The following is a 115,343-nucleotide window of genomic DNA, read 5'->3' as shown; positions in this document are numbered from 1 at the left end:
CCTTTATTTATTGTTGTCAATTACTCAGTTTTTGCAAAAAATTCTTAATTTCACAAATCAAATTGATTTGTCATGCATTTAAAAATTTAAGCAGACTATATGATACATTCTTAGATATTAATAATCAAATTATTGATGTGCTTTTTTGAATAATTTTATTTGCTTGGTTATTTGAGCGTCTAATACAGTTTTCTATAGCTAATCGATCAAAGAAGTTACCTGTGATATATAGAGAGCTATCTTTGTTGAGCTCATTATCCAAATCTTTTAAAAAAATACTGTGATTACGATGATAGCAAGGTAAAGAGTTATTTTTAATATAAGTGTGTAAAATATCATTTTTTGAAATTTTTAGAAGCTCAATTATTTTTTTAACTAATTCTTCTTGAGAGATATTATCATGACAATGAAATACTATTGCTCGGAGCTTATCATGTTCTATTACATCCCGAGTAACTGCCGAATAAAAAAATTGCTCTTTTCCTATTAGACCAGCTAAACTTTTGATCTGCTTTAGATCTGCTTTTTCAATAACTACTCCTATACTGGTAAGTTTTGACATGGTAGGGCTAAAATTATGCTTTGCAATATTTGGTTTTATGTCTTTTAGAAGTTCTTCAGTTATATACCAAGGAGTTGCAAGGCATAAGTTATCTGCTGAATAGCTTGTATTATTAGTTTGAATTATCCATTTATTTTCTTTTTGGGCTACTGAGATGACATTCTCATGTATTACTTGCTGTTTATGATTTACAAATAGCTCAGATAATCCATTTTTTAATGTGAAACTTCTTGGTAAAGTTTTATCTCTATCATACTTTTTAAATAGATACTCCATTGGGAAACTTTCACTATTTTGAGATAGTACAGCATTAAAACAGTATTTAAATGTTTTGTTATAATTAGACTTTCCAAAAACTTTTTTAGCATATTCACTTACCGTTTTATTTTCTTTAGAAGTATTTCTATTTTTAATAAAATTAAATACTAAAGTGAAAGGGTTTAAGTTTGTGAAGATGCTTTCAATTTTATTGCTTGGTTGTACAAATAAAAAAGGAAGCTTTTTTCTTGGTTGTATATCTTTTTCAAGAGAGTTGGTTTTAATATACTCTATAGTATCTGAGTAAGAGTTGTATATAGTGTGAGCTCCCATCTCAAACCAAAAATCTTCATAGCTTGTAGAATCAATACATCCCCCAACTTTATTTGGTTCAAAGATAACGTTTTCTATATTCGCTTTTGATAATTTCTGGGCAAAACTAATGCCAGAAATTCCACCACCTATTATTATAGTATTTATATGTTTCATATTAGTTATTTGGTAAAAGTATCCATAATTTGCCACGATTGTTCATGTGACCTGCGTTAAATTCAGCTTGTTTCCCATGCCCCCAGAAAACATCTCCTCGTATAGCTCCTCTAATAGCACCACCAGTATCTTGAGCTATCATTAAACGGTCTAAAGGTTGTGTGTCATTATGATTATCTTTGAAATAATCTGTTTCTAACCAGAGCGGGACTCCGTATGGGTAGAATTCATCATCAACAGCTAAAGAATAACCAGGTGTTAATTCAACATCTTGTGCACCTACTGCATTTTTACGATCTAAATACCTAAAGAAAACAAAAGACGGATCGTAATTAAGAACTTCATCAATTTTATCTTTATTGTTATTTAGCCATGCTTTGATTGATTGCATAGACATTTCTTTGACTGACATGTATCCATGATCAAGTAGGTATTTACCAATAGGTTTGTATGGGTGTCCATTTTGACTATCATAGCCAATAAGAATATCTCCACTATCGGTCTGTATTCTGCCTGAGCCTTGGATTTGTAAAAATGTTCTATCAACTTTTGATTTCACCCAAACAAGTACGTCTTTTTTGGCAAAGAGATTACCTTTGGCTATTTGTTCTCGAGAGTAATAAGGAACAAATTTTCCTCCTTTATACCGACCAAAAGAATATGTATCATCACCGTTAGGTTTTTTTGCCAAATTGTCTGGTGTACGATAAATCGGGACAGTGTATTGTAATGTTTTGACCAGGCTTCCTTTTACAGTAGGTTCATAATAGCCTGTAAATATTCCGGTGTTTTGATCTTTATATATTATTTGATATGGTGTAAATTCATACTCAAAAAAGAGTCTAGCTTCTCCATTAGTTTTTAAGTGTGTGCTAATTGCTTTTTGGCAAACATTTTGCCAATTTGCATATTCTGGTTCATTTTCTTCAATTATTTTCTTACAAGATTTTTTAAATGTATTAAATGATTTTAGCTGATTTGCATTATTCCAATTATTTAGAGAATTAAATTTTACTTTTTTATATTCAACATTATCTGAGTATTTCTTTGTAAGATAGTGTTTAGCAGTGATATTCGTGCAACTTGAAATAAGTATGGCAAGGAAAAAAATACTTATCTTTTTTGAAGTTTTCATATCAATCATAGGCACCAAATTTAAAAAATATAAATAATTATCTTGAAAATACTCAAACAAGCATTATCTAACAAATTGTAGTATCAACAAGATAAAAATAAAAGGTTATATTTATGACAGATTCTAAAAAAGACAATATTCAAGAAAATGATTTAAGTGCAGAAGAGCTTTTATCAGAAGCACAAGAGCAGACACATACTGAACTTAATGAGCTTTCTACCGAAGAGCAATTAGAAAAATCAAAAGATACTATTAAAGAGCTTGAAGAAACATGTGACGCATTCAAAGATGAAGCTTTAAGAGCAAAGGCTGAAATGGAAAATATTCGTAGAAGAGCGGAAAAAGAAGTTTCTAATGCACGTAAGTTTGGTATAGAAAAATTTGCCAAAGAGCTTTTACCTGTTGTTGATAGCATTAATGAAGCATTAAAGCATGAAGTTAAACTTGAAGAAGCTGTAGCAATGAAGGAAGGGATAGAGTTAACTTCTAAAATGCTACTAGACACCCTTAAGAAAAATGGTCTAGAAGAAATTGACCCAAAGGGTGATAAGTTTGATCCTAATGTTCATGAAGCTATGGCAATGGTTCCTAATCCAGGGCTTGAAGATAATATTGTTTTTGATGTGTTTCAGAAGGGATATGTCTTAAATGGTCGTGTGGTTAGAGCAGCTAAAGTGATAGTTGTAAAAAATTAAAAAAAATCTTGAAAAAGTAAAGAATATACCCATCTATTAAGTTAGATGATTTTAAACTAAATCGAATTAAATAATAGAATTTAATAATAGGAGAACAAAATGGGAAAAATAATAGGAATAGACTTAGGTACTACTAACTCATGTCTTGCTATCATGGATGGCAAAAGTGCTAAAGTTATTGAAAATGCAGAAGGTCATAGAACAACACCTTCAGTTGTAGCTTATGCTGACGGTGGTGAGATCTTAGTAGGTCAATCTGCTAAAAGACAAGCAGTAACAAACCCTGATAATACTTTCTTTGCTATCAAAAGACTTATCGGTCGTAAGTATGATGACAAAGCAGTACAAGATGATATTAAAAAGAAAGTACCTTATGCAGTTGTAAAAGCTGATAATGGAGATGCTTGGGTTTCTACTAAAGAAGGCAAGAAAATGGCTCCACCTCAAGTATCTGCTGAGATCTTAAGAAAAATGAAAAAGACAGCAGAGGAGTTTTTAGGTGAGACTGTTTCTGAAGCTGTAATTACAGTTCCTGCATACTTTAATGATAGCCAAAGACAAGCTACAAAAGATGCTGGTAAAATTGCAGGTCTTGATGTTAAAAGAATTATCAACGAGCCAACTGCTGCAGCTCTAGCTTATGGTGTTGACTCTAAAAAAGGCGAACAAACTGTAGCTGTATATGATTTAGGTGGCGGTACATTTGATATCTCTATCATCGAGATTGCTGATGTAGATGGTGATAACCAAATCGAAGTATTATCTACAAATGGTGATACTTTCCTAGGTGGTGAAGACTTTGACTTAGCTTTGATGGATTACTTAATTGATGAGTTCAAAAAAGAACAAGGTATAGATCTACATAACGATAAACTAGCTCTACAAAGAGTTAGAGAGGCAGCAGAAAAAGCTAAAGTTGAATTATCTTCTGCAAGCCAAACAGATGTGAACTTACCATATATTACAGCTGATGCTACAGGACCTAAGCATTTAAATATCAAAATCACTCGAGCTAAATTTGAATCTCTAGTAGGTGATCTAGTTGCTAGATCATTAGAGCCTTGTAGAAAAGCTCTTGAAGATGCAGGTCTAAGTAAGTCAGATATCTCTGAAGTACTATTGGTGGGTGGACAAACGCGTATGCCTCTAGTACAAGAGAAAGTGAAAGAGTTCTTTGGTAAAGAGCCGCGTAAAGATGTGAACCCTGATGAAGCTGTAGCAGTTGGTGCAGCAATTCAAGGTGGTGTTCTTTCTGGAGATGTTAAAGATGTACTTTTATTAGATGTAACACCATTATCAGTAGGTATTGAGACTATGGGTGGAGTTATGACTAAACTTATTGAGAGAAATACGACTATCCCTACTAAGAAGTCACAAGTATTCTCAACAGCTGAAGATAACCAGCCTGCTGTAACTATACATGTACTTCAAGGTGAGCGTGAAATGGCTTCTGCAAACAAATCTTTAGGTAGATTTGATTTAGCAGATATTCCACCAGCACCACGTGGTATGCCACAGATTGAGGTTACATTTGATGTTGATGCAAACGGTATCATGAATGTTTCAGCTAAAGATAAAGCTACAGGTAAAGAGCAAAATATCGTAATCAAATCTTGTGGCGGTATCTCAGAAGAAGAGATTGAAAAAATGGTACAAGATGCAGAGGCAAATGCTGAGTCTGATAAGAAGTTCCAAGAGCTTGTAGCTGCTAGAAATACGGCTGATAACTTAATTCATAGCTCAAGAAAGGCTATTAATGAGCTAGGTGATAAAGTTTCAGCAGAAGAAAAAGAAAAAATCGAAGCAGCTTGCAAGGAGATTGAAGAAGTTCTTAAAGGAGATGATAAAGAAGCAATTGAAGCTAAAACTAAAGCATTAGAAGAAGCTTTCTCTCCAATAGCTCAGAAAGCATATGCTGAGCAGGCTCAAGCAGCAGGTGGAGAGCAAGGCGCTCAAGCTGAAGAAGCTAAAAAAGATGATGATGTCGTTGATGCTGACTTTGAAGATGTAGAAGAAGACAAAAAATAAATATCTAAGTAATCAACAAAGTGTGGTTTATCCACACTTTTCTTTTTGTTATAATTATTCGTTCGAAATTTTTAGGTTAAGTAAAAATGCAACAGAAATGCTATTATGAAATTTTAAGTGTATCTAAGACTGCTTCCGGTACAGAGATTAAAAGAGCTTATAGAAAGCTTGCAATGAAATATCACCCAGATCGTAATCCGGATGATAAAGAAGCTGAGATCAAATTTAAAGAAGTATCTGAGGCTTATGAAGTATTAAGTGATGATCAGAAAAGAGCTCGTTATGACCAGTTTGGCCACGCAGGTGTTAATCAACAAGCAGGTGGCGGAGCAGGAGGAGCAGGAGGCTTCGGTGGTTTTGAAGATATCTTTGATACGTTCTTTGGAGGAGGTGCTTCTCGCAGTGGAGGATCTGGTAGATCTAGAGCCTCTCGCGGTAGCGATTTAGAATATACTCTTGAAATAACTCTTGAAGAAGCTTTCTTTGGTGTCGAAAAAGAAATTACTATTCCTAGAATGGAGTCTTGTGATAGTTGTGATGGTACAGGATCAAAGTCTAAAGCTAAAGCAACTTGTCACGCTTGCCACGGTCAAGGAACTATAAGAAGACAGCAGGGCTTTTTTGCTTTTGAGCAAACTTGCCCAGCTTGTAATGGTACAGGTTCAAATGTCGCTGATCCTTGCGATGCTTGTTATGGTAATGGAAAAGTTAAAAAACAAAAAACTCTTAAGGTCAAGATTCCTGAAGGTGTTGATAATGGTGATAGAATTAGGCTTCAAGGTGAAGGTGATTCTGGAGCTGAAGGAACAATGAGTGGTGACCTATATGTGCAGATTTTAGTAAAAGAGCATAAGATCTTTGAAAGAAGAGAAATGAATCTTTACTGCGAAATGCCTATTAGCTTTACTAAAGCGTGCTTAGGAGGCGAGATTAAGGTTCCCACATTAGATGGAGAAGTTTCATTAAAGGTAATACCTGAAACTCAAACAGGTAAAGTATTCCGCCTGAGAGAAAAAGGTATGAAGTCCTTACGTGGACATAGAAGAGGTGATTTACTTTGTAAAGTTGTGGTAGAAACACCAGTACACTTAAATGCAGAGCAAAAAGAATTATTAGAGAAATTTGCAGAAAGTTTAGGTGAGGACTATCAGAATAAGCATTCTCCAAAGAGTAAAACTTGGTTTGATAATGTTAAAGATTATGCAAAGAAATTTTTTGAATAGTTAATAATTTTTTATTCGTGCTCTACTTGGGTTTTTCCATGATAGATCTTATCATTTGAAAAAACTTTTATTTCTAAACCATGGGTTTCTTTACTTTTTCCTTTACCTGCATATTTACGACAGTCTATACGGACAACATCCCAGTCATTAGCTTGACCTATGAATATTTTGTTTTTTCCTTCATGTCTGATTTTAGCATCGCCATAATCTACAACATCGCAATTCTCAATAGCAGAACCAGATACTCTTACATCATAATATTTTTGATTTTGGATATCTTTAGGAAGGTCACCTGTCTCATTAAAATTTATATCTTGAATATGAGGTGTTCTAATATCAATATATAGTTCTTCTTCGGGTTTATTTGTATCAAAATAAGCACAAGATGATAATGTTGTAAGTGCTGGAATAAGTAAAAATAGTTTTTTCATTTATTAATGTTTTCCTATGTTTTTAAATATATTATCCTAGAAAAGTAATAACAATCAATAGCAAATAATTAAAAATCTGGAGCCTTAGCCATGATTCTTTTATGATGACTACGGTTATGCCAGAATTTTATTTGATTAAGAGCATAATCTGAGACATGTTTACCATCAAGGAAATCATCTATTTCTTGATATGAAACCCCCATCTCTGCTTCATCAGTTTGTCCAAGCCAAAGTCCTGCGGAAGGAGCTTTTGTGAGGATGTTATTGGGTACATTAAGATAGCTACCTAATTCAAAAACTTGTGATTTTTTTAATTTTATAAGAGGCAGTATATCAGCGGCTCCATCTCCAAATTTTGTAAAATAGCCCATATACCATTCACAAGCATTATCTGTACCAATTACCATTCTATTATTTTGCTGAGCGTAAGCATACAAGTATATCATTCTAAAACGAGCTTGTGCATTTCCTTTGATTACATGTTGACGGTCATTAGCACTGTTTTTGATATCTTCAGCTGAATCTAGAAATGTTTCATATACTGGTTGAATGGGTATGAGATGATATTCTATATTTAATTTTTTAGCTAATTCTATAGCATCTAAGGTATCTTTATCATCATTATTTTTTGATGGCATTATTAGCCCTGTAACAGGTAGTCCAGTATTTACTGCTAAAGAGACTGCTACTGCTGAATCTATACCTCCACTAATACCTACCACAAAACCTTCAGCGGGATAATTTAAACAAGAGTCTTTCAGCCATTCAGTAATTTTATTGGCATATTCATTAGGTTTAAAATTTTTTACTACACTCATTTAGTTCAAACCTCTTATTTTTAAGTTGAATATATTATTTATCAAAAGCTGGGTTATTATAATGAGGATCACTGTAATTATCTACATTATAACCACTACCTAATGCTTGATACAGATTTACAATGCTGATTAATGATTTTAGCTTAGCCTGATTAACTTGCATCTGCTGATATAGCACATTAAGAGTAATACCTGTATATTCAGCTTTACTTATAGCACCTGTTTGGTATTTTCTAGAGAAAATACTTTCTTGTCTTTCTGTAGACTGTAAAGAGATTGTTTGTTTTTTGTAATTTTCTTGGTTAGCGGATCTTTCTGATAAGCTATCATCAACATCTTGGAAAGCATGTTGTAGTGTATCTATATAATCATAGTAGCCTTGATAGAACTGAGCCTTGGCTTTATCACTATCTGCAAGAATACTCATGTTAAAAATTGGAACGGCAGCAACAGCTTCAGCAGCCCACGCCCAAGCGTTCATAGTAGCAAGTTCACCTAATGCTAAAGTGGCATTACCAAATGTCCCTGTTAGATCAATACTCGGGAAAAATTGAGATCTTGCTAAACCAATATTAGCATTAGCTGTTTCAAGCTTGTATTCGGCAATACCTACATCTGGACGATTTTCCAATACTTGTGAAGGCATATTTACAGGAACTTTAACATTTGCATTTATATCATTAAGAGTTCTGCTTGTAACAATTTTTCCAGGATTTCTGCCCATTAAGATTTTAAGTGTATTTTGGAAGTGGACTATATCATTTTTAATTAATGCAACTTTGCCTTTTTGTGCTTCAAGTTGTTGTCTTATAACTTCCTCTAACATTGGAGATGTTGCACCAAGCTTATGCTGATTCTTTGCATAGTTAAACATTAGTTCTAACTGATTAACCATTTGAGTTTGAAGCTTTAATTGCTCTTGTGCTGTAATTAGTGAAAAATATGCAGCACTGACTTGGCTAATCACTGATAGGCGAGTAGTATTTTTAAGGTTAGTTTGCATTTTTTTACTAAGCCTAGCAATTTCACCTAGTTTAAATTGTCTAGCAATATTAATAGTGTAACTTGGTATAATTCCTACTAAAGAGCCACCAGCAGTTTGTGTGCCAACATTATTTAGTTGAGGTATACTTAAGTTCGAATTTATATCAAAGGCTTGAGCTACAAAACCTCCACCACCAACACTTGCAGTAGGCAACCAACCATAGTTTGCTTTATTTATTTCAGCATTTGCTTGTAGGATATTACCAATAGAAACCTGTAGTTTATTATTATCTTTTAAAGCGGTTGTTATAAGGTTGTTCAATACAGGATCATCAAAATCGCGCCACCAAGCTACTTTTGTTAAGTTCCAGTCTTTAGTAACTTCAATGTTTTTATCTTGACTGTTCCATAGTGCCGGAGCTTTAACCTCTGGTTTTTCATATTTCGGGTTAAAAAAGCTACAGCTTGATGTTATTAATGCTGTAGTTATAAGTGTTGCAGAAAGTATTTTTTTCTTCATCATATTTGCTGTACCTATAGTGTATCTACTTTAACTTCTGCACTAGCACCAACTCTTAAAGGATATTTTGAACTGTTTTTAAGAGCTATTTTTACAGGGAATCTTTGAGTAACTTTTACCCAGTTTCCTGTTGCATTCTCTGCAGGGAGTAAGGAGAATACCGAGCCTGTTGCATAGCTGATGCTATCAACTTTTCCTGTATATGTATGGTTATACATATCTAGTTCAATCTTAACACTTTGTCCAGGTTTGATTCTATCTAGATCTGTTTCTTTGAAGTTCGCATCAACCCACCATTTTTTATTATCAATAAAGCCAAATAAGGGTTGTCCAGGTGAAACTAACTGACCTTTATAAACTTTTAAGTTTGAAACATACCCGTCATCTGGAGCTACCATCGTAGTATAACTAAGATTTAAGTTGGCATTATCAAGTCCAGCTTTGGCTTCACCAATCTGAGCTTTAGATATTTCAACTTTTACCATAGCTTGTTTCAGTGTAGAAAACGCTTCATCTTTTGCTTTTTCTGCTTGTATCTTTTGATCTATATACTTTTGCGCATCTTGTAAAGAACCAGCATCATCTTTGTATAGTTTGATATATCTATTTGCCATATTTGTAGCTGTTTCCAAAGAAGATTGAGCTTTAGTTAAGTTTGATTTTGCTACAGATACTTGTTCTTGTGCAACAGCAAGTTGTCCTTTAGCTTGTATTACCTTTGAGTTTGATTGAGATACCTGTAGTTGATAGTCTTTAGGATCTATTTGTATCAGCTTATCGCCTTTATGTACAAATTGATTATTTTTTACATAGACCTTTTCAATATAACCGCCGACTTTAGGAGACATATTTATTACATCAGCATTTACATAAGCATTATCTGTATTTGGAAACACCTTGTTATACATATAGTATCCATATATACCCAATGCCGTAGCTGCTATTACACTGCAACCAATAATAATTTTCTTAGGTGAAAACTTTGAAAGTTTTTTAGTTTCTTCAGTCTGTGTTTCTTGTATTTTTTCTTCTGACATTCTAATTTATCCTATAATAATTTTAATGCATTGCTGGAACAGGAGCATCTTTTGGAGGTTCTTTTAATAAAAACGGTACAATAGCTAAAATTAAGCTAAGTATACCAACAACATAAAAAGAGTTTATATAACTTAGTAAGCTACTTTGGTGAAGCACTTGTTGCTTTGCCATAGCTATAGTTTCTGTGTTTGGCATGGGTAGTGAATTAGTCCATGACTGAAAGTTATGATTAAAAGAAGAAACGTTTTGAGATAATTCTTGAAATGTGATTTGTTGATTTCTAGAAATAAATGTAGCTACAAATGCTGTTCCCACAGAGCTACCAAAGTTCCTGAAAAAGTTAAATGATCCAGACATATCTCCCATATCTTCATCTGCCACACCTACTACAAGGACACTCATAAAAGGTACAAAGAACATCATCATTCCCAAACCTTGTATAGCTGTTGTAAGTATAATATCAAACTCATTCGCTGTCGCAGAGAAATTAGCCTGCATTAAGCAAGATACACCAAATGTAATCATGCCTAAACTTATTGTTTTTCTGACCCCTAATTTTGGCACTAAAATCTTTTGTGTTATAACCGCACCAATTATAGCAGCAACTCCTCGCGGAGCTGTTATATATCCAGCAGTATCGACAGGGTAGCCATATACTTGTTGTAACATTGTTGGCAGGTATGCCATTGCAGCAGAAAATAAAAGAACAAACATGAAGCATAAAAAGCATGCTAGGATGAAATTAAAATTTTTGAAAATTCTAAATTTAACTACTGATGAATAAACTAGACCTCTCCAAATAAAAAAACCTAATGAAACTATAGAGATCGATAAAAGTATTATCATTTCAATGGATTCAAACCAGCCATTTGTATTGCCGTTATCTATGAATAATTCAAGGCAGCCGACACCAATAGCCATAAATCCAAAACTTATGTAATCAATTTTGATTTTCTTTATTTCTGTTACTTCCATCATAAAGAATATTATTATGAAAGCTACTATACATAGAGGAACATTAACGTAAAAAATCCATTCCCAAGACATGTTTTCACAAATAGCTCCACCAAGAACTGGTCCAATAATAGGACCTAAAACTATAACCATACTGTATACGGTCATCATCTTATTATACTCTTCGTTTTTAAAACTAGTTGATATATATGTTTGTGCGACAGAAGGAAGGAAAGCTCCACCTAATCCTTGGAATGCTCTGAAAACGATCATTTCAGGTAAAGATGTAGAGAGTCCACACATTATAGAAGAAACTCCGAAGATTACTGATGATATTAGAGCAACTCTTTTGATACCATATTTTTCAATGACTAAACCAGATAATAATATAAAAATAGCTGCGGTAACAATATATACTGTGGTTACATCAGCAATAGTTTCAACGTTTGCTCCAATTGCTCCCATAATTTGAGGTATGGCAACAGCAACAATTGTTAGGTCAACAATTTCGGCTAGAGCAAGTAGACTTATTGCTAAAGCAACTATCGTTCTTTTTTGACCCCAGAAGCCAATACTTGGTGTACTAGTTTGCATATTTTATATCTTTCTTAAAAAAACATATTTCTAGATAACTATAAATAAGATATTACTAGAAATAAAATAATATATAGTGTTTATTTTGTTTTTAAATTATTGCACAATTTAGTTTGTGTATTGTAGCATTATATGGACAATAAATAATGAAAATCGGACAAAAATTTTTAGATGATGATATATCTAATGCTGGTGAATGGCTTGAGGGCCCAACAATAGTGGCAATGAAAGGAGGTAATTCATCATCTGATGAAAATCAGATCAATACACGCGAGTCTGATTGGCATACTCATTCCCGAGGTAAAATATTTTGTGTTGAATCAGGACTAATTCATGTAAGTACACCAAATGGATCTTGGGTACTTCCATCTAACAGGGCTGGTTGGATTCCGCCAGATGTACCACATAAAATACGCATCTGTGGAACTGTAAGAGGATGGGTGATTTTTATATTACCCGAAAGATGTGAGCATTTATCAGAATCATCTCATGTGATACCAATGAGTGAGGTTTTAAGAGCTCTAGCACTTAGAGCAACTGAATGGAGTAAGACTGATTCTCTAACTGTTGAACAGGAGCATATTGCCAATATTATTTGCAATGAAGTTCGTTCTGCCCCAGAAGAATCTTTGCATCTACCTATGCCGAAATCACAAAAGTTATTAAAAGTTGCTAATGCAATAATTGATAATCCATCAATTGATAAGACTCTTGAAGAGTGGTCATCTTTTGGTGCAATGTCACCAAGAACATTAAGAAGAATATTTTTAGCAGAAACCGGATTAAGCTTTTCTCGATGGCGCCAGCAAGCCCAACTTGCAAGAGGGTTAGATATGCTTGCACAGGGTATTTCTGTAACACAGGTTTCAGATTCATTAGGATATGCATCACCAAGTAACTTTATTGCAATGTTTCGTAAAGCTTTTGGTAAAACACCTAAGCAGTATTTTTTGAATACAAGTGATAGGGATAAAACTTATAAGAATTGATTTTTCAGCTTTTTAATATCAATTTTTCCAGTATTATTTTTGGGTAAAGTGCTTACAAAAATACATGACTTTGGAACTTTATAGCTTGCTAGCTTATCTTTACAATGTTTAATTATATCTTCTTCAGTTATCTTAGAATCTTTTTCTACTGAAACAAAAGCAATTGCTCTTTCTCCAGAAGTTTTAGAAGCTATGCCAGTCACAGCAACCTCTCTAATCTCATTTAATTTAAGAATGCAAATCTCTATTTCTCTTGGGTATACATTGAACCCAGATACTATAATCATATTTTTGATTCTGTCAGAAATAGTCAATCGTCCTTTTTTATCAATATAACCAATATCACCTGTTTTTAACCAGCCATCTTCAGTAAAGTGTAGATCATTGTTTTCTTTATCATTCCAGAATCCTTGGCACTTTTGGGGACCATTTAGCCAAACTTCTCCTTCTTTAAAACACTCATGGATTTCCTCATGAGTTTCTAAATCTCGAATACTAAGCTCTGTGCCTGGAATAGGGTAGCCACAGGTGCCAAAATAATCATCTTCAGACTCATTAAACTTATTTAGAGCGATAGCTGGAGACATTTCTGTCATACCGTATCCTTCTTTGAGTTCGATACCTGTTCTATCTAACCATTGGAGGTATACTTTACGAGAAATGGGCATGCCACCACTTAGAGAGAATAGATACTTAGTTTTGTTGATTTTTTCAAAATCTGGATGTTCTAACATTGCCATATACAATGTATTGAGACCGTTAAAAATTGTGAACTCATTTTTTGACATGGTTTTTATTAAATCTTTAATATCTCGCGCATTTGGGATAAGTACATTCTTACCACCGCCAAAAAAGAAACATAGCAAGTTAGCACTTAGTGAGAATATATGATAAAGGGGTAGAGCCGTTATTATTACTTGGTTCTCTATCTTTAAGTCATGTTTTATCCATGCCCAAACTTGCTGAATATTAGAAGCAAGGTTATCATGTGTAAGTATTGCACCTTTAGGCTTACCTGTTGTGCCACTTGAATATTGTAGACACAATATATTTTCTCTTTTAATGTTTGGCTTTGTATAAAGCTTTTTATCCGCTTTCAGTACCTTAGAAAACTGAATAAAAGTATTTTTATTATACTGAGGTTTGTCTTTTATTAAATGTTTTGAAACGAATCCAATAACTTGTTTTTTTGGAAAAGTATATAAATCTGCAATATTTGTAACAATGACATTCTCTAATGACTGTATATTTATTCTAGCTTTTTGCATGTTATGGGCAAACATATCCATAACAATGGCTGCTTTAACATTACAGTTATTGAAAATGGCTTCTATTTCATCAGCTTTATAAAGAGGGTTGACATTAACAAATACAGCACCAATCTTTATACAAGCAAATAAGCTAACTGTAAACTGTAAACAGTTCGGTAGAACTATCGCAAACCTATCACCTTTTTGAATTCCTAACTCATGCTGTAAAAAGCTAGCCATTTTAGTAGCAAGATCATCAAGTTGAAGAAATGTTAAGTTTACGTCATGGCATGATACTGCATCTTTATATGGAAACTGTACGATTGTTTTTTCGTACATGTCTAGAATGGTATGTTGGTTTTCTTCAATATTCTTTGGAGCATATTCAGGATAGTTAGATAACCATGTTTTTTTAGAAAATGTGCTCATAATTAAAAAAGTTGCTAAATATTAGAGTTATTCTAGCAAAAAAAGAGCTTTTGAAATAGATAGAAATTATGTTTCTGGATGATAAGTCACATTATCAATATCGGCTTTATGGTCTTCCACAACTTTTATCTTATTTGTATATTTATTTAATATTGGTGTAAGAGCAATCATTATGATCGTTATTATTAAAATACCAACTGCTATATAGCCGAATACCGATGTATATGTTTCTAGACTTTGTTGTTTAGATATGATTTCACTATTGTGAGGTAGTGCTATAAAAGATCCTATATATGATGCAATATATGATGCAATCATTGTAGCTAAAAACCAGAAGCCCATTACAAAACCTGAAATAAAAGCAGGACATAATTCTGCAACCATGGCAAGACCTAATCCTGATATTAATAGTTCACCTAAAGATGAACTAGCATAGGATAAAACTAACCAGTTTCCAGATACAATAGACTCAGTAGCAAAATATTTTGTACAGTATAAAGTAGCATAAGAAACACACATTAATGCAGTACCGATACAGAATTTAGTGGCATGAGTAAGTTTACTTTTTTTATATACTACAGCTAATATTGGCGAAAATATCAATATCCAAAGAGGGTTTAAAAATTGATATTGTGCTGCAGGGACATGCCAGCCAAATATTGAAAGCTCAACGTTATGTTTTGCGAAAAAAGTAAGAGTTGTAGGCATCTGGAAGTATAAAGAATAGAAAAATATTGCTTCAATAATTAAGACAAAAGCAACTAGCATTCTATTTCTTTCGTATGATTCTAGATTAAGAGCAATGTATAAGAAATATACAGTAGCAATAGTAACTACAACAGCAGTTAGTTCTATACATAAAGTAGTGTTAGGTAATATATTGGCTATTATAAGAAAAGCAGCAATTCCACCAGCTAAAGTATAAATTGCATGAGTCTTATTAACAGGGTGTCTACCTGCTTCAGTGTCTAGACCATCCATCTTCTTATAGAATAAGATAAAGCCAATTATACCTACAATTAATCCAACACCGCAAAGAACAAATGCTTGCGTATATCCGTAGGCTTCTGATATTACTGGAGTTAGAGCCATACATACTAATCCACCAATATTAATGGCTAAGTAGTAAAGAGTCATAGCACTATTTAAGCGACCATCGCCTTTTTCAAACATTTTTGAAATTAGTGAAGAAGGATTAGCTTTGAATATTGCATTACCAATAATAATTCCTGCAAAAATATAGTAAATAGTCTCGCTGTTAGCAAAGATAAAGCCTAAATAGGATAAACAAAGTACTGTAGCACCAATTAAGATTGTTCGCTTAGCTCCAAAAACTTTGTCACCTATAAGTCCACCAACCCAAATAAAGCCAAATGTAAAAGCAAAAAAAGATCCCATAAGATAGATAGTTTCTTTTTCACTTAGACCAAGCTTCTGGGTGAAGTAAAGAGCAATAATTGCTTGGAATCCATAGAAACCAAATCTTTCCCAAAATTCTATTCCCCACACTATCCAGAATGGGGCAGAAAGCGTTTTATTATTATTTTGCATAAGCATCTCCTGATATTAAAAATATTAAAAGGACTAAAATATTTATTAAAGCACTAGGCTAAGCCTTTTGCAATAAAGATTTAATGCTTATTTGAGAAAATTTATTATAGAGAATATATTTATAGGAGCAGTTTCAGCTTTTAGTATTCTTTTTCCTAGATTTATCATTTTAAAATCCACTTGCTTAAATAGTGACATTTCATTATCACTAAAGCCACCTTCCGGGCCTATAAAAATATTTATGTTAGAGTGGTTTTGTACTTTAGTTTTAAAGTCATCAGTTGTTTTTGAATAAGGGCAAAGTGTTAGGTTAAGATCCTCCAATGAATATTTGATATTTGTTAGTTCTATAGGAGTGTGAATTGTTGGAATAAATACTCGCCCACATTGCTCTGTGGCTGATATAGCAATTTTATTCCATCTTTCTATTTTTTTACTAAATCCTTTTTTATCAAATTTATGATTTGTATATTCAGTAATAATTGGATAAATATTATTTACTCCAAGCTCCGTAGCCTTTTGGATAACCAGTTCAAAATTTTCATTTTTTATTAAAGATTGATAAAGGTTTGTTGTATATGGGTTTTCATTTTCTACTATTCTTGAGTCAATCACTTCAAGGTTGATAGCTTTATTATCTATAGATATGATTTTTGTTTTGTATTGGAGACCGTCTTTGTTATTAAAAAGCTCAATAGTGTCAGATTTTTTTAATCTAAGGACATTTTTGAAGTAATTATAGTATTCTCCAGAAATTGCTAAATTTCTATTTTCTTGTGAAATTTCAGCAAAAAATCCTCTAATAGTTCTCATAAAAATTTTATTTGATAAAATACTTAGCTCTTATTATAAGTTTTAAAGTTAACAAAAAGTAGGTAATTATGAATGTATTTAATAAAAGTTTTATGACTAACTTAATAGCTCTAGTTTTAGCTGGGGTTGGTTGGTATTTTGTTGAACCACATATCAAAAATATAGGGTTTTATGCTTTATCAGGAGCATTAACCAATTGGATAGCTATCTATATGCTTTTTGAAAAAATTCCATTTCTATATGGTTCAGGAATTATTCCTAATAAATTTGAAAGCTTTAAAAGAGCAATAAAAAAAATGATTATGGAACAGTTTTTCTCACAAGAGAATCTAAATAAATTTCTTGCTAGTGAAGATATTAAAAAGTATCTCAGTAATACACTAGCATCAAAGATCGATTACAATAAAATATTTGATAGTTTTGTTGAGATGTTAATGAGTAGTAAATATGGTTCAATGATAGATATGTTTTTAGGTGGTAGGGATGCTCTTGAAGGGCTGAGAGAGCCATTTATCAAAAAATTGGATTCTAAGGTTTTAGAACTAATTTCCGAGTTAGATATAAATAGTGATTCAATTTCCCAAAAAGCTTCAGAAAAAATAGAGAAAGTTATAGATAATAGATTAGAGGAGCTAACACCTATTATGGTAAAAGAGATGATTCAAAAAATTATTCGTGAACATCTTGGATGGTTAGTTGTATGGGGAGGTGTTTTTGGAGGCTTAATAGGTTTAGGAGCTAGCTTTATTGCTTAGTCGCTATTTTGAAAAGCGATTCCGCATTATTTGCAGGAGTCGCTTTATTTTTTGCTTTTTGTTTTTGTAGATTTTCTATTAGCCATGGCTCTAATCTAGATAGTATACTAGTAAGACCTGTACTAGTTAGTTCTGCATATTTACTTGGGTTAACATCTTCATCTTTTATCTGATGGTGATATTTGAAAGTTTTTATTATAGTTTCTCCAGTTGCTTCATTTTTTAGATAAAAAGTTATATAAAAGAAAAATTCATTATTATCTAAATCTAATATTGGTCCATATGGAGTAGTGCCAGATAGTGTGAAATCTTGACGAATGTTTATATCTTGAAATGCTAAACTACTAACTAAGTTATGGTCTAAAATATATTCGAAAGTAGCAACTGTTAGCATTTTTGATACAGGGATTGCCCATGAACTATTTTTGAAAGGAAGTAGTTCATGATTTTTAATATAAAACATCTGAGTTGCTTTGGATACTTGGGTTTGGATGTTATATATTAATAATGTTGTATCAATATCAGCATTTTCAACATTAGGCAATGATTCGGTCTCTATCTGCTTGCTATATATGATGTATTCTTTTTGAGATGGGACAGCAACAGGGTCACCAACCAGTGAAAAAGCAAATATTTCAAAAGGTAATAATATAGTAATAAAAAGTAGTAAATATTTTTTCATAGTTTTAATCCTTATGTTCTACACCTCTAACAACAATTGATGGGTCATATTGAACCATTTTCATTACATCATTTAGGCGGGTAATAGTTTCTTGTCCTTCAGACATGGTTTCATTAAAATTCATGAGTGTTTTATTTAAGTAAATTGAAGAGTTGCTTAGGTTGTAAAGTAATATATTTATACTGTCAGTAAATTCATTGAATCTATCTAAATTTTGAGGGGACATCATTTTATTAAATTTATTAGAAATTTTTTCTAGAGAATCTGCTATTCCACTGACTTTATTTAGAATGCTTTCAAATTGTGAAGGTTTGGATTTTATTTCAGGTGTTTTACCTTTTTGTTTTGTTATAAGATCAAGACCTATATCATTTTTCCCAATATCGAGAGCAAGTTCTATCTTAGATTGACCAGTTATGCCTATGGTTTGCAATGTTGCTACAGTTTGCTTATATATTGGTATTTGACTGTTTATTTTCATATATACGCTAACAAGTTTAGGGTTATGTTTATTTATCGAAATATCAGAGACTTTACCTACATTAAATCCTTTATAAGATACATCTGATCCGACGTTTAGCCCCGAAATACTTTTGAAATTTGAAACAAATTCAGTTGTATCTTGATTTTTAAAGCCACCTGATAAAAAGAAGCCGATAAATATCATCACAAATACCATAAAAATCACGAATAGTCCCGCAATAAGGTTTTTTATACTATTTTCATTCATTATATAAGCTCCTACTATTTACCTTCATTATGTGAGTCAAAAAACTTTCTTATACTATCGTATTGTATTTGTTTGGATACAATATCAACTGTATCATGTAGCATAATTTTTTTCTCATCCATGTATATAATATCATCAACAATGTTCCAGATAGTGCTCAAGTCATGTGTAATCATAACAACAGACATTTTAAGTTCCTCTTTTAAGTATAGGATAAGTTCATCCATAGCTCTTGCTGAATAAGGATCAAGACCTGCATTTGGCTCATCCAGAAATACAACTTTAGGGTCTAATACTATTGTTCTAGCTAAAGCAACCCTCTTTAACATACCTCCACTAATCTCAGAAGGGTATTTGTTAAATGCTTCTTCTTTTAGTCCTACCATTTTTAGTTTTACTATTGCTATATCAATAAGAATATCTACCGGTAGTTTTGTATGTTGCTTAAGCGGGAATATAACATTTTCAAGGTTTGTTAAAGATGAAAATAAAGCACAGTGTTGAAACATCATACTCATGCTGCTAGATATTTGTTTACGTTTGATTGGATTATCAGCTAGTTTAGATATTTCTTGTCCAAGCAGAAATATTTTTCCAGAATAAATAGGCTGTAGCATAAGAATCTCACGCATAAGAGTTGTTTTGCCGCAGCCGCTAGCGCCAATTATGCAACTGATTTTTTCTGGAGGAATATCTAAGTTTAGATCTCTATGAATCCATTCTTTACCAAATTTTGTGCTTAGATCTCTTACTTGAATAATGCTTTCACTCATTCATTTTCTCCTCTAAGCTACACCGTTAAGTGCTACTGCAAAAATAGCATCTACTACTATTATTAAAAATATCGAATATACAACACTTGTTGTAGTTGCCTTACCAACACTTTGTGAGTCTCGTTTAACAGACATGCCTTGATGACACCCAATCCCCGCTATTACTAGAGCAAAAAATGGTGTTTTTAAAAGGCCTATATAAAAGTGATTAACACTTACATGAGAAAATAGTCTTTCAATAAATTGCAAAGGAGTGATTCCTGCTATTACATCTGCTATTATCATACCACCAAGGATATTTGCTATCATGGCAACAGCTGCAAGCACAGGTAAGCTAATTATTAGCGCAGTAATTCTAGGCAAAACAAGCCTTTGCATAGGATCTTCACCTATAGTTTGAAGAGCATCAATCTCTTCATTAACTTTCATGATTCCTATTTCTGAAGTAAATGCAGAACCACTTCTACCAGCAATAATAATCGCGGTAAATAAGGGAGCAAACTCTCTAAAAGACGAAATGCCAAGCATATCTACAACAAAGATTTGCGTACCATATTGCATCATTAAATTAAGAGGCAGGTATGTTAGAACTAACCCAATAATTAATGATAAAAGCATTACGATGCCCAGAGCTTTAATCGTTGAATCATAGGCTATATTTAATACTATTGAGAAAAAAGATTTGTAAGGCTTACGAATTAGGACTAAATATCCTAAAAATACAGCGCCAAGGAAACCTATACTTGTCTTTATTTCTGAAAGAAGATTATTTGTATTTCTTCCTAAAGTATAAATACTATTAAAAACGACATTTGATTTATTTATAAATTTTTCATCATCTTTTGTTGGATAGTTCTTGGTGACAAGCTCTATCATCTTTCTATTTTTATCATTATTTATAATGATTTGTTCTTTGTTTATATTTAAGCTGGCAGCTGTTCTAATAATAAAATAAGCCCCTGCAGTATCTAAAGCATTTATTTGGCTAATATCGACTTTTGTTATTTGCTTTTTTGAATGGTTAATCTTTTTTTCTACTTGTTTGGGATTAATCTCTTTTAGGGTCATTAAACCTTGAAAATAAATAGTATCTTCTTTGACTTGTATTTCCATTTATTTCAACTAGTAAGGATAATGTTAATATCTAATATACTAAAAAAGTATATTAATTACCAATGTATAAGTTTGAAGTATTAGCAATACTTATCAGAATCGTATTGAGTGAGGTTATTGTGTTTAATTACAGAAATAAGCCTATTTTTATATTCACCATCTTGAAGCTCTGAATAATTTTCGAGAGTATCTAGCAATCTTTTTTTTGATTTTTTATTATTGTCTACTTCCGCTCTAGTTATTCTAAATTCTTTAAAACTTGAGCCAGTGTTAAGTCTGCGATAGTAACCTAATACACTTTCTGCAGCATCACTGAAAGTCTCTAAATATACATCTGCATTTTTAGCTTTTACACCACAGCCTTTATAAGCGCAGTGTAAACCAAAGTAATTATTATAGTTTTTAGCAAACCGTGAAGTTCCCCAACCACTTTCTAATATGGCCTGAGCAAGTACAAAGCTAGTTGGCACCATACCAGCTTTTAGCTTAAGTAGTTCTATTTCGTCATGTGTAGTATGAGACGATTCTACTTTATAGTATTGTAAGTAAACATTAAGTTTTTTAATTTGTCTTTTATTAAGTCGTTTACCTTTATCTAGAACTTTTTCTAGTTGGGCCATTTGTTTTTTTTGTAAACAGATTTCTTTATTAGCTTGCTTGATATTTTCAAGCATATATTTAATAAAAGCTTTTTTCTTAGCTTTGAAATCTTCTATTGATGAAAAATCAGGTTTATCAGCCTCTTTAGGAAATGTTGATTCCAAAGAGTAGTCTCCAGGCGTATATTGGATTTCTTCTTCATAACTTAGTATACCTGCAAGAATTATTAGGAAAATAGGTATACAGATATATTTGATTATATTTTTTTTCTTAAACATATTCATATTCACATAAATCTTCAAAATCATCATCTTCATAATCATCATAAAGATGCTCAACAGTTTGTTCGAGTTGATTTTTTAAAACTAACATATCATCAGGGAGTTTATTTTTAAATTTTGCTAATCTGCCTGTGATAGGGTGAGTGAATGATAGTTTATAAGCATGTAATGCTTGGCGTTCGGGATTATCTATATCTAACTTTTGTAATCTTACAGATGATTTGTTATATGTTTGATCACCTACAAGAGGGTGCTTTATACTTTTCATATGAACTCTAATTTGGTGAGTTCGTCCTGTTTCAAGTTGACATTCAATAAGTGTAAAACCATTATAAACATCGATAGGCTTGTAATGTGTTATAGCATCCTTACCTTTATAATTAATGGCCATTTTTGTACGGTTGTTAGGATCTCTTCCTATAGGTTCATTGATAGTACCTTCACTATAAATCTCTCCTTCAACTATAGCTAGATACTTTCTAGAAACATTTCTATCAGATAGTTGTTGTACTAAGCTGTGATAAGCAATACTACTTTTTGCAGCTACCATTAGTCCAGAGGTGTCTTTATCTAAACGATGTACAATTCCTGCACGAGGAAGTTTGTCTTGGTTGGCATAGCGATATAATAGAGCGTTTGATATTGTACCAGTCATATTGCCAGCTCCTGGATGGACAACCATATTTATGGGTTTGTTGATAACAACAATATCATCATCTTCGTAGACTATATCTAATGTAATATTTTCAGCAATCCATTCATTGGTTGGGAGTAACTCGATATTTATTTCAATTTCTTCATCACCTAATATTATATATTTTGCCTTTATCGTATTACCGTTTACTTTGATTAGACCTTCTTTAATCCATTTTTGAATTTGAGAGCGAGAAAATTGTTCAAATAGTTCATTAATAGCCACATCAATTCTTTTACCAGCATGTTCAGGTTGCATAAGAATATTTTGATGAAAACTATCTGATAGTGTATTATTTGCCATATTAATATACGCTTGATGCGTTTTTTTATAAAAAGTATTCTGTTTTATAGAGAATTATATAAGAAATTTCTGAGGATAGTTAATCAAATGACTAGGTTTTTATATTTAATTGGCGCTATATTGCTAGTTTTATCTTTAAGTTCTTGTGGACCTAAAAAAGATAGTGAATTGCCACAAGTTTATACTGGCTATACAGCGAGCTTTATTTATGCAAAAGCGCATCAGCAGATGCAGAATGAAAAATATTTTGATTCTATTAGATCTTATAAATCTTTGGTAGCTCAATATCCATTTACTCCTTTAGCCGAGAAAGGAATGGTAGATTTAGTATATGTTTACTATATGGATGATGAATCTACTATGGCATTAGCTCTTGGACAGCAGTTTATAAAAATGTATCCCTATAGTAAATATAAAGGATATGTGTACTATATGATTGGGGTTGTTGGTTTTGAGGATGGTCGAGGTCTTTTACAAACCTATGCTCCGTATGATATGAATTTCCATGATCCAACAGGATATAAGGATGCTTATACAAACTTTGAAAAAGCTTTGCAATTAGATCCAAAAGGGGGTTTTGTACCGGATGCTAAACGTAGAATGGTTTATATAAATAATGTAGTTGCAGAATATTATAATGATATAGCCCATTTTTATTTTAAAAGAGGTGCTTATAACGCAGCTATAGATAGGGCTTCTCAGGTTGTAAGGAATTACCCTCAAAGTACATCGACAGAGGATGCTTTGATCTTAACAATAAGAGCTTATAATAAGTTAAAATTATTTGATCAAGCTAAAGCAAATATTCGAGTTCTTAAGAAAAACTATCCAAAGAGTAAGTTCCTGAAAAATTTACGACCAGATGGTACGGAAGAACCAAGTTGGTATGAGACATGGTTTGGTTGGTTATAAGGTTAAGCACTTAATAAACTTAATGTTTTTTTCTAGATAATAATTTAATATATTTCTATACGATAATTTTTGAATTTGTAGAAATATGTATAAAAAAATTTCAATAGCGTGCATTTTAGCTTCAACTTTTTCTTTAGGTCATAGCATGGGTGTGCTGGGTGTAAACTTAGATTCAAAACCTACGTGCCGTTGTTTGCCTTCACAATCTTGTTGGCCTAGTCAGAAAGAGTGGGATAGCTTAGCAAAATCTTTGAATGGTAACCTAATAAAGCCATCAACACCACTTTCTTTGTGCAAAGATGTTAATAGTGATAGCTGTAAAGGTGTTTTGGATAATATAAAAAACCCTTTTTATATGCAATCTAAGCCTGGTAGAAATGAGTCTCAAGGTTGGTTTGATGCTTGGCATAATCAAGCAAGTAGCTATGCTGTAGAGGCTAAAAATACAGATGATATTGTAAAAGCAGTAGACTTTGCAAGAAAACATAATTTACGTTTAGTCATTAAAGGAGCTGGTCATGATTACTTGGGTCGCTCTTCTGCTCCAGATGCACTACTAATATGGACTCATAATATGCGAGATGTTTCATATGATAAGCATTTTCATCCCCAAAAGTGTCCAGCGAATAAAGAATATTCAGCAGTTACTGTAGGAGCAGGGACTCGTTGGTTAGAAGCATATGATGTTGTTACAAATAAACATCATGAGTATGTCCAAGGAGGAGGGTGTACTACAGTAGGTGCAGCTGGAGGCTTTCCTCAGGGGGGAGGTTTTGGTAGCTGGACAAAAGAGTATGGGACTGGTGCTGGTGGAATCCTTCAAGCAGAAGTTGTAACTGCAAATGGTAGAGTTGTGATTGCGAATGAGTGTCAAAATAAGGATTTATTTTGGGCTATAAAAGGAGGTGGTGGGGGCACCTATGGAGTTGTATCAAAACTAACATTAAGAACACATAAACTTCCTGAATATTTTGGTCTGATAAGTGGTGAAATAACAGCCGATAGTGATGCAGAATATAAGATCTTAATTAAGAAGTTCTTGAGTTTTTATCATTCAAAACTGAATAATGAAAATTGGGGAGAGCAGTTTGCTTTTCGACCAAATAACAAGTTAACAATAGCAATGGTTACACAAGGGCTGACAGAAAAGCAAGCTTTAGATATTTGGAAGCCTTTTAAAGAGTGGGTACATAAGCAGCGAGGGTTGTACTATAATACTAAATATATAGACATTCCACCAACAAAAGTTTGGAATTATGATTTTTGGCATAAAAATTATCCAGATATGGTTACTAAGAATACTGGACCAGATGCAAGGGATGGAGAGTTTTGGTGGAGTTCTAATACTGGAGAAGTATCTGCATATTGGTATACATATCAGTCATGGTATTTACCAGAAAGCTTATTTGACTCGAAAGATATTAATAAAACAGCAGAAACTTTCTATAAGGTTTCTAGGTTAGCGCCAGTATCTATACAGATAAACAAGGGGTTAGCAGGAGCATCTGAACAAGCTATAAAACTTACAAAACAGACATCTATGCATCCAGGTGTTTTTGACGCTGGAGCTCTAGCTATTATGAGTTATAGTAGTGATAAGCCTCAGCTAGGCAAACCTAAAATGACTCCCGAAATTAAAAAAAGAGTTGATAATATATATAAAGCTATGGGTATGATAATGGCTTTGGTTCCAAAAGCTGGTACTTATGCAAATGAGGCTGATTACTTTCAAAAAGATTGGCAAAAAGTCTTTTGGGGAAATAATTATAACCAATTATTAAAAATTAAAAATAAATATGACCCTAGTGGACTTTTTTATTGTCATCATTGTGTAGGTAGAGAATACTGGCAAGAAGGTGGTATGTGTAAAAAGTAACTTATAATAAACAGAGATCAAGCAATATTTTTCTATCTGATAATAGTCACATTATCTAAAATCTTAAAGTTATTAAAGAACTCTTTGATATTATCTTAATATGATTATTTACTTTCACAGTTTGGTATTTTTTCTGAACCTTCAAGTTTGCTCAGTTCTTCCCATGCTTTATCCGAGCACTGTGCTGGTTTGTTATTTGGCATGCAGTAGAATGAAGCAGAACCTTTAGTTTGTGTATTCAAACAGTCTTTGAAACCATCGATGCTTAAATATTTCGGAGGAAGAACTTGATTAACTTGAGTCTTTTCGACAGGAATATCTTTTTTAGAAACTTTTGGGTTCTTAGTAATACTCATACAGCCTCCTAGAACTAAAAAAGCAAAAATAATAGCTATTATTTGTTTATACATATTAAATTTCCTTAAGAGTTGAAATTAACTATTCCAAGTTTAACAGAACTGGCATTAAGTATAAAAGGAATTATTGTGAATGTTAAAAAATAGATATAAAAAAAGCCCTAAAGGGCTCTGAATGATTATTATAGTTTAGTTGATTTATTAGTTTATAGAAGTATCAATTTTATTGTATAAAATTGCTTCTAGAGCTAATAATACTTTTTCTTTTGTTGCATTATCAACTGGTAAGCCTGTTTCTTTCGCATATTCATTAGCATAATGGTTTACAGCTGCTTGAAGAGCTTGAGCTACTTTATTACCATTACTTGCATCAGTATTAACTGCATCAAAGCTACAAGTGTTATTGCCAATTAGTAAATCTTGAGATTTTAATACTTCAGTATAAATCTTGTTATCTGCAACAGCTTTACTAATTTGAGGAGCAGCTATGCCAGCGATATCTACTCTTAAGTTATATGATGAGTCTACAGTAATTACTCCTTGATCACCAATTATAGTCTTAAGAATTTCTGCTGTTGTTTTACCTACTTGATCTTTAAGGTTGATAAGAGGGTAATTGTTGTCAATCTTCAAGCTTTCTAGAACACTATGAATTACACCAGAAATTTCTTGTTCATTTTGTAATGCTTTTATTGTGTACATAACATCTGCAACATTTTGATTATTAGCAACATTTTGAGCGCTATTAGTACAAGCCATGTATAAGTTAGTGCCTTGATTCTTGTTAATAAAGCTTGTAAGTTCTGCTTCTGAGTTACCTAACGTTGTTACTAAGAAAGCAAGTCTATTTGCTTTAGCATATTCTTCTACAGAATCTTTAGCTGTTTTATTAGTAACTTGAGAAATTGCTTCAATAGTTACAGTATTTAAGAATTCATTGAACTTTTGGCCATTCTCATCTAAGTTAGAATCATTATTCCAAATAGAAAGGTTTAAGTTCCAGAATGCATTAATATTAGTTTTATAGTCTGTGTAATTAAGAGCTTTTGCAGCATTAAAAGCACTTGTTATATCTTTCTGTGCAGGAGTGATATATCCACTATTAAAGTCTTTATAGCCTAATACGTATGTATTTTTAAGAGTTTTACCTTCTGCTTGTTTAGCTTTATAGTATCCGTCATTATTAAAGTTATTAAATACTTCTACTGCTTTTGCAGCAGCTCTAACTCTACCTCTTTGTTTTTCAACTTCAATTTTTGAACTTAAAACATTTTTCCATGCTTTAGCTTTTTTTAATCCCTTTGCTTCTTTAGCAATCTTTTCTCTTTCACTCAATTTGTTTTTCTTAGCAACTAGCTTTTCATCTGCATATTTTTTGTAGTCTACAGCTTTAGTTTTTAAACCAACTGTTTTGTAGCCAACATAACTTTTAGCAAGATGATCTCTGTTAGTAGATACATCATTGTAGAAGTTTCCAGTTTGATTTATTAAAGAGTTTTCATTATCAAGACTTGCTTGAGAGTAAGATGCGGCTGCGTCTTTAATATCACCAGCAGTTGTTGCATAAACAGAAGTGACTGCGATAGAACTTAAAAGTGCAATAGTAAGAGTCTTTTTCATTTTTTTCTCCTTTATTAAGAATAATATATGGTTTAACATTATGATACCTTAATAAGTATCTTGCGGTAAATTATATTGATAATTAATTTTATGTCAATATATTTATTAATAAAATATTTTAATTTTTTTGACAAAATTAATGTATATATATTTTCTATGAACGCTAAGCCTTTTACAGAAAGGTTTTTAGTTATGGAGAATAATTTAATGAAAGATTAAGGTGAATAGAAAAATAACTTTTTACTTAAATTTATAGATATTTTATTAATTATAGACAGGGAAATTGTTGCAAAGTTTAAGTATTTCAGTTGCTATTTTATTTTCAATATTAGAATCTCCACAGTTAAAAACCACATCCGCTAGTAAATTTGCAACTTGCTCACATTCTTTCTCTTTGAAACCTCTAGTTGTAATAGCTGGACTACCTATTCTTAGGCCACTAGTTACAAAAGGAGAGCGAGGATCATTAGGTATAGAATTTTTATTTACAGTAATATTTGCTCTACCTAAAGCAGCTTCAGCTTCTTTACCAGAAAAACCAGTGTTTGTAATGTCTAAAAGAAGTAGGTGATTATTTGTGCCACCTGAAATGATATTAATATTTCTTTCTTTTAATACTTTTTCCATTGCTTTAGCATTTTTTAATACTTGTTTTTGATATTCTGTAAAGCTAGGCTCAAGAGCTTCTTTGAACGCTACGGCTTTAGCAGCAATTACATGCATTAGTGGACCACCTTGGATACCTGGGAAAATAGCAGATTGAAATTTCTTAGCAAGATCTGGATTGTTGTTACAAAGTATCAATCCTCCACGAGGGCCTCTAAGCGTTTTATGTGTGGTGGTTGTAGCAACATCTACATATGGGAATGGGTTTGGATAGACACCTGCTGCTACTAATCCTGCTACGTGAGCTATATCAGCCATTAGCACAGCATCAATAGAATCTGCGATTTCTCTGAACTTTTCCCATTTTATTATCCCTGAAAATGCAGAGAAGCCCGCAATTATCATTTTAGGCTTATGCTCTTTAGCTAATTTAGCAACTTGATTATAATCAATGTCTCCATTTTCATCTAAACCATATTGGATCGAATTATATATTTTACCAGAAAAGTTTACTTTACTACCATGAGTTAGATGGCCACCTGCACCTAGATCCATACCTAGTACAGTATCTCCTGGTTTTAAAACAGCATTATAAACAGCAGCATTGGCTTGAGATCCTGAATGGGGTTGAACATTGGCATAGTCCACACCAAATAATTCCTGAGCTCTTTCAACAGCTAATTTTTCTACTATATCGACAAATTCACAACCGCCATAATATCTTTTGCCATGATATCCTTCAGCATATTTATTTGTAAGTTGAGATCCTTGAGCTTCCATAACGGCTGGACTTGCATAGTTTTCAGAAGCAATAAGCTCAACATGTTCGTGTTGTCTTTTAACTTCCAGCTCTATAGCATCAAAAACTTCTTTGTCTGTGTTTTTTAGGCTATTTTTTTCAAAACTAAACATATTTGGTAGTCTCCTAGTATTTTTTAGGTGAATAAAGTTGATTAAACGTTTAAAATTATATCTTATATTATATTTATATAGAAACAAATTAAAGAAAAGCTATGAGCAAAGTTATTGATCTTGATGAAATTGAGCGCTTAGAGCGTGAAGAAGAGAACTCTCACTATAAAGATGTTAAAAGCAAAACAACTATAAAAAAGGATGTGTTAGAGGTTACAGAATTTGGTAAAGCTCTTGTAGAATTAAATAATGAGCAGTTAAATAAGTTACCAATATCAGACAGTCTTCGTGAAAATATAATTACTGCAAAAAATATGCAGAAAATAGCTCTTAAAAGACAGCTACAATTTATTGGAAAACTTTTAAGAAAAACAGATAACTTAGAAGAAATTCAAAAAAGTTATGATGCTATTGTAAGTAAGGATAAGGAATCAAATTTACATTTACAAAGATTGGAGAATATTCGAAATAATCTTTTGGATCTGGAAAAATCTCAAGAAGCTTTAGATAAATTGATATCTGAGCTCCCTAGTTTAGATATACAGAAATTAAGGCAGCTTATTAGGAATCATCATAAGGAAGTTGAAAAAAATAAGCCAAGAAAGTCTTTTAAAGAGATTTTTCAATTTTTGAAATCTGAACTGGTATTAAAGTAACTATGTATTAGTACTTTGTATGTAAACATATAATATTTTCCAAGCTAGTAAAATAATCTCTGTATAATTATAATTTATTCGATTAATTATACTTGAAAATAGTTTTATCTTATTTGAAACAAGAGGTGAAACAAGAGGTGAAACAAGAGGTGAAACAAGAGGTGAAACAAGAGGTGAAACAAGAGGTGAAACAAGATATTATTCCTAAGATTGTATTTGTTTTGCTTATTATAAATTTTATTAGTATCTTTTTTTTCTTAAGAGCATTTATATCTATTTCTTTTATTTTAACTATTGCCCTTTTGTTTTTTGATAGAAATGCTATTAAGCTATTGAAAAAAACAAAATCGCTAATATGTCTTTTTGCTAGTGGCATGATTATTAGTTTAGGTATAGTGTATGCTTCAGTAATTAATGGGCACTTGTATATAAGAGAGCTATTAAGTTTTTCAAATCCTATGTTGATTGCATTATATATTGCTTCTACAGCATATTTTTTATCAAAAAAAGAAAGTTATTCTGAATATCTTTTAAGAATCTTTGTTGGGATTGTAACTATATTTTCAATTGTAGTTTTAGTTTTTTTTATAAATAATAAGCTTCAGGGTAATAACTTTATAGTTAGCCAGCTATATGCCCATATCAATGGTGGACTTGCTATACAATCAATAGTTGCTTTAACATTCCCATTATCAGCAGTTATTTTGTTTAATAAGTCATTTAGCTTAAATTCTATATCCCAAAGAATCATCATAATATTCTTTGGGATATTAATTATATTTGTAGATTTATTTATTAATAGAAGTAAAGCAGGCTATATCATAGAGTTTGTAGTCTTTATATACTACACGTTTATTATAATAAAGAGGTTTAGCATTCAAAACGATCAACTTAGATTAAAGAAATTATTGTTTAGTTTGTTACTAGGGTGTATTTTACTTGTAACTATATTTGGTACTGTCTATAAAAGCTCTGCAATATTTAATACACGAGTTTCAGAGTCAGTATCTAATATAAAAACACTTTTTTCAGATGATTATACGACTCAAACTAACCAGGAGCTATCTAAAACATCTACCGGCTTGAGAGCACTTTATTATATTTCTTCTATTAAGGTTTTTTATAATTATCCTGAAGTTTTATTTGGAGGATGTTTCTTTTTTAAAGGTAATGTAAATGTTATAGGCTGTACTAAAAAAATTATTAATGAAAACCCTAAGCTGAATAATAGTGTAAAAATAGTTCATGATGGAATTAGTCCCCATAATGAATTCATTAATTATACGTTTAAAGGTGGAATTTTTGCAGGAGTGTTTTTATTATTTTTCTTTGTTTTCCTTATAAAGAATTCAAAATTATTAAACTCTAATTCTGCACTATATTTAAAAGTTCTTACTATTTCAATGTTTATTGGTTGTAGTGTTGATTATTGGATTACAATACAAATTATAGTAATTTTATTTTCATCTCTAGCTGCTATTGTTATGGCATTTAGAAGGTAATTTGTTATATTTATTCTTGTGTTTTAAATTAAGTTTTACTAAAAATTCTTTTTCTAATATCTCTAAATGTGTATTTTTTTAGCTCTTTTGGAACCTTCTCTATATATTCTTTATAATTAGGGTATGGCTTTTTCATTCGCCATGGTTTACCAGGCTTACCAGCATAATGAATTATAGCCGGATTATTTTTAGCATCTATTAATTCTTCATCAGAATAGACATCTTTTAAGTATATGTACTCTGTTGCTTGATTAAGTTCTTTTAAATAAAAAATGCTTTGAAGGGTGCAGTACTTAAACGGCAAAGATTTTATTTTATTAGATGTAATGTTTATAGTATCTAGGTCAAAGAATTTTAATCTTTGGTTAAAGTTTTTAACCGTAGCAAAACATCTGTCTATAAAGTTGAGCTCACGCATCAGCTCTGTATTCATAAGTAAGAATCCAGACCAGTAAATATATTCATTTTTATTTTCTTCAAAGTACTTATGCCCAACACTCTCAAGAGAGTTTTTCTCAGCTGCAACTGCTCCAAGCTCATATCCATTAAGAGAAGTTTTGTATATGTCAGACATATCTTCAGTAAATAATACATCTACATCAGAATAGATAACCTTGTCATATTGAGGTAAAAGCTCAGGAATCAATAATCTATAATATACTATTTCAGTCCAACTCCCTCCTTTATTTATTGGAGCATCCTTGAATTTTGATTTATCAATATATTCAAATTTAATACTATGATTTGTTTTAGATATCATTTGTTCAAATAATTTAATATACTTTTGACTGATATCTGGATGATATACATATATGTCATAAGAAGTAGTTGCCTTTGCAGTATCAATAAGACTTTTAATCGCGGTAGCAGCTCCAAGTATAATTCTTTTATCAAACGTAAAAACTATAGGTATTTTCTTCATCGTTTAACGCTCTTTTCCTTTTGTTTTTTATGAAATTTATTTTAGACTTGTTCAAATTTATTGCTATATGGGATAATAGAGTACGGAAGCTTAGTTGTTTTTGAACAGTTATAAATACTCAAACCTTGTTCATTAAATAATTTCTTACTTATTTCCATAAAGGGTAAAATTCTTGAATCAAAGCAATTTTCAAGTCCCGACTTTAGTTTATTTTTATTGTTTTCATAAAACCTAGGTTCATTTGAATTACTTATATCTAGTCCCAATAAGTAAGTGTTTTTGGTTGATAGCATATAGCTATATTGTATAGCGTAAGACATTACAGAGCCTCCATCGTAAAAATTTTTATTACAGTTTTTAGAAAAACCTTGTTTTTTATTAAAAACAAGCCAGTCAAATTTTTCATAATTTTTATAATTATAGTATTTGCTAATGGGTATTTCTTTTACTAAGAAAATATTATTTTTTAGTAGAGTCTTTATATTTAATTCTGCAATAAAGCGTATCACTCCTAAGGTCAGAAAAAGATTTGTACCGTCTGGAATATTTTTCAATAAATCAGATCTTTTAATAATAAAATTCACATCAATTATAAAATATGCAAAAGGTTTTATGTTTAAATCTTTTGATAAAATAATTGATCCATTTAGAAATATACAGTCATATTGTTTAAGTTTTTTTAAATTCAAAGAATTTATTGATGGCCCTGATCCAACTATCACTAAATCTTTTTGTTCTTTTATTTTGATATTATTTATGTTCAAGAAATATCTTTTAAAGAAGAATTTTCTGATAACTAACTGTTTAGAGTTTTTTTTTATTTTTATTGTTGGCCAATAGAGTGCTACATGCCTATACTTTTTTGGCAATATGGCTCTTATAACTCTATATCTTATTTTGAGATATTGATTTTTATTCATGCTTTAATGAATTTTTTATATTCAATTTTAAATTTGTTAAAGAACAGTTATATAGTTCAGAAGAGTATTTTTCTAAAGAGTTTCTTACTTCTAAATATTCATTTGAACTCATATTAATTGCCTTAATTATTGCTTTAGCATAATCATTGTCTTTCTTATATAGTATCGCATTGTTTTCTGTAAAGCCATTAATTGGCGCAAAGTTTTCTTTAATTATTATAGGCTTTAGAAAACCGTACACTAGTTGAAAGGTTCCACTAGTTTTACAAGTGATGTACTTTATATGCTCTGGGATGTTTTCATATGCAGAAAGAATAAAGTCAGCTTTTTCAATTTCGTCATACATATCCTTAAAATCTAAACGTCCTTTAAGTTCAAAGTATGGATGTAAACTATTTGGAAGATCATGTATACTGCCTTTTCCAATAATTACTATTTTAAAGTTTGTTATACCTTGCATTATAAGATCTTCCGCAGCATTAATAAGTAGTTTTGTGCTTTTCCTTTTGTCAGATATTGCGCCAACCGATACAAACCTTGTTATATTATTTTTGTCTGTGAGTTCATAACTACCAAAATAGTGGGGGTTTATAGCAATTACTTCAGCATTTTTATAGTTCATTTTTCTTAGAGTAATAATCTCTTTTCTAGGTGCTGGATTATTATCGATATAACTATCAATTTCATGCTCTACAAAGAATAATTTGTTTTTATCAATCTTTTTGTTGAAGTGTTTGTATGCTTGCTCTAAATTCTTGCCATTATATAATTTGCCAATAGTCGTTACTAAAACTCCTTGAATATCCTCTAATGAGTCTTTTTTAAAAAACTTTTGTATTTGCCTTTTAGACATTTTATTATAAGAGATATTTTGGTGTTCAAATCTGCAAAAGAGACCTTCTTCATACTTTTTGGGATTTACAAGTACAGAAACATGGTAGCCAAGATCTAGTAAGTATTTAGCAAATCCAGGAATTATTTCAGCATGACTCTGAGAGCATGGCTCCCATATAATAAAAGTATTATTTTTTATTATGGGTTTCTTTGTGAAAAACATATTTAGAAAACTTGTGACAAAAGTATGTGATATTATAGATAGCATTATTTATAGAGTCAAAGTTAATATTTGTTTTGATGTTTAAATATAGGGACTTAATTTTTTAAAGAAATTTTTATTTTATTAATGAATAGTTTAAAATAAAGGTTTACTATGCTGATATAGACAATGGGTTTCTTGTTTATTCCTAAATATCTAACAAAATATTTCTTTATGAAAATGCTGTCCTTTAAATTAGAATTTTTATTTTCTAATGATTTTTTATAACTAAAAGATATGCCAGTATTGGTGCGATACTCAACTAATATTTCTGTAGAAACTTTAATTTTTTCACCTTTTACACCTGTTAGAAAAAGCCATGTTGGATAGTCTTCCATATTTCTTCCTTTAGGAGAATTAATAATATGATGAAGTAAATTTCTTTTAAAAAATAATGTAGGAGCAGGTAAAATATAATTATTATTTTTAAATGTTATCTCTTTTTTTCTTAAAAAAATTCTCTCAAACTGTAACTTTGCAGAAAGTAGATTAAAAGATTTTATATTTTCATTTGAGTTAGGACATATAGAATGTATAATTTTTTTTTCATTACTATAAGAAAAAGCTTCTACTTTTGAAAAGATAATGTTAGATTTAGCTTTTTTAATAAAGTTTATATATGATTCTATTGCTTGTGTTTTTAAAATGTCATCGCCAGCTATGGTTTTTATATATTCAGCGGTAGATAGTGATAAAGTAACTTCAAAATTTTTAGAAATTCCAAGATTTTCTTTGTTAATATTAAAAACCACATCAAAAAAAGCAGCTTTATGATTGCGTAACCAAGTTTCTATAACCTGAACAGTACTGTCTTGAGATTTATCATCAGAAATAACCAATTCAATATTTTCTGCTCCATAGCTTTGATATAAAATACTGTTTAGAAGTTCTATAATAGTATTTGAGGAATTATATGTGATTATACATATAGATACGATGGTCTTATTTATATTCATAACAGCCTATAAAAGAATGTATTTTAAAAAAAACTTCATTTTATAAACATAAAGTTTATAGTATAGGTTTGCAATACTTATATATACCTTTATTCTTTTTTTTGATTCTAAATACTTAACAAAATATTTTTTTATAAAAATAATATCGTTCAAAATATCGATCTTATTTTTTAATGATTTCTTATAGTTAAAAGATATTCCTTCTCCATGGTTATATTCAACAAGTATATCCTTCAATATTTTAATCTGTTTATTCTTGACGCCTAGTAAAAAAAGCCATGTTGGATAGTCTTCTAAATTTCTGCATTTTGGCGCATCTAGTATGTCTTTAAGAATACTTCTTTTGAAAAAAAGTGATGATGCACATAAGAAAAGTTCTTGACGTGATACTTCTTTTCTTTTTAAGAAAAGTCTATCAAACTGAGTTTTTGCATTTAAATTATTAAATGAATTAATGTTCTGTAGTGAGGATGGTACAATATCTAATATGATTTTTTTACCATCTTTATAAGAAAATCTTTCAACTCTTGAGAAAATAATACCTGATGATGTTACAGAAATTGATTCCATATAGATTTCTAAGGCTTTTATTTTTAAAACATCGTCCGCAGCAATACTTTTAATGTAATTAGATGTTGATAACAGTAACACTTTTTCAAAGTTTTTAGATATTCCAAGATTCTCGTCATTAATATTAAGAATAACATTAGAGAATTTAGCTTTATGATTATTTAGCCAACTCTCTATAACCTTGATAGTACTATCTGTAGATGTATCATCAGAAATAACTAACTCTATGTTTTCTGGACCATAGCTTTGAAGTAAAATACTATTTAATAGTTCGACTACGGTATCTGAAGAATTATAAGTAATTATACATACAGAGACCTTAGGTTTTTCATTTGCCATAAGTATTTATTTCCTTAACTATTTTTTCAATATCTATCATCGATAAATGCTGTCCTATAGGTAAACTTAACACTTGATTATGTATCTGCTCTGATATTGGATAATTATCATTATTCCATTCTTTATAAGCATCTTGATGATGTGGAGCTATAGGGTAATGAATAACTGTCTGAATACCTTTTTCTAATAGATATTTTTGTAACCTATCTCTATTTTCTGTTCTAATTACAAATACGTGCCATACGTGGCTATCTTTATTTCTAATCTTAGGAAGTATAATTTCTTGGTTATTTATATTACTTAAATAATATTTTGCTATATTCCTACGGTATTCTATATCTTTATCTAAGTATCTTAATTTGACACCAAGCATAGCTGCTTGTATCTCATCAAGACGACTATTAGTACCTTTATAGAGGTTTTTGTACTTTTTATGACTACCATAATTTGCTAAAGCAGATATTGTATCTGCTAAAACCTTATCATTAGTAGTTACTGCTCCAGCATCTCCTAAAGCCCCTAAATTTTTACCTGGATAAAAACTAAAGCCACTAGCATCTCCAAGGTTACCAGAGCGCTTATCAGAAAAGTATGCTCCATGAGACTGTGCAGAATCTTCTATAACTTTTAAGTTATATTTTTTAGCTATGTTATTTATTTTATCCATCTGACAAGTTTGACCGTAGAGGTGTACGGGCATAATAGCAATTGTCTTATCTGAAACTGCTTGCTCAATCTTATTTGGATCTATTAAATAATCATCTATACTAGGCTCTACTAAAACAGGAACCAGGTCATTAGCAGATATAGCTAATATACTCGCAATATATGTATTTGCGGGAACAATTATTTCATCACCAGACTTGAAAATTCCTAACTCCTTATATGCTCGTATAATTAAAATAAGTGCATCTAGACCATTAGCAACACCTATTGCATATTTAGTACCACAATATTCAGCAAACTCTCTATCAAATGCTTCACACTCATCACCACGAATATACCAACCACTGTCTATAACTTTGGCACAAGCTTTTTTTAGTTCTTGTTGGTACTGATTATTTATTTTTTGCAAGTCTAAAAACTTAATCATTCTACTAAACCTTTTTATAAAAATTTGCTGGGTTTCCAAGCCATATTTCATTTGCTGGGATACTTTTAGTTACAACGGAGCCAGCACCAACTATAGCATTTTCACCAATAATAATACCTGGTAAAATTGTAGCATTTGCACCGATTGACGCACCTTTTTTAATTACTGTTTGCGGGTACTCAGTCAAGAACTGTTTTGATCTTGGCATTCTATCATTTGTAAAAGTTACATTAGGGCCTATAAATACATTATCTTCTAGGTTTACTCCATCCCAGATATGTACTCCTGATTTAACGGTTACATTATCACCAATAACTACTTTATTTTCTATAAGGCAATGAGAGCATATATTACAATTTTCACCGATAGTTGCATTTTCTAAAACAACAACAAATTGCCATATTTTAGTATCTTTTCCAATGTTCTTACTTTGAACCTCTGAAAGCTTATGACAAAAATAATTAGGCATTCTTCACCTCTTGTAAAAAATCATCATAATCTCTAATATAGTCAGCTTCATCATAATAATCACTAGCTAAGACCATAAGCACACAATCTGAAGAAAAATCATACATTTCATGCCAATACATTGTTGGAATGGTTAAACCTTTATTAGGTGAATCCATAATGATATTTTCTTTGTTTATTCCATCATCCATAAGGACTTTACAACTTCCAGATACACATATTAAAACCTGCTGTAACTGCTTATGTGCATGAAAACCTCTACGGATATTTTCTTTTGTACCATATATATAATAAACCCTCTTTATTTCAAAAGGGATATTTCTATTTTGTTCTAATGAAATAAGAGAACCTCTATTATCACCTTTAATATCAAAATTTAGTATTTTTATCATAAATAAAACTCTATAGTTTGCCTAAACATCTTATCAAAATCTTTAGATGGCTTCCATCCTAACTCATTTTGAATTTTACTATTATCAATGGCATAACGCCAGTCATGTCCTTTTCTATCTTCAACAAATTGGATTAAATTCTCATGTGGAGCATTTTCTGGTCTATACTCATCCATAAGTTTACAAATATTCTTTACTAAAGTTAGATTATCAACTTCATTAATACCACCAATATTATAAACCTCTCCAACAACTCCTTTTTCAATAATTGTTTGAATAGCATCACAGTGATCTTCTACATATAACCAATCACGGATATTTGATCCATCTCCGTATACTGGAATTGGATTTTGATTTACACAGCTATTAATTACAACAGGGATCAGTTTTTCAGGATGTTGGTATGGTCCGTAGTTATTTGAACAATTTGAGATTGTTACTGGTAGTTTATAAGTATGGTAATATGCTCTGGTAATATGATCAGAACCCGCCTTAGATGCTGAATAAGGCGAGTTTGGCTCATATGCTTTAGTTTCTGTAAAAGCAGGATCATCTTTAGATAATGTGCCATATACTTCATCAGTAGATACATGATGAAATCTACAGCTAGTGTCATCTGAATTTAACTCATCTAGCCAATATTTCTTAGCACAATTTAATAAAGTAAACGTTCCTATCACATTTGTTTCCAAAAACACTTTAGGGTTAGCTATTGAATTATCTACATGTGATTCTGCTGCAAAATGTACTATTGTATCAATTTTATGAGCTTTTAAAGTTTTATTCACTAAAGCCTCATCACAAATATCACCTTTTATAAAGACATGGTTTTGCCCGTTTTTTAAATTGTTTAGATTGTCTAAGCTACCTGCATAGGTAAGCTTATCATAAGATACTATCTTTACATCATCATATCTTGAAAGTATCATACGCACATAATTACTACCAATAAAACCTGCAGCACCGGTTACTAGTATGTTTTTAGGATTATAATTCATGTTTTATTTCCTTATAATTTCATAAAATTATAAACTTCTAATAGACTTTTTGTCACAGCTTATTTTAAGTAGCCTTATACTACATGACCTCTGATAAATATAAAACTTTCTACAAATCATCCATAATTAATCTTTTTAAATATTGACCATACTCTGTCTTAGAAAGTTTATCAGCTTGACTTAAAACTTGTTCTGTTGAAATGAAGCCTTTGCGCCATGCGATTTCTTCTAAGCAAGCGACTTTAAGTCCTTGCCTTTTCTCTATAGTTGCCACATATTGTCCTGACTCTAATAATGAGTCATGTGTGCCGGCATCTAGCCAAGCAAAACCACGACCAAGAAGCTCTACATTTAACTTACCTTGTTTAAGATATAGATCATTTAGAGAAGTAATCTCAAGTTCACCACGTTGTGATGGTTTAACTTGCTTAGCCATTTCAACAACACTATTATCATAAAAGTATAGTCCTGTAATAGCATAGTGTGATTTTGGGCTTCGTGGTTTTTCTTCTACAGAAACCACATTTTTTTGTTTATCAAACTCAACTATTCCATATCTATGGGGATCATTGACATAATAACCAAAGACACAAGCACCGCCATTTACGGTTTCACACTTAGATCTTGCAGATTTTAATATATCTGTCATACCTTGGCCATAGTAAATATTATCGCCTAATATCAAACAAGCCGAGTCGCCATTTAGGAACTTTTCACCAAGAATAAAAGCCTGGGCAAGCCCGTCTGGAGATGGCTGAATCTTATAACTTAGTTCTATGCCAAATTGTGATCCATTGCCGAGTAACTCTTTGATAAGAGGTAAGTCTCTTTGAGTAGATATAATAAGAATTTCTCTGATGCCTGCTAGCATAAGCACAGATAATGGATAGTATAACAATGGTTTATCATATACTGGCAGTAATTGTTTACTAACCCCCAAGGTAAGAGGGTATAGTCTTGTACCATTGCCACCTGCTAAAATTATTCCTTTCATTAAAATATCAAAAATACCTCATACCAAATGGATATAATTGTATCATATTAAGATTTATCTTTAATACAGTTTTTTATTACTTATATTAAGTTGTGAGTATCTAGTTTACAAAATATCTTGTAAAACGGATATGTTTAATTTAGTATGAGTTTTAGCTTCTATACATATGTTATTAAATATTTTATGAAAAAAAACAGTCTAAAAAGTATTGATGTAATATCACCATCTTTAGGTAGACGTTTTTCAGGTATTAATGCAAGTATGCATACAGTTATACCAGAGCAAACTAAGCTAACAAATATTGCGGGATTAGGCTTCAATCTTCACAAAGATAAGATTCCTGTAATCAGTTTTAATAATTTTTTATTTGGATGTTGGCGCGATAAGTGGCGTATTTGGCATGCTAGAAGAAATGTTGATATGGTGGTAGGTATTATTTTTAGGTATGTATTTAGATATAAGATTAAGCTATTATTTACATCTGCCTCTCAACGCCAACACTCATGGTTTACAAAGTTTTGTTATCATAAAATGGATGCTGTTATCGCCACCACTAAAAGTGGAGGAGAGTTTCTAGAGTGTGAATATGATGTTGTATATCATGGAGTTAACACAGATAAGTTTTTTCCACGAGTTAAAAATATTAAACAGAAAAAAATAGGTTTTATAAATAGAATTAGAAAGCAAAAAGGTGCGGAGGATTTTGTTGAGGCAATGATTAAAGTTTTCTCTTCAAACCCTAATAGTGATTGGATAGCTGAACTGTATGGAGAGACTACTCCTAAACATAAAGAGTTTGAAGAGAAGCTTAAGTCCAAAATCAAAGCAGCAAACCTAGAAGATAAAATAGTTTTTAAAGGATTTGTGGAATTTAACTCTATTCCTGATATTTATAGAACATGTGATGTAGTTGTTTGTTTAAGTCATGTAGAAGGTTTTGGACTGCCTTGCCTAGAAGCTATGGCATCTAGAGCTGCTGTTGTAGCTACACGTACAGGTGTTTGGAAAGAGATTATAAAACAAGGTGAAAATGGTTATTTAGTTGATGCAGAATCTCCAGATCAGGTAGCAGAAAAATTGGAAACATTAATAACTAATGATTCTTTAAGAGAAAAGATTGCACAAAATGGTTATGAACTTGTTACTTCTAAATATAAGATTGAAAATGAAGCTCAAGGCATTCAGAAAGTTTATGATAGGTTATTAAATCAAAAAAACGCTAAATAATAAAATTACTTATTCATTTTTACTAATGTATTAGATATATCATTATTTGGAAATGGTAACTTTTCTAGTACTATATCAAATCCTTTTGTATTATCTTTATCTAAAGTATTTAAGTCTACTACAACAGGGTTATTAGGATGATTATATGTTGAGATATAAAGTTTATTGTCATTTAGATCTTTAATTACAACATAAGCAGTGTGGTCAAACATTTTCTTACCCTGTAACTCATCAGCGACGACACCTTTAGGAATATCTACATTATGTAGTATATGTGTGACTTTGGAAATAAGATTGTCATCATTTTCAGGAGCTTTGTTATTTGCATAATAAGCTATTGCTGCAGTTCTTACAAATCTTGAAGGCGGAGAGTAGTCACCAGGAATTCCAAGCAGACCTCCTCCTAAGAAACCACTTATATCCTGAATAGTTTTCTCATGTTTTTCCGTATTTATAACATCGCTTATTTTAAGGTTTGTAGGAGTATGATTATCTAGAGACATATAGTTTTTCAAATTAAGTAGTTGCCAGTCATACGTCGGAGCGTTAGTCATTACTTTAACATTTGAGTTAACGTTGTAGAATTTAACCTTACCTTTGATGTATTCAACAACTAGTCCAGCACCAGATTTATCAGTGATTAAGAAATGAACTTCTGGGGCAATGCCATCGATCATAATATTTTTATCAGACCAGATTTTATATTCTTTTAGTGCATTTTTAGCTTGTTTAACATTGGCAGATTGGCTAAGTATAAATGTTGTAGATTCGATTATAGATGCGTATTTAATATCGTTTTTATTAACATTTTGGTATTTAGTGAAGCCAGGTAAATAATTTGCACTTATACTTAATCCCTGACTATTCTGACCATCAATTATAAGGGTTTGACCATGTTTTGATAATCCTGTTCCTAAGATTGAGTATTTTGATTTATATTCTTGTTTTGGTAGGTTGAGATTATTAGGAGCTGTCAAAAAATGAGAAGTATTTTTGGGAATGTAAATGAGTTGCCAATCCCAATTAAGAGCCCATTCCATAGTTCTTCCAGATACTGTTTCACCTTTTTTATTTACAAGAGTGACAGCTGTACAAGCTAGTGATTGTGAAGCCAAAGTTACTAAGATAATTCCTGCTGTAATAATCTTTTTCGATAAGGATTTCATGTTAGATACCTTTAATCAGTTCATATACTAAAGAAATACTAGCATATTTTTTCTAGTTAAGAACTAGAGATATTTTAATACCACTAGATAATATTCCATAAGTATTTATAAATGTTGGAATATAGCTTTTCTTACAATACTTTTTTCCGATATAATTTGTAAATTAATTAATATTTTTAGTTTAGAAATGGAAGATACATATACAAGTAAACACCCCAAGGCACTTTGGTATATTATTTCAATATATATATGGGAATACTTTAGCTTTTATGGAATGAGAGCTTTACTTATCCTATACTTAATAGATTATCTTAAGTTAGGAGATGCTACATCGTATGCGACTGCTGGTGCGTATGTTACTTTAGTTTATTTATCGCCAGTTGTTGGTGGTGTTGTCGCAGATAAGATTTTAGGATATAAAAGAGCTGTAATCTATGGTGCAAGCCTTATGTCTGTAGGGCATCTTATTTTAGGGTTTGGTGGCGATAGTATGCTTTTTTATGGTATGGCATTTATTGTTTGTGGTTATGGTTTTTTTAAAAGTAATGTTTCATGTTTGCTTGGTCAGCAATATTCTGCAGAGGATCCGAAAAAAGATTCAGCATTTACACTGTTATACTTAGGTGGAAACCTTGGAGGTATAGTGGCACCTGCACTTTGTGGTTTAGCAGCACATTACTATGGTTGGCATTATGGATTTGGTATTGCTGGTATTGGAATGATTCTAGGCTTAATTATATTTATATCAGGATCTAAACATATTCCAGGCGTTATTCCTAAAAATTCTACATCAAAGACATTACAATCATCTCTAATAATTTTGAGTATTTTAGTTGTACTATGTGCTAGCTATTTTGCTTTGGATTTATTGTGGGACGGTTATTTGCTGTCTATTGTTACAGCTATTACTGTAGTATATTTTATTATCGTTTTATTTAAAGTAGATTCTTCTACAAGAAAGTCGTTATTTATCTTAATACCATTTTTTATTTTTGGGATAGTATTTTGGATGTTTGATGAGCAACTTTATACTTCAGTAGAAGTGTTTATCCACAGAAATGTTGATACATACTTACTTGGTATAGATATACCAGCAAGTATGTTTACTTCAATGAATTCATTATCTATCTTATTTGGAGGTTTGGTTGTTGCATGGATATGGAAGAGAGTGAAGTCTTTAGATAATGATTTTGGCAGAATGATTAAGTTTTCTTTTGGTTTTGTTTTCCAGTTATTGTGTTTTATTTTATTCTTTATTGCTGCAAAAAATGCAAGTATAGATGGTACAACCTCAGCATTGCTTGTCATAATTGCATTAGCTTGCTTAGGGGTGTCAGAATTATTTATTGATCCTATAGCATTATCTGAAATCACATCAATTAAAGATAAGAAATATACGGGATTCTTAGCAGCTTCATATATGCTTTTCACAGGAAGTATTGCTGGATTTATTGGAGCTAAAGTAGCTGATTTTGCTTCATTGGGTAATAGTAGTTCAAAAAATCTTGATTTAATTAGTCAAGCACAATTATTCCAAAGCTTATTTATGCATATTATATCTGTAATACTTGTAACTGTATTATTGTGGTTTGTTGTGGCATTTTTTGTTAAAAAATTAAAGTAGGTGGTTTTTATAATAAATAGTAATTGTCCGTGTAATTTATTTAACCAAGTACTTTATATTTCTAACTTTTAGTAGGTTTGATATTAAAAAAGTGTAATTATTAAGTTATCGGTAGGTTTTCTACGGATAAACTTTCTTTAAGTTAAGATAACGATGAACTATTGGTAAAGTCACTATATGAGATTGTTCTATATAGGTTGGATGTAACAATTTCATCATTTTTTATTTTAGGTCTAAAACATAGCGTACCATCATGATTTGCTATAGTTAAACTTGGCTTGTACTGATCCCAGTCGAAATCTGGAGTTGGACCTATTAAGTAATTTTTTATTGCGATAGATTCTTCGTTTGTTGTTCCTTCAACAAATGTAAGGTTATCAAAACAGATCTCGTCTTGATTTTGTTGATTATTATAAACTTTCTCTTTATAAGATAGTTTATACCAATTCGATACGGGTTGTTTTTTAATCCAATCTCTAGATGAACAAGTATATGACTTATAACCATTTGTATCTGTTATATACTCAAGATCTGAAACTTTACAAAAACCTAATGCATTGTGTCTTTGTTCATTTTCATGAGAACTGTCAGAGGCTCCTAGAACGCCAAAAGCTGTACCTTCTTCTCCACGATCTTCTAACTCAAATATAGTATAATTATCAAAAGTAGCTGAGTCATCGTATCTTGGTATAAGTAAGAATTGGATTTTTGTATTTGCAGTTGGAGTTGATGCATCTGGATGGTATGCTTCAAATACAAACCTAGCTCCAGGAGCATTAGGGTGTCCATATCTAAAACGATCATATTGTTCTGGTGTCAATCTTGATTTTAAATCTTCAGCCTCATACTTAATCTCAATATAGTCTATATCATGGATTAATCTTTGTTGGGCAAGTCTGTCTTGAGAAAGAATAGTAGTAAGATATCCATCATAAATATAATTATTTATTTTATGAAGCCACGTATCAAAGCTTTGTTCTTTAGCAGAGTATAAATGTTTATTTTTAATGTTTTTTATAGTGTTATTATATTTATAAAGTAATTCAAAAGATGAGTCGCTGTTATTTTCTTGATAAAACTTTATTTGTTCATTTAAAAGTTTAACTAGCTCATTGTTCATATCAGTTAAGATGTTTTTTTCCATTTCAATAATTTTAGGAAGTTCTAATCTAATACTATAATTTTTAGATTCGCTTATTAAGTATTCTGGTAATCCTAATACAAATTCTGCTTTTTTAATAAGATTCATTTGTTCAAATAGTAGTCTATATGCATCAGTTAACTGTCTATTATTAAATTCACCACTGCCATTAAAATTTATATGTTCAAAGCCTTTAATCTTATACCATGGTGTTAATACTATATATGTTGGAACGTAGCCTTTCATTAACTCACTCGGACTAACACTTGATCTTAAATTGATGTTATCTCGTTGAATTAAGTTTCTAATATAACTATCTGTAGAGTAAATAGCCTGTTGTTTATTTTGACGAGTAGTATCAATATTACGATTAGTGTTTTCACCATCAGCGGCTTCTTTCATAGCTAAACCAGTGTTTGATGATTGATTTTTAAAATCAGTTAAGAAGTTTTGAATATCTGATTTACTAGTTCCAGTGGGGATGGTTTTATAATCATTAGCTATCTTTTGTAGGTCAGTCAATTCTTCTTTTACTGTTGATTTATTATCTGCGGGAATAGTTTCAAAATTAAAATTAACATTCAAATCTGAATTATTCGTTGCTAATGCTGTTTCTAAACCACCTGCAAATTTAGCCGAGGCAAAAGGAGTACCTCCGGAACCCCATGTTTCTATAGCCAGTGATGAAGATGATGAAGAATCTGAAAAAAATAAATCTAAATATGCTCTAGCTACAGCTTTTCCAGTTACTCTTGTTACAATAAAATTACCGTATCTATTTATGAAATCTAGCACAGATGCTTCATTATTTTTAACTTTATCAGCATAATCCTTAACCTCTTGTTTAATATATTTATCAATAGTTATATCACTAATTTTATAAGTATTACCGTAAGCCATTTCATTTACAGATATTCTAATTCCTTGGTTTAATTCAGAATTCTCAAATGCTGATGATGCAGCCATACCAACAGAAGCACCAGCACCAGGCATAGATGTTGAGCTTTCTCCAGCTGCATGTATAGCTAGCATATTGGATGAACTAGTCATTGATGAGTTCATATTAGCTTTTTGTTCTAACCTACTACTTGACTGATCAACTGAAATATCATCATCAAGATACATTTCACTAAAGTTGACTACTGCGTCAGGGTTGTAAGTGCCTTTTATCATATTGTAGGTGCCACCAAGTACTACACCATTTGCATTTGGGTCAATTAAATCACTCCATGCTTCACTAATTTTAAAATTTGTTGTAGGTGATGTTTTGTTAATTTCTAGCGATGTTGCATAGCAAAATCCAGATCCCAGAACTATAATCAATATTTGATATAATTTCATAATGATTCTCCTCTATGAAAGTTTTTTAAGTTTTATATGTTCTCCTCGTTGTATTGGTTATAATTCTCATTTTAGTAAATTACAACGCTGGAAATAGGTTTCAAATATGTAACAGTATGTAACATTTTTGTTACAAACATCGGTTCTATATAAAAGAATCTGTTTTGAAATTGGCTAAACTAATAGAAGATCGACGCAGTGAAAAGGTAATTTGTATGAATTAAAAAGAGTATTTTAGGCTTAGACCTATATCAGGGTTATTTGGATAATAGTTTAAGTAAAGATATGTAAGCAATATTATTCACAAACAAAAAAAGGATAAATAGCTATAATTTGTCTATTAAGCTCAATTATTCTCGCTTTAGAACGTTCTGATGCTGGTATTTTTAGCTCTTGAAAAATAATTTTTAGTTTATTAGCTTTGTTTCTACTTGGATACTTACATTTATCGTTGGATTGTCTTTCGCGTATTATTATCTTATTTAAATCAATTTCGTAACTTAGATTGTTGCTAAGCCATTCTATAATATCTTTGGTAGGTGTTGTAGTGTAACTATCAATTGTTTTTTTTATAAGCAACAAATTATATTCAATATATACTTGATAGATCTTATTTATATCTAATTTCCATCCTGTAGAGTTATTTTTATTTTTTATACCAAAGTATATGTCTTCTATTTGTTTGCTTTTTAAACTTTGTAGAGTATTTTTTTTAAACCAAAAATGTAAAATGTTTTTTTGAATATCTTCATCAAGTTCTATAAATTTAGATATATTGATATTTATGCCATCAGAAATATTTTCTAGTTTTTCAGCCAATAGTTTATCTAAGACTATTTTGCTCTGGGCACAAATATTAGCACTACGAGAAAGAGTTTCATTAACGCTAGGGTTTACTTGTTGTAGAATAGGTATTATCTTATTACGAATTAAGTTTCTGCGATACTTTATATCTTCATTACTATCATCATATATATGAGAAATACTATTCTGTTTAGCAAATGTTTCAATTTCTTGTTTCTTATAGTCAAGAAGAGGGCGAAGAACAGCACCATGTTTTAATTGTTTATAGTAAGGAATACTTGCAAGACCAGCTAATCCAGCACCTCTAACTGCTTGAATAAGGAATGTTTCTGCCTGATCATCTTGGTGGTGACCTAAAATCAGGAGAGGCTGGTGATATTTTTTCATTATACTTTGAAAGAAAGTCATTCTTTGTTTACTAGCCCAAGCCTCAAAGCTTTCTCCTTTAGGGCATTGTTCTAAAGAATGGCTGATAAATCTAATATCATGATTATTACAAGTTTGCTGACAATGTTCCTGCCATTTTAAAGATTGTTTATGGATATTATGATTGATATATATTGCTATGATTGGGATATTTATATCTTTGCAAATATTTAATAAAACACTTGAGTCAACACCACCGCTATAACCAATAATTATATGTGATGGGTTATATTTATATATTTCATTTAAAATATGTAATTTATCAATAGGCATTTATACTAAATAGCGTGCTCTGATTGTGGCATTTATTTTTTTAAATTCAGTAACTAAATCTTTAGCTTGTTCTGGTGTAGATTTAATATCCATTACAACATAACCAATATTTTCTAAGGTTCTTAAATATTGACCTTCAACATTAAGTCCTTTAATAGCGAGTATGTTGTTGAGCTTATTCATAATCCCAGGAATATTTTGGTGGATATGTAATATCCTATGAGTACTGGTATTAGTTGGTAATGATAGTTCTGGGAAGTTTACAGCATTTAATGTTGAACCATTATCAGAATATTTGATGAGTTTTGCACTAACTTCATTTGCAATATTTTCTTGAGCTTCAATAGTGCTACCACCGATATGAGGAGTCAAGAAAACGTTGTCAAAGTTTCTTAATGGACTTTCAAAAGTTTCACCTTTAGATGATGGTTCTTTGGGGAAAACATCAATTGCTGCACCTTTTAATTTACCGTTTTCTAGAACTTTTGTTAAAGCTGGTATATCGACAACATTACCTCTAGAAGCATTTATGAGTACAGCATTTTCTTTCATAAGACTAAGCTCTTTTGTTGAAATCATATTTGCTGTAGTAGGTAGTTGAGGTACGTGTAGAGAAACAACATCAGATTGTTTTAGTAAAGTCTCCAGACTATCGACCTGATTTGCATTACCAAGAGGGAGTTTTTCTTCAACATCATGAAATATTACATTTAGTCCAACGGCTTCTGCAAGTATACCAAGTTGCATACCTATATGACCATAGCCGATTATACCAAGAGTCTTTCCTCTAACTTCGTTGGCATTTTCAGCTGACTTTAACCACTCACCACGATGAGCTTTAGCATTTTTATCAATAACATTTCTGATAAGTAAAATAGCCTCAGCTAATACAAGTTCTGCAACACTTCTTGTATTTGAAAATGGTGCGTTGAATACGGGAATACCCAAGTTTTGAGCTGTTTTGAGATCTACTTGATTTGTTCCTATACAAAAACAACCTATCGCTGCAAGGTGTGGGGACTGTTCTAATACTTCTTTTGTTAGCTGGGTACGTGAACGTAAACCAACAACTTTAAAGTCTTTAAGTTTGTTTATAAGATCTTGACCTTCAAGCGCTGTATTTAGCAGCTCAATATTGTCATATCCAGCAGCTTTAAATGATTCTAAAGCATTTAAGTGTATTCCTTCTAAAAGAAGAATAGGGATTTTTTTCTTGCTAAGAGATAGCTGAGTCACTTGAACTCTCCTTAAATAGAGATTTTTGCTTTAATAGCAGGGTGATAATTGTAGTTTTTAAACTCAAAATCTTCATATTTGTAATCAAAAATAGATTCTGGTTTTTTAAGAATTTTTAAAGTTGGTAATTCTAAAGGTTGACGACTTAGTTGTTCATTTACTTGATCAATATGATTATTATAAATGTGACAATCTCCACCGGACCATATAAATTCTCCAACATCTAAATCACATTGTTGTGCGATCATGTGTGTTAGTAGTGAATAACTAGCAATATTAAATGGTACGCCTAAAAAAGCATCAGCACTTCTTTGTGTTAACATACATGATAGTTTATTGTCAGCTACATAAAATTGAAACATTGCGTGACATGGAGGTAGGGCAGAATTCCCTATTTCAATATTTTCTTGAGGAGATATTTTTTCAGATGGTACGACACAAGGGTTCCATGCTGAAACTAAAATTCTGCGAGAATTTGGATTAGTTTTTAGCATTTCGATCACTTCAGTAATTTGATCAACACCTTCACCGTTAAAATCACGCCATTGCTTACCATAAATAGGACCTAACTCGCCATCTTTGGTAGCCCATTCATTCCATATACGGACCTTGTTTTCATTTAGGTATTTTACATTTGTGCTACCACTTAGAAACCAGAGTAGTTCATGGACAACACTTGGTAGATGGATTTTTTTTGTAGTTACTAAAGGGAAACCTTTTTGAAGATCAAAACGCATTTGATAACCAAATACACTTTTTGTACCTGTACCTGTTCGATCTCCTTTAGAAACACCTTTGTTTTTAATATATTCTAGAAAGTTTAAATATTCTCGCACTTATTTTTTCCTCTAGTTTTTATGAATACTATAAGTAGTATAATTGCACCAAGAATAATCATTGGAAGAGAAAGGATTTGCCCCATAGTCATCCAGTTGAAGAATATGTAGCCATATTGAGGATCAGGCTGTCTAAAGAATTCACAGATAAATCTAGCACAACCATAGATTAGCATAAATAGTCCTAGCACTAAATAACGAGGTCTTTTCTTGATTGTGACAACCCATAATACCGTAAATAGTACAACACCTTCAAAGAAGAACTCAAACAGTTGAGAAGGGTATCTAGGTAGTGGACCACCTGTTGGGAAAATCATACCTATTGGTGAATCTGTAACTTTACCCCATAGTTCGCCATTGATAAAGTTACCTATTCTTCCGGCACCAAGACCTATTGGAACGACAGGAGCAACAAATTCGCCAAGATCAAAAAAGTTTGCTCCTATTTTCCTAGCAAATAAAGCAAAGGCTATAAGTACACCTATAAAACCACCGTGGAATGACATTCCACCATCCCATAAGAAAAACATTTGTGATGGATTATGGAAGTAGTAAGGAAGATTATAAAAAATTATATAACCTATTCTACCGCCAAGGATAACACCTAGCGCCACATAAAATGTTAAATCACCAGCTTGCTCAGGTTTGATAGGTGACCATGGTTTAGTTTTTGCTCTTAGTCTAATTAAAAACCATCCTGCAAAAATACCAAGCAGATACATCAGCCCATACCAATGTATTTGAATCGGACCAAGATGTAGAGCAACTGGATCAATATGAGGATATTTAAGCATTATTCTACCTTATACTAGTGCTTGAGATTCAAAATCAACAGCTGGAGAATAGTTTATATACTCAGCTTGAGTTTTAGTATCTTTTGCTGGAGCTTCTTTTTTATCACTTTTAGCTGTTGAAGTTTGCTTATCCTTTTTAGGCTTGCTTTTAACAGAATCTTTTTTAGTATCCTTATCTTTAGCAGGTTTTTTATTCTCTTTTTGTTTAGGAGCTTTTTCTGCTTCTTGATTAGCTTTAGGCGTTTTAGCTTCCTCTTTAACAGCAGAGGCAACTTCCTCCACTTTTTTAGGCTTACTAGCTTCTTGAGCTGAAGTTATAGCAGTATCAACAGATACTGTTTCAAACCTAAGATATTTATGAGTTTTTGCCTTCTCTTCAGTCGCTACTTTTTTAGCACCATCGTCCTTTAAGCTATCATAATTTTCTAAAACATCTTTAACCATTACAGAAACAAATTCTTCTGGGTTTTTAGAGATAACTTTTTTAATGTTATCTACTGTAGTAGCAGTGTTTTGATTCTGATATTTTACTTTTGTAATATCTACAACTTCCTCAGCATTATTTAAATTTAAGTTGTTGCTTCTGCCGTTACGATTATTTGATTTTTTATCAAATTTGTCATTACTTCTTTTATTCTTATTACGATCGCCTCTGTCATTGTTATTTCTATCATTATTGTTGCGATCATTGCGTTGATTATTATTCTCTCTATTTTGTTTGTTATGTTGAGGTCTTTGGGAGTTTTGCCCTTTGTTATTACGATCGCCTCTGTCATTGTTATTTCTATCGTTATTGTTGCGATCATTGCGTTGATTATTGTTCTCTCTGTTCTGCTTGTTATGCTGAGGTTTTTGAGAGTTATTATTTTTATTGTTATGCTGTTTAGGTTGCTGTTTTACAGGAGCTTCTTCAACTTTTTCTTCTGCTTTAGCGGAGAACACACCAGCTAGTTTAGCAAAGAAACCTTTTTTCTTAGGTTCTGCTAACTTAGGTTGTTGATCTTTTGTTGTATTATTTACAGGCTTATTTGTTTTTTGCTCCTGTTTTTGTTCTGCTGGTTTAGAATCTTTGTTAGAATTTTGCTTTTTTTCAGTGTTTTTTACTAAATCAACAGCAGCTACCTTTTTCTTACCTGCTTTTGGAACTTCAACATTGTATACATCTTCAATTAAATCAGTACTTGTACGATTTGATTTATAGCTAGTACCCCAGATTCTTTGCATTTGGAATTTTGGAGATTCCATATTGAAATTAGGGATAAGCATTACTTTAACATTAGTGATTTTTTCAATATCAACAATATTATCTCTTTTTTCATTTAGTATATATGCAGCTATATCCACAGGAACTTGAACTCTGATTTCATTAGTATCATCTTTCATAGCTTCGGCTCTAATTTTACGTAGTATAGTAAGAGCTGTAGCTTGAGTTGTTTTAATGAAACCATGACCTTCACAACGAGGACATTTCTGCATGACACTTTCGTTTATTGATGAGCTTAGACGCTGTCTAGAAATCTCAACTAAACCAAGTTTAGAGATGCGAGACATTTGGATACGAGCTTTGTCTTGTTGAAGAGCGTCCATTAATTTTTCTTCAACTTGTTTTCTATTTGGATAGAAAGACATGTCGATAAAGTCAACAATAACAAGACCACCTAAGTCTCTAATTCTAAGTTGGCGAGCTACTTCTTCAGCAGCTTCTAAGTTCGTTTTGAAAGCTGTAGTTTCAACATCTTCTGCTTTATTTGCACGAGATGAGTTTACATCAACAGCGACTAATGCTTCTGTAGTGTCGATTACTATAGAGCCACCAGATGGTAGACGAATTTCTCTTTTATAAGCATTTTCGATCTGTTGATCAATACCAAATTGTGCAAAGATTGGTAAATCTTCACTGTAAAGTTTAACCTTGTTGATGTCAAAGCTCTGTCTTAATAAACCAAGTTGTCTTTTCACATCATCAAAGCACTCTTTTGAATCTACAATGATTTCTTTGACATCTTCTCTTAAGTGGTCTCTTACTGTTCTGATTATAATATCGCTTTCTTTATGTAATAGAGCAGGTTTTTTGATTTTGTGATAAGTTTGAGAAATTGATTTCCATAATTCAACAAGATTATCAAAGTCATGCTTTAGTTCTTCAAAAGAACACTCAACACAAGCTGTTCTAGCAATTACGCTCATATTTTTAGGGATGTTTAGATCTTTAAGATATTTTTTAAGTCTATCTCTATCTTCACCTTCAACACGACGAGAAATACCGCCACCATCAGGATTGTTTGGTAATAGAACCATGTAAGAGCCAGCTAGAGTAATAAATGTAGTAAGAGCGGCTCCTTTGTCACCGCGTTCTTCTTTGTCTATTTGAACGATTAACTCTTGTCCTTCGGAAAGCAAAGGGGCAATATTGTCTCCATTTGGTACATCTTTTAGGTAATATTCAGATACTTCTTTAAAAGGTAAGAAACCATTTTTTTCTTCACCATAGTTTACAAATATTGCATTTAAACTAGGCTCAATTCTTGAAATATATCCTTTGTATATATTAGCTTTTTTTTGCTCTCTATCGACATTTTCAATATCTAAATCTATTAGTTTTCCATTATCAAGCGTAGCAATTCTAGTTTCTTCGCTACTGTTACTATTGATTAGTATTTTTTTCATTCTTAAATTCCTTTAATAAATATAAATTCATAGCTGACTGTTTAACGAGCCAACTTGCTTTTGACCTTTAGGTAAATTAATCCGATAGGTCTTTCTTAAAATAAGTCGCTGTTTGATTAAGCTAAATTTCTTATACGAAACTGGATAGATTTACCATCTCTAACCATACGCTTAATATCATTGCGGCTTTGTTAAAGTACTATGTACGCAATTATTTGTTATAATAACAATATTAGCTATTAAATAAAAGAATTATTAAACTTTAATGGGCCTTATTTACCTTGATTATGCTGCAACAACACCGCTTAGCGAATTTGTAAAAAACACATTGATAAGTTCAATTAATAGTGATGATGAGTTTTTTAATTCAGGATCATCAACTTATGAGCAAGCAGAGTTTGTTAGTCACAAAATTGAACAAGTAAGAGAGAATATAGCTAAGACATTAGGTATTTTACCTAGAGAAATTGTTTTTACATCCGGAGCAACAGAATCTAATAATCTTGCAATAAAGGGAGTCGCATTAGCATATCAAAATAAAGGTAAACATATAATTACATCCAAGGCAGAACATAAGGCTGTTTTAGATGTATGTCAATCTTTAGAAACACAAGGATTTAATGTGACATACCTTGATGTTGATAAATTTGGTCAAGTTGATATTGCTGAATTGGAAGATGCAATTACAAGTGATACTGTACTTATTAGTTTGATGGCGGTGAATAATGAGCTAGGAACAAAAAATAATCTACAGAAAATAGGATCTATAGCTAAAAAAAATAATGTTTTATTTCACGTTGATGCTGCTCAAGGTTATGGGAAAGTTGATATTGATATTAAACAGATGAACATTGATTTATTATCGGTATCCGGACATAAGCTATATGCACCTAAAGGAGTTGGGTTTTTATATGTAAAATCTAAGCGACCTAAAGTAAAACTTATAAAGCAAATACATGGTGGGACACAAGAGTTTAATTTAAGAGCTGGCACTTTAGCAAACCACCAAATATTTGCACTTGGTGTGGCTTGTGAAGATATGGCTGCTAAGAAACAGCAAAATCTAGAACATGTAACAAAGATGCGAGATAGTTTTTTAGATATTATTCAGCAAATTGATAATATAAGTATAAATACAAATCTTGACTATAGTTACCCAGGTATTTTGAATATTACATTTGATATGATTAAAGGTGAAACTCTTTTGGCAATGTTAGATAATATTTGTGTATCAATGGGGTCAGCTTGCAACTCTCAAGCTATTGAACCATCACATGTTTTGAGTGCTATAGGATTAACTGCAGAACAGGCTGCTGCAACTATTAGAGTTTCTTTTGGTTTACAAACTACTTACCAAAAAGTTATAGAAGCAGCTAATACGATAAAAGAAAAAGTCGAGCTTTTACGTGCAATATCTCCTAAAGGAGGTAAGTATGTATAATAATTTAGTTAAAGAGTTGTTAGCAGAAGTTAAAAAAGAAGACTCTAATGTATTTTCTGAGCAGCAAAAGTATAGTGTTTGGGATAAATTTTCTACTATAGAAATATATATTTCTGAAAGTATGGTTTCATACCGAGTTTTTGGAGATGCATATATCGTAGCTATGGCTAAGTGGATACAGAATAAAATTCAAAAAAAAGAAGACCTTAGAAAGATTAATATTGAAAGTATTATCTTGGATTTTGAGTTACCTGAAGTTAAATATAGAAACGCTTTACAGTTGATAGAGTTGATAGAGAAAGTTAATGAAGGAACAACTATATAATTTCTACATATTGCATCAGCGTAAATATAAAGAAAATTCTCTTTTATTAAGTGTATTTACTCGTGAACTTGGCAAGGTGTCTGTAATTGTTAGAACTAATAAAAAAACAGTTAATTTGTACCAACCTCTAGTTGAACTAAGGGGGCAGATTAGTGTTGCAAAAAAAGCAGATAGTTTGAGTAAATTATATAATGTTGAGTTTGTAGCATCTTGCTATCAAAAGTCATATATCAATTTACTTTCTTTACAATATGCTAATGAGTTGCTGTATATGCTTCTAAGTCATTCTCATGAAGAAGATATTTTGTTTAGTAAGTATGACTTTTTACTTAAAAATATAGATGAGAATAATTATAAGTATTTACTTAGAATGTTTGAGTTAGAGTTGTTAGAGAGCCTAGGTCAGGGTATTTATGTTGATTGTGATGTGGATGGAGTGCCAATAGATAGTGGCTTTAGATATGTTGTGTTAAATAATGATTTTAAAAAGTGTTTAAATGCTGAGTTAAATACTATTTCAGGAGCTAGTCTTTTAAAGATAAATCAATCTATAAGCGCTTGGTCTGAGACTGATTTAAAAGAAATTTCAAAAGTTGTGCGTGCTTTTGTAGATTATGTTTTAGCTGGTAAGCAGTTAAAAAGCCGCAAACTTTTAATTGATTATTTAAGCTTAAAGAAATAATTAGTCTTTATTTAAGAAGTCTATTTTTTAATGCTTTTATAAAAGATAGGGTAGCAGGCACTAGTGAAACAACTATTATTAGAATAATAAATACACCGAAGTATTTTTTAACAAAAGCATTATTGCTAAAGAAAAATGCTAAGTAAACAATCGAGTAAACCCAGATGAATGCGCCAATAACACCCATTATCACAAATTTAGGGTATCTCATTCGTGCCATGCCGGCTGTAAAAGGCATAAATGTCCTAACGATTGGGGTGAATCTGGCAAGGATAATTGCTGCAGCACCATACTTATTAAAAAACTCTTGAGCCTTTAGAAGGTGTGCAGTTTTAAGTACTCTTGCATTATCTTTAAAAATTCTTTTTCCAATCATTCGACCTAGGAAGTAATTACAAGAATCGCCACATACAGCAGCAAGCACTAGTATAGGGGCGATAACATGAATGTTGAGTGTAGTTGCAGCGCATGTAAGCCCTAACGCAAAAAGAAGAGAGTCTCCTGGTAAAAATGGAGTGACAACAAGTCCAGTTTCGCAGAAAATAATTACAAAAAGTAATAAGTATGTCCAGTCTCCTAAGATATTAATATAGGTGCTAAGAAACTGATCTAAGTGTAATATGATATGTAGGATTGCTGAAATAGTATCCATAATTCAATGTTGTCTATAAACTATCACTAGATTATAAGAAAATAAAACTTAAAGGTTAAGTTCTTTTTGCTTTTATTTTATTCCGAATAGCTTTTAGAACCATCTGTGTAATAACGACTATAACAATTATTGCTATAATCAGACTAAGATTTTGTTTAACAAAAGGGTTGTCACTAAAAAAATACACTGTATAAGTAATAGAGAATGACCATATTACAGCAGATATTGCTCCTAAAACTACAAATTTAGCATAATTCATTCTACTTATACCAGCTACAAAAGGTGTAAGGGTTCTTACAAAGGCAATAAAACGCGAAAATATAATAGCTTTTGTACCATATTGTTCTAGAAACTCTTTGGTTTTAATCAGGTAAGCGGACTTGAGGATTCGACCGTGGGTGCTAAATAATTTCTCTCCAATAAATTTACCTGTAATATAATTACATGAGTCTCCAATTATTGCACCTAGGCAGATTGAGAGTACTGCTAGATGTATATTTATACTAGTTGCAGCAGCTGTTAAACCTATTGTGAAAAGTAGTGAGTCGCCAGGAAAAAATATTCCTAAGACAATACCAGTTTCACAAAAAATGATGAAAAATAATAAAATATAAAACCATATCCCAAGAGTGTTGATGAAATAGTTTATATACTCATTAAAATGTAAAATAAAATCAAACATCACTTACTCCGGTTTTATCTTTATTGATAAAGCGTGGATATAAGGCATAAGATCATTTACAGCATTAAAAATCTCTTTATGTGCTGAGATCTTTCTCATTGAGTTAAGCTTGTGTGACTTTATACTTAGGGTAAAATGGTATTTACCTGCAGTGTAGCCTTTATGCCTTATATGCTTATGTGTTTCATCTATTGTTTCAATACTTGCTTGAGGATCTACTTGTGATAGTATTTGTGTTTTAATTTGAGTTGCTACAGTAGTACTATCCATGGTCTTATAATATCCTTGTAGGTGTAATAATTAAATCAAGCTTAATATCGTAACTGTCTATGATAATATCATTATTTTGCTGCTCATCAAAGGCTATACCGATAGTTAGTGGGGATTTATGGGCTTTTTTAAAGCTTAATGTATAATCATAAAAGCCTCCACCCATTCCCATTCTGTATTTTTCTTTATTAAAGCCGACTATGGGAACAATAATAATATCAAGTTCCCAAGGAGCTCTAATATCTTTAGAGGTGTGCAGCGGTTCCTTAATTTTATATTTATTTAAATAATATTTTTTTGAGTCTTTAGCAAACCAAAGTCCATGTTTTAAGAAAGGGTGTACTATTGGTAAATAAATATTATTTTTAAAGTAGTTATTGATCTGATCTGTATTTATTTCATGCTTAATTGATAAAAAACTTGCTATCTTGGGATTGTTAAAAGTATTAGTTATATATTTGATTACTTGAGAGTTTATTTTTTGTGATAATTCAGCTTTATCTTTTAGATTATTGCGGATATCTAATAGCTGTTTACGAACTTGATTTTTTTCCATAGCGAATATATAAAAAATTAGTTGTCCAGATTACCGTTTTAGCTCAATGTTCTTGATCCCATTTGGTATCAAGTGGGTGTCATAGTTTTGATATTGGGCTTCTTTGTAGCATAAACCAAAGCTTGCACTCCAATCAAAACACCAAGACTCCCTTTTCTAAGTAGTATCGGCTCAAGATTGTAGCTAAACCACTTGTAACCCAGACAACTAAACCTTGATTACGCTTTATATTATAAATCACATAAATATATGATTGAATGATTTATAGTGAAAAGTTTGTAGATATATTTCTTGACTTTTAGAACTTGTTACCACTTATAATACTTATTTGTTATTTTAGTTTCTGTGTTTGTAAAGGATCTAGGAATTGTTTAAATTTTTATCTATAAATTAAGTTTAATAACTTTTATAATCAAACTAATAAGATTATAAAGTTTTGTGGTATTTCTATGGCCAAAGTATTTAACACTCGTCCGGATGATTGGGCTGATAAAGATAAATCTGGAGCGAAGAGCCAAAGTAGCGTATCAGAATATAAAAGTGGTAAAGTCCAAAAGAATATAGTTAGCGATGATAGTATAGTTCAAGAGGAGTTAGCAGAAGGTAAAAAGAAGAAGCTAATATCCTCATCTAAGGTAGAAGAGATAAGTAAGGGAAATATCTATAACACTTACGAAGATGATACTAAGATTTATCAGCAATCTAAATCAGCCAAAGAAACATTTCATGCAAAAGATTATAAGAGCGAAACTAAGCAAGAAACGACAACTATACAAGCAAAGAGTAGAGTTGAAACGATCATGGCTGATAGTACAACCATAAGTGATAATATACTGACAGAAACTGGCTCAGGCAAGCATACAATCACAGCTACAAAGAATATCAATCTTAAATCAAACAAAGCCACGATAAGCACAGACAAGCTAAATGTAAAAAGTGCTGGTTTTCGAGTAACTGCAAAAAATCAAACAGAAAAAGCGCCATTTAAAAATATTAATGCAGGTAGTATTAAGTATAATATTGGCTCTAAGATGGTTATAGATGGTGATATGACTAAATCATCATTTAGACTCCAAGAGTATCAAGTTAAACAAGCAGAATATAAACATCCTGATGATAATGCAGATGATATTTACTATATTGGTGATGTGATATATAGCCCTAAACAAGCTAAGCTATATTTTGTACCGACAAACTTAGTTAGAGATATATTTAATTCACAAGCTAAATATTTGAATAAGTCAAAGACAAATTCTATATATAGAAATAACTTTGCTAAACGTCAAGTGGCAAATAGATTTGACACTACAGCTGACCTTGAACAAACATTATTAGCTAATAAAGAATATATCCATATAAGCTTTGTAAGATCTGGTATCTGTATGCTAGACCAGTCTGTACTAGATAGTATGAGTATTGCAGATATAGATTTTGATAAAGATAAACATCTTGATGGAGATACATACTTGATTAACTGGGGTGCTATAGGTGGAGATTTAGAATCTAAAGTTAAAGGATTAGGTTTTAAAGGAGGCTATCAGTTTGCTAACCAACAAGCAGTAAATAATGGCATAGAGCATTTACAAAACTTATCTGAGACAAATATCAACAGATGGTTAGATATCGGCAAGACTACACAGTCAAGTATGCTATATATGGGCTTGATGTTAGCAGGTAGGTACAACTTCAAGCAGTTAGCAGAGACTTATGCTAGGTTACCATACAAGCCTGATCTAATAGCAGATATTGATTATGATAATGAAAAAGCAATAACACATAAATCATATCAACATCAAGTAGATGAAGAGTATGGAGTATTTGAGTTGGTAGCTACAGAAGAATATGTAGATAGTCAGGTATTATTATCGCAAAAAGTTAAAGTAGCAGTCAAAGATAATAAATATGTCTTAGAAGGTGAAAATCACGATCAGTACCCTACAGCTAAAGATAATCAAATAGTTGATGGGATATTGCATTGGAGTAGGGCAGCTAATACTAAGAATAATAAGAAAATAGAAAAACTAAATCTAGGTAGGTTAAAAATCAAAGACCTACAATCAAAACAACTAACAAAACCATATCAGATAGATTATAAAGATGATAAGTGGTTGATTTATGCAGATAGTAAATATCTATTCTCTACACATAACAAAGATCAAGACTATCCAGAGGGAGATGCTTTGATATTTGATGCTACAGTAGGTGAGCGTTACTCATTGGAGAAGTTTTATTATTATCAAGAGGCAAGACAAGAGTTTGAGCTAGATGAAACAATCATAGCTAAAATAGTAAAACAAATGTTAGGCAGAAGAGGTAACTATCAAGCATTAGTAGATACTTATGCTGTGCCAAATGATGAAGAGATTAAGAAGTACTTAGAAAATTTACAAGAGAATGGTAAGACAGTAAGTATACAAGTAGTTTTAGAAGAGCTAGAAAAAGCCCCTGATGAGCTAATACTAGCGTTAGTACCTCAGTCAGTAGGTCAACTACTCTATCTACTCAATAACCCAAGTAAAGCTAGTCAAGAAGCTATAGAAAACAGTATAGAACTATCTGAAAGAGTGCTTAAAATGTGTATTAAGCTACTATCTACATTTAGGACTAGAAAAGGTTATCTAACAGCATTAAAACACTATCAACCGTTAAATGAATATGATGAGGTAGATCCTGTTAAAAGTGTAGAGCATTTGTGGAATAGAGAAGAAGACATGCTAAGCATTGAAGATAGCAGTCTACAGAGGAAGATAAACGGCTTATACAACAAGATAAATAGTGAAGAAATGACCTTGAAGCTTAGAAAGGATAGAGATCTTTTCTACAAGCATGAATACTTAGAGATAACGCCTGCTACGACTATGTTTACAAGGGATGCTGAAGACATAGTTCATGATCTTAAAGAAGAAGACCAAGAAGACACAAGCCAACCGCTAACAGACCTGCCTGATAAAGATGCCTCTGTGCTGTGTGAGTTGGTGTATGAGAAGAGATTTTTGGAGACTGCTAGTAAATCTAAAAATGTTCCTTTAGCTAATTTGATTTATAATTCTGATAAGAAAACTTTGTCGCCACTAGCCAAAGAAAAGTTTATTTTTTCTGATGATATGCTATTTGCTTTAGAAACTTTCCCAAGCTATTATCAACCAATTTTAAAGAAATACAAACTTGTAACTACAAGTAATCAGTATGCTAGTATTATAGATAGCCAATATGGTTTGAATCCTAATACAGTTGATTATTACGGTATAGCTATTGCTAATGCAAAAGATAAAAGTAATAAAGGTATATATGTAGTTACACGCGGAACTGATACAGTTGAAAATTGGGGCAGTGATGCAAGAATGGCTTTACAGCATGCAGTACCATTAAATACTACAGTATTTTGTATGAAAGCAGGTATCTACTTTGCTGATTGCTTACTTAGAAATCTCAATTTACAAATTGAGAACATAGGTTTTACAGGTCATAGTTTAGGCGGTGCTATTGTGCAAGCCCAAGCAATGTATTTTGTAAGCTATCCTAAGTACTCAAAACTAAAACTAAGCCCTTGTAAAACATTTGAAGGTTACGGAATTAAATCAAGTGTTGATGGTGTATTTAACTTTGATTGTTATCAAGATAGTTACGGTGTGAACTTTGTGCTTACTTGTCCAGCAGAAGCTGTATCTGATACTGTAAAAGTTGTAACTACTCCAATAACTATTTTTACAGATAATAAAATGGAAAAGCAAATTAAAGATAACTATGTAACTTATCAGGCTCAACTAGATCATGGTTTATTAACTAACTTCATTAGGCGAGGTGATTTAGTAGCAAATATAGCAACACTAGTTGGCGAACCTAAAATGATAGAAACAGATAGGTATGTAGCTGCTTCAACTAATTATGATTTTGCTTTTCATCTTATGAAAAACTATAAGTATCAAGGATACAGTCCTGATGGTTCATTACAATTAACAGAGTTCAGTCATGCTAATGTAGATAGTCTTTTAAAAGCTAATCCTTCTAATGAAAAACAAGCTGAAATAGAAAGATATAACAAAGTATTTAGTGGTATGAATGGTTTTAAGGTTTTATCATGAAAAAAGGAATAATAACATCTTTAGTGGCACTGTCTTTACTAAGCAGTTGTAGTTTAATAGGAGTAGGTTCAGTAGCAACACAAGCTACATATAATAATGTATTTCCTGAAAAGTGGAGTGAAAAAGCAACTAAAGAGCAACAAGAAGAAGTAAAAAATCAAGTAATGAAATTACTTGAAGAAGAGTATAAACAACCTTTCAAATTAGAAAGCTTTGAATATAAATATGAAAAACATCATGAAACAGGTGGCTCAATAAATGTTAGGGAGTATGGGACTTATTATTTTAAAATACAAGCTATTGATAACCCTATTATTGAATTAGATTTTGTAATAAAAGATAAAGAAACTTTAAAAGACTCTATTAAAAGTTTAATAGAGTCTTTTAAAAAGAAAGACCTTAAAAGACTTTATTGTAGTTCTTTAGGTGAATACTATTCAAAAAATCATGCTAATGCTAGTTTTGATAAAAATGCTTTTGATAAAAATGCAAAATATTGTGATGAACGAGGAGATAGTGAAGACTATCAATTTTATATAAAATATATGTCTAATTGATTATGAGACTCTTTAAAATAGTATTTTTATTATCATTCTTGATTTCTCTAAATAGTTGTAGTACTTTAGCATTTGCTCCTATGATGGGAGCTGAAACTGTTAAGTCAACTTTTCCAAAGAAGTTGAGTGAAGAAGCAACTAAAGAGCAACAAGAAGAAGTTAAAGCTCAAGTAATGAAATTACTTGAAGAAGAATATAAACAACCTTTTAAATTAGAAAGTTTTGATTATAAATATGAAACTCATGTTTCATCTAACAGTATACCTGCTAATTACTATAAATACGGTACTTATTACTTTAAAGTACAAGCTGTAGATAATCCAATCATCATTATGGATTTTATTATTGATGATGATTCGACTACAAAAGAAACAATTAAACCTTTAATTACTTCTTTTAAAAAGAAACAATTAAATACGATATATTGCAGTTCATTTGGCACTTATTGGAAAGAACATAAGAATGATAAAAATAACATTGCCTTAGAAAAAACTAAAAAATATTGTGATGCGAGAGGGCAAACTGAAGATTATGATAACTTCTGGACGCAGTAAAAACATTGGTTTTACAGAACATGGTTTAGGTGGTTCTATTGTATAGGCAGCTATGTATTTGGTTAATTATCCTAAATATTTAGTTTGAAGTTAAAGCCAATAAATATTGTGATGTGAGAGATCAAACACAAAACTATAATAATGTTTATACAAGATATTAATTATAGATGTTTAAATGGTATCATTAACTTATGAAAACAGATTTAAGTAATTTACCAGCATCTAAGCAAAATCACCTATCTCAGATAGTCGCTGTTATACGCGATGAGTTTGAGCAGGCTATTGGCTTTTCTAATGGTAAAAGAAAAAATAGTAAGATTTTAAAGATTATCCTATTCGGTAGCTTTGCTACAGGTAAATGGGTTAATGATCCTGCACATGGTTATATAAGTGACTATGATATTTTAGTTATACTAGATCGCCAAGAGCTTGTAGAAGAGTATAAGATTTGGGATAGTGTCGAATCTCGTATGTCTGCTAGGATTCGTCCAGAAGTAAATATTATTGTACATTCTCTTAAAGAGGTTAATGAAGCTCTTGTAAAAGGACAGTATTTTTTCTCTGATATAAAACGAGATGGAATAGTGCTATATGAGTCAGATCGTAGAGAGTTAGCATTAGCTGGTAATCTAACTAAAACAGAGTCAAAAGAAATCGCTGAAAAGCATTATGAACAATGGTTTGAGAGTGCTTTTCAGTTCCATGAATATTTTCAAATGGTGTTGGAAAAAGGTCATCTTAAGAATGCTGCATTTTTATTACATCAAGCTACAGAGCGTTTTTATGCTTGTTTACTTTTAGTTTTTACAAACTATAAACCCAATACTCATAATTTGGTTAAACTCAACTCATTAGCCATTGAATTAGATGAGCAGGTTGCTGAGATATTTCCACAAACTAGTAAGGTTGAGCGTCGCAGATTTCAACTTTTAAAGAAAGCATATATTGAAGCTCGCTATTCAAAACATTACAAGATAACTGAAGAAGAGCTAACTTGGCTGGGTGAGAGAGTTAAACAGTTACAGCTTCTGACAGAGAAACTTTGTAAAGATAAGATTGCAGAGTTTGATAATTAAGTTTTAAGCGTGGTCTGTACATAATGAATTATTTCTAGGTAGTGCTGAATTCAAAAAGTATTACAGATGATTAATCTGTAAAGGTCTGGCTATGGTCTAAACTAACACTCTAGGATGATTTCTTTTTAAAAAAATCCCTATAACTAATCTCCCATATACAGTAAAATATTGAGTAATAATATATAAAATAAAATCTATCTATGAAAAATGAAAAACCTAATTTTGAAGATGTTGTAGAAGCATTGAAAGTAATGCAAGCTTTAACTTCAGCATCTGAGGCACATGGCTTGCTTTGTGCATTATTTAGTTTTGGTGCTGAGGTTAAGTTTACAGCTTGGTCAGATTCTTTGATGACGAAGTCTATTGAAGAGGGTGATTTAGTAGCAACTTCAGCTTTGAAAACAATGAAGAAGCTTTATGATTACACAAAAGCACAATTTGATGAAAAAGGTCTAACTTTTGATCTATTTATTCCAGAGGATGATGAGTCTTTAACTTATAGGGCAGAGGCTCTTACATATTGGATAAAAGGTTTTTTATCTGGTGTTGGACTATTTGGTTTGGACTTTGAAAATTCAAAAGATAAGGAAGTCAAAGAAGCGATTCATGATCTAATGCAAATATCATATATGGATTATGATTCTTTAGGTCAAGATGAGAGCTGTGAGGATGACTTCATGGAATTACTCGAATATACAAAAGTTGCGGTTCTACTTATTGATAGCGAAAAAGTTTAGGTATTAGAAAATGGATGCTAGATACGATGTAGCAATAGTTGGAGGAGGTATAGTAGGATTACTAACTTCTTTAGCTCTTGCAAAAACAGGTTGTAAAATTATTCATATTGAAAAAGATCAACTACAAGTCAAAAATGATAATAGGAGCATAGCTGTTTCTTATTCATCAATAGCATTTCTAAATACCCTTGGGTTGTGGGATAAAGTTACTTCTAAAACTCAAGCAATAAAAAAAGTCCATGTTTCTGATAAAGGTAGATATGGTAGAGCTGAAATATTTGCAAAAGATGAAAATCTACCATTTTTAGGAGCTATTGCACCAATGCAAGAGCTTCTGAGTGTTGCACTGAAAAGCGTTGCCGATAATTCAAATATTGAAAAAGCTTTTGAAACTAATGTCATAGATCTACAAAAAAATCAAGATAAATACTCTTTAGTAGTTGAGCAAAAACAACAACAGAAAATTATAGAAGCAGATTTGATAATAGCTTGTGATGGAGCAAATTCGAGTCTGAGAAAAATGCTAAGTGTTGGTGCAGAAACTCGTGATTATAAACAAGATGCAGTTGTTTTTGATATTCAAACTGATCTTGATAATGATAATACAGCTTTTGAAAGATTTATGACAGATGGAGTGCTAGCAATGCTTCCTAAGTCAAGAACTACTATGGGGTGTGTTTGGACAGTCGATAGAGATAATTCAAAAGAAAAACTAGCTTTGGCTACGAGTGAATTTGAAGAACTTTTACAAGATAGGTTTGGTTATAGACTAGGTCAGATTAAACTTGATTCAAAACCAGCTGTTTTTCCTCTATATCTTGTTCAATCAAATGAAGTTTATAAAGATAATGTTTTATTTTTTGGTAATGCTTTACATTTCTTACATCCAGTATCTGGTCAAGGTATGAATCTAAGCATTAGAGATATTGGATTTTTGTATGATTTAATTGATAAACGGGTCACTGAGCGGACTCGAAGTGCCTCTGATATATTTAATTCTTTTGAGCTAAAAAATATCTTACAAGCGTTTGAAAAAGTCAGAAAACCAGATCATGATAGAACAATTAACGTTACACATGGCTTTGTAAAGTGGTTTGTATCAAATGATCGTAAGCTTGTAACAAGTAGAAATGTAGGATTACATCTGTTGCAAAGAAGTAAATTGGCCAAAAAAGCTCTATCGAGAGTAATGATGGGTAAGCTTACAAAAGGTTCAACTCTGATGAGAAAGGTGGTTGAAGGTGAGTAGCTTTTTTAAGGATTAGTAAAGATCCCTGTGTTTATGAGAACTATTAGTAAAAGAGAAGTATAATTAAAGTCATCCTACGACTTGATCGTAGGATCCAGAAATAAGGCTTAATATGGCTTTTGTATATATAATGGCGAGTAAGGTTAACGGAACGCTTTATATAGGTGTGACTTCAAATCTCGTGAAGAGGGTATATGAACATAAAAAAGACTTTGTTGATGGTTTTACAAAAAAATATGATGTTAAGATGCTTGTTTACTATAAGCAGTTTGAAAATATTAAAGATGCCATTTATCGAGAAAAGAGGTTGAAAACTTGGCAAAGAAAATGGAAGCTAGATTTGATAAATAAGTTCAATCCTCTATGGTTGGATTTGTATGATAACATACTCAAATAAATGGATACTACGGTCAAGCCGTAGTATGACAAACTGGACTGAGAATAACAAAATGAAAAAATATGATGTTGTAATTGTTGGTGGTGGTATGGTGGGCTTAAGCCTTGCCTTGGCGTTGCACCATAATGGTTTACAAGTTGCTGTTATCGAAGCAAAAGATGTTAAAAACAAGCCTTTAGACTCAGGTAGAATAGAGACGAGAGTTAGTGCGATTAATCACACTTCAAAAAGATTGCTACAAGAACTTGGTGTCTGGAATAATATCAAAAATAATCGTATATCTCCGTATTATCAAATGCGAGTATGGGATGATGAACCTGGCGAAACTATTAGTATCACAGCAGAAGAAATAGCCGAACATAGCTTAGGTTGCATTGTTGAGAATGATGTTATCACTCAAGCGTTAATTGAAAAAATAAGTGATACTGGTATCGAGATTTTTGCTAATCAAAAAATTGAGAAAATCCAAAAAAATGGTAATACTGAGAAAATTATTTTAGCTGATAAAATCATCGAAACTAGCCTAATAGTTGGAGCTGATGGCGCTAACTCATTTATTCGTGATTATTTTAATTTTGAAACTAAGGTTAAACCATATAAACATACAGCTATAGTTGCAACTCTTGAGTTAGAAAAAGAGCATCATTTGACAGCATATCAGCGATTTTATGATAAGGGCGTGTTAGCATTTTTACCACTAGAAAAGTCAAGTAAAGCCTCTATAGTTTGGTCTGTAAAAACTGACTATGCTAAGTTTTTGATGAGCTTATCGGATGATAAGTTTGAGCAAGAGTTAGCAACAGCAATTGGTAATACTCTTGGAAGTGTGAAGCTTCTATCAAAAAGATTTAGTTTTGAGCTAATTCAGCGTCATGCTACAAGCTATGCAAAAGATAATGTTGTATTGATTGGTGATGCGGCACATACAATTCATCCGTTGGCTGGGCAGGGTGTGAATATCGGTTTTAAAGATGTGATTGCTCTAACTAAAGTAGTAAGTGAAGCTTTTGCAAAAGGGCGTTTAATTGGTCATATTTCAACTCTTGATAAGTATCAACGTGAAAGAAGGCTTGATAATAAAAAAATGATAGCTCTAATGAAAGCATTTAAAGAAGTCTTTGCTAGCGAAAATGATTATATTAAAAAAGCTCGTAGAGCTGGATTTGAGTTCGTTGATAAAAATAGTATTGTTAAAAGTCTAGTGGTGAAGCAGGCTTTGTAAATAGAAAGAGATCCCTGAGCGGAGTCGAAGGGTCGTTCTTTAAAAAAATCTGTAATCATAGTGAGAATATAAGCATGAGTAATGATTTAGAAGTTAAACATCAAAAAACTAAATTTGATGTTTTAAAAGAAGAAATAAAATACCTAGAGCAAGGTATACAAGATAATCATATTAATTTTGATGAAGAGTTTAAGAGAATAACTTATGTATTTCAAAATAAATCAAGAAATATAGATAATCCAGAAGAAAGAGTTCAGGCAGATACCTTTTTAAAACTTGTATATGACTATGATTATAGCCCAGAGTATATAAATCAATTTGAAAGTGTACAAGACGGTTCTACTAGAAAAGAAGTAGATATGGTCGTCTATGATGACAAGGCACATGAAACTCCTAAGCTAATTGTAGAGTGTAAAAAACAAGAAGTTTCAGAGTCAGAATATCGTCAGGCAGTAGAGCAGGGTTTTAGCTATGCGAGATTTATCTCTCGAACTATCAAGTATATTTGGGTGACATCTGGTATTTTAAATGAGTATTTTAGGTTTGATAAAGATAAAAATCTAAAAGAGACATTACCAGATATTCCTAAGTTTGGTGAAGATCGAGTGCCACCATTTAAGTATGCTAAAGGTGGAGTTTGTAAAGAAGCCAAATATAAAGCCTATAAAGATAAAAAGTTTAAAGATATCCAAACAGTGTCAGAAGGTGAGTTAACTAGGATTTTTAAACAAGCGCATAATGCACTTTGGGCAGGAGGTCAGCTAAATCCTTCGGAAGCTTTTGACGAGCTAGATAAGTTGATTTTTTGTAAGATTTGGGATGAGAGATATAACCTTGAGGGTAATAATAAAAAAGCCCGTAAAAAAGGTGAAGTATATCATTTTCAAGTAATACAAGAAGATTTAACAAAAGAAGATAAAGAAAAAAATAGGGATGAAGATTATCGTACTAATAAAGCTTTAGCTGAGCGAGTAAGATATATTTATAATCGCGGTAAAGAGTTTGATAAAGAGGTCTTTAAAGATGATATTAGGCTCTCAGACTATAGAATTAGAACAATTGTAAATTATCTACAAGGGGTAAACCTTAATAAGACAGATTTAGATAGCAAAGGTCGAGCTTTTGAAACTTTTATGGGAAGTTTTTTTAGGGGTGATTTTGGGCAATATTTTACGCCACGACCTATAGTTAAGTTTGTTGTAGATGTTTTAAATATTAAAAACACGAATAGAGTATTAGACACATCTTGTGGTAGTGGTGGATTTCTGTTGCATGCTTTGGATAAGGTTAGAAGTCAAGCGGATGAAGAGTATCCTGACTACGAGGAAGATAGAGAGCAAGATAGAGCTCACCATAACTATTGGCATGATTTTGCAGAGAAGAATCTCTTTGGTATAGAGATAAACGAGCAAATAGCTAGAACTGCTAAGATGAATATGATTATTCATGATGATGGTCATACAAATGTAATAGCTAGTGATGGATTAGTTAGCTTTGATGAAATGCAAAAGACAAATAAAGAGTTTAAAGCTAGCTCTATGGATTTTATTATTACAAATCCACCGTTTGGGAGTAAAATTAAGCAAACAGAAAAAGCATATTTACATCAGTATAATTTAGGTGTATCAGATATTGATTGGCTAGACTTAAAAACTAAGAAAATCAAAGGTAAAGACTCCCAGAGTACAGAGGTTCTATTTATAGAGCAATGTTATAGATTTTTAAAAGAAAATGGCTTTCTTGCGATAGTTATACCTGATGGGATACTTACAAATAGCTCATTACAATATGTAAGAGATCAAATAGAAGATTGGTTTAGGCTCGTGGCTGTAGTGTCTATGCCGCAGACAGCATTTGCTGCAAATGGTGCAGGTGTCAAAAGTTCGGTGCTTTTCTTGAGAAAGTGGCCAGCTATAAAAAGCCAAGCTTATAAGCAATTAAAAGTAGATTTACAGAATAATATAAAAGATTCGCAAGGCTATGAAAATACTTCTAAAGCTATAGAAGCTGAGAAAAAAAGTGTTATAAAAAATCATACTGGATTTATAAACACTACAGCAGAAACTGACAAAAAAACTATAGAAAAAACACAAGAGTTTAAAGATTGGAAAACAGAAATCTCAGCAGAATATAATCAAAAGTTAGCAGATTTCAAAGAAAAGCTAACAGATTTATATCAGGAGCAGAGAAAAGAGCAAATAAAAGCTCAAAATCTTGATTATCCTATATTCATGGCAATAGCTGAAAATATTGGCTACGATGCAACAGGTAAAGAAACTGGTAATAATGAGCTAGATGAAATACAGCAGCATCTAACAAAATTTATCAAGGATATTGAAGATGACAGAATATAAACTTGATAGTTCTGTAGATAATAATAAAGTCTTTTTAGTGGATTATTCTGAAGTATTTGGCAAAAGACTTAACCCACAGGCTTATAGAAATATTTTTAATTTTGATAAAGTAAATTCTGTTAAGCTCAAAAAAATAGCATATATTGATCCAATAACTTCTTTTTCATCTTTAAAAAAGAGTGAAAAAATTACATTTATACCTATGGATGCTGTTTCTGATAAAAATGGGATAGTTTTTAAAAATTACACAAAAGAAGTTAGTGAGTCTAAGGGCTATACTAGATTTAAGCAAGGTGATTTAATCTGGGCAAAAATTACACCTTGCATGCAAAATGGAAAATCAGCAGTTGTAGAAAAAACTTTAAATGGTTATGCGTGTGGTTCTACAGAATTTTTTGTAATTAGAGCTAAGGCTAATGATATAAATATTAAATATTTACATTTTTTGTTAAGACATAAAAGTGTTTTGGCGGAAGCACAAAATTATTTTGGTGGATCAGCAGGCCATCAAAGAGTATCAAAAGATTTCTTAGAAAATTTTGATGTTCCATTACTTCCTATAGAAATCCAAAAGCAAATAGTTAAAAAATATGAACAAGCCTATCAACAAAAGCAGCAAAAAGAACAAAAAGCAAAAGAATTACTAGCTAGTATAGATAGTTATCTATTAGATAAGCTTGGAATAGAATTACCAGAAAAAGACAATTCACTACAAGCTAGAATTTTTACTACAGATTTTAGTGACGTTAGTGGTAGTAGATGGGATTGTGATTATAATAATAAATATTTTAATGAGATTGAAAATATAGTTTTAAAATCATCTAAAAACAAATATGAAATGTGTGCTCTAACAAATATAGCAGATGATATTTTTCAAGGAGTTGGTAGAAATTTAATAGATGATTCGAAAAATATATTATTAAAAGTAAAAAACATAAGATTTGACAATAATATTGATTATGAAAATGTAGAAAATTTAAATATAGATTCTGAAGTAAAAAAACTTAAGAAAGGTGATATTATTTCGCCGTTTATAGGTGAAGCGGTAAGACTATATAAATTTGCTGTATTTGAAAATGAAGCTGTAGATAATAATTACTTTGTAGATAATAATACAGGAGTAATAAGATTAGGTAGCAAAGCTAATCCATTTTATATTCAAGCATTACTATCATCAGCTTTAGGAAGAATACTTATTGATAAGCTTATTGGTGGTGGTGGAGTACCATTTATAGGCTCTAGTAATATGAAAAATATAAAAATACCACTACCACCACTTACACCGGCACAAGCAAAAGATGGTGAAATATCGCAACAAGAGATAGTAGAACATATCTCAGCTATTCGAGCAGAAGCTAAGCAGTTACAAGAGGAAGCTATAGCAGATCTAGAAACTACAAAAGCAGAGATAGAAAAGATGATTTTGGGATAATTCTCCTCTTGAGAGGAGTACCTTGCGGAGCAAGGGGAGGTGTGGCCGATAAGAGTTAAGCTAAATGATAAAGTTAGCTTTTAAAACACACCCCACCAACAAGTTGGCACCCCTCTCAAGAGGGGAATTTAGAAAAATAGTCATACTACGGCACTGACCGTAGTATCCATAGATAAAGTATAGTTTAGCTATAAAAATAGATTCTATAGTTAAGCCATAGAATGACATACAATAAGAAATTCCCCTTCGATTGGAAGGGGTGGCAGTCGCAGACTGACGGGGTAGTTTGGAAAAGTATAAAGATAGCAAGAGACTATAATTTTAGAAATGAAAAGAATATTGCCATATAATCCAAAACTAAAAGGTAGAGCAAAAGAGCTTAGAAAAGCTGGCGTTTTATCAGAAGTTTTATTATGGCAAGAGCTAAAAGCTCGTAAATTTTTAGACCTAGATTTTGATAGGCAGAAGATCGTTGGTAACTATATTGTTGACTTCTATTGTGATGCTTTGCAGTTAGTTATAGAGATAGATGGATTAAGTCATAATGATAAATATGAATATGATAGAATTAGAGATTCATATTTATTAGGCTTAGGTTTAAAAGTTTTACATATACAAGATATAGATGTTAAAAATAATCTAGATGGCGTGATGAAATATCTAAAAGATTATTGTGAAAAGTTAGGTGTTAATAACACACCTCCCTCTGCATAGCAGAGTACTCCTCTCAAGAGGAGAATTGTTAAAAAGGAAGTTTGAAAATGAAAACAGACGATTTTGATTATAAATTACCAGAAGAACTAATAGCTAGTTATCCATTAGAGAATCGTGATGCTAGTAGATTATTAAAATTGAGTAAGCAAACAGGTGAAATAGTAGATCATAAATTTACTGATTTTATAGATTTTATAAATGAAGGGGATTTGCTTGTTTTTAATAATAGTAAAGTAATGCTTGCTAGGTTATATGGTGAGAAAATAACAGGTGCAAAACTTGAGTATTTAATAGAAAAAGTTAAGACACCAAAGCTTTTTGAAACGCATATTAAAGCAAACCGTGCACCAGCCGTTGGAAGTGAGATATATGTTCAAGATACGCCAGCTATAGTGCTAGAAAAAGATGGTGGAATGTATCTACTTGAACTACAGGGTGAAAAAGATATTTATCAGCTTATGGAAGAGTTTGGACATATTCCATTACCTCCATATATGAAGCGTGATGATGAAGAGTTTGATGCTGAGAGATACCAAACTGTATATGCAAAAGATCTTGGCTCAGTTGCTGCTCCTACAGCAGGCCTGCACTTCTCAGATGAGTTGATGCAACAGATAAAAGCTAAAGGTGTTGATACAGCTTATATAACGTTACATGTTGGATCTGGGACTTTTAAACCAGTACAAGTTGATGATGTAAATAATCACAAAATGCACTCAGAAGTTATATCTGTACCTGAAGATGTATGTGAAAAAATTCGTCAAACTAAAGCAAATGATGGCAGAGTAATTGCTATTGGTACAACTTCTGTACGCTCACTTGAGACAGCGGGGCAAAGTGGTGAAATTCAACCTTATCAAGGTGAAACAGATATTTTCTTATATCCAGGTAAAAAGTTTAATGTAGTTGATGCTATGATTACTAATTTCCATTTGCCAAAATCTACACTTATAATGCTAGTGAGCGCATTTGCAGATAAAGAAAAAATTATGAAAGCATACGAGCATGCCATAGCGTCAAAATATAGATTTTTTAGCTATGGCGATGCTATGTTTATTTATTAAAAGAATAGATCCCTGAGCGGAGTTGAAGGGTCGAAATAGGAAATATAATGAAAAATAAGGCATTCTTTTTTGATATTGATGGAACTTTGGTACATGAAAAAAAAGGTCAACTTTTTGTTTCTGATAAAAATATTCAGGCTATAAAAGCTTTGAGAAAACAAGGGTATAAAACTTTTATCGCAACAGGTAGAACACAAGGCTTTGTACCCCAAGCTGTTTTGGATCTTCCTATGGATGGTTTTATAACAGCAAATGGTTCTGTTGTAAGAGTTAAGGATGAGCTTATTTATGAGAAGCTTTTTCCACAGCATGCTATAGATAAAGTTTTAGAATTCTGTGAGAAGCATAACCATGATTGGCTTTTTGAAGGAAAGTTCGCTTATGTAAATAATCTTGAGTCAGAAGATCTTAATTATTTTTATAATAATGTAATTGTTAATAAGGATAAGATTATTACAACCCATAACTTGTATAACGTTACGATTTATAATGCTTTAGTGCTTGGTAAAAAAGTTGACTCTATTGCATTACAGCATGCTTTAGGTGATGAGTATGTGGTAGCTCCACATGATGAAAATGGTTATGTGGATTGTTATCTTGCAGGTCATACCAAAGCAAATGGCATAGATAAAGTGGTAGAAAATCTTGGTTTAGAAGATTATGAAACTTATGCTTTTGGTGATGGTAATAATGATCTAGAGATGTTTGATCGAGTAGATGTTGCAGTGGCAATGGAAAATGCTTCTGAGCGATTAAAAGAAAAAGCTAATTTGATAACTAAAGCAAACTATCATGACGGTGTTTATTATGGTTTGAATAAGTTAGGTTTACTATAAATTACTAAGATCATATAGTAAGGGATTCGTTATGAGACAACAGATTTTGTTAACTTGGGGTATATTAGTATCAACTTTATCTCTATCGTATGCAAAAGAAGATGTGTTTAAAGGTAGTGATTTGATTTCAACAGATGTAGGAGCTGTTTATACTTATACTTCACCAAATACAAAATATCCTGAAGCAAGAAAATATGATAGGTTTGTAAAAAGCTGTAATGAAAATAAAACACAATGTACTTATCAGCTAAGAAATTATGACTCTGAAGGTAAACCAAGTGGTTATAGTGAATACACTTATGTTATTAAAGATGGGGCGGTTTATCAAACAAACTCTATGAAAGTCAAAGATAGTGATGGTAAGATTCGTACGATGAAGCTTGGAGATTCAGAGCTTCAAGAGCCGCCTTTATTTCCTAAAAAAATAGAGCTAAATAAAGTTGAAAGTAGTTCAAATAGTTATGATGGCTATACTGTTAATGAAAAATCAAAGTATACAAAATTAATTCCAAAAATTGATATAAATGGAAATACATATAATAGCTGTGTTCAGTTTGAATTAGAAAATAATGTAGATTATAAAGATCAGCCTGATAGAAATACTAAATATAATTCTATATCTATTTATTGTAAAGGTATTGGTGAGGTTTATACTAAATACAGTATGCTTAATAACAAGGATGAATATCTTAATGGTCAAAAAGATATTGTTTCATCCTTATATTCAATAACAAGTAAATAATAAACTTTAATCCTTATAAACTTCAGTTATTAAGAGGCTTTGTAAATGCCAAAACATAAAAAAGCGGAGCATTTATTAAGGCAATAATATATTTGATAACTAAAGTAGATATGATGATTTCTATAGTATATTCTTTTGGTATTATTCCAGCTAATGCAAATCCACATGTGATAAGAGTAGTGTCTAATATTTGAGATATTAAAGTTGAGCCAGTATTTCTTAGCCAAAGCCATTTAATATCTGAGCTATAGCTTTTTAGCTTAGAATAGATAAGTACATCAAATAATTGTGATATTAGATATACGAGGTTACCTATAATTACTGCTTTTAAAGCTCCCCCACCGATTGAGAAGAAAAGATCTAAAGAATGGTTAACATCATTATAAAAATTATCTTGTAAGCTGATAAATAGTGTTGAGATAAACATTAACAATACAAAGGAAAGACCAAAGAAAACAGATTTTAATACTGCTGCTTTAGCCTCTTGTCTTCCATATTTTTCGTTTAGTAAATCATTGGCAGTAAATATGCCACCAAACATTACATTACCAAGAGTTGCAACTATATGAAATCCAGCAATATCATAAGCAACGCCTTTATTTACTTGGATATTAGCAGCTATTACACTTACAACAATAAATACATGTAAGCCTTTTTTACCAAATAATTTGAATGATAAAAATAGAATAAGAAAGTCTATAAAAGTAAATAATATTAATAGTTCAAAGTTTGTCATTTGTTTTCCTATAGTTTTGCTAACCCTGGATAGTTACGAACAGGGGATTAAAAAATCTGTTATAATATAGCAAAACCAATGGTTAATAACAAATAAAGTTTAGAGAGGTGTATATGCGTTTTGCCCATGTGATGCTGCGAGTTAAAAACCTAGAAGAGTCTATAGAATTTTATACAAATGTATTAGGTATGACAGTTCAAAAAAAAATGGAAAACTCAGAATATAAATATACTTTGGTATTTCTTGGCTATGGAGATATTTCTAATCATACAGTATTAGAGTTGACATATAACTGGGGTGATCATGAATATGACCATGGTAACGCTTTTGGACATCTATGTATGCAGGTTGATGATGTATATAAAGCCTGTGAAGATGTTAAAGCAAAAGGTGGTATTGTATCTCGTGAGGCAGGGCCTCTAAAAGGTGGAACACAAGTCATAGCTTTTATCAAAGATCCTGATGGATATTCTATCGAGCTTATTGAAAAAGCTTAATAATAAAAATATGCTAAATATAATAATTATACGTGGCTATTATAGTAAAGGTGATAGCGTTGAATGTGTGAATGTTGATGGTGTTAAGGTTAAAGTAACTACTGTTGCTTTAGGGCGTCCTGTTTTTGTCAAAAGAAAGCTAAAAAGAATTATTCATAAATATAATATAAACTCAGGTAAGTATGACTTGATTTATGCAATATCAATGTCAGCAGGAATATCTTCGCTAATAGATGAAGCCTTATATGAGAAACTTCATTTAATAACACCTTTCTTTATTCATCATAAGACAATGCGCGTTCTAAGAAAAGTTAGGCTTAGAAAAATGCTGGGAGCGTATTTTTTATTACTTATGAATGGAAAGCTTGGAAAGTTTAATGAAGCTATAAGAGTAACACTTGCAGAGCATGATAATATAGTCGATAACGGGTTCTTTGAAAGTACATGGGGAAGCGTTGAGCTTCTTGAAGGTATTGATCATACGCTTAGTAAAGAGGTTGTTGAAGATGTTATTAGAAAAGATATCCTAAATCTAAGAAATGAAGTATTAGATGACAAGGTAGATTGAAATTAATCCAAAATTTTTCAGCTCTATCCTCTAGAAATTGTAGAGTGATGTATTAGCCAATAAATAAAAAGTCCCCAAATGCCAAAAACTAAACCAACTAAAATCCATATATTTTTTGGTAAAAGTATCGTAGTTAGTCTTCTATCTAAAACTTTAGGAATATCTTTTGCTATTCCTAGCCCACAGAATATATGAATTAGAACTGTAAATGCTGTAATAATAGGTAGAGAATTATTGATCAATGTAGCTGACATTGTATTGATATCCATACTCGTAGCCTTAAAATACTATTTTTGAATGAGCTTCGGAGCTGTAGGTATTATTATAATGATCTCGAATTATTTCAATCACCTCATCTACAGTATCAACTAAATGTAATATTTTAAGATCATCTCTATCAATTACACCATTCTCTATCATAGTTGTTTTTATCCAGTTCATTAAGCCACCCCAAAAATCTTTTCCGAAAAGAATAATAGGCATAAATGCTTTTTTACCAGTTTGAATAAGAGTTGATATATCAAATAACTCATCCATAGTGCCAAAGCCTCCTGGCATAACTACATAAGCCATAGAGTGTTTAATAAACATTGCTTTACGAGTAAAGAAATATCTATAAAGCAAGCTAATATCTTGGAAAATATTTGGTTTTTGCTCATGTGGTAGTGTTATATTAAGTCCAACACTGTGAGAGCAACCTTTAGATGCACCTTTATTTCCGGCTTCCATCATTCCCGGACCACCACCAGTAATTATCGTGAAACCATGATTTGATAATTTCTCAGCAATGTTAACAGCTTCTTTATAATATCTATTATCTTCTTTAATTCTTGCAGAGCCAAATATGCTTACAGCAGGGGTTAAGTTATCTAAGCGTTCATACCCTTCGACAAGTTCAGAAGTGATTTTCATGATATTCCAAGTCTCTTTAGCTCTATCAAAAGTTATTTCACCATTATGAGAAGGTACTATTTTTTTATTTTTACATTCCATCAGACAGCCTTATATAAATTAAGCTAGTGTTTTATTGTGTGATTAACTATAATTATATCTATTAGTTTGGAATATTTGTACTATATAGTCATTAAGTTTATATAGTAGATATTGAGTTTAAATAAAAAATCCAAAAAGGAGAATACGAATGGGTTTTCTAGCAGGTAAGAAAATACTAGTAACAGGTCTTTTAAGTAATAAATCTATCGCTTATGGTATAGCAACGGCTTTACATAGAGAAGGTGCGGAGCTTGCATTTACTTATGTAGGTCAGTTCAAAGATAGAGTTGAAAAATTAGCAGCAGAATTTAATCCAGCAGCGGTTTTGCCATGTGATGTAACTTCAGATCAAGAGATGAAAGATCTTTTTGTTGATCTTGGTAAAGTTTGGGATGGTCTTGATGGTATTATCCACTCTATTGCTTTTGCTCCTCGTGATCAGTTAGGCGGTGATTTTGTTGATACTGTAACTCGTGAAGGTTTTGCAGTTGCTCATGATATCAGTGCTTACTCTTTTGCTGCATTAGCTAGAGAAGGTCGTGCAATGATGAAAGGTAGAAAAGGATCTATTGTTGGTCTTACTTATATTGGTGCTGAAAAAGCTATGCCTAGCTATAACACTATGGGTGTTGCAAAAGCATCTCTAGAGGCTACTATGAAATATACTGCTCTTGCTCTAGGTCCAGATGGAATCAATGTAAACTGTGTATCAGCTGGTCCAATCAAGACTCTAGCGGCATCAGGTATTTCTAATTTCAAAAAGATGCTTGATTACAATGCTTCAGTTTCTCCACTTAAAAAGAATGTTGATATTATGGAAGTTGGTAATACAGTTGCTTTTCTTTGCTCTGATATGGCTTCTGGTATTACAGGTGAAAATATCCACGTAGACGCTGGTTACCACAGTGTTCTTATGGGTAATGTTCTTTAATTTTTCAAATCTAAAAATCAATAAATTTTCTTAGTTTACTTTAAAGTGTCATGTTCTGATAATTCTTTACTATTGGGGCTTATTTTCAGTATTGCTGTTCTTTTAGAAACTTTATTATATTTGCATATTTTCACATCAATTAATTGTTATTTGTCCTTTAATATCAGAAAAAATTATAAATGATATCAAAACTATTCATTTTACTAATTTAGGTCATGTGTTCATAATTCATGTATCAAAGTTAGCTAGATTTGTAATGGAGTCAAATAATGAAAAAAGCTATTGGAAATTTAATGTTAGCCTCGTTGTGTGTAGCAGGCTTTACACAAGGTGTTGCAAAGACAGGACCTCAATGTTTAGATAAATCTTTTACATTGCAGTTACTTGGTTCTGGTGGACCTATTACAGATGATGCTAGAGCATCTGCTGGTGAATTAATTTGGTTAGATGGCAAGTCTAAGATTTTAATCGATGCTGGTGGTGGTACTTACCTTAGATTTGGTCAATCAGGTGCTAGACTAGAAGATCTAAAATCAATCAATATGACACACTTTCATGCTGATCATTCAGCAGATTTACCAGCAATTTTAAAAGGTGCATATTTCTCTGATAGAAAAGAGAATTTACCATTCTCAGGGCCTACAGGCTCTGGTTTGTTCCCTAGTGCCACTGATTTCTTACAAAGAGTTTTCAGTGAAAAGAGTGGTTCTTTTGCATATTTGCATGGAATACTTACAGCTACAGATGGCTTTCCTTTTAAGCTTGATCCTGTGAAAGATATTGACTACACAAAACTAGAACCTACAAAAGTTCTCTCTAATGATGAGTTCACAGTTTGGGCGTTAGGTATCCCTAAGGGTGATGTCCCAACTTTAGCATATAAGATTGTATCTAAGAAAGGAACAATCGTAGTAACAGGTGCTGGTGGTAGTAATAAGCATGACAAGTTTAGAGATGCTTTTGTTAAGTTCGCAAAAAATGCAGATATTTTAATGATGCCAATGCCAATTGATGAAAGTGCAGATGCCGCTGGTAGTTTCCTACATGCTAAACCATCTGTAATTGGTCAAGTTGCTGCTGCAGTGAATCCAAAAGCTTTAGTTTTAAGTCACTTCTTAGGTAAAGGTCTAAAACTTAAAGATGAATCTACCAAGATCGTACAGAAGTACTATAAGGGCCCTGTATATGAAGGTAGGGATTTAGCATGTTTCCCAGTTAATGGAGTTAAATAAGGAGAATTAGAAATGAAAAAAATACCTTTAACAATTGCTTTAACAGCTTCTATGTCATTTGGTGTTGCTTTAGCAGAAGAAGCAAAAGCACCAGTCACGCAAGCTCAAGATTCATCTGAAAGCAGTCCAATTGCTCAAGGTGAAGGTAAATGTGCCAGTGGTAAATGTGGTTCACTTAAAAAGTTTGGTGTAGTAGATGTTAACTCTGATGAGCAAGATGGCAAGCTTGTAAGAGCTAGAGATGGCAAGTGCGGTACTACAGTCGAAAAAAATTATGGTAAGCAAAACAAAAAAGAAATAGCACAATTAGGTAAGTGCTCAAATGGAGTTTGTGGACAATGATTGGTAAGTGTCAAGGTATAGGCTTAAGATCTGAACATCAGTCGATATTATCAGCTCAAAAAGTTGATGGAATTGACTTCCTAGAACTTTCTCCAGAGAATTGGATGGGTTTAGGTGGTTTTAAGCGAGATTATCTTGACAAGGTTGCCGATATTTATCCTATCATAGCCCATGGTTTGAGTTTATCAATAGGTGGATTTCAACCGCTTAATAAGAAATTCTTGAGTGAAGTTAGAACATTCTTAGATGATTACAATATTAAGATATACAGTGATCATCTATGTTTTTCTGATGATGAGAAAGGATACTTATATGATCTTTTGCCAGTACCAAGAGAGAAAGAAAGTATCTCGTATATCTGTAATAGGATAGATCAGGTACAGGAGATTATAAAAAGACCTCTTACATTAGAAAATATTTCATACTATTACCAATATGATAATGATATGAATGAGCTTGATTTCATTAATGAAATTCTAAAGAGAAGTGGTGCGAAAATGCTTCTTGATATAAATAATGTTTATGTAAATGGACATAACCATAATTATGATGCTTATGAGTTTATCAAAGGAATAAATAAAGAAAGCGTCAATTATTACCATATTGCTGGACACTATAAGAAAGATGATTTTATCTTAGATACTCATGGTAAAGATGTAATACAAGAAGTAAAAGAGCTTGCTAAGTTTGCAGTCGAGCAACATGGTTGGCACCCAATGCTACTTGAGCGAGATCATTTTGTACCTAAACTTGATGAATTGGTGAATGAGTTAAATAGCATAACAAATACTATAGAGGGAAAAATATGAATATATCAGAATCTCTAAAAACTAAAATGCAAAACTTTACTCATGCAATTCGTTATGGCAACTCAAATAATGAAAAGATACAAATGTATCGTGAGTTTATAACTGGCAATGTATCGAGTGTTTTAGATAATACTTTTCCTTTCTTTAGTATCCATGCTTCAGAAGAATTAAAACAAAGTATTTTAAAGATTTTTTTTGAAGATAATGTTGCATCTGAGCCAGCATTTCATCAGATTGCTACAGAAATCTTAAAATCTTCGAGATCTGTAGAGATGAGTGAGGAGTTATCCAAGCTAATAGAGTTTGAATGGTTACTTTTTTCTATAGAAATAGAAGAGTCTAAAGTTAATGAGAATGATGAAATCACTAAGTCTATAGATTTTGAAAATCTAAAAAGTATAAAAGCAAATCCAACACTAACTTTTATATCATTACCTTTTGATATAAATGATTTAGATGAAAATAAATTAAGTGCAGATAAAGATATCTTATATGCACTTTACCGTAACATAAACCATAGAACTTCATATCAAAGATTATCACCGTTAGAGTTTGCTGTATTAAGCTCAGCTCTAGAAAAAGGTGTAGAGGTTTTTGATTCTGAAGATTTTAAACAAATAAATAATGATCAACGAGAGTACTTAATAAATCGCTTAGTCTCTTGGCATAACCAAAATATGATTAGTTTATCAATATAAGGAGCAATTTATGATAAATAGAGTATATGATGTATATTATAAAATTATCCAAAAGTTTCAGTCTATCGATTTTTTACTTTTATTAGGGATAAGATTGTATTTAGTACCAACAATGTTTGTAGGTGCTAGATCAAAGATTGAGGGTTTTAGCACGACTGTAGCATGGTTTGGAGCGCCAGCTTCTCAAGGCGGTTTGGGTATGCCTATGCCAGAGGTTATGGCATTTTTAGCAACATCTGCAGAGGTGATTGGTTGTATAGGAATTGCTTTTGGTTTATTTACGAGACTTGTCTCAATTCCAATGATGTTTGTGATGGGTGTTGCTGGTGCAGCGGTTCATTGGGTTCATGGTTGGCCAGCTATTGCAGATAAAACAGCAGAGTCTACACAAAGATTAAATGATCTATTTGTATGGTTATCTCAAAATTTCCCAGACAGGTATAACTATGTAACTGCTTTAGGTGATCCTGTTATGCTAAATGGCGGTATGGAGTTTTCTGTTACATACTTCATTATGCTGTTTACATTATTCTTATATGGTGGTGGCAGATATGTAAGTGCAGACCATTGGTTGAAAAAAATATTTATTGGAAAGTAGAATAGCTTTTACTTAAGTCCTAGCTTGATTAAATCATGCATTGTAACAACACCGAGAATATTGTTATCTTTATCAGTTACAGCCAAACTCATGATTTCAAAATCTTCCATCTTTTCTAGAGCTACGATAGCCATATCATCTTTTGAAATAGCTTTTGGAGATTTGCTCATTACCTCACTAATTGGAGTTTGTGAATTAAAACTATTTGCTTCGAACATTCTTCTTAAGTCACCATCTGTGAAGATTCCAAGTAGTTTATTATCTTTAACTATTAAAGTACTTCCTAATCCTTTTTTACTAATTTCAAGAATGGCACTACGAATATTATCTGTAGGAGTTATTATAGGGAGTTCTTCTCCTTTACGCATAATATTTTCGACTTTTAAAATCAGTTTTTTACCAAGAGCACCACTTGGGTGAGAGAAAGCAAAATCTTGAGCAGAAAAGTTCTTTGCTTTTAGTAGAGCAATAGCTAAAGCATCTCCTAGAACCAGTGTCGCTGTTGTACTAGATGTTGGAGCAAGGTTTAGTGGGCATGCTTCTTTCTCAACGCCAAGGTTTAAAATTACATCGCTATTTTTTGCCATCAAAGAATTATTATTGCTCGTGATAGAGATTACAGGAATTCCAAGGTGCTTAATCATAGGCATTAATCCCATAATTTCACTAGAGTTTCCAGAGTTTGATATAGCTATAAGAACATCTTTATTAGTAATCATACCAAAATCACCATGCCCAGCTTCACCAGGATGTACAAAAAAAGCAGGAGTCCCTGTGCTTGCAAGAGTTGCTGCTATTTTTTTACCTATTTGCCCTGATTTTCCCATACCAGTGATAATTACTCTGCCTTGGTTATTATTCATAATAATGTCACAAGCTTTTGTAAAGCTTTCATCAATTGTATTTTTTAGACTTTCAAGAGCTTGTATTTCAAGTTCAAAAGTTTTTTTAGCATTTTGAATATGTTCCACTTTATTTACCTTCATTAATTATAAAAAGTTATACAAACACAATTATTATAGTTTTTGTTATCTGCTAGCTCAAATATTTTGTGTCATTATGCTAAAATTAAATTTAATTATTTTATGAGATTTAGAGAGCTATGAAACAATTTCAAATAAACCCCTCAATTTTATCTGCTGATTTAGCAAGGCTAGGAGATGACGTTAAAGATGTATTAGCAGCAGGTGCTGATAATATTCATTTTGATGTTATGGATAATCATTATGTACCGAACTTAACTTTTGGCCCTATGGTTCTTAAAGCTCTTAGAGATTATGGCATAACTGTTGGTATGGATGTACATTTAATGGTTAAGCCAGTTGATAATCTTATAGAGAGTTTTGCGAAAGCTGGTGCAACTAGTATAGTTTTTCACCCAGAGGCGAGTGAGCATATAGATAGAAGTTTACAGCTGATTAAATCTTTTGGTATAGATGCAGGTTTAGCGTTAAATCCAGCTACAAATATAGATTGCTTGAAATATGTTGAGAAGCATATAGATCGAGTACTTTTAATGTCTGTAAATCCTGGTTTTGGGGGACAGAAATTTATTCCTGAGATGTTAATAAAGGCAAAAGAAGTTTCACAATGGATAAAAGCTACAGATAGAGATATCTTACTTGAAATTGATGGTGGTGTTAATCCTAATAATATTGCTGAAATTGCTGATAGTGGTGTAAATGCTTTTGTAGCTGGATCTGCAATTTTTAATTCTGATAGTTATAAGCAAACTATTGGTAATATGAGGGATGAGCTTGCAAAAGTATAATAGATTAGCAACTTTAAAAGTTTTAGAATTAATAATATCTATTTTAATAGTACTGTTAAGTTATTCTATACCGTTACATCTGTTTGATTATGATATTTCAAATTTTAAAAGTTTTAATTTTCTTGCACTTTTTATTGTTGTAACAACATTAATTATATTATTAGTTTCAGAGTATACAAATGGTGAGAAAACTTCTAAATCGAGAAATATTCTTAAAGTTCTGCTTTGTACATTAGCTATTGCAATGTTTATTACAACATTGGCGTTTTTCTTGAGAGGTTTCTCATTTCCAAGAAGTCTTATTATTATTGGATTCTTACTACAGTTGTTACTACTATCTTTAACAAGAGTCTTTTTTAGATCATTAATTAGAGCAGCTATAAATAATAATATATTGGTGATAGGGCTAGAGAAGGAACAAAACTGGCTTTTTGAAAAAGCACAATTTGTAAAACTGCCGAGTGAAAAGGTTTGTGGATATTTTTGTGTAGACGTTAATGGTATTGAACTATCTGAAATTTTGAATAAATACACAAAAGTATTTATATCCGATAATGCTTTAAAGAATCTAAGCTCAGAAGCATTATCTTTGATTAGTAAATATAATTTAGAAGTTGTACTTATACCAAGGAAATATGAAATATCAGTTTGGGGTGCTGTGTTAGTGCCTCTTGGTGATAGCCTTGCAATGGGTATCAAAAACTTTGGATTATCATTTGAAGCTCAAGCAATCAAGAGAGTATTTGATGTAATTTTTAGTGTGATAATTATTATATTAACATTCCCAATTATGCTACTGGTTGGATTGGCTATATACTTAGAAGATAAGAATTCGCCATTTTTTATTCAAGAAAGGATGACAAAAGATGGTAAAAAATTTAAGCTGATAAAATTTCGTAGTATGAAGGTTAATGCAGAGTCTCAAACTGGTGCTGTATGGGCAAGTAAAGATGATAATAGAGTCACTAAAGTTGGTAAGGTAATTAGACCGATATGGTTAGATGAGTTACCACAGTTTTTTAATGTAATTAAGGGTGATATGTCGATAGTAGGGCCAAGGCCAGAGAGACAAGAGTTAATAATGGAGTTTGCTAAAGAGCTTCCAGAATTTTTATATAGAACAAAGGTTAAGGCAGGAATTACAGGCTATGCACAAGTTTTGACAAATTATTCAACTTTGCCGGAGAATAAATTAAAACTTGATCTTGTATATATAAGAAGATGGAGTTTTGTTTTTGATTTGTTAATTATTATAGAAACAGTTAGGGTTATTTTCATGAAAATTCTAGATCTATTTTTACCTAAGAAAGAGACTATGGATACTAAAATCGTAAATCATATAGATGCAAATTATATAGAATATAGTTATGAGTAAAAAAGTATTAGTAACAGGTGGAACCGGTTATATAGGTAGCCATACGGTTGTAGAGCTTCTTGAGAAAGGTTACCAAGTCGTAGTGGTGGATAATTTATCGAATAGTAAACTATCTGTAGTAGATAGAATTAAAACAATCACAGGTAAAGATTTTGATTTTTATGAGATAGATCTTTTGGATAAGTTTAAACTAGAGAGCATTTTTCAAAAGCACAAAATTGATGCAGTAATACATTTTGCTGGATTTAAAGCCGTTGGTGAGAGTGTAGAGAAACCTTTAGAGTATTATCATAATAATATTCAAGGAACTATAAATTTACTTGAGTTGATGCAATATTATAAGGTTTATGATTTTGTTTTTAGCTCATCAGCGACTGTTTATGGGATGAATAATGAACCTCCATTTACAGAGGATATGCCTCTTAGTACGACAAATCCTTATGGTGCTACAAAATTAATGTTAGAAGAAATCTTGAAAGATCTTCAGAATGCTAATAGTAGGTTTAATATTACTTGTCTAAGATATTTTAACCCAGTAGGTGCTCATAAGAGTAGTATGATTGGAGAAGATCCTCAAGGTATACCTAATAATCTTATGCCATATATAGGTCAGGTTGGCGCTGGTAAGTTAGTTAAACTTAGTATTTTTGGTGGTGATTATGAGACTAGAGATGGTACTGGTGTGAGAGATTATATTCATGTGGTAGATTTGGCGATAGGACACATACTAGCATTAGAAAAGCTGGTCGAAGATAAACCTGCGTGGAGAGCATATAATCTTGGCTCTGGAAAGGGATACTCTGTATTAGAGCTTGTTAAAGCTTATGAAAAAGCATTAGGTAAAGAAATACCATATCAAATAGTAAATAGGCGAGCAGGTGATATTACTGCAAGTTTTGCAGATGTCTCTAAAGCTAAGAAAGAACTTGGTTTTGAAACTAAGAAATCTATAGATGATATTTGCCAAGATATTGTTAGATGGCAAGATTTTGCAAAAGAGAATGATGTTTAGAAAATGAAAATATTGCATGTGTTTAAATCATTTTATCCATATACATATGGAGGTATAGAGAAGTTTATACATGAATTGTCTATTGCTATGGCTAAAAAGTATGATGCTGAAATACACATACTAGCGATGGGTAAGAAAAATGAGACTATAAAAAAGGATTTTTATACATTACATTTTGCTAACACTAATTTAAATATGGCTTCGACTACTTTTTCATTTTCGGCTATTAAAACATTTAGAGAGTTAAGTAAGCAAATTGATATAATTCACTATCATTTTCCGTATCCTTTTGCTGATTTGCTACATATGATTTGTAAACCTAAAAAGCCTTATATAATTACTTATCATTCAGATATTATAAAACAAAAAAAATTGATGATGCTGTATAAGCCATTAATGAAAAAGTTTCTTAATGGAGCAGAAGTTATCTTGCCAACATCGCCGAATTACCTTGAGAGTAGTGAAGCCCTAAAAGAAATACAAGCTCCCAAAAAAGTAATTCCTATGAGTTTAAATGAAAAAGACTATGAAATTGATGAGAAGAATTATCAAAGTTGGAAAAAAACTATAGGCTTTGAAAAATTCTTCATCTATATTGGCGGTCTAAGATATTACAAGGGGTTGGATGTCTTGATTGATGCTATGAAAGAGCAAGATTATCCATTAGTTATAGTTGGTGATGGAAATCAAAGGGAGTATCTTGAACAGAAGGCTAAGCAAAATAACTTACAAAATATAAAATTTGTTGGAGCATTAGATGATAAAGATAAGCTATCTTTGTTGAAACTAAGCTATGCTTTAGTACTACCATCAAATGTGCGAACAGAAGCTTTTGGACTGGTTTTACTTGAGGCAAGTATATTTGCTAAACCAATGATAACCTGTGAAATTGGTACAGGTACAACTTTTGTAAATATTGATAAGCAAACTGGATTAGTAGCTAAGCCAAATGATAGTCAAGATTTAGCTAAAAATCTCAAAGAACTTTGGCAAGATGAACAAAAGGCTCAAGAATATGGTAAAAATGCTAGATCTAGATTTGATGATATATTTGATCTAGATAAAATGGTTGAAAGTTATAAATCAGTTTATGATGAAGTTATAGAGAGCGGTGTTAAGTGAAACAATTTTTTAAATATTTCTTCGGTATTTTAGAAACCACTCAGAAAAAAAAGTTTTTTTTATACCTTGTTTTATTATTTCTAGGTTCTACATCTTCTATGTTAGGTGTCGGAGCTGTTATTCCTTTTGTGAGTGTGCTAGTTAATCCAAATCGGTTTGATAATATAGGTTTTTTAAGTGGTTTTGGCCATTTTCAAATAGTCCTTATAAGTATAGTTTTGTTAATCTTGGCATTTTGGGTAAAAAATATAATTGGAGTTATTTTATTTTGGTTCCAGACTAAATTTTTGAATTCTATAGTTCTTAGTATTCAAAAAAACTTTTTAAGCTATATATTTTAATGAGTTATGAGACTCATCTAAATAGAATTAGACTTATATTTACTGGTAATTTTATAAGAAATGGAGTATTAGAGTGTTTTGATCATGAGATACATAATGAATTAAGTAATGTTGATTATTTACATGAGAATGACTTTTTTATTGATAATGGAATAGCCAGGTTTTTCTGGAAAATGATCAGATACTTAGTAAGGAGTTTAAAATAGTTTGAATCATCAAGTTAAAATTTCTTTAATAATGCCGAACTTTAATGGTGAAAAAACTATTAGAAGTTCTATATTATCTTTTGTAAGAAATCAATATTTTAATAAGGAACTAATTATTGTTGATGGAAAATCAAGCGATAGTTCACATAAGATAATTAAAGAATATGTTAAAGAATATGAATTTATTAAATGGATTAAAGTTAACGATAAAGGAATATCGGATGCAATTAATATAGGGCTAGAGAATGTAAGTGGTAATATAATAGGATATTTGGGTAGTGATGACTTATTAAATACTAAAACATTATTTGAAATAAATAACTATAAGTTTATGATTGATTTTGATGCTATTTATTTTGATTCATATACTTACTATATCGATAAAAATATAGTTCAATTAAGAAAATGTCCTAATGTTGCTTTTAATAGAATTAATCTTATTAGATATGGTACTTTAGTTGGGTTACAGAATATATTCTTTGATAAAAGAGTTTTTAATGAAATGAAATATGATATAAGTAATAAATACAGCATGGACTATGAGATATATTTTAGAATTGTTGAAAAGTTCTCAAATTTTACCTATGTAGAATATCCAGCAACAATTAATAAGTTTAGTAATAATATTAGCTATAGATTAGAGAAAATACAGACAAGAGAAGCATTTAAAGTTATGTGTAAATATATAACTTGGAAAGACTTTAAATATTTACCTTATAAACGGATATTTTTAAATTATATTAAAAGATAAATGTTAAAATGGTTTATTTGGGAAATATTTATATAGTTAGTATTGTGCAATATTTGTATATTGTCAGAGTATAGTCAACAAATATTTTTTTTGAAGTACGGAAGTAATAAATATAAACACAGGTGGTTAAAGATTTGTAAAAATGTATAATCTTAAGAAGAATATTACTTATAGTTATTTAGCAGTTATTATACAAATTTTTGTAGTGATTGTTGTAACAAGATTATCATTAAACTATTTCGGTACAGAACAATATGGACTTTTTTCTATTGTTACATCTATTATATCCTATCTAACATTAGCAAATTTTGGTATTCCTTGGGCTGTAGCTACAATGTATGCTAAATTAGATGATATACCTCGAAAGATACTACTTATTAAAAAAGGTAGTTTTATAATGATATTCTTTAGTTTAATACTTGTCTTTGTATTAGTTACAATATCAATATTTTATCCTAATGCAGTTAGAATAGTAGGGGATATACCAAACAATATTTTAACAATAGCAAGATGGTTTATTTTTATTAATATATTAGCTTTTATAATATTTTTACCTTTTTCATTGTTTAATCAAGTTCTTATTTTCTCCAATCTCTCATATGTTGTTAAGATACTGGATGTTTTTAGGAATATTGGTAATTTATTAATTATTATATTAGTTATAATAATGGGATATGGCTTAATTAATTACGCGCTATTTACAGGGGTAATCTTAATCTTCACAGGTGTTCTTTATGTGGTTATATTTTATAAATTTATTAACAAACAAAAACATGATTTGACTAAGGAATTAAATAGCTGTGCAAAAAAGCATAGTGGTTTTGATGCTGCAACATATAAACATATATTAGTTTCTGGATCATATTTTTGGTTTAATGGTTTGGCAGGCGTTATTATCATGAGTACAGATGCGTTGGTGATTTCCCATATGTTAGGTTTGGATTCGGTAACTAAATATTCTATTTTAGCTACATTCTTAGGTTTAGGATTAACTTTGATATCTCAAATTATGAATGTGGTTAATCCATTATATCCTCAGTTAATTATAAAAAATAAAAATAAAAGTCTTTTAAAAATATTAACAATAGATATGGTATCTATTTTAACTTTTATAGGTGTATCTTTTTCAATTGTAGTTTGCTTGTTTGGTAAGGATATAATAAATATATGGATTGGTTCATTAAATATATATTCTGGGGATTTAGCTATTTTAGCGATGTCATCATATTTTATGTTTTTGATGATTAGCTTGGTTCCATATTCAATTTTAGTTGCTATGGGAGAGGCAAAGAGTATCTTTAGAATGACATTATGCGAAGCTATTCTAAACTTGCCTCTTTCAATATGTTTAACTAAAGAGATAGGTATCACAGGAGTGTTTTTAGGTAGTTGTATAGCTAATGGGGTGGTTACAGTATTCTGGTCTTTATATTTGGTTCAGTCAAAATATAAAAAAGAAGTCAGTTTTGAATATATTTTTTTTATTAAAAAAATAGTGGTTATATTATTTATACTAATTGGTATTTACTTTATAAATACTAGTGATTTAACGTTAATTAGTAAGTTATTAGCTTGTGTTCTCGTACTACTACTTAATATTTTTTTTCATAGAAAATCTATTTCAAATATATATTATTATCTTTTAAGGGTTAAAGATGTTTGATTATTGAGGCTAAGTAGTGTATGAAAGTGGTAAAAATACAGGGCGGTTTGGGAAACCAAATGTTTCAATATGCTTTTTATATGAGCTTAAAGCAAAAGTATAAAGATTGTTGTATAGATATTAGGGACTTTGAAACTTATACACAACATAATGGATTTGAATTAGATCGTGTTTTTGAAAATATTAGACAAAGTATTTCTTTATGTCGATGTAAAAGAAAATTTTTTAGAAGTTTGTTCTCAAAGTTTCTTAATAGATTTATTAAGTATCATAAGAACTATTTCTCTCAGGATGACTTTGGGTTTAATAAAAAATATTATAATAAAGATAATTGTTATTTAGATGGGTATTGGCAGTCTGAAAAATATTTTAAAAGTGTAGAAAAACAAATAAGAGAGATATTTAAATTTCAGACATTAGACGATAAAAATGCTAAAATACTAGAGGAATATAAAAATAGAAGTTTAGTTTCTATTCATGTAAGGAGAGGCGATTACATTAATCATCCACTTCATGGAGATATATGTAATTTAGATTATTATAATAACGCTATCGATATAATTAAATCAAGAGTTGAATCCCCCCATTTTTTTGTATTTTCAGATGATATTGAATGGTGTAAACAGTGTTTAGATATTGAGGACGTAACTTATATTTGTACTAATACTGGCTCAGATAGTTATAGAGATATGCAAATTATGTCTATATGTAAACATAACATTATTGCTAATAGCTCGTTTAGTTGGTGGGGTGCCTGGCTTAATCAAAATAGTGAAAAGATCATTATAGCCCCCAACAGATGGTTTAATGATGATAGTATAAATCAAAGTGATATATGCCCAGAGAGTTGGATAAAAATATGAATAAGCCGTTAATATCTGTAGTTATGCCTGTCTATAATGCTGAGAAATATGTTGGTGAAGCGATTGAAAGTGTATTAAATCAGACATTTAAAGATTTTGAATTTATCATTATAAATGATGGTTCATCAGATAAGAGTTTAGATATAATAAAAAAATATCAAAAAATTGATGATAGGTTTGTTCTAATAGATAGGGAAAATAAGGGTTTAGTTTTTTCTTTAAATGAAGGTGTAATTCTTGCAAAAGGTAAATATATTGTGAGAATGGATGCTGATGATATTAGTTTACCAAAAAGGTTTTCTGAGCAAGTTGAGTTTATGGAAAGGAACCATAAAGTTGGAGTTTGTGGAACTTGGATAAAAAAAATTGGAGAAGATTATAATGAATGTTTTTGGAAACCTCAAAAAAATGACAAGAAATTAAAAAGTCTCCTTTTATATTATGTACCTTTTGCTCATCCATCAGTGATTATAAGAAGAAAAGTATTAATTAATAATAATATTTTCTACAACCATGAATATAAAAATATTGAAGATTATAAGTTGTGGGTCGATTTATATAAATATACTGAGTTTAGTAATATACAAAAAGTTTTACTATACTACAGAGTCCATGATAATAGTGTAACTCAAAAAGCTGAAGCGGTTGAGAATATTAACGAAAGAAGAAGAATCTTTAATCAAATAGTTTCGGACTTACTTAAGAGTATAGACCCTAGTTTCTTTAGAACTAATGAAGAGTGCTTTATACATTATATACCTATTAATTTTGAAGAGAATCTGCTTAAGTTAATATCTATAAGGAAAGTAGCTATTTACTTTGATAAAGTAAACAAGTTGTACTCTCAAAGAGATTTTTTTGACTTAAGAGAGTTAAATAAGTTACTTTGTAAAATGTTTTTTAAAATATCTTATTTTAAAATAAAGAATCGATATAAAGAGCTATTAAACTGTATTGTATACAAAAGATTTTGGGTAGGTTTTCTTCATTATGTTTTTGAAGGAAAAATATTTTATTTCAAGAATATGATTAAAAGGAATAAAATTAAATCATGAAAGAATCAGTTTTAATAAGTGTAATAATTCCAGTTTATAATGTTCAAAACTATTTAGTTAGATGTTTGGATTCTGTTATTAATCAGACATATAAAAATTTAGAAATTATACTTGTAAATGATGGATCTACTGATAATTCGTTAGAGATATGTCAGCAATATATAGATAAAGATAGCCGCATTATTTTAATAAATAAAAATAATGGTGGACTGTCTAGTGCCAGAAATGCAGGATTAGAAATCAATAAAGGTAAATATATTACCTTTATTGATAGTGATGATTGGGTTGCTCTAGATTACATTAATACTTTATATCAAAATATTATTGATAATAATGCCGATATTTCGATAGTAGGATTTGAAAATGTATATGATTCTAATGTAGAAGATATTCCTAATACTAATAAAATTAAAACATTCTCTCAAAAAGAAGCTGTTAATAAACTTATTTTAAATAAATTAGAAACATCAGCTTGCGGTAAATTATTTAATAGCTTCTTTTTTAAGAAAAATAGATTTAGAGAAGGAATTATTTTTGAAGATTTAGAGGTTATGTATAAGTTATTCTTATCAGCTAATAAGATTGTAAGAAATAGTTCAATTAAGTATTTTTACTTCCAAAGAAAATCAAGTATTATGGGGACAGCTAAGAATATAAAAAATATTGTTAAAACATCCGATACTTATATTGATATATTTGTTTCACAAAATAAATTTTTAATAGAAAAAGATTTTTGTTTATCTGATGCTGTTTATATTTATCAAGCATCAGTTTTATATAAATATTATTTAGCATGTAGTTGCTGTGTTTTTAATAAAGCTGTTTTTGCGCAAAGAAAAAAAATTAGTAATGTAATAAATAAGCTTTTTAAAAATATAACAAATACAAATAAAGGTAAGTTTTTTATGTATGTAAATATAGTAAAAATATTGCTCACAAAAGTATTGAAGAGACATAGATGAAAATAGCTTTAGTAACAGAACATTTGTCTATAGGTGGCGGACCTGAACATCTTTTTCAAATATGCAAAGAGATGCCGCAGCATCATTTTAAAATCTTTGCTAAGAGAGGTGGTGATAACTCTAGTAAGTTTGATGATTTACAAAATGTAGAAATAAATAATGGTTATGCTAAAAAAGATATTGAATTATTTAATCCAGATATTGTGCATTTCCATAGTATGAAACCATTTTTATTTTTATATAAGCTAAAGTTTTTTAAACTTATTACTATTCATGGTTTTCATATTCATAAATATGAGTTTCAAAAAGGGGTTATTCCAAAAGCTAGATCATTTTTAAGAAAGAAATTAGAAGGTTTTTTATATAGAAAAGCAGATCAAATAATTACTATTTCAGATGAGGATGAATATACCTTACAAGAACTATATGGATTAAATTCAGAGAAAATATACAATGGCATTGATTATACTTTAATGAATAATAATGCTAAACCTATAAGTATTATAAGAAAAGAGTTAGGCTTTCCAATAGATAAAACTATTTGTATAACTATAGCAAGATTTGATTTTCAGAAGGATTATTTTTCTCTGGTAAAAGCTATTGAAGTTTTAAATAAACGATCTAATGATTTTGTGTTTTATTTTGCTGGGGATGGGGCTACTAGGTTAGAAATAGAGAATTATGTTAAATCTAGGAATATTAAAAATATAAACTTCTTGGGCAGTAGAAAGGATATATATGAGCTTTTAAATGCATCTGATATTTTTATTTTACCGTCTCGGTGGGAGGGTTTATCAATAGCAGCCTTAGAAGCACTAGATGCAAAAAAGAAGCTTTTACTTTCTGATACTTATGGAAATAGAACTATAGCAAGGCATAGTAATAATGTAGAGCTTTTTTCTTTAACAAATCATCTAGATCTTGCAAATGAATTGCAACAAATAGATCTAGAGTATTATGATGAAGAGCGTTTTTTTACTATAGATAAGATGATAGCGTCATTGGATAATTTGTATAAAAATAATATTAATAAGTAAAAACAATTACACTTTTACTCTTATATTTTATTACTTGCTAAGAGAAATGTTTGAAAATACATAAGTTAAAATTCAATATATGCAAAATGCTTGTTATCATATAACTAGAGTAAACTTTTGATATTTTCTATGATAAACATAATTCTTTGCGGTGGCTCTGGTACTAGACTATGGCCACTAAGTCGTACATCTTTCCCGAAACAATTTGTGAGACTATTCGATAATAAGTCGCTATTTCAAGACACTTTAAATAGAAATAGTGTTATATGTAACAAGACTGTAATAGTTTCTAATATTGAGCAATATTTTTTAGCTCAGGATCAGGTGATTGAGTTAGAGGGAGATATTTATAAATATATTCTTGAATCAGCACCACGAAATACCGCTCCTGCAATAGCTCTTGCATGCTTGGCAGTAGATCCTGATGATATAGTATTAGTAACTCCTTCTGATCATCTTATAAAAAACCAACAAGCATATGAAGTAGCTTTAAAAGAGGCTGAATCTATGGCTTCTGATGGCAGCATTGTTACCTTTGGTATACAACCTACTAAACCAGAGACTGGTTATGGTTATATTCAAGCAAATGGAGATGATGTTGTATCTTTTAAAGAAAAACCAGATCTTGAAACAGCTAGACAATACATTGAGCAGCAAAACTATTATTGGAATGCAGGTATTTTTTGTTTTAAAGCAGGAGTGTTTTTAGCAGAATTAGAAAAATATTCTAATGAAATATATCAAAAATCGATAATTGCTTTTGCAAATAATCAGAATTTTGAAGTTAGGATAGATCAGCAAGCTATGCTTGATATTCCCAGTGATAGTATTGACTATGCTGTAATGGAAAAAAGTAAAAAAGTAAAAGTTGTTAAATGTGAAGATATTGGTTGGTCGGACTTAGGTAGTTTTGACTCTCTTGAGGAGCAAGTAGCTAAACAAAATAACAATGCAATTATACATAAAGATGATGTGAATAAACCTGTTTTATCTAATTCTAAAAATAATTTATTAGTATCAGAGTCACGACAAGTTTCAATGATCGATGTTGAAAATTTACTTGTTGTTGATACACATGATGCTCTATTAATAGCGAAAAAAGGTTCATCCCAAGATGTAAAAAAGGTTCTTGAAAAGGTTAAACAAAATGCTCCAGAATTAGCAGAGAAACATTCATTAGTTTATCGCCCATGGGGGTATTACCAAACTCTTATTTCTTCATCAGGGTATAAAGTTAAGAAAATACACCTTAATCCCAACTCAAAATTATTATTACAAAAGCATCAAAATAGAAGTGAGCATTGGGTAGTGCTAGAAGGTATTGCAACTGCTATACTTGGCGATGAGAAATTTGATCTTGAAAAGAATCAGTCAACATATATCCCAATAGCTAAAGAACATCGTTTAGAGAATAACCAAAATGAACCTTTAAAAATAATAGAAATTCAAGTGGGTGATTATGTCAGTGAGGATGATATAATTATTTTAGAATAATTATAAAATAACTATATGAAAACCTACATATTTGATCTTGATAATACACTCTATTCATATAAAAATGGCTTATTTGATAGCCAGCTAAAAAGAATGAGTGAGTATGTAAGACTTAAACTAGACATCTCAGATACTGAAAAGGCTGATTCAATTCGAGATGAATTGTATTATGAGTTTGGATCAACTATGTTAGGAATGATGCGTTATCATAATATTGATTATAAAGAGTTTTTAAACTATATCGATGATATCGAGATTGACCACTTTAAGCCAAATGAAAAATTAAATAGTATTATTAATGAATTAAGAAGAAATCACCGCACTTATATCTTTACCAATGCTTCAAATTTCCATACGTATAGAGTACTGCACCAGTTAGGGCTTGCGGATTCTTTTGATGGCGTACTGACATTAGAGGATACAGGACTTGTTGCTAAGCCAAAATATAAGTATTTTGAAATAGGTAGATATAGATTCAATATTGATTTAAATAATGCCATATTTTTTGAGGATTCATCACATAATTTAATAACTGCAAAGCATTTAGGGATGGAAACAGTTTTAATTCATGCGGATGATAGTAAATCAGCAGCAAACTTTCATGATAATGTCGAGATAGACTATTATGTGGCTGATGTGGAATCATTTTTTGAGGGTAGATATATTGCTACCAGGGTGTAACAGTTATTTTCTTGTCTAAGCCGCTGCTCATTTTCGATTTGATCTTTTCAAGATTTTCTGATGTCTGTAAACCACTTTTTGCATCTGGATATTGGATTACATGACTAGCATTTATTAGAGCATACTTTAGAGATTCTTCAATTGGGTTTCCTTTATAAATATTTGCACAGAAAGTTGAACTGAATGAATCCCCTGCACCTAGAGTGTTGACTACATTTTTAATGTGTAATGACTCACTGTGGTAAATATTTTCAGTATTTGCAGCATATACACCATTACCACCATCAGTCACAACAATCAATCTTACACCTATATCAAGGCATATTGTAAAAAAATCTTTCAGTCTAAATGTTGCATTTAGAAAGTCATGATTACTTTCTTTATGATTAGACTCTAATCTATCTTTTGATTCAGCTACATCTTTGTCATTAGAAGATAATAACGATAACATTAGCTTTTGTGCTTCTTCATAGTTTAAGACAAGTATATCAATACCAAACATTGAGTCTTTGATAAAGCTTTTACCAACACTTAATTGACTAGATCCTGGATTAATAGCCACTTTTGTATTATTTTCTGATGCTAGTTTAACTATCTCAGGTAATCTGGCTGCAGAAGATTCGCTTAAAGAGGTTATATATATAAAGTCACTATCAATAATTGCTTGAGATGGTAAATCATCTTTCAGAATATCTTTATTAGCACCTCTATATGCAAAAATTGTTCGATCACCGCTTAATGTTGGGATCACATATGATGTTGCAGTACCATATTTTTCTGAATATTTTATATTTGATATATCTATTCCAAAACTATCAAGTTCTTGAGCTATTTTTTCACCTGTTATATCTTTGCCAATTTTTCCAAAAAAGCTAACATCTATATTTTGTTTCTTAAATGAAACTGCAGCATTTGTAGCACCACCACCTGAAAAAGAATTATGCTCTTTAACTTCTATTTTTGCCCCTTCTTCAAGTAGCATATAAGATTGAGTAACATCTTTTTTTTGCATATTCATAGTGAACATTTCTTCATATTCTATAATGGTGTCTAAAGTTGCGCCACCAATCGTAAGAGCTTTGATATTTTTCATTTTTAATAAGACTTAAGATATAAAAATTCTATATTGGATAGAATATCATTAATTGTTAGAAGGGTAAATGTCTGTATATATCAATTTATATATTAAAAATAAACCTTTTTTATAGAAAAAATGTTTATTAGCTAGTATTATTCTATCCAAAATATTATTACTACTTATATTAAAAGATATAAATTATAAAGGAGATTTTTAAGATGCCTTCTAAACCAGTACAAAAGGATCATCGTGGATTTATAATGCCTATAGGTGGGGGAGAAGACAAATTTGCAAGCCCTACAGTTTTAGAGAAATTTATTGAACTATCTGGTGGTGAAGATGCTGTAATTGCAGTTATACCAACAGCATCAAAACTTCCTGATACTGGAGATATATATGTTGATATTTTCAAGAAAATGGGCGTGAAAGAAGCTCATAATTTAAAAATTGAAACAAGATTAGAAGCTACTACAAATAAAGATTATCAAGATAAGCTTGCTCAATGTACTGGTATTTTTATGACAGGTGGAAATCAATTGTTACTTTCAACAACTTTAGGTGGTACACCAATTGCACAGTTAATCCGTAGATTAAATGCAAAAGGTGTAAATGTTGCTGGAACTTCAGCTGGTGCTGCTTTTATTTCAGGGTTTATGATTGCTGGCGGACAAGCAGGTCTTATGCCTAGATGTAATATGGTAAATTTAGCTCCTGGTTTAGGTCTAACAAATAAGCTTTTGGTAGATCAGCATTTCTCTCAAAGAGATAGATTGGGAAGACTTTTAGCAGCTCTTTCATATAACCCTTATATGGTAGGTGTTGGTATTGATGAAGATACTTCAGCATTATTGAACTATGAAAATGTTATTGAAGTTGTTGGCTCTGGTATGGTTACTATTATAGACTTCTCTCACCTTAAGCATTCTTCATTACACAATGCACGTAATAATGCACCGATAAGCTTAGTAGATATTCGTATGCACATGTTATTGGAAGGTCAAAAATTTGATCTAAATACTTGTTTAGTAGAATACTAATTATTAATCCTTTTCATAACTCTTGTTTCCTTTAATTTTCGTAGGTTTATAAAAAATGCAAAAAATAATTATACATGGTGGCTGTGGTGCTAGAGAAGATAAAAATACATCATTTGTAGACTACCATAATCATCTAATACCAATTATTCAAAAATCATATGAGTATTTAAAAAAAGTTGATGATGCTAATGAGGCTGCTATTTACGCTGCAAAGCTTCTAGAAGATGATGAAATTTTTAATGCTGGTACAGGATCAAGAGTTCAGCAAGATGGACAAATTAGAATGTCAGCATCTATTATAGACAGCGAAAAACAAAAGTTTGCAGGCGTTATTAATATTCAGAATATAAAAAATCCTATAGAAGTTGCTAATAGGCTTATGCAACAGCATCACAGTATATTGGGAGGTGAGCAAGCTACAACATTTGCTCATGATATTATGGGGTTGCCTAAATATAACCCAATGACAGAAAAAAGATATCAAGAATATCTTGAACTTAAAAAAGGTTATACAGGGACTATTGGTGTCGTTGCTTTAGATTCAAAAGGTAAAATATGTGCAGTCACTTCTACTGGTGGTGCAGGGTTTGAGTATCCGGGTAGAGTAGGTGATAGCCCAACTGTTGCAGGAAATTTTGCTAACGAAGCTATGGGAATATCGTGCACGGGTATAGGAGAGCATATAGTAAACCAAGCTGTTGCTGCAAAAATAGCTACTAGAGTTAAAGATGGGATGCCTTTAGATAAAGCTGTAAATAAATCTATAGCAGAAAGTGATGATTTGGGAGATTATGTTGGTTTGATAGCGATAGATAAACAAGGAAATATATGCTCAGGATCAACTTCTATAGCTCAGACTTTATATGCTTATGCAGATAATCAAGGATCTAAAACCTTTTTTGAGGAAAAAATATTATAAAATACATATAAAAGTATTGACTTAAATATCTCTATATATGTATAATACTCGTCATTGGCCTGATAGCTCAGTCGGTAGAGCAGAGGATTGAAAATCCTCGTGTCGGTGGTTCGATTCCGCCTCAGGCCACCATTAAATAAGTATTGTTCGGAGCATAGCGCAGTTTGGTAGCGCATCTGGTTTGGGACCAGAGGGTCGGGGGTTCAAATCCCTCTGCTCCGACCATGTTTGATGCGTCTGTAGCTCATCTGGATAGAGCATCGGCCTTCTAAGCCGAGGGTAGCAGGTTCGAATCCTGCCAGACGTGCCATTACAATTTAAATAGCAATTTGTAATGGTGGTTGTAGCTCAGTTGGTAGAGCCCCGGATTGTGATTCCGGTTGTCGTGGGTTCAAGTCCCATCAATCACCCCAGTTATTGCGGACGTGGCGAAATTGGTAGACGCACTGGATTTAGGTTCCAGCGGAGAAATCTGTGGGAGTTCGAGTCTCCCCGTCCGCACCATTGTGGTGTTTTATAAAGTTTTATCCTGTATCATAAACTCAATAATATCAATACTTTGAGAATATTTATTGTCTCAAGGTGTATCATGAATTAGCATATAAACCCACAAAAAAGTGTATCCTAAACTGTATCCTAGATATAATGTATTTAGAAAATATATTTGAGAGTATCTATATATGGCTGGAAAACTTACTGTATCTAAAATAAATAGCTTAAAACCTACAGATGGTGATTATCGTAAACCTGATGGTAATAGCTTATATCTGAAAGTAAATAAAGGCTCTGGTACTAAGTCATGGCAGTTTAGATATAACGGCTCATATATGGGTATTGGTAGTTATCCAGCATTAAGTTTACAAAATGCTAGAAAGTTAGCAGTACAGTACAAAGAGCTTATAGCCAATGGTGAAGACCCTAGAGCTTATAGAGATAGCTTAAAAGGCAAAGATGAGCTTTTGTTTAGTAATGTTGCTAAAAACTATATTCAATGGAAAATAGAAACTAAATCTTGGACAGGGCAAACTATAAAAAAGAATCCTGGGTATTATGAGAAAGACATAGCACCAATATTTAAGAAAAGACATATCAATAAAATAGCAATACAAGAGCTATTAAACTTCTTTAATAAATTTAAAGACACTCCAACTAAGCAAGATAAGTTATTTGACATTTTATCTGGAATGTTTAGATATGCTACTTACCATTGCGGTTTAGAGCATAACATCATGGCTGGTTTAAAGAGGGGTGAAATTCTCATGCCCGAAAAAGGTAAAAGATATTCACATATAGACCCATTAAGACAACGCTCATGGCTAAGTACACTTCTAAATGATATGGATAGTTATAGAGGACAGATACAAACTATCAAAGCATTGCAAATACTGCCATATTTAGGTTTTAGACCGTCTATGATAGCAGAACTCAAATGGAGCGAAGTATACTTGGATGGTACAGAAAATGAAGCTAGACCACATATATTGATTGAAGAATCTAGCAGAATGAAAAATAGAAAAGAGTTTGCCCAACCATTAGCTAAAGAGGCAGTAGAAATTCTTAAATATATGAAAAGTATTAATGGCAATAAAGAGCATGTATTTTCATCTATCAAGAGCAAGCCTATTAGTATTGGTACTATCAATCAAGCTTTTAAAAGAATGGGTTATGATGGTACAGGAGATAAACCAGCTCAAACTACCCATGGCTTTAGACATATAATATCAACTTTACTTCATAGTTTGGCGACTGAAAAGGGTTGGAGTTATATAGCTATAGAGACCTTACTACAACATGAGGCTCAAAATAAAGTACAAGCTACATATAACACTTATGATTACTTCAAAGATAGATGTGAGATTATAGATGGATTAGCAGAATGTATGAATGATATAAAATTAAACTCTAATATAATAAAGTTTGGTAGTAATAGTTAAATACCTATGTCAAATAAAATGGCATACAATTTGATATACAAATTTTGTATGATTTTCATGCAGCAATAAGACCGCATGATACAGTATGATACTTTAAAAGATGATTAAATAGTGTAGCTCTATCTGATTGAATACAATACTAACTTAGGAATTTATGATATTCTATTATTACATATAAATAAGTGTCGGAGGCGAGAAAATGACAAATGAAGAAGTAAGAATAAAAGCCAATGATATATATAGAGAACATACATTAAAAACACCTATACAGCTAGTTAAATTAGCTAATGAATTAGGTTATGAAGTTAAGGTATCTAACCTATCAAACATGGATAAAGACGAAATAAACACGGTTAGTGGTGCCATATTATATGATGATAAAACCATACTAATAGATAGTAGACAAAATCCTAACAGACAAAGGTTTACTTTAGCTCACGAAATAGGTCATCTAGTATTAAATCATAGAGGCGATGAAAATTACTCTATAGACTATAGAATAGATGGACAATCAGCTCGTAAAGAGGTGGAAGCTAATATATTTGCATCTGAATTGCTAGCCCCAAAGAATGAGGTTCTAAAATGGGCAGAAAAAAATAAGAGTAATGATGGTTATGTATGGTTAGCTAAGTTTGTATCAGACTTTGAGATGTCATATCAAGCTGCAGAAATTAGATTAGAAATACTGGGTATCTCTTATGTCTGATGATATAAAGAAAGACTTAGAAAATGCTAGTAAACAAAGTAATAGTATTAAGGATGATATTAGAAGTCCTAAAGCATTAAAACTAAGGCTAACTGTTTTAAATATAATAAAAATTGATGATTGGCTATTAGCTATTAAAAAGCTTTTATCCACCGCGATAAGTATTTTTATTATAGTTATGCTATTGGTTTATATAATAAGCTACGAGATACCACCAATATATAGCCTTTTAGATGATATTCAAAGGTATGTCTTGGGTAGTAATATTTATGACAAATTCATAGATATGAATAATTCAGACTTTGTAGTTAACCCTAAGAATTTCAAAGCATTAATTGGTTTGCTTACTGTAAGGTTAACTATGTTATCTTGCTCAATAGCTCTTCTACTATTTATGATGAAAAGAAATAAAAATGAGAAATAAAAAAGATTTTACACTAGAAGGCTCTAAGAACAGTGTTAAAACATCAAATATAACTATTGAACTGGAAGATGATGTATGTAAGTTAGCATTATTAAGAGCAAAAGAGCTTAATTTATCAGTAAATGACTATCTTATATATCTCATTAAAGAGGATTTAAATATTTAACTAATTAAGCACTTTCTAGGTAGGCCAACCGAAAGACATTACCCAAGTGTTTGGGAGTGCTTAATCTATTGGGGACACTGTGGGAGGTGTGTTTTGTCAAATACTAGAATTAAATTGTTACTTAGTCAATAATGGTTGAACTGTAAAGATCTACTTTATATATTTAATAATTTAGGCTGTGATTATAATATTTACGATGTTTATCAACTTTTAGTTAAAAAACTATCGGATTATCTTCCTGTATATATAGACTTATATGGAAGTATTAACAATAGTCGTCTTTATTTCATATCAGATATAGATAATTACGAAAATGTCGAACAATTAACTTCTTCAAATTTGCATGGGGCTGATTATGTAAGAATTTATTCTGTACGATATGACCATTTCGGTTATAGTATGCAGATAAATATTATAGGATTAAGTATCAACAATAAAAGCTATAAAGTTTCTAGTACTAAAAATAAAGAGATGGAAGATTATCAGGATGGCATTAAAGAAATAGTATCTGAAAATAATAAAGCTTTTACCTTTTATATAACTTCTGAAGACTTTATAGAACACTTTGGCGATATATTGGACTTAGAACCATATATAGCCAAAAAAGATAATCAACCAAAATCAACCACTAATCAAGATGATAACTATAAATATAGTGAAGCTTTAAATCCATACAATGATATTATTTTAGCTTTCCAAGCTAGATATGATTATTTAACTAAAAGGCTAAATAAGAAGCCAATACTAAAGAGTGATATACAGGATTGGCTAGATAATGAGAAACTTTATTCGCAAGATTTAAGAGTAATTGAAGATGATGATACAAATATACGAGAATCATTGAAATCAAATAACAATACCTTGAAATGGTATCAAGATAATTACACTATCAATAAAAAAACTAAAACTTATCATTTATCAAGAGATAAAAGTAGAGTTTTAAAAGAACTTATAGCTAGTCATTATGAAATTTAATATGGCATATATCAAAGCCTTATAATTCAACACATACAGAGAGTATGGCATATAGTGGCATACAAAGTGTGGCATTATTGGCATATTTTTTTATCTTAATTTACCCCTTATATTTATCACTGTAGCATAACGAAGGACGTCCAAAATCGGGATGCTACAAGTGATTGTACAATCTAAATGTCATGACATAAAAAGAAAATGGTTAAGTTAAACATTTAGAAATATAAGGAGAATTAAAGTGGAGACTTTAAGACTTAAAGATGTGATGGATAAGTTCAATATATCAAGATCAACTTTGTATAGATGGATTGAAAAGCAATCTTTTCCAAAACAGATAAAAATATCAGACAGCTGTGTATTGTTCTATAAGCATGAAATTGACCAATGGTTAGAAGAAAGAGCTAACCAGAGGGAGGTGTAATATGCAAATAAAGCTAAGAAACACCGAAAAAAATATCATTGAAACTGGAGAATTCTTTAATCCTAATATTGATATAAAAATGACTAGTAGAGATATTGCTGAGCTTACTGGTAAAAATCATGCAGATATCATGCGAGACATTAGAAAAGAAATAGCCGATTTAGGTATAGAATTAGGTGAAAGCATATTTGCTTTAACCTCCTACTTGGATAGAAGTAATAGGCAAAGCCCTCAGTATATCTTTAGTAGAAAAGGTATTATGCAATTAGCTCTTAAATATAATCCTAAAACTAGATTTAAGGTTATCAGTAAACTTGAGGAGCTTGAGGAATCTAACTATAGAAACTTCAACAATACCATTCTACATAGAACTTTAGAACTTGAAAAACAGATTGCGTATAACGGTAGTGAATGGGGCCGTATGGGTGTAGACCAAAGAGAAGCTAGGAAAGGTTTTAAAGAGTTTGAGGAAGCTATTAAGAAACTAATCCAACCAGACTTACCTTTGGAGGATTAAAGATATGACTACTTTACAATCTACAAATAATCTTTTATCATCTTTGATTGTCGGGCTTAGTAACCTAACAACAAGTAGTGATATTGCCACTAATAAGAGCAATGACAAAGTGAATTGTAATAATAGCCATAAATGTATAGCTAGTGCTATATCTTTTATTAGCGGGCTTTATTATGCACTTTTAAGATATGTTAATCAATATATCTATCATACGGCTAAACTCTTTTGTTTTGTCGGGTGGACTGTATCCATACAATACCCAGCGATGGGGAAAGGTACAGTGCTAGGCTTGTTGCTGGTTACTAACCACCCGATTAATTTTAGTAAAAAACAACAAGAGGAATATAGCCATGTCTAAACAAAGTCAAAATACAAAGCATTTATTTTTTATTGATATCAAGAATGGATACATGACAAATAAAGATCATGAGTTTAACTTAGATGTTAATGATAAAGTCTTATTTGATAAATCTATCAAAGCAGAGCCTAACAACATCGCTATCATCAAAAACTATCAAGATGAATACAATTAGTCTTACTTAAAGAAATATCCACTAAAGAGCTTGTAGGGGTATATATCAATCCTAAATATACTGACTTAGTTATAGATATCAAAGAAATTATAGCTATTGGTGTAGAAGCTAGAAAACCTAGCAGAGTATTGAGGGGAGAGTAGACAATGGATATAACAAAATTCAATAACTTCATTAGTGGACTTGGTTACTCATTGCCTAACAGTTTTAATTATAGCATAGATGTTGGTAATAGGATTAGATTTAATGATGAAAATAAGAAAGGTAATAATAAAAACTTATGGCTTCAAAGGGTAGATACAGATGTATATGTTTTTGGTGATTGGGCAGGCGATAAACATACCTATATTGATGATGAAAAACCCAAGTATGAGATACAAGACTTTGTAGAGTTAAGAAAGCAAAGAGAAGCTAGACAAAGAAAATACCAGGAGGAAATAGATACTAAAAAAGATTTAGCTACTAAATTAACTGATTTTTATAAATCGTTACCATTGGCTAACAAGGACCACCCTTATTTAGTAAAGAAACAGATAAATAATCATCCAATAATACGCTTGTATAACGATGTATTGATAATTCCATGCTTTGGTACTGTAGAACCTTTTAATAATCAAATACAGAGCTTACAGGGGATATATCCAAATGGCTTTAAGAAGTTTTATAAAGATGCTCATGCTAAAGGCTCATGTTTGATATTAAATAAGTCCTCTAATGATAGTTTTATTTTTGTTGAGGGTTTCGCTACAGGTATGAGTGTATTAAGCCTTGTAGAGCATTTTAAGGCTGATATATCGGTTATATGTGTATTTAACTGCAATAACTATATTCATGTTGTAGAGAGCTTCTATAGTAAGTATCCAGATGCTGAATTAAATATATGGGCAGATAAGGATAAAAGCGGTATAGGAGTTGAAAAGGCGGGTGTGGTTGCTGCCGAAATACCAAATATTTATATAACCCCACCACCATTGACAGCTGAGCAGATGGATAAAGGTTTATCAGATTGGAATGATTATTTGAGTACTAGAGGGGATTTATAAGATGGAAAATATACAACCGGCTACAGTAGAATATAATGAGCAGATGTTAAAAGGTGAGCCTAGAGAGTTACCAAAGAATGATAAAAAGATGCCAGTATTTACTAAGGATATGCTACCAAATAGATTATCTGATTATGTCTTTGGACAAGCTGAGGCTGGTAAACTAACAGCAAGCTCTATAGCTATATCTGCTTTAACTGGAGTATCTGGGGTACTTGGTAAGAAAGTAGTATTAGATGTTGGTTTTAAAGAAGTGACAGCTAATGTATGGGGTTTAGTTACTGGCGAGAGTGGTATAGGTAAAAGTCCATGTTTGAGAACTATTACCCCTATAATAAAAGACTTAGATACTAGTCTAGAAGAAGAGCATAGAGAAAAATTAGCTGATTATAATCTTGATATTGAGGTTATAGATGCAAGGATTAAAGAAATAAAAGACTCGATGAAGTCTGATATTAAAGATGCTAATCATGAGGCCATAAGAGAAAAGAAACAACTTATTAGAGAGGTTGAAAATAGTAAGCCATATAGACCAATAGCTAATGAGATTATATATACAGACTTCACTCCGCAGGCAATTATAGACAAGATAGCCAAAGATTGTCCTAATGGTATTTTGTTATGTGGAGTAGAGTTTTATAAGGTGTTACAAACATTATCCAGTAAAGAAAATGCTACTAAGCAAGGAATGTTTTTAAAGGCTTATGATGGAGAGTTTGATAAAAGTTTAACGCTTGGTAGAGGTACTATTAATGTCGATAAAGTATCAATATCAATATTGGCTGATATTCAAACTAGTAATTTAGAAAAGTACCTAAATCAAGTTAAGGATAATGAGGGATTGCTGGCAAGGTTTCAATTACTATCAGTAGTCGAAGATAGTGCTAGAACTCACAAGAAGCCAAAGTTAGATGAAAAGCTACAGCATGTATATAAGGACCTTATAGATGAGCTATTTGATATTCCTTTGCTAGATAGGGTTATTAATGGCGAATTAGTCAAAGGTGAGCCTAAGAAATATAGGTATACAGCTAAAGCAGATGACTTTTTAGATAGATGGTTTGAATGGTATGATGCAGAGGTTAGAAACTTTGCAGAAGATACACCAATGAAAAGGTATCTAAATAAGTTTGGCGAGACTATATACAAAATATCTTTAATATTTCATGTTATAGATAAAAAAGATGAAGAGTTTATAAATATAGATACTTTGGAAAAAGTAGTTAAATTTATGAATTATCTATATGAGACTGCCAAATATCTTTACGATGATGAGATTGATTTAGTAGTTAAACATGCTAAGGAAATATTATCTAAACCGCTAGATAGATTTAAAGATGGTTTTACAGCTAGCTCATTAAGAGATACTTACTCAAGTTTACGAAATGATAAGCAAATATCTTTGACAATAGAGAGCTTAAATTTAATCAAAGAGCATAACCATATTTTGGAAATTTCACCTAAAAAAAGAGATAGATATACACGATATAGATTGATGGAATAATCCCAACTGACTAAAAACCCGACTGATTCAACTGGTTAAGGCTCAAACCCTTATGTACCAATGAATACAGACCAGTCGGGTGGTCGACTGATAAGCGACTGATGAACTGATTAAAACTATTTGACCAGTTGACCAGTTGGATATCAGTTGGGGAGTCAACGGGCTTGAAAGCCTTATGTACCAATGCTTTGAGGCTATGCCAGTTAAACCAGTCGATATTTGTACCAGTTGGACAATATGGAGATATAAAAATGCTATTTGATGTAACAATTTTAGAAGAATATAAAACAGAAAATCAGACTAAACCAAAAGAGAAAATACAGCTACAAGATATTAAAGAAATTAAGCAAAAGATAATACCAAAAAAGGAACTGCAACAACCACAAAAGAAAAATGAATATTTAAAGAAGTTTACTATTGAAAGTTATTTATCAGATATTCAGCTGCCACCTAAAAATATTCCCTGGATAGAACACTTACTTAAATGGAAACCAAAGGCTAAACAGTACGAACTTTTAAAGCAATATAAGGAGCTATATTTACAAGCTTATGATAATACACCTCTAGAACATCAAAAAATCAATGCAGGCACTTTAAAGGCTAATACTTGGTTGAGAGTGTTGATTACTGGGGAGTGATTAAAATACTATTAAAACTTATCTGTAATAGATATTATTACAATCAAAGAGTTAATTATTAAATAATAAATCATGAATGACTTTATCAATATCTTTAGTTCGTTTTTTAAGTTTAACTATAGAAAAAATATTAGCTATGAATTAGCTATAACATTTATTGGGTTATTTGCTTTTATCACTTTTATTGTATTAACATACAAGGATATTAATATATTTCTTACGCTAGTATATTTTCCTAACGCTAATAAGCAAGAGTTACTAGATACTATCTATTATGAAAGGTTTATATATGCATGTATCTGTACTTCTTTTCTTACAGCTACTGTACTTAGTATAATAAACTTTATTCTTCGATATTTTAAAATAATAAATTTTGACAATAGGTGCTATGGGCATTATTTTCTAACTCTATTTAGAGTTTATTTTATATTCTTAATGGTAGAAGTTTTGATAGGGCAAAACATATCATTTAAGATGGCTTATGATATTAACAAACAATATACCGATATAATAGAGCTAATAATAATATATCCCTGGTTTGTATACCTTTGTCAATTTTTATTTTTACTCTGTTTTTCTTATTTTGGGATTAGTTTACTAAATAAAAATAACTCTATAAAAACTAAATTTATCTTAGGCTTTTTTATTATATTGAGTTTTATTTATATTCATGAAGTCTCAATCAGTGATGTGGAACTTCAGAAAACCATAAATGAAGGACATTTTATAAGTGAAGCTCTTAATAATAACACAGACTATCAAACCAATCTTGATACTTTATCTACATATAAGGATAAAAATTTGCATTGCAGAGATGCTTATCACAATATAGAAAAATCAAAGAGATATTTGCAAGAAAATCGAATGGATTTATATAAGCAGTCCTGGGAGATAATACCAAAGCAGTTAAAACAGTGTAGCCTTGAAGTCATAAGAAAAATGAATTTAAACTATTTTGCACCCATAAAAGGGTTATCAGAAAAGTACATTGACATCAATAAGTACTGTAGAGAATCATATAATTTATCTAATAAAGCTATGGTATTTGCTAACAATTATAATCAAGAAGACATAGATAAACTTTTACCTAAATTGAACGAAGCTTTTAATTACTGTAATTTGTCAATATCTAAAGCAGATGTAGAGCAATACTATTCAAAAAATTAAGAATACTTATATACACCCCTCCAATCCTACTAATTTATTTCGTTATATAATTACTTCTAACATTACATAACTAACAATATGTAATACTCATAATTACAATCAATATACAAAAATAAGGGGTTTATAGATGAGTATAGAGGCTATAGCTTGGGAATGTGGCTATACATTACCCAATAATGTAGAAAATCAAACTATGGCTTTATATAGATGGTTTGAGAAGAGTAAATATATAGTACGAATAGACTGGGATAGCTTTGTATTTGGAGATAAGCGAACAGGCGAGAGATATAAAGTTGTAGATGGTGTATTAGTAGAAAAAGATAAAGGAATAAAGCAATGATAGAGCAAAACCATAATATAGAGTTTAAGAGTAAGACTATACCAGTAACCCTAAGAATTGATGAAAATGAGTTACAGACTCTAAAGAATACAGCTAGTCAACATGGAGTAGGTTATAGCGTGATAGTTAAGTCATTGGTTTATAAGTTTAATAGAAATATGATTAACTTTTTGTAGGTGTTGATATGACAGAAGAAAAGCAAATGGAGTTGGCAAATGATCTATTAAATGGATCAATAAAGTTATTTAATGATAGGTTTGCATCATTTAGTAAACAGTCTGCCAAAGACTGCATTATAAATATAAAAAATCTTAGTCGTGCTACAGGTAAGAAAGTAAAGCTTTATATAGATAATGAGGATGATGAATAATGAAGACAGATTTAACAGCTAAGCAATTAGAGTTTTGTAAATACTATCTGCAAAGTGGATGTGCTACAGAGGCTTATGAGCAGGCTTATGATATTAACAATATGAAAGACCAAACTATACATAATGAAGCCAGTAAACTACTTAAAAATGAAAAGGTAGCTAATTTCATTGAAAGTGTACAACAAAGAGAGATGTTGGGTGCATTCAATACAAGGCAAAAATACTTAGATAAGCTGGATGATATTATAGATAATGATGAGAGCACCATGACTGAAAAGATACAAGCTATTAATACAGTTGCTAAGCTTAAACAATGGGACAAAAGAAGAGCTGGCTTACAAGTAGATTATCAAGAGGAGGATGATTTAGCTAAATTGCAACTATCAAGAAGATACCCATTTGCGGAGTACCCTGTACCAATAAAAGATATTTAACCCTTAGATTACCACTAGGTTTTTGAACGCTATAAAAAGGGAGTTTCTCCGAGATATATAAAAAGAACTAACTAGACGTAAATATAAACCCCTTTACATAACTTAATCTTATCGTACTCATAAAAACTATATATTTCACTTTAGTTAAATCAAGGATCATAATACCAGTATAAAATTTACATAGTATAAGAGATCATCAAAATGAAAAAAGTAATATTAACATCAGCAATAGTTTTAAGTTTAGTTTCAACTGGTTTTAGTTATGGAATAGCAACTCAAGTTTCAGGTAATTCTTTTCCACCTCCAATAATGCAATTAGCATCTTAAGCATAAGGTACTAAAAATAGGGGGTACTTTGCTCCAAGTGTATCCTAAATAGTATCCTAAAATCAGTTTACAAAATATAATGCGCTGTAAATAAAGGGTCTGAGGCATATTATTAGAGTCTCCCCGTCGTGTTTCATATAATATTTTATTCTTCACATAATTTGTAAATGTATTGATCATTCTATATTATTTGTTTCTATTTAGAATACTTTTAGATGATTTTACATAATGAGTAATATATCAAAAAAACATATTTTTTTTGCTGCAGCTAGCACCGTTGTTGAATGGTATGATTTTATGCTTTTTGCATATTTAACACCAGTGATTGCTCATATATTTTTTCCTGATGCAAGTAAGTACACGGCTATTCTTATGACCTTTGGTGTTTTTGCTGCAGGGTTTTTTATGGGGCCTATTGGAAGTGTTGTTATGGGGAGTTTTGGTGATAGGTTCGGTAGGAGAAAAGCTTTAGTCATATCAGCAATGATGATGATATTGCCTATGTTTATAATAACTATACTCCCTTCTTATAATGGTATAGGGATTGTGGCGCCAATTATTCTTGTTTTTATGAGATTGTTACAAGGTTTTTCGATAGGTGGATCTTACGGTGGTGTTATGGTTTTTATGATTGAGTCTACCAAACCTAATAGAAGAGGTTTTATTGCTAGTTTTGCAACTATGTCATCAGGAACAGGAGTTTTTTTAGCATCTCTAGTTACAATGGTACTTTTTGGTATCTTTTCAAGTGAAGTACTTGATGCTTGGGGATGGCGAATAGGATATGTTATTGGTTTGGCTTTAGCTTTGATAGCGTTAGTTATGAGGCTGTCTATACCAGAAAGTTATTTATTTGAGGAAATGCAATCTGAAGGAGAATTATCTAGTAAACCTGTTAGAGAAATGTTTAATATACAAAAAGGTCCTTTATTTTTTGCAATTTCTTTATCGGCATATGCAAATATTGCTTATTATTTAGTTCTTTCATATTTAAGTACACACTTTATTGATTTAAATTATTCAGAATTTTCAGCTTTAGCTATTGTTACTTTATTTAGCCTTATTTTTTCATTTTCAGCTCCGTTATGGGGATTATTGAGCGACTATGTAGGAAGAAAACCTTTAATAATTTTCTCTATTTTAATTTATATCTTTTTATCATATCCAAGCTTTATTCTTATGAAAGAAGGATATTTCTATTTGATTTTATCTATGATATTTTTGAGTATTCCCTTAATGGCTATTTGGGGATCATATGGTGCAGCAGCTCCAGAGTTGTTTAGTGTAAAATATCGCTATAGTGGCAACGCTCTTAGTTATAATATTGGAAATTCTTTTTTTGGTGGGACTATTCCATTTATTGTAACAGCATTAGTGGTTGCTTCTGGAAGTATGCTTGCTCCTTCATGGGTATTGATTTTAGCATCAGTGGTTATGATACCAATAATTTATCTTATGCCAGAAACAAGTGCTTTAACTAGAAGAAAGAAGAGCTAACTTTATATAATTCTCTATCATTGTATATAATAATCTGGATGATATAATATAAACAATTGTTGTATACAGGGGTGAATCACTTGGATTTTTGGTTGATTATAGGTGTTTTCGTGGGTTTGTGCCTATACCTTATAATAGAGAATATAGTTCATAATATTAGTATTAAAAGTATTCCTATTAGGATCCATGTAAATGGTACGAGAGGTAAGTCAAGTGTGGCTAGGCTTATAGCTGCAGGGGTTCGAGCAGGTGGTTATAAAACAGTTGCTAAAACAACAGGAACTTTGGCTAGATATATTGATACGGATGGTTCAGAAACTCCTGTGTTTAGGATTGGATTTAGTAATATTGCTGAACAAGTAAAGATTATGTTCAAAGCACGAAAAGCCAAGGCAGATGCTATTATTATCGAATGTATGGCTTTACAACCACTATTACAGTCTTTGTGTGAACTGAAGTTAATTAAGGCAACGCATGGTGTTCTTACTAATGCAAGACCCGATCATTTAGATGTGATGGGACCTACTGAGAGAGATGTTGCAAAGGCTTTGGCTGGCACAGTGCCTGTTAAATCTAAATATTTTACAGCTGAAGATGTTCATTTAGATTTCTTTGGTTATGTATGTAAAGATAGAGAAAGTGAGTTAGTGGCAGCAACAGCTGAAGATGCTGATAAAATCACAGATGAAGAAATTAATAAGTTTGTATACTCTGAGTTCAAGATCAATGTTGCATTAGCTTTAAAAGTTACTGATGATCTTGGTATTCCAAGGGATATTGCTTTAAAAGGCATGTGGGAAGCGACTCCTGATCCTGGAGCAATGACTGAATATAATTTTGATATAAAAGATGCTCAAATGAATTTTGCTAATGCATTTGCTGCAAATGATCCAGTTTCTACAAAAATGCTTTGGGATAAGCTTTATGAGAAGTATTCTGATTGTGATAAAAAAGTGCTTGTTGTAAACTGCAGGGCAGATAGAGAAGACAGGTCTAAACAAATTGCAGAAGCCATTTTAGAATGGCAAAAGCCAGATTTAGTAGTATTGATTGGAACTGGTACAGATGTGTTTGTATCTTTCTATAAAAAATATGCAAAATCTTTAGGGGTAGAGCGTGCTCAAGTTATTGTTTGTGAAGATATGCAACCTCAAGAAATTCTTGATAAAACATATTCTGCTCAATCTGCAAAATCATATATGCTAGTAGGTGTAGGAAATATAAAAGATATTGGCATGAGTTTAGTTGAGTTTTGTGATAACAGTCATAAACAAAAACATGATTTATAATTTTAAGAATAAATAGGAGAAAATAATGGATCCATTAACGCTCTCGATAGGGATTGGTTTAATAGTCGGATTAATATTCGTATCTCTTTTGGGATTATCTACTGGTGGTATGGTAGTGCCTGGATACTTCGCTCTAGAAATGGGAGCTCCAGATAGAGTAATAGTTACCATACTTATATCTATAGTGATATTTGGGATTGTTAGATTTATGTCTAGGTTTATGATTATATATGGCAGAAGAAGAATCGCTATTACAGTATTGTTATCTTTTATTTTGGGTACGATATGTAATAGTTTGTTTTCTCAATATATGACGGCGAGTTTTTATTCTGATCAGGTTCAGGTGATAGGATACATTATTCCAGGTCTTATTACTTTATCAATTGATAGACAAGGGCTTATAGAAACTATAGGTTCTTTGTTGATTGCTTCTATCATTATTCGTTTATTATTAATTGTTCTAATCGGACCTCAAATAGTAGGAATTTAAAATATGAAAACTATGTATTGGCACCGCAAATTTATATCACGTTATATAATAGTATTTCTTAGTGCTTTTATGATTATTTCTCTTTATATTGTTGAGAAAAATTTGGTTGTTGAAACTAAAGGATATAATCAGAAAATAGAAGCAGCAGAGACTACAAACGAGGCTTTCAAGCTAACACAAGACTTTTTTATGTCAAAAGGTTATTTATGTAAGACAATGGGTGATGTTTCTTGTACAGGTCTTATTGGTCTATCTATGACAGAAATAACTACAGATTCAGGTGATCTTTACGCAAAGAGATCCTCTGTAAACCCTAATATGGCAGCAATATTTGTTAGCTGGCTAAGTGAGCTGAATTTAAAAGAAGGTGATACTGTTGCAGTTCAAGAAACAGGGTCGTATCCAGCGTTAGATATAGCAATGCTAGCAGCAATAAAGACATTAAAGCTTAAACCTTTAATTATCTTCTCTGTTGGGGCTTCTCAGTTTGGTGCAAATAGACCTAGTTTTACATGGCCAGATATTTATAAGAATCTAGTTGATAAGGGTATATTTGACTTTGATGTACTTGGTGCCACATTAGGGGGGTCAAGAGATAATGGTTATGGAATGACTCCAGGAGCTATTTTAAAACTTAATGATTCTATAAAAAGAAATGATTATAAAGTTATAAATATTCCATATCATCATGCTACGACTACATCTATAAAAACACGTACAGAAATGTATAAAAAAGCTGCTGGAGATAATAAGATCAA

116 protein-coding genes, 5 tRNA genes, 1 other RNA gene and 2 pseudogenes (1 of these 124 only partly in view) are annotated in these 115,343 nt (G+C 31.3%); 78 read left to right on the top strand and 46 right to left on the bottom strand.

Features of this window, described 5'->3' with window-relative positions:
• Positions 1-124 precede the first annotated feature (124 nt).
• Both QI37_RS03050 and mltA read right to left on the bottom strand, forming a co-directional pair.
• The gene (locus QI37_RS03050; RefSeq protein ID WP_040010670.1) at positions 125-1,318 is read right to left on the bottom strand and encodes an NAD(P)-binding protein; all 1,194 of its coding nucleotides are present in this window, start codon (positions 1,316-1,318) and stop codon (positions 125-127) included.
• Positions 1,311-2,444 carry a murein transglycosylase A gene (mltA, locus tag QI37_RS03045; RefSeq protein ID WP_434061680.1) on the bottom strand — a complete coding sequence of 378 codons (1,134 nt, stop codon included), beginning with the start codon at positions 2,442-2,444 and terminating at the stop codon, positions 1,311-1,313. Before mltA ends, QI37_RS03050 begins: the two co-directional genes overlap by 8 nt.
• Positions 2,445-2,557: 113 nt before the next feature.
• On the opposite strand from mltA, the gene grpE reads away from it, so the two are divergent.
• The 3 genes from grpE (at position 2,558) to dnaJ (ending at position 6,390) form a co-directional block, all read left to right on the top strand.
• The gene (gene grpE / locus QI37_RS03040) at positions 2,558-3,139 is read left to right on the top strand and encodes a nucleotide exchange factor GrpE (RefSeq protein WP_040008433.1); all 582 of its coding nucleotides are present in this window, start codon (positions 2,558-2,560) and stop codon (positions 3,137-3,139) included.
• A 99-nt stretch (positions 3,140-3,238) separates the two neighbouring features.
• Positions 3,239-5,167 carry a molecular chaperone DnaK gene (gene dnaK, locus QI37_RS03035; RefSeq protein ID WP_040008431.1) on the top strand — a complete coding sequence of 643 codons (1,929 nt, stop codon included), beginning with the start codon at positions 3,239-3,241 and terminating at the stop codon, positions 5,165-5,167.
• 86 nt (positions 5,168-5,253) lie between these two features.
• Positions 5,254-6,390 carry a molecular chaperone DnaJ gene (dnaJ, locus tag QI37_RS03030; protein ID WP_040008430.1) on the top strand — a complete coding sequence of 379 codons (1,137 nt, stop codon included), beginning with the start codon at positions 5,254-5,256 and terminating at the stop codon, positions 6,388-6,390.
• An 11-nt stretch (positions 6,391-6,401) separates the two neighbouring features.
• Here the strand turns inward: dnaJ and QI37_RS03025 are convergent, their stop codons facing one another.
• From QI37_RS03025 to QI37_RS03005, 5 genes are all read right to left on the bottom strand, one after another.
• Complete coding sequence (locus QI37_RS03025) at positions 6,402-6,821, bottom strand: putative periplasmic lipoprotein (protein WP_040008428.1); 420 nt, start codon at positions 6,819-6,821, stop codon at positions 6,402-6,404.
• A 68-nt stretch (positions 6,822-6,889) separates the two neighbouring features.
• On the bottom strand, positions 6,890-7,639 hold the full coding sequence (gene nadE / locus QI37_RS03020) for an NAD(+) synthase (protein ID WP_040008427.1): 750 nt from the start codon (positions 7,637-7,639) through the stop codon (positions 6,890-6,892).
• 34 nt (positions 7,640-7,673) lie between these two features.
• Positions 7,674-9,146: a TolC family protein gene (locus QI37_RS03015; protein ID WP_040008424.1), complete on the bottom strand. Its 1,473-nt coding sequence runs from the start codon at positions 9,144-9,146 to the stop codon at positions 7,674-7,676.
• An 11-nt stretch (positions 9,147-9,157) separates the two neighbouring features.
• A complete protein-coding gene (locus QI37_RS03010) occupies positions 9,158-10,180 on the bottom strand; it encodes an HlyD family secretion protein (protein ID WP_040008421.1) in 1,023 nt (340 codons plus the stop codon).
• A gap of 22 nt (positions 10,181-10,202) precedes the next feature.
• Positions 10,203-11,729: an MDR family MFS transporter gene (locus tag QI37_RS03005; protein ID WP_040008418.1), complete on the bottom strand. Its 1,527-nt coding sequence runs from the start codon at positions 11,727-11,729 to the stop codon at positions 10,203-10,205.
• A 146-nt stretch (positions 11,730-11,875) separates the two neighbouring features.
• Between QI37_RS03005 and QI37_RS03000 the strand changes: the two genes are divergently transcribed.
• The gene (locus tag QI37_RS03000; protein WP_040008415.1) at positions 11,876-12,718 is read left to right on the top strand and encodes an AraC family transcriptional regulator; all 843 of its coding nucleotides are present in this window, start codon (positions 11,876-11,878) and stop codon (positions 12,716-12,718) included.
• On the opposite strand, the gene QI37_RS02995 is transcribed toward QI37_RS03000, so the two are convergent.
• From QI37_RS02995 to QI37_RS02985, 3 genes are all read right to left on the bottom strand, one after another.
• Positions 12,706-14,397 carry a long-chain-fatty-acid--CoA ligase gene (locus QI37_RS02995; protein WP_040008412.1) on the bottom strand — a complete coding sequence of 564 codons (1,692 nt, stop codon included), beginning with the start codon at positions 14,395-14,397 and terminating at the stop codon, positions 12,706-12,708. The two genes, QI37_RS03000 and QI37_RS02995, sit on opposite strands and share 13 nt — an antisense overlap.
• 66 nt (positions 14,398-14,463) lie before the next feature.
• Positions 14,464-15,954, bottom strand: coding sequence for an oligopeptide:H+ symporter (locus QI37_RS02990; protein ID WP_081946975.1), 1,491 nt, complete (start codon positions 15,952-15,954; stop codon positions 14,464-14,466).
• An 81-nt stretch (positions 15,955-16,035) separates the two neighbouring features.
• Positions 16,036-16,761 carry a 16S rRNA (uracil(1498)-N(3))-methyltransferase gene (locus QI37_RS02985; protein ID WP_040008407.1) on the bottom strand — a complete coding sequence of 242 codons (726 nt, stop codon included), beginning with the start codon at positions 16,759-16,761 and terminating at the stop codon, positions 16,036-16,038.
• 68 nt (positions 16,762-16,829) lie between these two features.
• On the opposite strand from QI37_RS02985, the gene QI37_RS02980 reads away from it, so the two are divergent.
• Complete coding sequence (locus QI37_RS02980) at positions 16,830-17,516, top strand: DUF445 domain-containing protein (protein WP_040008405.1); 687 nt, start codon at positions 16,830-16,832, stop codon at positions 17,514-17,516.
• Here QI37_RS02980 and QI37_RS02975 read toward each other — a convergent pair.
• The 6 genes from QI37_RS02975 to rluD all read right to left on the bottom strand — a co-directional run bounded on the left by QI37_RS02975 (position 17,506) and on the right by rluD (position 22,692).
• A complete protein-coding gene (locus tag QI37_RS02975; protein WP_040008403.1) occupies positions 17,506-18,198 on the bottom strand; it encodes a hypothetical protein in 693 nt (230 codons plus the stop codon). The genes QI37_RS02980 and QI37_RS02975 overlap by 11 nt on opposite strands.
• A 4-nt stretch (positions 18,199-18,202) precedes the next feature.
• The gene (locus QI37_RS02970; protein WP_040008401.1) at positions 18,203-18,928 is read right to left on the bottom strand and encodes an MlaD family protein; all 726 of its coding nucleotides are present in this window, start codon (positions 18,926-18,928) and stop codon (positions 18,203-18,205) included.
• A 14-nt stretch (positions 18,929-18,942) separates the two neighbouring features.
• Positions 18,943-19,701: an ABC transporter ATP-binding protein gene (locus QI37_RS02965; protein WP_040008398.1), complete on the bottom strand. Its 759-nt coding sequence runs from the start codon at positions 19,699-19,701 to the stop codon at positions 18,943-18,945.
• A 12-nt stretch (positions 19,702-19,713) separates the two neighbouring features.
• Positions 19,714-20,814: an MlaE family ABC transporter permease gene (locus QI37_RS02960; protein ID WP_040008396.1), complete on the bottom strand. Its 1,101-nt coding sequence runs from the start codon at positions 20,812-20,814 to the stop codon at positions 19,714-19,716.
• Between the two features lie 80 nt (positions 20,815-20,894).
• A complete protein-coding gene (locus QI37_RS02955; protein ID WP_040010668.1) occupies positions 20,895-21,692 on the bottom strand; it encodes a glucosaminidase domain-containing protein in 798 nt (265 codons plus the stop codon).
• Complete coding sequence (gene rluD / locus QI37_RS02950) at positions 21,685-22,692, bottom strand: 23S rRNA pseudouridine(1911/1915/1917) synthase RluD (protein WP_040008395.1); 1,008 nt, start codon at positions 22,690-22,692, stop codon at positions 21,685-21,687. The genes QI37_RS02955 and rluD overlap by 8 nt, the downstream gene beginning before the upstream one ends.
• A gap of 87 nt (positions 22,693-22,779) precedes the next feature.
• On the opposite strand from rluD, the gene QI37_RS02945 reads away from it, so the two are divergent.
• Together QI37_RS02945 and QI37_RS02940 are read left to right on the top strand one after the other, a co-directional pair.
• Positions 22,780-23,604, top strand: coding sequence for an outer membrane protein assembly factor BamD (locus QI37_RS02945; protein ID WP_040008393.1), 825 nt, complete (start codon positions 22,780-22,782; stop codon positions 23,602-23,604).
• An 85-nt stretch (positions 23,605-23,689) separates the two neighbouring features.
• Positions 23,690-25,480, top strand: coding sequence for an FAD-dependent oxidoreductase (locus QI37_RS02940; RefSeq protein WP_040008392.1), 1,791 nt, complete (start codon positions 23,690-23,692; stop codon positions 25,478-25,480).
• A 104-nt stretch (positions 25,481-25,584) separates the two neighbouring features.
• Here QI37_RS02940 and QI37_RS02935 read toward each other — a convergent pair whose 3' ends face one another.
• From QI37_RS02935 to glyA, 3 genes are all read right to left on the bottom strand, one after another.
• A complete protein-coding gene (locus QI37_RS02935) occupies positions 25,585-25,890 on the bottom strand; it encodes a hypothetical protein (protein ID WP_040008390.1) in 306 nt (101 codons plus the stop codon).
• A gap of 147 nt (positions 25,891-26,037) precedes the next feature.
• The gene (locus QI37_RS02930; protein WP_040008387.1) at positions 26,038-27,456 is read right to left on the bottom strand and encodes a hypothetical protein; all 1,419 of its coding nucleotides are present in this window, start codon (positions 27,454-27,456) and stop codon (positions 26,038-26,040) included.
• A 264-nt stretch (positions 27,457-27,720) separates the two neighbouring features.
• Positions 27,721-28,974, bottom strand: coding sequence for a serine hydroxymethyltransferase (glyA, locus tag QI37_RS02925; RefSeq protein ID WP_040008384.1), 1,254 nt, complete (start codon positions 28,972-28,974; stop codon positions 27,721-27,723).
• A 101-nt stretch (positions 28,975-29,075) separates the two neighbouring features.
• Between glyA and yjgA the strand changes: the two genes are divergently transcribed.
• Together yjgA and QI37_RS02915 are read left to right on the top strand one after the other, a co-directional pair.
• On the top strand, positions 29,076-29,630 hold the full coding sequence (gene yjgA, locus QI37_RS02920) for a ribosome biogenesis factor YjgA (protein WP_040008381.1): 555 nt from the start codon (positions 29,076-29,078) through the stop codon (positions 29,628-29,630).
• Between the two features lie 137 nt (positions 29,631-29,767).
• Positions 29,768-31,132: an O-antigen ligase family protein gene (locus QI37_RS02915; RefSeq protein ID WP_235261393.1), complete on the top strand. Its 1,365-nt coding sequence runs from the start codon at positions 29,768-29,770 to the stop codon at positions 31,130-31,132.
• A gap of 28 nt (positions 31,133-31,160) precedes the next feature.
• On the opposite strand, the gene QI37_RS02910 is transcribed toward QI37_RS02915, so the two are convergent.
• The 10 genes from QI37_RS02910 to rfbA all read right to left on the bottom strand — a co-directional run bounded on the left by QI37_RS02910 (position 31,161) and on the right by rfbA (position 39,880).
• Entirely contained in the window at positions 31,161-32,054 is an 894-nt protein-coding gene (locus tag QI37_RS02910; protein ID WP_040008378.1) for a glycosyltransferase family 8 protein, read from the bottom strand.
• Positions 32,055-32,095: 41 nt separating this feature from the next.
• Positions 32,096-32,974: a WaaZ-like lipopolysaccharide core biosynthesis protein gene (locus tag QI37_RS02905; protein ID WP_040008375.1), complete on the bottom strand. Its 879-nt coding sequence runs from the start codon at positions 32,972-32,974 to the stop codon at positions 32,096-32,098.
• The gene (locus tag QI37_RS02900) at positions 32,967-34,031 is read right to left on the bottom strand and encodes a glycosyltransferase family protein (protein WP_040008373.1); all 1,065 of its coding nucleotides are present in this window, start codon (positions 34,029-34,031) and stop codon (positions 32,967-32,969) included. The genes QI37_RS02905 and QI37_RS02900 overlap by 8 nt, the downstream gene beginning before the upstream one ends.
• A gap of 95 nt (positions 34,032-34,126) precedes the next feature.
• Positions 34,127-35,026, bottom strand: coding sequence for a glycosyltransferase family 2 protein (locus tag QI37_RS09890; protein ID WP_052399132.1), 900 nt, complete (start codon positions 35,024-35,026; stop codon positions 34,127-34,129).
• A 6-nt stretch (positions 35,027-35,032) separates the two neighbouring features.
• Entirely contained in the window at positions 35,033-35,935 is a 903-nt protein-coding gene (locus QI37_RS09885) for a glycosyltransferase family 2 protein (RefSeq protein ID WP_052399131.1), read from the bottom strand.
• Positions 35,925-37,028 (bottom strand): DegT/DnrJ/EryC1/StrS family aminotransferase, encoded by a 1,104-nt coding sequence (locus tag QI37_RS02885; RefSeq protein WP_040008369.1) that lies wholly within the window; start codon positions 37,026-37,028, stop codon positions 35,925-35,927. Before QI37_RS02885 ends, QI37_RS09885 begins: the two co-directional genes overlap by 11 nt.
• Before the next feature lie 4 nt (positions 37,029-37,032).
• Positions 37,033-37,497, bottom strand: a complete 465-nt coding sequence (locus QI37_RS02880; RefSeq protein WP_040008367.1) for an acyltransferase — start codon at positions 37,495-37,497, stop codon at positions 37,033-37,035.
• A complete protein-coding gene (locus QI37_RS02875) occupies positions 37,490-37,888 on the bottom strand; it encodes a sugar 3,4-ketoisomerase (protein WP_040008365.1) in 399 nt (132 codons plus the stop codon). The genes QI37_RS02880 and QI37_RS02875 overlap by 8 nt, the downstream gene beginning before the upstream one ends.
• Positions 37,885-38,886 carry a dTDP-glucose 4,6-dehydratase gene (gene rfbB / locus QI37_RS02870; RefSeq protein ID WP_040008363.1) on the bottom strand — a complete coding sequence of 334 codons (1,002 nt, stop codon included), beginning with the start codon at positions 38,884-38,886 and terminating at the stop codon, positions 37,885-37,887. The genes QI37_RS02875 and rfbB overlap by 4 nt, the downstream gene beginning before the upstream one ends.
• Before the next feature lie 109 nt (positions 38,887-38,995).
• Positions 38,996-39,880 (bottom strand): glucose-1-phosphate thymidylyltransferase RfbA, encoded by an 885-nt coding sequence (gene rfbA / locus QI37_RS02865; RefSeq protein ID WP_040008361.1) that lies wholly within the window; start codon positions 39,878-39,880, stop codon positions 38,996-38,998.
• Between the two features lie 183 nt (positions 39,881-40,063).
• Between rfbA and QI37_RS02860 the strand changes: the two genes are divergently transcribed.
• Positions 40,064-41,107: a glycosyltransferase family 4 protein gene (locus tag QI37_RS02860; RefSeq protein WP_040010664.1), complete on the top strand. Its 1,044-nt coding sequence runs from the start codon at positions 40,064-40,066 to the stop codon at positions 41,105-41,107.
• 5 nt (positions 41,108-41,112) lie between these two features.
• On the opposite strand, the gene QI37_RS02855 is transcribed toward QI37_RS02860, so the two are convergent.
• A complete protein-coding gene (locus tag QI37_RS02855) occupies positions 41,113-42,273 on the bottom strand; it encodes a linear amide C-N hydrolase (protein WP_040008358.1) in 1,161 nt (386 codons plus the stop codon).
• A 187-nt stretch (positions 42,274-42,460) separates the two neighbouring features.
• Here QI37_RS02855 and QI37_RS02850 point away from each other — a divergent pair, with 187 nt between their 5' ends.
• Positions 42,461-43,897: a peptide MFS transporter gene (locus QI37_RS02850; RefSeq protein WP_081946974.1), complete on the top strand. Its 1,437-nt coding sequence runs from the start codon at positions 42,461-42,463 to the stop codon at positions 43,895-43,897.
• A 142-nt stretch (positions 43,898-44,039) separates the two neighbouring features.
• Here QI37_RS02850 and QI37_RS02845 read toward each other — a convergent pair whose 3' ends face one another.
• From QI37_RS02845 to QI37_RS02820, 6 genes and pseudogenes are all read right to left on the bottom strand, one after another.
• Positions 44,040-46,379 carry a hypothetical protein gene (locus QI37_RS02845; RefSeq protein ID WP_040008356.1) on the bottom strand — a complete coding sequence of 780 codons (2,340 nt, stop codon included), beginning with the start codon at positions 46,377-46,379 and terminating at the stop codon, positions 44,040-44,042.
• Between the two features lie 297 nt (positions 46,380-46,676).
• On the bottom strand, positions 46,677-47,882 hold the full coding sequence (gene tilS / locus QI37_RS02840; protein WP_040008354.1) for a tRNA lysidine(34) synthetase TilS: 1,206 nt from the start codon (positions 47,880-47,882) through the stop codon (positions 46,677-46,679).
• A complete protein-coding gene (gene serA / locus QI37_RS02835; RefSeq protein WP_040008352.1) occupies positions 47,883-49,118 on the bottom strand; it encodes a phosphoglycerate dehydrogenase in 1,236 nt (411 codons plus the stop codon). It abuts the gene before it with no gap.
• Positions 49,119-49,129: 11 nt separating this feature from the next.
• Entirely contained in the window at positions 49,130-49,954 is an 825-nt protein-coding gene (locus tag QI37_RS02830; protein WP_040008349.1) for a thymidylate synthase, read from the bottom strand.
• Positions 49,939-50,748, bottom strand: coding sequence for a prolipoprotein diacylglyceryl transferase (lgt, locus tag QI37_RS02825; RefSeq protein WP_040008345.1), 810 nt, complete (start codon positions 50,746-50,748; stop codon positions 49,939-49,941). The genes QI37_RS02830 and lgt overlap by 16 nt, the downstream gene beginning before the upstream one ends.
• A gap of 314 nt (positions 50,749-51,062) precedes the next feature.
• Positions 51,063-53,415, bottom strand: a pseudogene (locus QI37_RS02820) (Rne/Rng family ribonuclease); the annotation flags it as partial.
• A 265-nt stretch (positions 53,416-53,680) separates the two neighbouring features.
• On the opposite strand from QI37_RS02820, the gene QI37_RS02815 reads away from it, so the two are divergent.
• From QI37_RS02815 to recO, 3 genes are read left to right on the top strand one after another with little or no spacing between them, the layout of a single operon-like run.
• Positions 53,681-54,856: a cysteine desulfurase family protein gene (locus tag QI37_RS02815; protein ID WP_040008342.1), complete on the top strand. Its 1,176-nt coding sequence runs from the start codon at positions 53,681-53,683 to the stop codon at positions 54,854-54,856.
• Positions 54,849-55,181, top strand: coding sequence for a hypothetical protein (locus tag QI37_RS02810; RefSeq protein WP_040008340.1), 333 nt, complete (start codon positions 54,849-54,851; stop codon positions 55,179-55,181). Before QI37_RS02815 ends, QI37_RS02810 begins: the two co-directional genes overlap by 8 nt.
• Complete coding sequence (recO, locus tag QI37_RS02805; RefSeq protein ID WP_040008339.1) at positions 55,162-55,863, top strand: DNA repair protein RecO; 702 nt, start codon at positions 55,162-55,164, stop codon at positions 55,861-55,863. The genes QI37_RS02810 and recO overlap by 20 nt, the downstream gene beginning before the upstream one ends.
• Positions 55,864-55,870: 7 nt before the next feature.
• On the opposite strand, the gene QI37_RS02800 is transcribed toward recO, so the two are convergent.
• From QI37_RS02800 to ssrS, 5 genes are all read right to left on the bottom strand, one after another.
• The gene (locus tag QI37_RS02800) at positions 55,871-56,515 is read right to left on the bottom strand and encodes a VTT domain-containing protein (protein WP_040008338.1); all 645 of its coding nucleotides are present in this window, start codon (positions 56,513-56,515) and stop codon (positions 55,871-55,873) included.
• Between the two features lie 55 nt (positions 56,516-56,570).
• On the bottom strand, positions 56,571-57,197 hold the full coding sequence (locus QI37_RS02795) for a VTT domain-containing protein (RefSeq protein WP_040008336.1): 627 nt from the start codon (positions 57,195-57,197) through the stop codon (positions 56,571-56,573).
• A gap of 3 nt (positions 57,198-57,200) precedes the next feature.
• Positions 57,201-57,467, bottom strand: coding sequence for a BolA/IbaG family iron-sulfur metabolism protein (locus QI37_RS02790; RefSeq protein ID WP_040008334.1), 267 nt, complete (start codon positions 57,465-57,467; stop codon positions 57,201-57,203).
• Positions 57,468-57,471: 4 nt separating this feature from the next.
• Positions 57,472-58,023 carry a 5-formyltetrahydrofolate cyclo-ligase gene (locus tag QI37_RS02785; RefSeq protein ID WP_040008331.1) on the bottom strand — a complete coding sequence of 184 codons (552 nt, stop codon included), beginning with the start codon at positions 58,021-58,023 and terminating at the stop codon, positions 57,472-57,474.
• A gap of 18 nt (positions 58,024-58,041) precedes the next feature.
• Positions 58,042-58,232, bottom strand: a non-coding RNA gene (gene ssrS, locus QI37_RS10080) — 6S RNA.
• Positions 58,233-58,472: 240 nt separating this feature from the next.
• Between ssrS and QI37_RS02780 the strand changes: the two genes are divergently transcribed.
• The 14 genes from QI37_RS02780 to QI37_RS02715 all read left to right on the top strand — a co-directional run bounded on the left by QI37_RS02780 (position 58,473) and on the right by QI37_RS02715 (position 75,039).
• Positions 58,473-62,105, top strand: coding sequence for a hypothetical protein (locus tag QI37_RS02780; protein ID WP_040008328.1), 3,633 nt, complete (start codon positions 58,473-58,475; stop codon positions 62,103-62,105).
• The gene (locus QI37_RS02775) at positions 62,102-62,662 is read left to right on the top strand and encodes a hypothetical protein (protein ID WP_040008325.1); all 561 of its coding nucleotides are present in this window, start codon (positions 62,102-62,104) and stop codon (positions 62,660-62,662) included. Before QI37_RS02780 ends, QI37_RS02775 begins: the two co-directional genes overlap by 4 nt.
• A gap of 2 nt (positions 62,663-62,664) precedes the next feature.
• The gene (locus QI37_RS02770; protein WP_040008322.1) at positions 62,665-63,216 is read left to right on the top strand and encodes a hypothetical protein; all 552 of its coding nucleotides are present in this window, start codon (positions 62,665-62,667) and stop codon (positions 63,214-63,216) included.
• A gap of 191 nt (positions 63,217-63,407) precedes the next feature.
• Positions 63,408-64,292: a HEPN domain-containing protein gene (locus QI37_RS02765; RefSeq protein ID WP_040008321.1), complete on the top strand. Its 885-nt coding sequence runs from the start codon at positions 63,408-63,410 to the stop codon at positions 64,290-64,292.
• Positions 64,293-64,492: 200 nt separating this feature from the next.
• Complete coding sequence (locus QI37_RS02760; RefSeq protein ID WP_040008319.1) at positions 64,493-65,029, top strand: UPF0149 family protein; 537 nt, start codon at positions 64,493-64,495, stop codon at positions 65,027-65,029.
• 10 nt (positions 65,030-65,039) lie between these two features.
• The gene (locus tag QI37_RS02755) at positions 65,040-66,278 is read left to right on the top strand and encodes an FAD-dependent monooxygenase (protein ID WP_040008318.1); all 1,239 of its coding nucleotides are present in this window, start codon (positions 65,040-65,042) and stop codon (positions 66,276-66,278) included.
• A 112-nt stretch (positions 66,279-66,390) separates the two neighbouring features.
• Positions 66,391-66,675 (top strand): GIY-YIG nuclease family protein, encoded by a 285-nt coding sequence (locus QI37_RS02750; RefSeq protein WP_040008317.1) that lies wholly within the window; start codon positions 66,391-66,393, stop codon positions 66,673-66,675.
• A gap of 25 nt (positions 66,676-66,700) precedes the next feature.
• Positions 66,701-67,897 (top strand): FAD-dependent oxidoreductase, encoded by a 1,197-nt coding sequence (locus QI37_RS02745; RefSeq protein WP_052399194.1) that lies wholly within the window; start codon positions 66,701-66,703, stop codon positions 67,895-67,897.
• Between the two features lie 74 nt (positions 67,898-67,971).
• Positions 67,972-70,251, top strand: a complete 2,280-nt coding sequence (locus tag QI37_RS02740; protein WP_081946973.1) for a type I restriction-modification system subunit M — start codon at positions 67,972-67,974, stop codon at positions 70,249-70,251.
• A complete protein-coding gene (locus tag QI37_RS09880; RefSeq protein ID WP_052399130.1) occupies positions 70,238-71,683 on the top strand; it encodes a restriction endonuclease subunit S in 1,446 nt (481 codons plus the stop codon). Before QI37_RS02740 ends, QI37_RS09880 begins: the two co-directional genes overlap by 14 nt.
• A 327-nt stretch (positions 71,684-72,010) precedes the next feature.
• Entirely contained in the window at positions 72,011-72,397 is a 387-nt protein-coding gene (locus tag QI37_RS02730; RefSeq protein WP_040008316.1) for an endonuclease domain-containing protein, read from the top strand.
• A 47-nt stretch (positions 72,398-72,444) separates the two neighbouring features.
• Entirely contained in the window at positions 72,445-73,461 is a 1,017-nt protein-coding gene (gene queA / locus QI37_RS02725) for a tRNA preQ1(34) S-adenosylmethionine ribosyltransferase-isomerase QueA (protein WP_040008315.1), read from the top strand.
• Between the two features lie 47 nt (positions 73,462-73,508).
• Complete coding sequence (locus QI37_RS02720) at positions 73,509-74,297, top strand: Cof-type HAD-IIB family hydrolase (RefSeq protein ID WP_040008314.1); 789 nt, start codon at positions 73,509-73,511, stop codon at positions 74,295-74,297.
• Between the two features lie 31 nt (positions 74,298-74,328).
• Positions 74,329-75,039, top strand: a complete 711-nt coding sequence (locus QI37_RS02715) for a hypothetical protein (RefSeq protein WP_040008311.1) — start codon at positions 74,329-74,331, stop codon at positions 75,037-75,039.
• A gap of 22 nt (positions 75,040-75,061) precedes the next feature.
• Here QI37_RS02715 and QI37_RS02710 read toward each other — a convergent pair whose 3' ends face one another.
• Positions 75,062-75,775: a queuosine precursor transporter gene (locus QI37_RS02710; RefSeq protein ID WP_040008308.1), complete on the bottom strand. Its 714-nt coding sequence runs from the start codon at positions 75,773-75,775 to the stop codon at positions 75,062-75,064.
• 113 nt (positions 75,776-75,888) lie between these two features.
• Between QI37_RS02710 and gloA the strand changes: the two genes are divergently transcribed.
• Positions 75,889-76,272, top strand: a complete 384-nt coding sequence (gene gloA, locus QI37_RS02705) for a lactoylglutathione lyase (RefSeq protein ID WP_040008306.1) — start codon at positions 75,889-75,891, stop codon at positions 76,270-76,272.
• A 10-nt stretch (positions 76,273-76,282) separates the two neighbouring features.
• Positions 76,283-76,840: a hypothetical protein gene (locus QI37_RS02700; RefSeq protein WP_040010659.1), complete on the top strand. Its 558-nt coding sequence runs from the start codon at positions 76,283-76,285 to the stop codon at positions 76,838-76,840.
• A gap of 23 nt (positions 76,841-76,863) precedes the next feature.
• Here the strand turns inward: QI37_RS02700 and QI37_RS02695 are convergent, their stop codons facing one another.
• Together QI37_RS02695 and QI37_RS02690 are read right to left on the bottom strand one after the other, a co-directional pair.
• A complete protein-coding gene (locus QI37_RS02695) occupies positions 76,864-77,109 on the bottom strand; it encodes a hypothetical protein (RefSeq protein WP_040008304.1) in 246 nt (81 codons plus the stop codon).
• A gap of 10 nt (positions 77,110-77,119) precedes the next feature.
• Complete coding sequence (locus QI37_RS02690; protein WP_040008302.1) at positions 77,120-77,833, bottom strand: LOG family protein; 714 nt, start codon at positions 77,831-77,833, stop codon at positions 77,120-77,122.
• A 148-nt stretch (positions 77,834-77,981) separates the two neighbouring features.
• Between QI37_RS02690 and QI37_RS02685 the strand changes: the two genes are divergently transcribed.
• From QI37_RS02685 to QI37_RS02660, 6 genes are all read left to right on the top strand, one after another.
• Entirely contained in the window at positions 77,982-78,764 is a 783-nt protein-coding gene (locus QI37_RS02685; RefSeq protein ID WP_040008301.1) for an enoyl-ACP reductase FabI, read from the top strand.
• A 269-nt stretch (positions 78,765-79,033) separates the two neighbouring features.
• A complete protein-coding gene (locus tag QI37_RS02680) occupies positions 79,034-79,996 on the top strand; it encodes an MBL fold metallo-hydrolase (RefSeq protein ID WP_040008300.1) in 963 nt (320 codons plus the stop codon).
• A gap of 12 nt (positions 79,997-80,008) precedes the next feature.
• On the top strand, positions 80,009-80,338 hold the full coding sequence (locus QI37_RS02675; protein WP_040008297.1) for a hypothetical protein: 330 nt from the start codon (positions 80,009-80,011) through the stop codon (positions 80,336-80,338).
• Positions 80,335-81,147 (top strand): MbnB/TglH/ChrH family RiPP precursor modification enzyme, encoded by an 813-nt coding sequence (locus QI37_RS02670; protein WP_040008296.1) that lies wholly within the window; start codon positions 80,335-80,337, stop codon positions 81,145-81,147. The genes QI37_RS02675 and QI37_RS02670 overlap by 4 nt, the downstream gene beginning before the upstream one ends.
• Positions 81,144-81,845, top strand: a complete 702-nt coding sequence (locus QI37_RS02665; protein ID WP_040008293.1) for an HvfC/BufC family peptide modification chaperone — start codon at positions 81,144-81,146, stop codon at positions 81,843-81,845. Before QI37_RS02670 ends, QI37_RS02665 begins: the two co-directional genes overlap by 4 nt.
• Positions 81,846-81,855: 10 nt before the next feature.
• A complete protein-coding gene (locus tag QI37_RS02660; protein WP_040008292.1) occupies positions 81,856-82,443 on the top strand; it encodes an HvfX family Cu-binding RiPP maturation protein in 588 nt (195 codons plus the stop codon).
• Between the two features lie 8 nt (positions 82,444-82,451).
• Here the strand turns inward: QI37_RS02660 and QI37_RS02655 are convergent, their stop codons facing one another.
• Positions 82,452-83,429, bottom strand: a complete 978-nt coding sequence (locus QI37_RS02655) for a KpsF/GutQ family sugar-phosphate isomerase (RefSeq protein ID WP_144242698.1) — start codon at positions 83,427-83,429, stop codon at positions 82,452-82,454.
• Positions 83,430-83,545: 116 nt separating this feature from the next.
• Here QI37_RS02655 and rpe point away from each other — a divergent pair, with 116 nt between their 5' ends.
• The 13 genes and pseudogenes from rpe to QI37_RS02585 all read left to right on the top strand — a co-directional run bounded on the left by rpe (position 83,546) and on the right by QI37_RS02585 (position 96,776).
• On the top strand, positions 83,546-84,214 hold the full coding sequence (gene rpe / locus QI37_RS02650; protein ID WP_040008289.1) for a ribulose-phosphate 3-epimerase: 669 nt from the start codon (positions 83,546-83,548) through the stop codon (positions 84,212-84,214).
• Entirely contained in the window at positions 84,195-85,589 is a 1,395-nt protein-coding gene (locus tag QI37_RS02645) for a sugar transferase (protein ID WP_040008287.1), read from the top strand. The genes rpe and QI37_RS02645 overlap by 20 nt, the downstream gene beginning before the upstream one ends.
• Positions 85,582-86,601, top strand: coding sequence for a UDP-glucose 4-epimerase GalE (gene galE / locus QI37_RS02640; RefSeq protein WP_040008285.1), 1,020 nt, complete (start codon positions 85,582-85,584; stop codon positions 86,599-86,601). The genes QI37_RS02645 and galE overlap by 8 nt, the downstream gene beginning before the upstream one ends.
• 3 nt (positions 86,602-86,604) lie before the next feature.
• The gene (locus QI37_RS02635) at positions 86,605-87,723 is read left to right on the top strand and encodes a glycosyltransferase family 4 protein (RefSeq protein WP_040008283.1); all 1,119 of its coding nucleotides are present in this window, start codon (positions 86,605-86,607) and stop codon (positions 87,721-87,723) included.
• A pseudogene (locus tag QI37_RS02630) lies at positions 87,720-88,126 on the top strand (ABC transporter ATP-binding protein); the annotation flags it as partial. The gene QI37_RS02635 and the pseudogene QI37_RS02630, both read left to right, overlap by 4 nt.
• A 145-nt stretch (positions 88,127-88,271) precedes the next feature.
• A complete protein-coding gene (locus QI37_RS02620; protein WP_040008279.1) occupies positions 88,272-89,021 on the top strand; it encodes a glycosyltransferase in 750 nt (249 codons plus the stop codon).
• Positions 89,022-89,163: 142 nt separating this feature from the next.
• Positions 89,164-90,684, top strand: coding sequence for an MATE family efflux transporter (locus tag QI37_RS02615; protein ID WP_040008277.1), 1,521 nt, complete (start codon positions 89,164-89,166; stop codon positions 90,682-90,684).
• Positions 90,685-90,704: 20 nt separating this feature from the next.
• Complete coding sequence (locus QI37_RS02610) at positions 90,705-91,547, top strand: alpha-1,2-fucosyltransferase (protein WP_040008276.1); 843 nt, start codon at positions 90,705-90,707, stop codon at positions 91,545-91,547.
• Positions 91,544-92,602, top strand: coding sequence for a glycosyltransferase family 2 protein (locus QI37_RS09875; protein ID WP_052399128.1), 1,059 nt, complete (start codon positions 91,544-91,546; stop codon positions 92,600-92,602). The genes QI37_RS02610 and QI37_RS09875 overlap by 4 nt, the downstream gene beginning before the upstream one ends.
• Positions 92,599-93,564 (top strand): glycosyltransferase family 2 protein, encoded by a 966-nt coding sequence (locus tag QI37_RS02600; protein ID WP_052399127.1) that lies wholly within the window; start codon positions 92,599-92,601, stop codon positions 93,562-93,564. Before QI37_RS09875 ends, QI37_RS02600 begins: the two co-directional genes overlap by 4 nt.
• Positions 93,561-94,601 carry a glycosyltransferase family 4 protein gene (locus QI37_RS02595; RefSeq protein ID WP_040008274.1) on the top strand — a complete coding sequence of 347 codons (1,041 nt, stop codon included), beginning with the start codon at positions 93,561-93,563 and terminating at the stop codon, positions 94,599-94,601. Before QI37_RS02600 ends, QI37_RS02595 begins: the two co-directional genes overlap by 4 nt.
• Positions 94,602-94,730: 129 nt before the next feature.
• Complete coding sequence (locus QI37_RS02590) at positions 94,731-96,095, top strand: mannose-1-phosphate guanylyltransferase/mannose-6-phosphate isomerase (RefSeq protein ID WP_040008272.1); 1,365 nt, start codon at positions 94,731-94,733, stop codon at positions 96,093-96,095.
• Positions 96,096-96,110: 15 nt separating this feature from the next.
• A complete protein-coding gene (locus tag QI37_RS02585; protein WP_040008271.1) occupies positions 96,111-96,776 on the top strand; it encodes a pyrimidine 5'-nucleotidase in 666 nt (221 codons plus the stop codon).
• Here the strand turns inward: QI37_RS02585 and QI37_RS02580 are convergent.
• Complete coding sequence (locus QI37_RS02580; RefSeq protein ID WP_040008269.1) at positions 96,763-97,869, bottom strand: carbohydrate kinase family protein; 1,107 nt, start codon at positions 97,867-97,869, stop codon at positions 96,763-96,765. The genes QI37_RS02585 and QI37_RS02580 overlap by 14 nt on opposite strands.
• Before the next feature lie 203 nt (positions 97,870-98,072).
• On the opposite strand from QI37_RS02580, the gene QI37_RS02575 reads away from it, so the two are divergent.
• The 29 genes from QI37_RS02575 to pgsW form a co-directional block, all read left to right on the top strand.
• Positions 98,073-98,891: a cyanophycinase gene (locus QI37_RS02575; RefSeq protein WP_040008266.1), complete on the top strand. Its 819-nt coding sequence runs from the start codon at positions 98,073-98,075 to the stop codon at positions 98,889-98,891.
• 55 nt (positions 98,892-98,946) lie between these two features.
• On the top strand, positions 98,947-99,810 hold the full coding sequence (locus tag QI37_RS02570; RefSeq protein WP_040008264.1) for an isoaspartyl peptidase/L-asparaginase: 864 nt from the start codon (positions 98,947-98,949) through the stop codon (positions 99,808-99,810).
• Between the two features lie 56 nt (positions 99,811-99,866).
• Positions 99,867-99,942: transfer RNA gene (locus tag QI37_RS02565), tRNA-Phe, on the top strand.
• A 16-nt stretch (positions 99,943-99,958) separates the two neighbouring features.
• A tRNA-Pro gene (locus tag QI37_RS02560) sits at positions 99,959-100,035 on the top strand.
• Positions 100,036-100,043: 8 nt separating this feature from the next.
• Positions 100,044-100,120 (top strand) — tRNA-Arg (locus tag QI37_RS02555).
• Positions 100,121-100,147: 27 nt separating this feature from the next.
• Positions 100,148-100,223 (top strand) — tRNA-His (locus tag QI37_RS02550).
• A gap of 6 nt (positions 100,224-100,229) precedes the next feature.
• Positions 100,230-100,314 (top strand) — tRNA-Leu (locus QI37_RS02545).
• 176 nt (positions 100,315-100,490) lie between these two features.
• The gene (locus QI37_RS02540; protein WP_040008262.1) at positions 100,491-101,744 is read left to right on the top strand and encodes a tyrosine-type recombinase/integrase; all 1,254 of its coding nucleotides are present in this window, start codon (positions 100,491-100,493) and stop codon (positions 101,742-101,744) included.
• Positions 101,745-101,943: 199 nt separating this feature from the next.
• A complete protein-coding gene (locus tag QI37_RS02535) occupies positions 101,944-102,450 on the top strand; it encodes an ImmA/IrrE family metallo-endopeptidase (RefSeq protein ID WP_052399126.1) in 507 nt (168 codons plus the stop codon).
• Positions 102,443-102,874 (top strand): hypothetical protein, encoded by a 432-nt coding sequence (locus QI37_RS02530; RefSeq protein ID WP_040008261.1) that lies wholly within the window; start codon positions 102,443-102,445, stop codon positions 102,872-102,874. Before QI37_RS02535 ends, QI37_RS02530 begins: the two co-directional genes overlap by 8 nt.
• Positions 102,864-103,040, top strand: coding sequence for a hypothetical protein (locus QI37_RS10230; RefSeq protein ID WP_158409062.1), 177 nt, complete (start codon positions 102,864-102,866; stop codon positions 103,038-103,040). Before QI37_RS02530 ends, QI37_RS10230 begins: the two co-directional genes overlap by 11 nt.
• 135 nt (positions 103,041-103,175) lie before the next feature.
• A complete protein-coding gene (locus tag QI37_RS02525) occupies positions 103,176-104,015 on the top strand; it encodes a hypothetical protein (protein ID WP_040008258.1) in 840 nt (279 codons plus the stop codon).
• Between the two features lie 238 nt (positions 104,016-104,253).
• Positions 104,254-104,436, top strand: a complete 183-nt coding sequence (locus QI37_RS02520) for a helix-turn-helix transcriptional regulator (RefSeq protein ID WP_040008256.1) — start codon at positions 104,254-104,256, stop codon at positions 104,434-104,436.
• A gap of 1 nt (position 104,437) precedes the next feature.
• Complete coding sequence (locus tag QI37_RS09870) at positions 104,438-104,953, top strand: Rha family transcriptional regulator (RefSeq protein WP_052399125.1); 516 nt, start codon at positions 104,438-104,440, stop codon at positions 104,951-104,953.
• A 4-nt stretch (positions 104,954-104,957) separates the two neighbouring features.
• Positions 104,958-105,311 (top strand): hypothetical protein, encoded by a 354-nt coding sequence (locus tag QI37_RS02510; RefSeq protein ID WP_040008255.1) that lies wholly within the window; start codon positions 104,958-104,960, stop codon positions 105,309-105,311.
• Positions 105,304-105,486, top strand: a complete 183-nt coding sequence (locus QI37_RS02505; RefSeq protein ID WP_040008254.1) for a hypothetical protein — start codon at positions 105,304-105,306, stop codon at positions 105,484-105,486. Before QI37_RS02510 ends, QI37_RS02505 begins: the two co-directional genes overlap by 8 nt.
• Before the next feature lie 146 nt (positions 105,487-105,632).
• The gene (locus QI37_RS02500; RefSeq protein WP_040008252.1) at positions 105,633-106,529 is read left to right on the top strand and encodes a primase/helicase family protein; all 897 of its coding nucleotides are present in this window, start codon (positions 105,633-105,635) and stop codon (positions 106,527-106,529) included.
• Position 106,530: 1 nt separating this feature from the next.
• Positions 106,531-108,033, top strand: coding sequence for a DUF3987 domain-containing protein (locus QI37_RS02495; protein ID WP_040008249.1), 1,503 nt, complete (start codon positions 106,531-106,533; stop codon positions 108,031-108,033).
• Between the two features lie 164 nt (positions 108,034-108,197).
• Entirely contained in the window at positions 108,198-108,671 is a 474-nt protein-coding gene (locus tag QI37_RS02490; protein WP_144242696.1) for a hypothetical protein, read from the top strand.
• A 474-nt stretch (positions 108,672-109,145) separates the two neighbouring features.
• Positions 109,146-109,838, top strand: a complete 693-nt coding sequence (locus QI37_RS10205; RefSeq protein ID WP_144242695.1) for a hypothetical protein — start codon at positions 109,146-109,148, stop codon at positions 109,836-109,838.
• A 127-nt stretch (positions 109,839-109,965) separates the two neighbouring features.
• Positions 109,966-110,178 (top strand): hypothetical protein, encoded by a 213-nt coding sequence (locus QI37_RS02480; RefSeq protein ID WP_040008240.1) that lies wholly within the window; start codon positions 109,966-109,968, stop codon positions 110,176-110,178.
• Positions 110,175-110,354: a CopG family transcriptional regulator gene (locus QI37_RS02475; protein ID WP_040008237.1), complete on the top strand. Its 180-nt coding sequence runs from the start codon at positions 110,175-110,177 to the stop codon at positions 110,352-110,354. The genes QI37_RS02480 and QI37_RS02475 overlap by 4 nt, the downstream gene beginning before the upstream one ends.
• A gap of 8 nt (positions 110,355-110,362) precedes the next feature.
• A complete protein-coding gene (locus QI37_RS02470; protein ID WP_040008235.1) occupies positions 110,363-110,548 on the top strand; it encodes a hypothetical protein in 186 nt (61 codons plus the stop codon).
• The gene (locus QI37_RS02465) at positions 110,548-110,982 is read left to right on the top strand and encodes a terminase small subunit (RefSeq protein ID WP_052399124.1); all 435 of its coding nucleotides are present in this window, start codon (positions 110,548-110,550) and stop codon (positions 110,980-110,982) included. The genes QI37_RS02470 and QI37_RS02465 overlap by 1 nt, the downstream gene beginning before the upstream one ends.
• Before the next feature lie 201 nt (positions 110,983-111,183).
• Positions 111,184-111,309, top strand: coding sequence for a hypothetical protein (locus QI37_RS10405; RefSeq protein WP_268746173.1), 126 nt, complete (start codon positions 111,184-111,186; stop codon positions 111,307-111,309).
• Positions 111,310-111,537: 228 nt separating this feature from the next.
• Positions 111,538-112,806: an MFS transporter gene (locus QI37_RS02460; RefSeq protein WP_040008233.1), complete on the top strand. Its 1,269-nt coding sequence runs from the start codon at positions 111,538-111,540 to the stop codon at positions 112,804-112,806.
• A 71-nt stretch (positions 112,807-112,877) separates the two neighbouring features.
• Positions 112,878-114,095, top strand: coding sequence for a poly-gamma-glutamate synthase PgsB (pgsB, locus tag QI37_RS02455; RefSeq protein ID WP_144242694.1), 1,218 nt, complete (start codon positions 112,878-112,880; stop codon positions 114,093-114,095).
• Positions 114,096-114,120: 25 nt separating this feature from the next.
• Positions 114,121-114,585, top strand: a complete 465-nt coding sequence (pgsC, locus tag QI37_RS02450) for a poly-gamma-glutamate biosynthesis protein PgsC (protein WP_040008230.1) — start codon at positions 114,121-114,123, stop codon at positions 114,583-114,585.
• Positions 114,586-114,588: 3 nt separating this feature from the next.
• Positions 114,589-115,343 carry the 5' portion of a poly-gamma-glutamate system protein gene (pgsW, locus tag QI37_RS02445; RefSeq protein WP_040008228.1) on the top strand. 466 nt of this gene lie beyond the right edge of the window, so 755 of the gene's 1,221 nt are visible here — the first part of the coding sequence; the start codon lies at positions 114,589-114,591; its stop codon lies beyond the right edge, outside the window.

Origin of the sequence: Candidatus Francisella endociliophora (assembly GCF_000764555.1) — a bacterium.
Lineage (GTDB): Bacteria > Pseudomonadota > Gammaproteobacteria > Francisellales > Francisellaceae > Francisella > Francisella endociliophora.
Note: the sequence above shows the minus strand (reverse complement) of the source record. Positions and strands in the feature narration are given on the sequence as shown.

Bases quoted from the DNA above. Each gene is read 5' to 3' on its own strand.
- mltA (WP_434061680.1), bottom strand. From the start codon at position 2,444: ATGAAAACTTCAAAAAAGATAAGTATTTTTTTCCTTGCCATACTTATT.
- grpE (WP_040008433.1), top strand. From the start codon at position 2,558: ATGACAGATTCTAAAAAAGACAATATTCAAGAAAATGATTTAAGTGCA.
- dnaK (WP_040008431.1), top strand. From the start codon at position 3,239: ATGGGAAAAATAATAGGAATAGACTTAGGTACTACTAACTCATGTCTT.
- dnaJ (WP_040008430.1), top strand. From the start codon at position 5,254: ATGCAACAGAAATGCTATTATGAAATTTTAAGTGTATCTAAGACTGCT.
- QI37_RS03025 (WP_040008428.1), bottom strand. From the start codon at position 6,821: ATGAAAAAACTATTTTTACTTATTCCAGCACTTACAACATTATCATCT.
- nadE (WP_040008427.1), bottom strand. From the start codon at position 7,639: ATGAGTGTAGTAAAAAATTTTAAACCTAATGAATATGCCAATAAAATT.
- QI37_RS03015 (WP_040008424.1), bottom strand. From the start codon at position 9,146: ATGATGAAGAAAAAAATACTTTCTGCAACACTTATAACTACAGCATTA.
- QI37_RS03010 (WP_040008421.1), bottom strand. From the start codon at position 10,180: ATGTCAGAAGAAAAAATACAAGAAACACAGACTGAAGAAACTAAAAAA.
- QI37_RS03005 (WP_040008418.1), bottom strand. From the start codon at position 11,729: ATGCAAACTAGTACACCAAGTATTGGCTTCTGGGGTCAAAAAAGAACG.
- QI37_RS03000 (WP_040008415.1), top strand. From the start codon at position 11,876: ATGAAAATCGGACAAAAATTTTTAGATGATGATATATCTAATGCTGGT.
- QI37_RS02995 (WP_040008412.1), bottom strand. From the start codon at position 14,397: ATGAGCACATTTTCTAAAAAAACATGGTTATCTAACTATCCTGAATAT.
- QI37_RS02990 (WP_081946975.1), bottom strand. From the start codon at position 15,954: ATGCTTATGCAAAATAATAATAAAACGCTTTCTGCCCCATTCTGGATA.
- QI37_RS02985 (WP_040008407.1), bottom strand. From the start codon at position 16,761: ATGAGAACTATTAGAGGATTTTTTGCTGAAATTTCACAAGAAAATAGA.
- QI37_RS02980 (WP_040008405.1), top strand. From the start codon at position 16,830: ATGAATGTATTTAATAAAAGTTTTATGACTAACTTAATAGCTCTAGTT.
- QI37_RS02975 (WP_040008403.1), bottom strand. From the start codon at position 18,198: ATGAAAAAATATTTACTACTTTTTATTACTATATTATTACCTTTTGAA.
- QI37_RS02970 (WP_040008401.1), bottom strand. From the start codon at position 18,928: ATGAATGAAAATAGTATAAAAAACCTTATTGCGGGACTATTCGTGATT.
- QI37_RS02965 (WP_040008398.1), bottom strand. From the start codon at position 19,701: ATGAGTGAAAGCATTATTCAAGTAAGAGATCTAAGCACAAAATTTGGT.
- QI37_RS02960 (WP_040008396.1), bottom strand. From the start codon at position 20,814: ATGGAAATACAAGTCAAAGAAGATACTATTTATTTTCAAGGTTTAATG.
- QI37_RS02955 (WP_040010668.1), bottom strand. From the start codon at position 21,692: ATGTTTAAGAAAAAAAATATAATCAAATATATCTGTATACCTATTTTC.
- rluD (WP_040008395.1), bottom strand. From the start codon at position 22,692: ATGGCAAATAATACACTATCAGATAGTTTTCATCAAAATATTCTTATG.
- QI37_RS02945 (WP_040008393.1), top strand. From the start codon at position 22,780: ATGACTAGGTTTTTATATTTAATTGGCGCTATATTGCTAGTTTTATCT.
- QI37_RS02940 (WP_040008392.1), top strand. From the start codon at position 23,690: ATGTATAAAAAAATTTCAATAGCGTGCATTTTAGCTTCAACTTTTTCT.
- QI37_RS02935 (WP_040008390.1), bottom strand. From the start codon at position 25,890: ATGTATAAACAAATAATAGCTATTATTTTTGCTTTTTTAGTTCTAGGA.
- QI37_RS02930 (WP_040008387.1), bottom strand. From the start codon at position 27,456: ATGAAAAAGACTCTTACTATTGCACTTTTAAGTTCTATCGCAGTCACT.
- glyA (WP_040008384.1), bottom strand. From the start codon at position 28,974: ATGTTTAGTTTTGAAAAAAATAGCCTAAAAAACACAGACAAAGAAGTT.
- yjgA (WP_040008381.1), top strand. From the start codon at position 29,076: ATGAGCAAAGTTATTGATCTTGATGAAATTGAGCGCTTAGAGCGTGAA.
- QI37_RS02910 (WP_040008378.1), bottom strand. From the start codon at position 32,054: ATGAAGAAAATACCTATAGTTTTTACGTTTGATAAAAGAATTATACTT.
- QI37_RS02905 (WP_040008375.1), bottom strand. From the start codon at position 32,974: ATGAATAAAAATCAATATCTCAAAATAAGATATAGAGTTATAAGAGCC.
- QI37_RS02900 (WP_040008373.1), bottom strand. From the start codon at position 34,031: ATGTTTTTCACAAAGAAACCCATAATAAAAAATAATACTTTTATTATA.
- QI37_RS09890 (WP_052399132.1), bottom strand. From the start codon at position 35,026: ATGAATATAAATAAGACCATCGTATCTATATGTATAATCACATATAAT.
- QI37_RS09885 (WP_052399131.1), bottom strand. From the start codon at position 35,935: ATGGCAAATGAAAAACCTAAGGTCTCTGTATGTATAATTACTTATAAT.
- QI37_RS02885 (WP_040008369.1), bottom strand. From the start codon at position 37,028: ATGATTAAGTTTTTAGACTTGCAAAAAATAAATAATCAGTACCAACAA.
- QI37_RS02880 (WP_040008367.1), bottom strand. From the start codon at position 37,497: ATGCCTAATTATTTTTGTCATAAGCTTTCAGAGGTTCAAAGTAAGAAC.
- QI37_RS02875 (WP_040008365.1), bottom strand. From the start codon at position 37,888: ATGATAAAAATACTAAATTTTGATATTAAAGGTGATAATAGAGGTTCT.
- rfbB (WP_040008363.1), bottom strand. From the start codon at position 38,886: ATGAATTATAATCCTAAAAACATACTAGTAACCGGTGCTGCAGGTTTT.
- rfbA (WP_040008361.1), bottom strand. From the start codon at position 39,880: ATGAAAGGAATAATTTTAGCAGGTGGCAATGGTACAAGACTATACCCT.
- QI37_RS02860 (WP_040010664.1), top strand. From the start codon at position 40,064: ATGAAAAAAAACAGTCTAAAAAGTATTGATGTAATATCACCATCTTTA.
- QI37_RS02855 (WP_040008358.1), bottom strand. From the start codon at position 42,273: ATGAAATCCTTATCGAAAAAGATTATTACAGCAGGAATTATCTTAGTA.
- QI37_RS02850 (WP_081946974.1), top strand. From the start codon at position 42,461: ATGGAAGATACATATACAAGTAAACACCCCAAGGCACTTTGGTATATT.
- QI37_RS02845 (WP_040008356.1), bottom strand. From the start codon at position 46,379: ATGAAATTATATCAAATATTGATTATAGTTCTGGGATCTGGATTTTGC.
- tilS (WP_040008354.1), bottom strand. From the start codon at position 47,882: ATGCCTATTGATAAATTACATATTTTAAATGAAATATATAAATATAAC.
- lgt (WP_040008345.1), bottom strand. From the start codon at position 50,748: ATGCTTAAATATCCTCATATTGATCCAGTTGCTCTACATCTTGGTCCG.
- QI37_RS02815 (WP_040008342.1), top strand. From the start codon at position 53,681: ATGGGCCTTATTTACCTTGATTATGCTGCAACAACACCGCTTAGCGAA.
- QI37_RS02810 (WP_040008340.1), top strand. From the start codon at position 54,849: ATGTATAATAATTTAGTTAAAGAGTTGTTAGCAGAAGTTAAAAAAGAA.
- recO (WP_040008339.1), top strand. From the start codon at position 55,162: ATGAAGGAACAACTATATAATTTCTACATATTGCATCAGCGTAAATAT.
- QI37_RS02800 (WP_040008338.1), bottom strand. From the start codon at position 56,515: ATGGATACTATTTCAGCAATCCTACATATCATATTACACTTAGATCAG.
- QI37_RS02795 (WP_040008336.1), bottom strand. From the start codon at position 57,197: ATGTTTGATTTTATTTTACATTTTAATGAGTATATAAACTATTTCATC.
- QI37_RS02790 (WP_040008334.1), bottom strand. From the start codon at position 57,467: ATGGATAGTACTACTGTAGCAACTCAAATTAAAACACAAATACTATCA.
- QI37_RS02785 (WP_040008331.1), bottom strand. From the start codon at position 58,023: ATGGAAAAAAATCAAGTTCGTAAACAGCTATTAGATATCCGCAATAAT.
- QI37_RS02780 (WP_040008328.1), top strand. From the start codon at position 58,473: ATGGCCAAAGTATTTAACACTCGTCCGGATGATTGGGCTGATAAAGAT.
- QI37_RS02775 (WP_040008325.1), top strand. From the start codon at position 62,102: ATGAAAAAAGGAATAATAACATCTTTAGTGGCACTGTCTTTACTAAGC.
- QI37_RS02770 (WP_040008322.1), top strand. From the start codon at position 62,665: ATGAGACTCTTTAAAATAGTATTTTTATTATCATTCTTGATTTCTCTA.
- QI37_RS02765 (WP_040008321.1), top strand. From the start codon at position 63,408: ATGAAAACAGATTTAAGTAATTTACCAGCATCTAAGCAAAATCACCTA.
- QI37_RS02760 (WP_040008319.1), top strand. From the start codon at position 64,493: ATGAAAAATGAAAAACCTAATTTTGAAGATGTTGTAGAAGCATTGAAA.
- QI37_RS02755 (WP_040008318.1), top strand. From the start codon at position 65,040: ATGGATGCTAGATACGATGTAGCAATAGTTGGAGGAGGTATAGTAGGA.
- QI37_RS02750 (WP_040008317.1), top strand. From the start codon at position 66,391: ATGGCTTTTGTATATATAATGGCGAGTAAGGTTAACGGAACGCTTTAT.
- QI37_RS02745 (WP_052399194.1), top strand. From the start codon at position 66,701: ATGACAAACTGGACTGAGAATAACAAAATGAAAAAATATGATGTTGTA.
- QI37_RS02740 (WP_081946973.1), top strand. From the start codon at position 67,972: ATGAGTAATGATTTAGAAGTTAAACATCAAAAAACTAAATTTGATGTT.
- QI37_RS09880 (WP_052399130.1), top strand. From the start codon at position 70,238: ATGACAGAATATAAACTTGATAGTTCTGTAGATAATAATAAAGTCTTT.
- QI37_RS02730 (WP_040008316.1), top strand. From the start codon at position 72,011: ATGAAAAGAATATTGCCATATAATCCAAAACTAAAAGGTAGAGCAAAA.
- queA (WP_040008315.1), top strand. From the start codon at position 72,445: ATGAAAACAGACGATTTTGATTATAAATTACCAGAAGAACTAATAGCT.
- QI37_RS02720 (WP_040008314.1), top strand. From the start codon at position 73,509: ATGAAAAATAAGGCATTCTTTTTTGATATTGATGGAACTTTGGTACAT.
- QI37_RS02715 (WP_040008311.1), top strand. From the start codon at position 74,329: ATGAGACAACAGATTTTGTTAACTTGGGGTATATTAGTATCAACTTTA.
- QI37_RS02710 (WP_040008308.1), bottom strand. From the start codon at position 75,775: ATGACAAACTTTGAACTATTAATATTATTTACTTTTATAGACTTTCTT.
- gloA (WP_040008306.1), top strand. From the start codon at position 75,889: ATGCGTTTTGCCCATGTGATGCTGCGAGTTAAAAACCTAGAAGAGTCT.
- QI37_RS02700 (WP_040010659.1), top strand. From the start codon at position 76,283: ATGCTAAATATAATAATTATACGTGGCTATTATAGTAAAGGTGATAGC.
- QI37_RS02695 (WP_040008304.1), bottom strand. From the start codon at position 77,109: ATGGATATCAATACAATGTCAGCTACATTGATCAATAATTCTCTACCT.
- QI37_RS02690 (WP_040008302.1), bottom strand. From the start codon at position 77,833: ATGGAATGTAAAAATAAAAAAATAGTACCTTCTCATAATGGTGAAATA.
- QI37_RS02685 (WP_040008301.1), top strand. From the start codon at position 77,982: ATGGGTTTTCTAGCAGGTAAGAAAATACTAGTAACAGGTCTTTTAAGT.
- QI37_RS02680 (WP_040008300.1), top strand. From the start codon at position 79,034: ATGAAAAAAGCTATTGGAAATTTAATGTTAGCCTCGTTGTGTGTAGCA.
- QI37_RS02675 (WP_040008297.1), top strand. From the start codon at position 80,009: ATGAAAAAAATACCTTTAACAATTGCTTTAACAGCTTCTATGTCATTT.
- QI37_RS02670 (WP_040008296.1), top strand. From the start codon at position 80,335: ATGATTGGTAAGTGTCAAGGTATAGGCTTAAGATCTGAACATCAGTCG.
- QI37_RS02665 (WP_040008293.1), top strand. From the start codon at position 81,144: ATGAATATATCAGAATCTCTAAAAACTAAAATGCAAAACTTTACTCAT.
- QI37_RS02660 (WP_040008292.1), top strand. From the start codon at position 81,856: ATGATAAATAGAGTATATGATGTATATTATAAAATTATCCAAAAGTTT.
- QI37_RS02655 (WP_144242698.1), bottom strand. From the start codon at position 83,429: ATGAAGGTAAATAAAGTGGAACATATTCAAAATGCTAAAAAAACTTTT.
- rpe (WP_040008289.1), top strand. From the start codon at position 83,546: ATGAAACAATTTCAAATAAACCCCTCAATTTTATCTGCTGATTTAGCA.
- QI37_RS02645 (WP_040008287.1), top strand. From the start codon at position 84,195: ATGAGCTTGCAAAAGTATAATAGATTAGCAACTTTAAAAGTTTTAGAA.
- galE (WP_040008285.1), top strand. From the start codon at position 85,582: ATGAGTAAAAAAGTATTAGTAACAGGTGGAACCGGTTATATAGGTAGC.
- QI37_RS02635 (WP_040008283.1), top strand. From the start codon at position 86,605: ATGAAAATATTGCATGTGTTTAAATCATTTTATCCATATACATATGGA.
- QI37_RS02615 (WP_040008277.1), top strand. From the start codon at position 89,164: ATGTATAATCTTAAGAAGAATATTACTTATAGTTATTTAGCAGTTATT.
- QI37_RS02610 (WP_040008276.1), top strand. From the start codon at position 90,705: ATGAAAGTGGTAAAAATACAGGGCGGTTTGGGAAACCAAATGTTTCAA.
- QI37_RS09875 (WP_052399128.1), top strand. From the start codon at position 91,544: ATGAATAAGCCGTTAATATCTGTAGTTATGCCTGTCTATAATGCTGAG.
- QI37_RS02600 (WP_052399127.1), top strand. From the start codon at position 92,599: ATGAAAGAATCAGTTTTAATAAGTGTAATAATTCCAGTTTATAATGTT.
- QI37_RS02595 (WP_040008274.1), top strand. From the start codon at position 93,561: ATGAAAATAGCTTTAGTAACAGAACATTTGTCTATAGGTGGCGGACCT.
- QI37_RS02590 (WP_040008272.1), top strand. From the start codon at position 94,731: ATGATAAACATAATTCTTTGCGGTGGCTCTGGTACTAGACTATGGCCA.
- QI37_RS02585 (WP_040008271.1), top strand. From the start codon at position 96,111: ATGAAAACCTACATATTTGATCTTGATAATACACTCTATTCATATAAA.
- QI37_RS02580 (WP_040008269.1), bottom strand. From the start codon at position 97,869: ATGAAAAATATCAAAGCTCTTACGATTGGTGGCGCAACTTTAGACACC.
- QI37_RS02575 (WP_040008266.1), top strand. From the start codon at position 98,073: ATGCCTTCTAAACCAGTACAAAAGGATCATCGTGGATTTATAATGCCT.
- QI37_RS02570 (WP_040008264.1), top strand. From the start codon at position 98,947: ATGCAAAAAATAATTATACATGGTGGCTGTGGTGCTAGAGAAGATAAA.
- QI37_RS02540 (WP_040008262.1), top strand. From the start codon at position 100,491: ATGGCTGGAAAACTTACTGTATCTAAAATAAATAGCTTAAAACCTACA.
- QI37_RS02535 (WP_052399126.1), top strand. From the start codon at position 101,944: ATGACAAATGAAGAAGTAAGAATAAAAGCCAATGATATATATAGAGAA.
- QI37_RS02530 (WP_040008261.1), top strand. From the start codon at position 102,443: ATGTCTGATGATATAAAGAAAGACTTAGAAAATGCTAGTAAACAAAGT.
- QI37_RS10230 (WP_158409062.1), top strand. From the start codon at position 102,864: ATGAGAAATAAAAAAGATTTTACACTAGAAGGCTCTAAGAACAGTGTT.
- QI37_RS09870 (WP_052399125.1), top strand. From the start codon at position 104,438: ATGCAAATAAAGCTAAGAAACACCGAAAAAAATATCATTGAAACTGGA.
- QI37_RS02510 (WP_040008255.1), top strand. From the start codon at position 104,958: ATGACTACTTTACAATCTACAAATAATCTTTTATCATCTTTGATTGTC.
- QI37_RS02505 (WP_040008254.1), top strand. From the start codon at position 105,304: ATGTCTAAACAAAGTCAAAATACAAAGCATTTATTTTTTATTGATATC.
- QI37_RS02500 (WP_040008252.1), top strand. From the start codon at position 105,633: ATGGATATAACAAAATTCAATAACTTCATTAGTGGACTTGGTTACTCA.
- QI37_RS02495 (WP_040008249.1), top strand. From the start codon at position 106,531: ATGGAAAATATACAACCGGCTACAGTAGAATATAATGAGCAGATGTTA.
- QI37_RS10205 (WP_144242695.1), top strand. From the start codon at position 109,146: ATGGCTTATGATATTAACAAACAATATACCGATATAATAGAGCTAATA.
- QI37_RS02480 (WP_040008240.1), top strand. From the start codon at position 109,966: ATGAGTATAGAGGCTATAGCTTGGGAATGTGGCTATACATTACCCAAT.
- QI37_RS02475 (WP_040008237.1), top strand. From the start codon at position 110,175: ATGATAGAGCAAAACCATAATATAGAGTTTAAGAGTAAGACTATACCA.
- QI37_RS02470 (WP_040008235.1), top strand. From the start codon at position 110,363: ATGACAGAAGAAAAGCAAATGGAGTTGGCAAATGATCTATTAAATGGA.
- QI37_RS02465 (WP_052399124.1), top strand. From the start codon at position 110,548: ATGAAGACAGATTTAACAGCTAAGCAATTAGAGTTTTGTAAATACTAT.
- QI37_RS10405 (WP_268746173.1), top strand. From the start codon at position 111,184: ATGAAAAAAGTAATATTAACATCAGCAATAGTTTTAAGTTTAGTTTCA.
- QI37_RS02460 (WP_040008233.1), top strand. From the start codon at position 111,538: ATGAGTAATATATCAAAAAAACATATTTTTTTTGCTGCAGCTAGCACC.
- pgsC (WP_040008230.1), top strand. From the start codon at position 114,121: ATGGATCCATTAACGCTCTCGATAGGGATTGGTTTAATAGTCGGATTA.